The following is a 111906-nucleotide window of genomic DNA, read 5'->3' on the forward strand; positions in this document are numbered from 1 at the left end:
TGGAGAAAGGGAGCCGGCAGGCACACTCTACGACACAGCATCGAGTGCTCAGGTTGGGTAGGTGCTTAACCGGCTCCGGGTAATGAGGTAGCTAATCTCATTACCCAGGAGAGATACAAGGTTGGGTCGAGCACAGCGAAGCCCAACAGGTCTCGCTTAGGTGCTGCTCCTGTTGGGCTTCGCCGATAGGGCCGTCTCAACCCAACCTACGATCATCGCTGCCAAAGTCTCAGGCTTCAACGCCCTCCACCGACCGGTTGGCCTTGGGCGGTGCGGCTTCTTCCTTTTCCTGCTTCGGTCGGTGCTGATCCAGCCAGGCGCGGCCCTGCTGCTGGGCCTCGTCGACTTTCCTGTTCAACTCGTCGAGGGTTCCGCCCAGGGTTTCCCGGGCCTGTTCGCGGGCGGCTTCTTCCACCTTGGTGGCGAAGCTGTCCGCCGCCTTCTCGGCGCTGTCGCAGCCGCCGAGGCCGAGCAGCAGGAGGATGCCGGCGAGTCCGAGGATGGCTTTGGTGCTCATGATCGTCCGCTCCTTCACGTAGGCCGCTTCAGCGAATCGCGCGGCTCATGACCGGCAGCGGGGTGCTTGGCTTCGCCGCGGGTCTTGTACAGCGAGACCAGCACGCCACCGGCCAGCAGGCCCAGGGTCACGCTCAGGGAGATCGCCGGCGGAATCTTGCCGATGATGCCCACCAGGAAGATTTTGCAGCCGATGAACACCAGCACCAGCGCCAGGGCGTACTTGAGGTAGGCGAAGCGATGGATCATCGCCGCCAGGGCGAAGTACAGCGCGCGCAGGCCGAGGATGGCGAAGACGTTGGAGGTGTAGACGATGAAGGGGTCCTGGGTGATGGCGAAGATCGCCGGCACGCTGTCCACCGCGAACACCAGGTCGGCGCACTCGATCACGATCAGCGCCAGGAACATCGGGGTCGCCCAGAGCACCGCCTTGCCACTGGCATCGGGCTGGCGCACGAAGAAATGATCGCCATGCAGCTCATCGGTCACCCGCATTTTCTTGCGCAGGAATTTGATGAAGACGTTGTCGTCGAGGTTGGGCTCTTCATCCACCTTGGCGAACAGCATCTTGACCCCGGTGATCACCAGGAAGGCGCCGAAGATATAGAGGATCCAGTCGAACTGGTGGATGAGGGCCGCGCCCAGGCCGATCATGAGGGCGCGCAGCACGATCACCCCAAGGATGCCCCAGAACAGCACCCGGTGCTGGTACTCGCGGGGGATGGCGAAGAAGCCGAAGATCACCGCCATGAGGAAGACGTTGTCCATGGACAGCGACTTCTCGATGAGGAAACCGGTGACGTAGTCGAGGCTGGCGTCGGCGCCCTTGAGCTGCCAGACGAAGAGGGCGAACAGCAGACCCGCGGTGATGTAGCCGGCGGACAGTAGCAGGCTCTCCTTGACCTCGATGGGCTTGTTCTCCTTGTGGAGGACACCCAGGTCGAAGGCCAGCAGGGCGATGACGACGGCGAAGAAGGTGAGCCACATCCAGGTGGCGGTGCCGAGGAAGTCGGCAAAGAAGAATGCATGCAGGGCGTTCATGAGCCCCTCCTTAGTCAAGTTTCAAGACTATGACTCGACATGGCGGCACACGCCGTCAGAGGGGCCCGGGTCACCAGGACAGGATTTCGAACTCGCGCACATTCGGCAAGGATTGCAGTTTTACAAAATGCAACCGCTCTAGCTCAGGCTTCTCGGGAGGAGTGGTGGCCGGTGATCAGCCAGCGGCCGTCGATCTGCTCGAAGGTGAAGAGGAAGCGTGCGGGCACGCTGATGGCCTGTTCGCCTTCCCGATAGTGGAAGACATAGAGCCCGCCGACCACCACGGTGCTGAGCTGGCTGCTGACCCTCTTCTTGAAGATCTGCACATCGCACACCAGCCCGTCATTGGCGAGGAAGTTGCGAAAGTACTCGCGGCGGCTTTCCTCGTTGTCGCGCACCTCGTTGGACAGCGTGGGCACCAAGATGGCGTCTGCGGCATAGAGCGCCAGGATGGCTTCCACGTCGCGGGTGGCGACGGTCGCGGCCCAGGTATACAGCGCGGCCTTGGCTCCGGCCAGGCAGGCGATTTCTTCGTTGGAACGGGCAGGGGCGGCAACGGACATGACGTTATATCCTCGGGCGGGCAGGCGATTGTTATAATATAACATCTTAACCCAGGCGGGTACGCTGTGGTGGCGCTTTGCTCGAGGGTGACGCCCGCAGGAGGCGTCCGGGTCGGGGCAGGGGAGGTGTCGCCGTCGGCTGCCGGCGACAGGGGCGAGGCGGATCAGCGGTTGTCGATCGTCGAGCGCAGCGGGATCTCTTCGCGCGAATCGGTCTGACTCACCGGCTGGCCGACCATCTCTTCATAGACCGCCGGCTGGGCGATGAACAGGCGCACGTCCTTGACGTCATCGAGGATGCGCCGGGCTTCTTCCACCGAGGCCACGTGCAGGGTGGCGCCCTTGTCATCGGCGACCGGAACCGAGGTGCCTTCCACCAGCGCATGGATGACGTAGGAGCCGCCTTCCATGGACACCAGGTTGACTTCCTTGACCGCGCCGGCCTTGACCTGCTGATTCAGCTCTTTGACATTCATCGACACACCTCGGTTATCACGCTAACGAGCCCTGCGCGGCGGCAGGAGTAGGTAAGGATTCGAGGCGGGAGCGGGGCCGGGAGTTCCGGGACGAGATGCGTCCGGGAGGCGTCTCTTCGCTTTTGTCAGTACCCCGTCATCTCCAGGTAGCCCATCCCCCTGGCGCTGCCCTCCACCCTGACCGGACCTTCCCAGTAGGGCGTGCCCAGGGCCATCCAGGCATCGGGGTTGACCGCTGCGATACGCAGATCGAGTTGCTGCCCCGGCAGGGTGATGGACCAGCGTATCGGCACCTCGCGGCCGGCGACCCTGTGGGTGGACTCCGGCGCCAGGCGGATATCGCCGGGGTGCAGCGGCTGGTTGTGGCCGTCCGCGGCGATCAGGTTGCCGAACAGATAGTGCTGGCCATCGGCCTGGCGCAGGCGATAGAGCATCAGCTGGCGACCGTCGTCCAGGTGCAGGGAGAACCAGTCCCAGCCCAGCTGGTCCGCGGCCAGGTGCTGGCTGCTCCATTCGCGATCCAGCCAGGCGAGGCCCTTGACCGGCACGCGCCGGCCTTCGATCTCCAGTTCGCCCTGGGCCTGGAAGAAGGGCTGGCTGTAGTAATAGGACGCCTGGCCGCTGGCGGACTTGCGGCTGACCCCGCCTTCGCCCTGGAGCACCAGCGGGCCGGTGGCGGCGAGGTCCAGCCGATAGGCGAAGCCCGGACCCTGCGCCTGGACCTGCGCCCGACCGGCCAGGTCACCCGCGAGGCGCCAGTCGTCGATCCAGGCGGCGAAGGGCGCGGCCGTGACCCCGGCCTGGCCGATGCCGCCGCGGCCCTGGGTCTGGGCGGAGAACTGGCGGGTCTCGGTGGTGAGGCCGGCGTGGCCCAGCCAGAGGTTGCCATTGCTCCAGCCGGGCTGGTCGGCGCCAGGCCGCAGGGCATTGCGGAACAGCGTCCACTGCACGCCGTAGTGATGGCCCTCGGCATCCCTGAGGTTGGCGGTGACGTACCACCATTCGATGCGAAAATCCGGATGAGCACCGTGGTCGGCGGGAAAGCTGAAGACCTTACCCGGTAGCACCGGGGCGAAGTGCTCGCTGCCCTGGCCGAGGCCGGCGAAGCCCTCGGACGCCGGTTGCTTGTCGCAACCGGTAAGCAGCAGGAGTGCGACCAGCAGGGCCCTAGCGTTCATTGCCGAGTTCTCGCAGCAGATCCAGCGGTTGACTGCGCTGCAGCCGCAGCAGCGGCCAGGCGGCCGCCAACAGGGTCGCCAGCAGGGCAATGGCGGAAAGCGCCAGCAGCTGACCCGGAAAGACCTGCAGCGGCAGTCGCCAGCCGAAGGCCTGGACGTTCACCACCGCCACCAGGCACCAGGCCAGCAGGATGCCCAACGGCATGGCCAGGGCCAGGGTGAGCAGGGCGAGTCCCAGCAGCTGCCCCAGGCTGAGCAGGATCAGCCGCGGTCGCTCGATACCCAGGGCCCAGAGTGGAGCGAGCTGACCAAGACGCCGTTGCGCCTGGCCGAGCAGGGCGATGAACAGGGCGAGACCGGCCACCGCCAGGGTCAGGGCGTTGAGCGCCGCGGTGGCGCTGAAGGTCCGTTCGAAGACCTGATCGGCGTAGCGCCGCAATTGCCCCTGGTCGATGGAATGACTGGCGTCCAGCCCGAAGCGCTGCTGCAGCTCGCCGCGCAAGGCCTCTACCTGCGCCGGCGCCATGCGGATGACGATGCGCACCAGGGCGGCATCCGGCCACAGCGCCCGCAGGCGCGCCTGGGCCAGCAGCAGGTGGCCACGCGGATTGCCATAGTCGGCATAGGTGGCGAGCACCGGCGCGGACCAGCGCCCCTGACTGCCCTGCAGCTCCACCCGCTGCCCTTTGGCCACCCCCAGGCGGCGCGCCAGTTGTTCGCTGAGCATCACGCCCTCTCCGGCGAAGAAGGGCGTCCAGGCGTCGCCACCGGCATCGAGCAGCGGCCAGTGCTGGCGATAGATATCCGCGTCCAGCACCCCGCTCAGGGTAGTCGGCTGGCCCTGGATCCCGGTTTCCAGTTCGTACACCGGCAGCACCGCGCGCACCTGGGGTTGGCCGGGTAGCCAATCGAGCAAGGTCGCCGCCTGGGCGGCGTCCTGCGGGCGTAGATAGAGTTCGGCGGCCAGGCGCTGGTCGAGCCAGCCATCGAAGGTGCGGCGGAAGCCTTCGGTCATGCTGCCGGCGCCGACATTGGCCGCCAGCGCCAGCAGCAGCGCCATCAGTGCCTGGGACAGCCCGGGCAGCTGCTGGCGGGCGTCGGCCAGGAACCAGCGCGAAAGTGGCCGCCTTGCTTGCTTCAGCAAAAGATCCAGCAGAGCGCTCAGCAGCGGCGGCAATGCCAGGGCGGCGGCCAGCAGCAGGCAACCGAGCAGGGCCAGGCCGCTGGCCAGGCTGTTGCCGCCCAGCCACAGCCCCAGCGCCGCCAGGCCGACCAGCAGGGCGCCCAAGGCCTGGCGCCGGAGCCAGCGGCCATGGGCGGCGCGCCAGGCCTCGCCCTGGGCCAGCGCCAGCAGCGGCAGCCGCGCCGAGCGCCAGAGGCCGTCGGCACCCGCCAGCAGGGCGCCGCCCAGGCTGAGGCCGAGTCCGGCCAGCCACCAGGCCGGGCTCAGGGTCAGGCTGCCGGCGATCTCGGCGCCATAGAGGCCGCGCAGGCTGGCCGCCACGTCGGGCAGCAGCAGCGCCGCCAGCAGATAGCCGCTGGCAACTCCCAGGGCGCCCGCCACCAGGGCGATCAGAGCCAATTCCAGGGTCAGCGCCAGCACCAGGGTCGCGGCCGACAGACCACCGGCGCGCAGGGTGCGCAGCAGGGCGCGGCGCTGCTCCAGCGCCAGGCCCGTCGCGGCATGGACGATGAACAGGCCGACGGCGAAGGCCAGCAGGCCGAGCGCCAGGAGGTTGAGGTGGAAGCTGTCGGTCAGGCGGTCCAGCTCGGCGCCCTGGTCGTTCTCCACCCGTTGCAGGTCGACCCCGTCCAGGGTGGGCAAGGCGCGCTGAAAGGTCTTTGGCAGGATCAGCCGGGAGAGCTGGTCCGGTGCGTCCAGCAGGCGCTGGGCCTGGCCGATGTCCAGCACCAGGGTCCCGGGCGCCAGACCCGGTCGCGGCTGGAGCGGTGGCAGCGCCAGGCCATCGGCGCGGTGCAGTATCTCACCGGCCTGGAGCCGCCATTCACGCAGCGTTTCCGGCGCGATCCAGGTGGTGCCGGTCGGACCGAGAAAGTCGAACAGGGCCTCGGGTGAGGCGCTGGCCGCCACCCCCCGGTCACTGGGCAGGGTGACCGGCTCGATGCCCAGCAGCGGCAGGGCGCCCTCGCGCTCGGCCAGGGTCAGGCGGCCCTGCAGGACGGGCGACACCGGCCAACCCTGGCGGCGCAGTTCGACGAACAGCGCCTGGGGAAAGCGTTTGCCGTCACGGGCTTCCAGACTCGACTGGTCGGCACCGAAGAGCGCGCTGGCCTGGGCATAGCTCTGGCGGGCCTGGGCATTGAGCGCCAGCACCCCGATCAGCAGCGCCGTCGCCAGCCACAGGCCGGCGACCAGGCCGGCCAGTTGCAGCGGATGGCGCCGCCAGTGGCTGGCCAGGCTGTGGAGGCTCCAGTAGAGCAGTCTCATGGCTGGCCCACGGCGGCGCCGCCGAGACGCCCGCGCTCCAGGTGCAGGGTACGATCGAGATGACGGGCGATGCGCGCGCTGTGGGTCACCATCAGCAGACTGCTGCCGGTCTCGGCCACCAGCTCCAGCAGCAGGGCTAGGGCCTGGTCGCCACTGGCTTCGTCGAGATTGCCGGTGGGTTCGTCGGCGAGCAGCAGGGGCGGCCGGGAGGCGAGGGCGCGTCCCAGGGCCACGCGCTGCTGCTGGCCGCCGGAAAGCTGTTCCGGATAGCGCTCCAGCAGAGCGGTCAGCCCCAGACGTTCGGCCAGCTCGGCTTGCCAGCGCGGATCATGGCGGCCGGCCAGGCGCGCCTGGAAGGCGAGATTGTCGGCCACCGTGAGGCTGGCGAGCAGATTGAATTGCTGGAAGATCAGCCCGATGCCCTCGCGGCGCCAGGCGGCCAAAGCTCGTTCGCTGAGACTGTCGAGTGCCTGGCCGACGGCCTGGATGTGGCCCCGGTCAGGCCGGTCGAGACCGGCGACCAGGTGCAGCAGAGTGCTCTTGCCACTGCCGGATTCGCCCATGAGCGCCAGACTCGCGCCCCGCGCCAGGCTGAGGTCCACGCCGCGCAGGACCGGCAGCGGGCCCTGGGGCGTCGGATAACTCTTGTGCAGATCGGTGATGGTCAGCATCGCGCCTCCAGCGCCGGTCGTGGTCTGCAATCGACCGGGCGGGGGCGGCGACGTTCAGCGCGGCTAGCGGCGCCTGGCCTTGCCCTTGCCGGCCTTCTCGTCTTCCTCGCGCTGCAGACGCTCGCACTTGCGCACCATGGTGAGGTAGTACACGGCGCTGCCGGCGAACAGGATGATGGGCAGTGCCAGGGACATCTGCAGCAGGCTGCCGGGGAAGGCGCTGGGCACCCAGTGGTGATAGAGCAGGATGCCGATCGCCAGCAGCACCGAGTACAGCAGGCCGTAGCCACCGGCCTTGCGCGATTCGCGGGCGAGGTCGAGAGGTGGGCGATTCAGATCGTTGGGCTCGAACATGGAGGTCTCTGGCAGGCTCTGAAGAAGGCGCTAGTTTAGCGCCTGGACTCGCGTCGGTCGCCATTGCCCGGGCACCCCGGACAAGACGTCGCAGGGATAGCCCGCCGCTCGTTCACGCGATGTTCAGGCAGACATAAGCTTGAAATCTTATCCTTTGCAGCCATTTAGAGGCCTGGCGATGGCAAGCGAGCAGGTCTCCTTGTAAGCTCGATCAGTTATTTGAACGCGCACAATGCGCACGGATAAGGAATCAACATGAAACAGTATCGGTTGGCAGCAGCGGTGGCCCTGGTGGGTCTGGTTCTGAGCGGCTGCGACTCCAAGCCCAAGGTCGAGCTGGAAAGCCCGGCCCAGAAGGCGTCCTACGGCATCGGCCTGAACATGGGCAAGAGCCTGGCCCAGGAAGGCATCGACGACCTGGATCCCAAGGCCGTCGCCCTGGGTATCGAGGACGCCGTCGGCAAGAAGGACCAGAAGCTGACCGATCAGCAGCTGACCGAAGCCTTCGCCGCCCTGCAGAAGCGCGCCGAAGAGAAGATGACCAAGGTCAGCGAAGACAACGCCAAGGCCGGCAAGAAGTTTCTCGAAGAGAACGGCAAGAAGCCTGGCGTGATCACCACCGCTTCCGGCCTGCAGTATGAAGTGGTCAAGAAGGCCGATGGCCCGCAGCCCAAGCCCACCGACGTGGTCACCGTGCACTACGAGGGCAAGCTGGTCGATGGCACCGTGTTCGACAGCTCCATCAAGCGTGGCACCCCGATCGACCTGCCGGTCAACGGCGTGATTCCGGGTTGGGTCGAGGCGCTGCAACTGATGCACGTCGGCGAGAAGATCAAGCTGTACATCCCCTCCGAGCTGGCCTACGGCGCCCAGAGCCCGAGCCCGGCGATCCCGGCCAACTCGGTGCTGGTGTTCGACCTGGAACTGCTCGGCATCAAGGACGCCGCTGCCGCGGACGCCGAAGACGCTCCGGCCGCTCCGGCTGCCGAGGCACCGGCCGCTGCCGACAAGGCCCCGGCCAAGAAGTAAGCCGCGCGCCTTGCGCCAAACGCCCTGCCTTGCAGGGCGTTTTACATTGGGTCGCGGGAAACCCTGAAGCAGCGGTGCGATCCAAGCAAGGGCGCAAAGACCCGTGGCAAACGGGTCCCTGCCCAACGCTCTCTCCTGCTCGAGGTGTCCATGAAGCCGCCGAAGAATTTTGATCGCTACCTTGGTATCGCCCAGCGACTGCTGATCCGCGGGCGCCTGCCAGCGCTGTTGCTTGGCGTCGCGCGCAAGACCAGCAAGCGCGGACTCAAGCTGGGCGAGGCCCGCGACACCCTGAGTCTGTTCCATCAATTGCTGCTGGCCTGGTGGCGCGGCGAATACCGTGGGGTCAGCCGCAAGACGCTGCTGACCGTCGCCGGTGGCCTGGTCTACTTCCTGTTGCCCATCGATCTGATTCCCGACTGGGTGCCCATGTTCGGTCTGCTCGACGACCTCGCCGTGCTGGCCTGGGTCGGCAAGGCCTGCAGCGACGAGCTGGACGGCTTTCGGGCCTGGCGCGCCAACCGCACCGCGAGTCAGCAGGCGGCGCTGGCGGCCCTGCCCGACAAGCACGAGCGGCCGGCGCCTGGCGTCGCCCTCGATCAGCTGCGGGATTGAGCGATTTGAGTGTACGCATCAGTCGCCAGCACTGGCTGGCCTTGCTGGATGAACTGGAGAGCGCGCGGCGCAGCCGCAGTCTCCTCACCTACCGCTCGGTGATCGAACGGCTGGGGCTGCCCCAGCCGGCGATGGTGACCCTGACCACGGCGCTGGAATACCTGGCCGCCCTCGATCGGCGCGAGGGTCGGCCATTGCGCAGTGCCCTGGTGGTCAGCCAGAGCGGTACGCGTATCCCCCGTGAAGGCTTCTTCGACTGTGCCCTGCGCCTGGGCGCGCTGGAAGGTTCGCCACCCGTCACCGACGCCATCAGCTGGCATGCGGCCGAAGTGACCCGGGTGTTCGATCACCGCTATCCCGACCATCGCCAGGAATAGGCGTCAGGCCCGCATCAGGTGCAGGCTGTAGCCCGGCACTCTCTTGGCATTGCGTTTGGCCTCCGAGGCTAGCGCCGCCACCCCGCTGGCATCCACCCGCTGGCCGGCCTCCCGGTCCAGTTCCACCACCCCCAGGGACAGCGACAGCAGCGGATACTCGCGCCGGCGGCCGTCTCTGTCGTAGGCCAGGAAACAGCCGGCCTCCAGGTGCTCGCTGCGATAGAAATGTCGGCAGCGCTCCTGAAAGGCCGCCATCAGGCCATTGAGACGGCGCCGCCAGTCCGCCGAACCCAGCACCACCAGGAAGTCGTCGCCGCCGATGTGGCCGACGAAGTCCTGCTGCGGATCCAGGCGCTCGGACAGGGTCTGCGCCAGGCAGAGCAAGACCTCATCGCCCTTGGCGTAGCCATAGAGGTCGTTGAAGGGCTTGAAGCCGTCGATGTCGACGTAGCACACCACGGCTTCGCGCTGCTGATCCAGCAGCCGGGTCAGGCACTGCTGGATGGGCACGTTGCCGGGCAGCTGGGTGAGGGGGTTGGCATGCTTGGCCTGCTGGATGCGCTGTTCGGTGATCAGGCGCAGCACGTCCATCACCCGTCCGACGCCGACATAGCGACCGCCTTCGGTAATGATGAAATCCTCCTCGATGCGCTGGCGCGCCCGGGCGGTGAGCAGGCGGCTGACCTGCTGCAGCGACTGGCCGGATTCGGTCGCCAGGAAGTCCTGACTCATCAGCCGGGCGATCGGCTTGCGCGCGAATACCTCATGGGCGAAGGGCTTGAGCAGCGCCGAACTCAGCTCGTGATGGTGGACGATGCCCACTGGGCGATCGTCTTCATCCACCACCGCCAGGGTGTTGAGGCTCGGCTGCAGGCGGAAGCGCTCCAGCACCTCGGGAATGAGCATGTCCTGGCCGACCGCGACCTGCTCGACTCTGAGACTGGCGACGGTGGTCGACTCTTCGGCAAGCTCGGAACTGCGGACCTCCATGATCGGCAGCAGGGTCTGGATCTCGCGCGGTGGGGCGGCGGTCGGTCGACCCAGCAGATAGCCCTGGACCAGATCCACGCCCATGCTCGCCAGGGTCGAGAGCTCTTCGTGGGTCTCGATGCCTTCGGCGATCACCTGGGCGCGGGAGGCTTCGGCCATCTTCAGGATGGAGCCGACGAATTCGCGCTTCACCGCATCGCGGTGGATGGACTCGATGAAGTGGCGATCGATCTTGACGAAGTCCGGGCGCAATTCCGACCAGCGCCGGAGACTGGAATAGCCGGCGCCCAGGTCGTCGAGGGCGATGGAAAAGCCCATGGCGCGGTAGTGGTGCAGGGCGGTGGCCAGCAGCGCGAAGTCATCGATGGGCGCCTGCTCGGTGAGCTCGATCACCACCTGTGCCGGCGAGAGCCCCAGGCGCTGCAGCAGCTTGAGGGTCTGGCCCGACTGGTGCGCCGGCTCCAGCAGGGTCTCCGGACAGACGTTGAGAAACAGCAGGCCCTCCAGGGCCAGTTCGCGAAAGGTCTGACAGGACTGCTGGCGCGCGGCGATTTCCAGTTCGGACAGGCGACCGGCCTGGCGGGCGGTGGCATAGAGGGGCAGGGGGGAGTGCAGCGGGGTGTTGGAGGCGCCGCGAATGAGGGCCTCGTAGCCGAGGATGCGTCGCTCGCTCAAGGACACTATGGGTTGAAAGAGCGAATGCAACTCGCGATTGGCGAGAATGCGATCCAACACTCCAGCCTGGTCGTTAAGCGTCATGGTTAGCCTGCAAGAACCCGGAAACGAAAATGCCCGGGGGTCGCAGATGGCGACCCCCGGGCATTTCACGACAGAGATGTGACGCTTTGATGTCAGCGCTTGGGCGGCGTCTGGCTCAGGTCAAGGTAATCCAGCAGCACATGGCCGGACTCCATGAGATAGGCGTCGTCCTGCGGCTTGGTCTTGTCGTCGTCGATCGCCGGGTTGTCCTCGTCGATCTTCTTCAGCTCCTTGAGGGGGGCCTCGCCCTTGCCCTTGCGACGCTGGTTTTCCATAGCCAGCTGGCGCTCGTCCAGCGCGGTCTGCTCGGCCCGGCGCTTCTTCTCGTCGAGGCTGACGGTGGTGTCCGCCGCCAGTTCCTGGGCCAGCTTCAGGCGCTCGCGGGCAAAGATGAAGTCGGGATCCTTCTGCACCCGCACGTCATGGCGCTTGACCAGTTCCGGCAGGTAGTTGGCGAAGGGATTGCTCAGGCCGGTCACTGCCGGGGCGATGGTGTCCCAGGGCATGGAGTCGGGCAGGGCGCTCTCGCCGATCTGCTTGGTGTCCACCACTGCCGGATAGTCGATGTCCGGCAGCACGCCCTGGTGCTGGGTGCTCTGGCCGGAGACGCGGTAGAACTTGGCGATGGTCAGCTTCAGCTCGCCATGGTTGAGCGGCTGGATGGTCTGGACGGTGCCCTTGCCGAAGGTCTGGCCGCCGACGATCAGTGCCCGGTGATAGTCCTGCATGGCGCCGGCGAAGATCTCCGAGGCCGAAGCGGACAGGCGATTGACCAGCACGGTCAGCGGGCCCTTGTAGAAGGCGCCGCCTTCGTCGTCGGCCAGCACCTCGACCTTGCCGTCGCCATTGCGCACCAGCACGGTGGGACCCTGGTCGATGAACAACCCGGTCAGTTCGGTGGCTTCCTGCAGCGAGCCGCCGCCGTTGTTGCGCAGGTCCAGGACGATGCCGTCGACCTTTTCCTTCTGCAGCTCGCCGATGAGCTTCTTCACGTCACGCGTGGTGCTCTTGTAGTTCGGATCGCCGGCGCGATAGGCCTTGAAGTCCAGGTAGAAGGCCGGCACGTCGATCACGCCGAGCTTGTAGTGCTTGCCCTCGTGGGGCACGTCGATCACGTGCTTTTGCGCCGCCTGCTCTTCGAGCTTGACCGCTTCGCGGGTGATGGTGACGATCTTGGTCTTCTGGTCGTTCGGCGCATTACTTGCCGGGATGACCTCCAGGCGTACCTTGGAGCCCTTGGGTCCGCGGATCAGCTTGACCACCTCGTCCAGCCGCCAGCCGATCACGTCGACCATCTCGCCATCGCCCTGGGCGACGCCGACGATCTTGTCCGCCGGGGCGATCTGCTTGGACTTGTCCGCCGGGCCGGCCGGCACCAGGCGCAGGATCTGCACGTAGTCGTTGTCGTTCTGCAACACCGCGCCGATGCCTTCCAGCGACAGGCTCATGTTGATGTCGAAGTTCTCCGCGCTTTCCGGCGAGAGATACTGGGTGTGCGGGTCATAGGACTCGGCGAAGGCGTTGATGTAGGTCTGGAAGACGTCTTCGCTGCGGGTCTGGTTGAGCCGCGCCAGTTGATTCTTGTATCTCTTGGTCAGCTGCTGCTGGATCTGCTGGTCGGTCTTGCCGGACAGGCGCAGGCGCAGAACCTCGTCCTTGAGCTTGCGGTGCCAGAGATCGTCCAGCGCAGCGGTATCCGCCGGCCAGGCCGCCTTCTCGCGATTGGTGTTGAAGGACTCGTCGACGGTGAAGTCGAGCTTGCCGATGCCGGCGTTGAGCAGGCCCAGGCCGTAGTTCAGCCGCTCGGTCATGCGCTGGGCATAGCGACGGTAGATGGCGAAGCCCGGTTCGAGGTTGCCCTGCTTGAGGTAGTCGTCGAAGCGGGTGCGCGAGGCATCGAATTCGCGGATGTCGGCGGCATTGAAATACAGCCGGCCGGGATCAAGCATCTTCAGATAGCTGTCGTAAATCTTGATCGACTGGGCATCGTTGAGCGGCGGCTTGCTGTAGTGGTGCCGCTTGAGCAACTCGACGATGTTGAGGCTGGCGATGACCTGGTCGCGGTCGGGTTGCAGTTTCTCGGCGCCTACCGGCGCGTTGGGCTTGGCGAAGAGGGGCGTTGCGCTGACGCCAAGCAGGACAACGAGGGCGGTACGGGACAAGAGCTGCTTCATGTGTATTCGACTAATGCACGGAAAGGAATAGGCTATAGGCCCTTCCCGGCCCGGGCGGTTCCGCGGCCAGGGGAAGTATGACGGGCGCTGACGAAAGTCGTCTGACGGCGGTCTGAAGGGTAGCGGCAATCGGAGGGGAAGGCTGTGACAGCCCCGCGTCTTCCGGTCCGCTCGACTCCCGCAGAACCCGCCGGCGCAGGCGCTTTTCGTCAAAGCCTGAGCCACTATGGAGGCACCGTGAACGCATTGCAAGGTATCGAAGGGCAACTGGAATGGCAGTCACTGAGCGCTCGCGCGCTGGCGCCCGGGGAAATTCGCATCAAGGTGGCGGCCGCCGGTCTCAACCGCGCGGACCTGCTGCAACTGGCGGGCAACTATCCACCGCCGCCCGGGGCGCCGGCGACCCTGGGCCTCGAATGCGCCGGGGTGGTCAGCGAGACCACCGCCGATTCGCGCTGGCAGGTCGGTGATCGCGTCTGCGCGCTGCTGGCTGGCGCTGGCATGGCCAGCGAGGTGGTGGTGGACGGGCGTCAGGCGGCTTCCGTGCCGGAAGGCCTGTCGCTGATCGAGGCCGCGGCGCTGCCCGAGGTCTGGGCGACCGCCTGGAGCAATCTGTTCGATCTGGCCGCGCTGCAGCCGGGCGAAAAGGTGCTGCTGCATGCCGGTGCCAGTGGCGTCGGCTCGGCCGCCATCCAGCTGTGCAAGGCCTTTGGCAATCCCTGCTGGGTCAGTGTCGGCTCCCAGGATCGCCTGGCGCACTGCGAGCGCCTCGGCGCCGAGGGCGGGGTGCTGCGCAAGACCGATCTCGAAGGACTGCGCGATTTCGCGCCCTTCCACGTCATCCTCGATCCGGTCGGCGCGAACTATGCGTCGCTCAACCTGGACCTGCTGGGCCAGGACGGGCGCTGGGTGCTGATTGGCCTCATGGGCGGACGTCAGGCCGAGATGGATCTGGGCAAGGTGCTCGGCAAGCGCATCCGCATCATCGGCTCGACCCTGCGTAACCGATCCGTGGAATTCAAGGCCAAGACCATGAGATCCCTGGAGGCCAAGGTCTGGCCGCTGTTCGCCGAAGGCAAGCTGAACGTCAACCTGGAACGCCGCTTCGCCGCCCAGAACGCCGAAGCCGCCTTTGCCGCCCTGGAAAGCAACGAGGTGAACGGCAAGTTGGTGCTGGTGCTGGACGAGGGGCTGGAGTAGCACCCACGGCTAGGGTTATCGCGGCCATGGGCCGCTCCTACGGGGGGTGATGCTTCTGTAAGAGCGGCCCATGGCCGCGATAACGTGAGTAGACGTTTGCTCCTGCACGTCAGGCACCCTGTAGGAGCGATGGCTACGGCGCATCGGTATGGCCGCGATGCGTGTCTGACTGACTGACTCTACCGCCAGCTGAGAATCGGCCAACCGGCCTGTGCCGCGCGCTCACGCAATACCGGATCGGGGTTTACCACGTGCGGCTTGCCTACCGCTTCGAGCAGCGGCAGGTCGTTGCGCGAGTCCGAGTAGAAGCTCGCGCTGTCCAGCAGGCTGCGGTCGCCGCCGAGCAGTTCCAGCAGACGGGTCAGCTTGCCTTCGCGAAAGGTCATGACGCCCTCCACTTGGCCACTGTAGACCCCGTGGCTGACCTGCAGGTCGATGGCCAGTACCTCCTCGACGCCCAACCGTTCGGCGATGGGTTCCACTAGGTGAACCCCGGAAGCCGAGACGATGATCACCCGGTCTCCGGCCGCTCGATGGGCGGCAATGCACTTCATGGCATCGCTGAAGATCAAGGGTTCGATGACGTCCTCGACCCAGGGCCCGACCTCGAAGTCCACTTCCTCGGGCGTGCGGCCCACCAGGGGTTCGAGGTGGAAGGCCATGTAGTCTTCCATGGCCAGTTCGCCCTGGGCGTAGGCCGCCATCAGCTCGCTGTCGCGCCGCACGAAGGACTCGCGGTCGACCCAGCCGAGCACACCCATCTGCTGGCTCCAGAGGCTGGAGCAGTCGCCATCGATAAGGGTTTCGTCGAGATCGAAAATCGCCAGGGTCATGCCACTTCTCTCAGGCTGTCGGAATCGACGGCCAGGGTGACGGCTGTGCCGTTCGGCTGCAAGGCCGTCGGGCCGTGATTGAGAACGTCGACATTGAGTTCGCAGGCTTCGGTGGCGATCCGGTAGCGGATCACGTTGCCCAGCAGGCTGTGGCTGACGATGCGCCCGGCAATGCCGCCCGCGACGCCGAGGCGAATGGCTTCGGGACGAATCGCCACCTGGTGCTGGAAGGTCTGGCCGAACAGGCGGCTGGCCTGGTCGGCGCTGAGCAGGTTGTAGTTGCCGATGAAGCCGGCGGCGAAGGCGTCCACCGGGGCGGTGTAGAGGGTCTCGGCATCGCCGCTCTGGACGATGCGACCCTCGCGCATCAGCACGATGCGATCGGACAGGGTCAGGGCCTCTTCCTGATCGTGGGTGACGAACACCGTGGTCAGCCCCAGCTCCTGCTGGATGGCGCGGATCTGCTCGCGCAGGTGGCGACGGATACGCGCGTCCAGCGCCGAAAGGGGCTCGTCCAGTAGCAGCAGGCGCGGCCGCACGATCAGCGAGCGCGCCAGCGCCACGCGCTGGCACTGGCCACCGGAGAGCTGGTGCGGATAGCGCTCGGCGAAGCCTTCCAGCTCCACCAGCGTCAAGGCCTCGCTCACTCGCTGGCGGACTTCGTCCTGTGCCAGCCGCTGCATGCGCAGGCCGAAGGCGACGTTCTGCGCCACGGTCATATTGGGAAACAGGGCGTAGCTCTGGAACACCATGGCGATGCCGCGGCGCTGGGGCGGCAGTTGGGTGATGTCCTGACCGGCCAGCACGATGCTGCCACGGTCGACCTCGGTGAGGCCGGCCAGGCAGCGCAGCAGGGTGGACTTGCCGCAGCCCGAGGGACCGAGCAGGGTGACCAGCTCGCCTTGTTCGGCATGGAATTCGATGTCGGTGAACAGGGTGTTGGCGCCGTAGCGCTTGTGCAGTCCCTTGACCGCGAGATAGCTCATGTCCGCTCCCGATTCAGGCGATTGGCGATCCAGGTCATCAGCAGGACCGCGAGGAAGTAGGAGATCACCAGGGCGCTGGTCAGGTGGCCGCTGCCGTTGCGCAGGTTGTACAGATAGATCTGCAGCGTCTCGTAGCGCGTCCCCACCAGCAGGTTGGCAAAGACGAACTCGCCGATGAGGAAGGAGAACGACAGGAACAGCGCCACCATCAGCCCGGTACGTAGGTTGGGCAGTACCACCAGTAGGGCGGCGCGCCAGGAGCTAGCGCCGAGCAGGTGGGCGGCGTCCATCAGGTCACGCAGGTTGAGTGCCTGCAGGTTGTTGCTGATGGCGCGGTACATGAAGGGCAGGGCGATGGTGAAGTAGCAGAACACCAGGATCCAGGGCGTGCCGGTAAGCGGCAGCGGCCCACTCGCATAGAGCTGCAACAGGCCCACCGCCGAGACCACCGGCGGCACGGCGAAGGGCAGCAGGATCAGCACGTTCATCAGGGCGTCCAGCCGCGGGAAGTGGTAGGCGATGACGAACATGGTCGGCAGGATCAGTACGCAGGAGAGCACCAGGGCGCCGAAGCAGATCGCCAGGGAGCGGCCGAAGGCGGCGAGGAAGCGGGGATCGCTCCAGAGCTGCAGGTACCACTTGAGGGTGAAGCCTGCTGGCAGCAGAGTCGCCGACCACTGGGTGGCCAGGGAATAGACGAGCGTCGCGGCCAGGGGCGCGACCAGGATCAGGAACAGCAGCCAGACCACCGTCCGATGATAGAGGCGCTCAGTTCTGGACATGACGACTCCGCCGCAGCAGCCATTGATGGACGAGGGTGATCAGGGTCATGAAGGCCACCAGCAGCATGGCCAGCGCCGCGGCCAGGTTGGGCTCCAGGTAGATGTCGCCGGAGACCAGGGCAGCGATGCGCACCGGCACCACGTTGAAGTTGCCGGTGGTGAGGGCATAGACCGTGGCGTAGGCGCCCAGGGCGTTGGCCAGCAGGATGATGAAGGTGCCGACCAGCGCCGGACTGAGCACCGGCAGGCCGATGTGCCGCCAGTACTGCCAGGTGCCGGCGCCGAGCAGGGCGGCAGCGTCGCGCCAGTCCTGCTTCAAGGCCTCGAAGGCGGGAAACAGCAGCAGCACGCCCAGGGGAATCTGGAAATAGGTGTAGATGAGGATCAGGCCGCCCTTGGTGTAGAGATTGAAGCCCTCGATCACGCCGAGTTGCTTGAGGGCCAGGGTCAGGCAGCCGTTGATGCCCAGCAGGATGATGAAGGCGAAGGCCAGGGGCACCCCGGCGAAGTTGCTGGTCATGTTGGTGAAGGCCACCACGAAGCCACGCAGCCGCGAGTCCACCCGGGTCAGCGAGTAGGCGCCGACCAGGGCGATCAGCAGGCCGCAGACGCTGGACCAGAGCGAGATCTCCAGGGAGAAGCGGATGGCCTGCAGGTAGAAGGGCGAGCCGAGAATCTCGGCGTAGTTGCCCAGGCCCCAGCCGCTTTCGCTGGAGTTGAAGCTGTTCAAGGCGATCCAGGCCAGGGGTGCCAGTTGGAAGGCGCCAAACACCATCAGGAAGGGTAGGGTCAGCAGCAGGGCGAGCCAGGGGCGCTTCATGCCAGCAGCTCCTGGCACAGCGGCTTGTCGTGGGCGAGGCCCAGCAGGGTGCAGACGGTACCGCAGATCTCCACCTGAGCCGGGGTGGCGTCGCCCAGGGAGAAGCCGGCACCGAAGACGAATAGCGGGACTTCGCGCTCTTCCGCCAGCGTTCCGCCGTGACTGCGGTCGTCGTTCATGCCGTGGTCGGCGGTCACCAGTACCTGGTAGCCGGCGTCCAGCCAGGTCGGCAGGTAGTGGGAGAGCAGGCCGTCGGTGCGGCGCGCGGCGTTGCGGTATTCCGGGCTGGAGAGGCCGTGCTTGTGACCGGCGTCGTCGATGTTCATCGGATGCACCAGCAGGATGTCCGGGTCATGGGCCAGGCGCAGGTGCTCGGCATCGTCGAACAGATGGGAATCCGGGTAGTGGTCGGCGTAGTAGAAATGACCGTGCTGGATGGGCAGGCCGGTGTCGCTGATGTGTCTATCCCGCGCCCGATCGAAGGGACTGCGGTTATAGAGTTCGCTGACCCAGTGATAGGCTGCCGCTGCCGTGGTGAGGCCGGCGGCCCGGGCCAGGTGGAAGAGGCTGGTCTGGTTGGACAGCCGGTCCACCCCGTTGTGGACGATGCCGCTGCGCACCGGGGGGACCCCGGTGAGCAGGCATTCGTAGAGCGGACGGGAGAGCGAGGGCAACTCGCATTCCAGCCGGTAGAGGCGACCCCGGCCGGCCAGGCAGAGCGCCTGGAGGAAGCCGAGGCCGTGTTCGGCGACCCTCAGGGCGAGTCCGTCCAGTACGACCAGGATGACCTTCATGACGTCACTGCTGCATGTTGATCAGAACGTGTTCCTGCCAGAGTCGCGGCAGGCGCTTGGAGGTCTCTTCCCAGGCCTTGGCGTCGGCGATGGGGCGGGCCTTGGCGTATTGCGCCTGGGGCAGCAGCTTGGCCTGGACATCCGCCGGCAGGGTCAGGTGCTCGGCGCGGATCGGTCGGGCATAGCCCTGGGCCAGGTTGATCTGGCCGGCGTCGGAGAAGATGTACTCGCGGGCCAGCTTGGCGGCGTTGGGGTGCTTGGCGTACTTGTTGATGATGGTGGTGTAGCCGGAGGTCACCGAGCCATCGGAGGGGATCAGCACCTCGAAGCGCGAGCGATCGATCTGGTCGCGGTAGTTGAGGGCATTGAAGTCCCAGACCACGCCGACTTCCACTTCACCCTTCTCGAGGTTGGCCACCACCGGGTTGGTGAAGGCCAGGCGGCCCTGCTTGGCCAGCTTGGCGAAGAAATCCAGCGCCGGCTTGATGTTCTTTTCGTCGCCGCCGTTGGCATAGGCCGCCGCCAGTACGCCGCTCACCGCCTGGGAGGCCGCGCTGACGTCGCCGATGGTGACCTTGTAGTTGCCCTTGAGCAGGTCGGCCCAGGAATGGGGAACGTCCTTGACGGTCTGCTTGTTGACGATGAAGGCGATGGTGCCGGTGTAGGCCAGCGCCCAGTGACCGTCGCTGTCCTTGGCCCAGCTCGGGACCTGGTCCCAGGTGCTGGGTTTGTAGGGCTGGGTAACGCCCTTCTGCACGGCGATGGGGCCGAAGGAAGCACCGACGTCACCGATGTCGGCGGAGGCGTTCTCGCCTTCTGCGGCGAACTTGGCGATCTCCTGGGCGGAGCTCATGTCGGTATCCTGGTGCTTGAGTCCGTACTTCTGCTCAAGGTCCTGCCAGGTGCCTTTCCAGTTCGCCCAGGTATCGGGCATGCCGACGCTGTTCACCTCGCCTTCCTTGCGGGCGGCGGCTTCGAGGGCTTTGAGATCGACGGTATCGGCGAAGGCGGTACCGGCCTGTACCGCAACGGCTGTGGCCAACAGGGAAGCAAGCAGACGGGTCATACGGGCGCTCCAGGGATTAGGGCTTGGTCTAGGTCAGCAAGACACAGGCCAATCTAGGACCGGGGTATGACGATTTGATGGCAATCCGCCCAGGTTCTCTGCTGGCACGGGCGCTGCAGTCGTCACCAAGCGGTCATCTGGCCGTCTTAGTCTCCAACCAAACCCTAGTCGAGGCGTTACGGGTGCACCAATCTGAAACTGGTCTAGTCCAAAGAAGTGCGCCAGGTGCCGGCGCCATCCGCCAGGCCCTGCAGGATCAGATCGCCCACGGTCTGCTGCCGGCCATGGAGCGCCTGCCGTCCGAGCGCCAGCTGAGCGAACTCTTCGCCACCACCCGCATCACCCTGCGCGAAGCCCTGCTGCAGCTGGAGGCCCTGGGGCTGATCTATCGCGAGGAACGCCGCGGCTGGTTCGTCGCCCCGCCGCGCCTGGCCTACAACCCCCTGGCGCGGACCCATTTCCATGCCATGGTGGAAGCCCAGGGTCGCCGACCGGCTACCGAGGTCCTGGCGGCGCGGCAGATGCTGGCCTCGGCGGAGATCTGCCGCCTGCTGGAGTTGCCGGCGCTGTCCAGCGTCTATCAGATCCGCCGGGTCCGCCGCGTGGATGGCCGACTGGTGCTCTATGTCGAGCACTACCTCAATGCCGCCTATTTCCCGGGCCTGCTGGAGCACGACCTGCAGCGCTCTCTCACCGAGCTGTATCGCGACCGCTACGATATCCGCTACGGCGAGGTGCGCTTCGAGATCCTGCCCACGGCGCTGCTGCCGGAAGCGGCCCAGGCGCTGCGGGTAGCGCAGGGCAGTCCGGCGCTGCACATCACCCGCATCAACCACGACCAGCAGGGACGCCTGATCGACTGCGACCTGGAATTCTGGCGGCACGACGCCATCCAGGTCAGGGTCGAGGTGCCGGACTAGACCGGCGTCACAGCGGCAGTTCGCTGCTCGAATAGAAGGCCGTCAGCACCTTGATCAGATGGCCCAGGTCGTGGCTGCCGGCCAATTCGCGGATGGAGTGCATGGCGAAGGTGGGCAGGCCGATGTCCACGGTGCGCACGCCCAGCTGTCCGGCGGTGATGGGCCCGATGGTGGAGCCGCAACCCATGTCGCTGCGCACCACGAAACTCTGCACCGGCACCCCTTCGCGCTGGCAGAGATCGCGGAAGAAGGCCGCGGTCTCGCTGCTGGTGGCATAGCGCTGGTTGGCATTCACCTTGATGACCGGTCCGGCGTTCAGTTTCGGGCCGTGGTTGCCATCGTGCTTGTCGGCATAGTTGGGGTGCACGCCATGGGCGTTGTCAGCCGAGATCAGCAGCGAGCGCTGCAGGGTGCGGGTAAAGGCATCTCCGGCGGGCAGCAGGCGCTGCAGCACCTGTTCGAGGAAGGGGCCGTCGGCGCCGCAGCAGGAGGTGGAGCCCACTTCCTCGTGATCGGTGCAGACCAGTACGGCGTTTTCGTCGCCCTCGTCGGCCAGCAGCGCTTCCAGACCGGCATAGCAGGACAGCAGATTGTCCAGGCGCGCGGCGGCGATGAAATCGTCTTCCAGGCCGACCAGGGCAGCGGGCTGGACGTCATAGAAGCTCAGTTCGAAATCCAGCACCTCGGCGTCGTCGAGGCCGTGCTCCTGTTGCAGGCGGGTGGCCAGCAGGGCGCGGAAGTCGCGCCGCTCGCCGGCCGGCACCTGGGCCAGGATCGGCGGCAATTCGTTCTGGGCGTTGATGGCCCAGCCCTGGTTGGCTTCGCGATTGAGGTGGATGGCCAGGTTGGGAATGATCGCCAGCGGCTTGCGGAAGTCGATCAGTCGACTCTGCACCCGGCCGCTGGCGCGAAAGGTCACCCGGCCCGCCAGGGACAGGTCGCGGTCGAACCAGGGCGCCATCAGCATGCCGCCGTAGACCTCGACGCCCAGTTGCCAGAAGCCCTGCCGTTGCAACTCCGGCTGCGGCTTGACCTTGAGGCAGGGGCTGTCGGTATGGGCGCCGACCAGGCGCAGACCGTGCTCCAGGGGTTGGGCGCCCAGGCGTACGGCGATCAGCGAGGAATCGTTGCGGGTGACGTAGTAGCGGCCACCCGGCTGCACGGACCAGCTCTCGCGCTCGTCCAGGCGCTGGTAGCCGGCGGCTTCGAGACGGCGGGCGAGGGTGGCGGTGGCATGGAAGGGGGTGGGGGAACTGGCGAGGAAATCGATGAGGCCTTGGATCTGATCGGTACGCATGGACGACTCCGGACGACAAGGTGTCCAGTCTAGGTTCTGGACCCGGGGGAGTCGAGCGTAGCGCCGGGTCCGGCGGCACCGCCATGCTCAGCGGCGCTGCAGCACCAGGTGGTGGATGTGCCAGTGCTTGGGCCGCCCGACCGCGGTATGGCCGTCCTCTTCCTCTTCCCGGTGCAGGAGGACGTCCCAGTCCTGGAGAAACCGCCGCAGGGCCGCGGCGTCGACTACCGTCACGCCCTTGCTGGCCCAGCTGTCCCGCTCGCCGAAGAGCTGGCCACAGAACAGACCACCCGGGCGGACCGCCGCCGTGATCCCGTTCCACAGCGCGGGGAAATGGGCCGGTTCACAGAAGGGCAGGGCGAAGCTGGAATTGAGGAGGTCACAGCGGGGGAGGGTGACCGTCTCGAAGCGGGCCTGGCGGGTTTCCAGGCGCCCCTGCAGCAGGGCCGGCGTGCGCTCGCGCAGCGCGCTCAGAGCCTCGGACTCGGCATCCAGGGCCAGCACCTGCCAGCCTTGCTCCAGCAGCACCAGGGTGTCGCGACCGGTGCCACAGCCCAGGTCCAGCGCCAGGCCTGGCGGACTCGACCAGGACGAGAGCGCCTGCAAGAGGGTGTCACGCGGACCGCCCGCGGCGGTCGCGGTGTAGTAGGACGTCCAGTGCGACAAGCGGCGTTCCTCCGGTCGAGTGCCTCAGTAGGCCAGCGAAGGATCAGAAAGGCGCGGGACTGGTAAAGCTCATCCGCTCGCCCGAGACGGGATGGGTCAGCGTCAGCAGGCTGGCGTGGAGGCAGAGGCGGGGCCGGAGCGCCAGCGCCTCGCCCTGGGCATAGAGCTGATCGCCCAGCAGCGGATGACCGATGCTGAGCATATGGACGCGCAACTGGTGGGAACGGCCGGTGATGGGGGTGAGTTCCACCCGGCTGTAATGACCGTGACGCTCCAGCACCTGCCAGAAGGTCAGGGCATGGCGCCCCAGTTCGTGATCTACCACATGGCGCGGCTTGGTCGGCGGGTCGTAGCGCAGCGGCAATTCGATGCGACCGCTGTTGGCCTCCGGCTCGCCCCAGCAGAGGGCGCTATAGGCCTTTTCCGTTTCCCGGTCATGGAATTGCCGGGACAGCTCGCGGTGGCTGTCGGCATCCTGCGCCAGCACGATGACCCCGGAGGTCTCCCAGTCCAGGCGGTGGACGATGCGGGCCTCCGGATAGCCGTTTTCCTGTAGGCGGGTCACCAGGCAGTCACGGTTGTCTTCGGCGCGACCGGGGACCGATAGGAGCAGGGTGGGCTTGTCGACCACCAGCAGGGCGTCGTCCTGGTGAATGATACGGATGTTGGAGAGGGGCATGGGCTTCCTGGGGGCCTGCTTGCGAAGCCGGCCCGCGCCTGACGGGCGCAGCGGATTCGACATGGCTTAAACGCCAACGGCGGCCCTGGGGCCGCCGCTGTCCTGCAAGACGCGCCTTAGCGGTCGGGCAGGGTGATGTTGAGTTCGAGGATCGAGCAGCTGCCCTGGTTTTCCAGTTCGACCTGGATCTGGTCCTGCTCGATGGGCACGTACTTGCGGATCACTTCCAGCAGGTCCTTCTGCAGTTGCGGCAGATAGTCCGGCTGCTCGTGGCGCCCGCGTTCGTGGGCCACGATGATCTGCAGCCGCTCCTTGGCTATCGAAGCGCTGTTCTGCTTCTTCCGATCGCGAAAGAAGTCGAAGATGCTCATTCGCCACCACCCCCGAACAGACGTTGCAGGAAGCCTTTCTTCTTCACGTCGAGGAAGCGATAGGCCACTTCCTTGCCGAGCAGTCGCTCCACGGTATCACTGTAGGCCTGACCGGCGTCGCTCTGTTCGTCGAGAATCACCGGAATACCCTGGTTCGACGCCTTGAGCACCGCCTGGGATTCGGGGATCACGCCCAGCAGGCGAATGGACAGGATCTCTTCCACGTCCTCGACGCCGAGCATTTCGCCCTTGGTCACGCGCTCGGGGTTGTAGCGGGTCAGCAGCAGGTGTTCCTTGATGGCTTCCTCGCCCTTTTCCGCGCGCCGCGACTTGCTGGCCAGCAGGCCGAGCATGCGGTCGGAGTCGCGGACCGAGGAGACTTCGGGGTTGGTCACCACGATGGCCTCGTCGGCGAAGTACATCGCCAGGTGGGCGCCCTTCTCGATGCCGGCGGGGGAATCGCAGACGATGAAATCGAAGGTCTGCTTGAGTTCGTTGATCACACGCTCGACGCCATCCTGGGTCAGGGCGTCCTTGTCACGGGTCTGGCTGGCGGCCAGCACGAACAGGTTCTCGAGACGCTTGTCCTTGATCAGGGCCTGGCTCAGGGTGGCTTCGTTGTTGATCACGTTGACGAAGTCGTACACCACGCGGCGCTCGCAGCCCATGATCAGGTCGAGGTTACGCAGGCCGACGTCGAAGTCGACGATGACGGTCTTGTGGCCGCGCAGGGCGAGACCGGTACCGATGGCGGCGCTGCTGGTGGTCTTGCCGACGCCGCCCTTGCCGGAGGTGACTACGAGTACTTTGGCCAAACTGATTCACCTTGATCGAAAGTAATAACTGAAGCGACTCGGTGCCCTCGGTGACGAGATTGCAGGCAGTGTCGCGCTTCGTGTTGCCGTTGGCGGCTTAGGCGCCAACTGCGAAAAATTCGCGGAAGTATCCGTTAAAGACGGGTGATGTTCAACACATCTCCCACCAGGCTGACCTGTACCGGATTGCCCCATTGTGGATGGCGTCGCAGGTCTTCGGCGACCTTGTACTGGCCGGCGATGGAAAGCAGTTCCGCGGTCAGCTGCTGGCAGAAAATCCGCGCTTTAGTATCACCTTTGACGCCGGCCAGTGCCCGGCCGCGCATGGGGCCGTAGACATGAATGTTGCCGTCGGCGAGCAGTTCGGCGCCCGGGCTGACCGGTGCCAGCACCACCAGATCACCGGCCGGAGCATAGAGCTGCACGCCCCCGCGCACCGGTGCGGTGATGATCTTGGTGGGATTGATCGGCGGGGCGGGCGGTACGACCGGTTTGGGCGGTTCCGCCGGCTTCACCGGTTCGCGATCGCGCGGCTCGACCTGGCGCTCGCGGCCACCGGAGCTGGGCGGCAGGATCGGCAGGTCGTAGTCGTTGGCGGCGGCCAGGTCCCCGCTGCGGCTGGCACGCAGGGCCAGGGTGCGCAGGCCGTGGCGGCGGCAGAGGTCGAGGAGGGCGCCCAGGTCGAGCGGGCCGGCATCCTCGGCGAGCTTGTCCAGGCCCAGCACCAGCGGCGTTTCCTGGAAGAAGTTGGGGGCCTGGGCGACCTTCTGGGCCAGTTGCCGGTCCAGGCGCCCGAGGTCGTTGCGGAGAAGCTCCAGCACGGTCACGGCGAGCATGTTGCCCTTGAGCTGGAAGACGGAGTCGCTTTCGGAAGGATCGGCTGCGGTCATGGTGGGTACTTGTGCTTGGATGGCGGGACTTATAGCGGGATGCCCCGCGTGTCGCAACCCTCACCGGGTGCGGGGGGCCGTGACTGTGAAGGCTACGGGAAATCTGCGCGAGGCCTGTAGAATGGCGCGACTTTTTCATGCAGGAGTTCCGATGGAGCGGCCGTCTTTCCGCCTCGCCTTTCTCAATCCACGTTATTGGCCGCTCTGGCTGGGGCTCGGCCTGCTCTGGCTGCTGGTGCAACTGCCCTACGCCGTGCTGCTGCGTCTGGCCCGGGGACTCGGCTGGATCTTCTATCACGTCGCCGGGCAGCGCCGGGCCATCGCCCGCCGCAATCTGGAACTCTGCTTTCCTCAGCTCGACGAACAGGCGCGTGACCTGTTGCTCAGGCGCAACTTCGCCAGCAGCGCCATGGCCCTGCTGGAGATGGCCATGAGCTGGTGGTGGCCGCGGCAGCGCCTGGCCGGGCTGGCCCATATCGAAGGCCTCGAGCACCTGCAGGCCGCCCAGCGCGACGGGCAGGGCGTGATCCTCATGGCGCTGCATTTCACCACCCTGGAAATCGGTGCGGCGCTGCTCGGTCAGCGGCACACCATCGATGGCATGTACCGCCAGCACAAGAATCCGGTGTTCGACTTCATCCAGCGCCGTGGTCGCGAGCGCCACAACCTGGACGCCACCGCCATCGAGCGCGAGGACGTGCGCGCCATGCTCAAGGTGCTGCGCGCCGGTCGTGCCATCTGGTATGCGCCGGATCAGGACTACGGCGCCAAGCAGAGCCTCTTCGTGCCGCTGTTCGGCATCCAGGCGGCGACGGTGACGGCCACCACCAAGTTCGCCCGTCTGGGGCGGGCCAGGGTGCTGCCCTTCACCCAGGAACGCCTGGCGGATGGTTCGGGCTATCGCCTGGTCGTTCATCCGCCGCTGGCCGACTTTCCCGGCGACAGCGAGGAAGCCGACTGCCTGCGCATCAACCAGTGGGTGGAGCACTGCGTCAGCCAGTTGCCCGAGCAGTACCTCTGGGCCCACCGGCGCTTCAAGACCCGCCCGGCCGGTGAGCCCAAGCTCTATCCGAAGAAGAAACGCTAGATGAGTCTGGGCGGCGAAGGGCGCACGGGGCTGATTCTGGCCGGCGGTGGCGCGCGGGCCGCCTATCAGGTCGGGGTGCTGCAGGTGGTGGCGGACACCCTGGCGGTCCGTTCCGACAATCCCTTTCCGATTCTCGTCGGTACCTCGGCGGGGGCGCTGAATGCCGCCGTGCTGGGCTGTGGCGCCCTGGATTTCGGCCGTGCGGTGGATCGCCTGGCGGCGGTCTGGTCAGGTCTGAACACGGCGATGATCTATCGCAGCGACTGGGCGGGGGCGACCCGCCAGGCCGCGCGCTTCGGGCTGCAGACGCTGTTCGGTGCCTGGCGCCAGGAGCCCCTGGCCCTGCTCGACAACGCCCCGCTGCGAGCCCTGCTCAGCCGCGAGCTGGATTTCTCCGGCATCACCGCCGCCTTGCGCCAGCGCGCCCTGCGCGCCGTGGCAGTCACGGCGTTCGGTTACGCCTCGGGCCAGGCGATGACCTTTTACCAGAGTCATGGCGCCCTGGATCCCTGGTTTCGCCACCGGCGCGTCGGGGTTCCGGCGCGGCTGGCGGTCGACCACCTGCTCGCCAGCACGGCCATTCCGCTGTTCTTTCCGCCGGTGAAGGTGGGGCGTGAATACCTGGGCGATGGCTCGGTGCGGCAGACGGCGCCCATCAGTCCGGCGCTGCATCTGGGGGCGGATCGCATCCTGGTCATAGGGCTCGGCGCGCCCGGGGGGCACGAGCACGGCCTGCAGGGTCGGCCGCCGACGGTGGCGCAGATCGGCGGCCACCTGCTCAACAGCACCTTCGTCGATGCCCTGGACAGCGATACCGAAACCCTGCGCCGTCTCAATCTGCTGAGCAGTGCGCTGCCGGCGGGGGATCCGGTCAGCGGACGCTTCTGCCGTCCCGTGGAGATGCTGGTGATCTCGCCCAGCCAGCCGCTGGCGGACATCGCCACCCATCACCGCAAGCGCCTGCCGCCGGCATTGCGGCAGTTGCTGCGCGGCGTCGGGGTGAATCGGCCTTCGGGCAGTGCCCTGCTCAGCTATCTGCTGTTCGAAGCGGCCTACTGCCAGGAGCTGATGGCGCTGGGAAGGGCCGATGCCCAGGCCCGCCTGCCGGAGCTGCGGGCCTTTCTCGCCGGCGCCTAGGCCTTATTCGGCGATCTGCAGTTCCCGCGCCTTGGTGTAGAAGTAGCGGATCTTCTCGTACTCGAAGGGCGAGTTGAGCTGGCCGTATCTCATGTCGGTCACGTACCTGAGGTTGATGCCGCGCAGCACCATGATCTCCGGATGACGACTGCTCTCGTCGCTGACGTTGAGGAAGTTGATCTGCGCCTCGGCGGCGAAGTCCACCGCCAGGCCACCGGTGTCGCGCAGGTTGGACGGGCCGAGGATCGGCAGCATCAGGAAGGGACCGTCACCCACGCCATAGAAGCCCAGGGTCTGGCCGAAGTCTTCCGGCTGCTTGATCAGCCCGACGCGGGTCGCCGGATCCCACAGGCCGAACACCCCCACGGTGGTGTTGAGCAGCAGCCGGCCGGTGGTGTCCAGGGCGCGGCGGCCCTTGAACTGCAGCAGGCTGTTGAGCAGGTTGTTGACGTCGCCCAGGTTGCTGAAGAAGTTGCTCACGCCCGAGCGGACGAAGCGCGGGGTGATATAGCGATAACCATTGACCACCGGCAGCAGGACCCACTCGTCCAGCCGATAGTTGAAGTGGTAGACGTGGCGGTTCCAGGATTCGAAGGGGTCGTAGACGTCCAGCGCCACCAGTGACGCCCGTTCGAATTCGCGCTGGTCCAGCCCCGGGTTGTACTTGAGGGTCGACAGCGGATTGCTGAAGCCGTCGGCGCCCACAGGCGCGGCCGGCATGGTGTCCGAGCCGATGGTCAGGGTGGAGGAGGGCGGCGGGCTCGATTCGGCAGCGAATACCGAGGCACTGGCCATCAGGAGAAGAGCGAGCAGGGACTTAACCACGGGCGAAGAACTCCAGCATGGCGTTCGCGTTGACGCGGTAGTTGAGATTGCCGCAATGGCCGCCGTGGGGATAGACGGTCAAGCGATCGCCAAAGGTCTTGCGCAGGAAACCGAGGTCGCCCGGGCCGAGGATGATGTCGTCGGCATTGTGCATGACGCCGATCTTCGGGCTGCTCTTCAGATAGTCCTCCAGCGCGGTGAGGCTGGACTTGCGCGCCAGATCGTCGAGGTTCTGCCCCTTGAAGTTCTTTTGCCAGAACGGCATCACCTGCTCGGTCATGTAGCAGTCGAAATCGCACTGCAGCGAACGGGCGAAGAAGCGCGTCAGGCTGGTGCCCTCGCTGATCGGGTAGGTCGGCGGGGTGATCAGGCCGCGGCGGTTGATCAGGTCGGAGGTAAAGGCGATGTCGGCTGCCGAGAAGCGGAAGGACGAGCCGATCAGCATGGCCAGTTCTTCGTTGCTCAGCCGCTCCGGCGAGCGCTGGAAGTCGCGCACCACGGCGTCGTTGAAGTCGACGTAGCCCTTTTCCTGGAAGTAGCGGGTCAGCTTGGACAGGATCAGCTCGTAGAAGGTGCGGTTGTTGGTGACGCCCTTCACCTCGGTCTGCACCAGGCGATCCAGGTTGCGTACCGAGGTCAGCAGATTGACCGGCGGATTGACCATCAGCACCTTCTTGAAATTGAAGCTGCGTTGGCTTTCGTCCAGGTAGGAGACGAAGGCGGCGTCCAGGCCGCCCAGGCTGTAGCCGGTCAGGTAGTAGTCGGTGACGGGCAGCTTGGGATGCTGGGCGCGCACCGCCTGCATGGCCCGATAGAGGTCCTCGGCATCGTGCGGGGTGTAGCCCGGGGTGGCGGTGCGCGACACCGACACCATGAAGTCCCAGCTGGTGGGCGAGGACAGCTGCACCACGTGGTAGCCGGCCGCGTAATACAGCCGCTTGAGGTATTCCTGGGTGCTGGAGGAATAGTTGGCCCCGGTGCCGGCGATCAGGAAGATCAGCGGCGCCGGATGGTCCTGGCGGGCGAGGCGGTAGTGGAATTTCTTCACCGGCCAGAAGTTGCCGGGCAGCTGGTATTCCCGCTCCGGACGCAGGTTGAGACTGTAGTCATCCTGGTCGATGGTGCTTTCGGGCGGCAGCTCGGGGCGGAATTTTTCCGGCGTGGTGACGATGGTGGCTTCGAAAGGATTGACCAGTGGATAGCCATAGGTGGCGGCATCCACTTCGGCGGCCGCGTGCGCGGTACCCCAGAGGCCGGAAAACAGCGCGCCCAGCAGGGCGGCGACGCGCAACGGAAGACGCATGGACAGAGTCCTTTCAGAGGGCTTGAGAGCGTAGGTAAGACAACGACTCGCCGATAGGTTGCATCGGCGAGCGAAGGTTTCTGCGAGGCGTCGATTACAGAGCGGTCGACGGGCTGCGTCAAGCGACATCGGATGTCGCGAAAAGTGCAGCTCTTGTCGCTAACCGGTCGTTATGCGTCGTCCAGGCGGTAGTGGCCATCTTGCATTGCCCGAATGATGGGGGTGGGGCAACCGCCCGACTTCCATAGCGAGAGGACTGCTGCATGAGCATGGTGAAGAAACTGTTGGGAATAGGACTCGGTGTTGCGCTGACCTCGGCCATGAGCCTGGCCCAGGCGGCCAAGCCGGAAATCACTATCGGCTATGTCGATGGCTGGGCCGATAGCGTGGCCACGACCCATACCGCAGCTGAAGTGATCCGCCAGAATCTGGGCTATGAGGTCAAGCTCATGCCGGTCGCCGCCGGCATCATGTGGCAGGGGGTCGCGCGCGGCAAGCTCGACGCCATGCTCTCCGCCTGGTTGCCGGTCACTCACGGCGCCTACTACGAGAAGATGAAGGACCAGGTGGTCGATCTGAACGTCAATACCCCCGATGCCAAGATCGGTCTGATCGTGCCGGAGTACGTCAAGGCCAACAGCATCGCCGATCTGCAGGCGCAGAAGGCCGACTTCGGCGGCCGGATCGTCGGTATCGACGCCGGTGCCGGGGTCATGCTCAAGGCCGACCAGGCGATCAAGGACTACGGCCTGGACTACAAGCTGGTGGCCAGTTCGGGCAGCGGCATGATCGCCGAGCTGACCCGGGCGGAAAAGGACCAGAAGCCGGTCGTGGTGACGGGCTGGGTACCGCACTGGATGTTCGCCAAGTGGAAGCTCAAGTTCCTCGAAGATCCCAAGGGCGTGTTCGGTGGCTCCGAGCATGTGGACACCGTGGCCAACCCGGCCCTCGAAGCCAAGGCCAAGCCGGTCTGGGATTTCCTGAAGAAATTCGCCTGGCAGCCGGGTGAGGTGAACGAGGTGATGCTGGCCGTGGAAGAAGGTAAGAAGCCGGAAGAGGCCGCCAAGGCCTGGATCGCTGCCCATCCGGATCGCGTGAAGTCCTGGCTGCCCTGAGGGTTGGCCGAATGAAGAACGGGCCCCGCGGGGCCCGTTTTGCTAGCTGTGCAGCTGCTCGGCCGCGTACAGCGTGTTCTCCAGCAGGCAGGCCCGCGTCATGGGGCCGACGCCACCCGGGACCGGGGTGATCCAGCTGGCGCGTTCGCAGGCGCTTTCGTATTCGACGTCGCCGACCAGGCGGCCATCGGCCTGACGATTGATGCCGACGTCGATGACGATGGCGCCGGGCTTGATCCATTCACCCTTGACCAGTCCGGGCTTGCCCACGGCGACCACCACCAGGTCGGCCTGGCTGACATGGTGCTCGAGGGAGCGGGTGAACCTGTGGGTCACGGTGGTGGTGCAGCCGGCCAGCAGCAATTCCAGCGCCATGGGGCGGCCGACGATATTGGAGGCGCCGACGACCACCGCATCCAGACCATAGAGGTCGACGCCGGTGCTGTGCAGCAGGGTCATGATGCCCTTGGGCGTGCAGGGGCGCAGCTGGGGATTGCGCTGCGCCAGCCGGCCCAAATTGTAGGGGTGGAAGCCGTCCACGTCCTTGTCGGTGCGGATGCGCTCCAGCAACCCGGTGGCGTCCAGGTGGGCGGGGAGGGGCAGTTGCAGCAGGATGCCGTCGACGCCGGTGTCGTCATTCAGACGATCGATCAGGGCTTCCAGCTCGGCCTGGCTGGTAGTGGCCGGCAGGTCATGGGCATAGGAGTCGAAACCGACCTCTTCGCAGTCCTTGCGCTTGTGCGCCACATAGACGCGCGAGGCGGGATCGTCGCCGACCAGGATGACGGCGAGGCCAGGGGCGCGCAGTCCGGCGCTACGACGTTGAGAGACTCGCTGGGCAATATCCTGGCGCAGGCGGGCGGCAATGGACTTGCCGTCGATCAGTTGGGCGGTCATGGGCGATTTCTGGTGGTGACGGAAAAGGGTCGGCTATTTTCGCATGGACGGGCCCGCTCGCAACAGAGAAGCCTCTGCGGCGGCTAACTCATTCTTCTGCTTAAAAATTTTTAAAAAATTAGTTGACGGACCTGCGCGAGCTTTATAACATTCGCCCCGCTTGCCGAGCACAGCCCAAGTCACTGACAAGGGCCAGGCAAGAGGCTTCTCACCAAGGAAGTCTCTGCTAGGGCAGCTGCCGTAACAGGCGCCCGTAGCTCAGCTGGATAGAGCATCCGCCTTCTAAGCGGATGGTCGCAGGTTCGAGTCCTGCCGGGCGCGCCATTGGCGGTTCGGCGACGGCAAGCAGGTAAGATATGGTGGGCGTAGCTCAGTTGGTAGAGCACAGGATTGTGGCTCCTGGTGTCGTGGGTTCGATTCCCATCGTCCACCCCATATTTAGCGAACGCCAGACCTTGTGTCTGGCGTTCGTGTTTCAAGCGTCTCGCGGACGTGGTGGAATTGGTAGACACACCAGATTTAGGTTCTGGCGCCGCAAGGTGTGAGAGTTCGAGTCTCTCCGTCCGCACCAATCAAGATGCACAGCAAGAGACCGGCCCAGTGCCGGTTTTTTTGTGCCCGCGATTTAGCGGGCGACCAGAGGATCGCTAGCGCCGGCGCCGGACCTCAGTGCAGATGCCGCAGCAGCGGCGCGCAGAGGGCGAAGGCCAACGAAGTGCCGAACAGCAGGGCCCGGGTCCAGCGTTGCGCGGTGCGCCTGTGGCACACGGGCGGCGGCGAGCCTGCCGTGGCGGACTGATCGATGGCGCTGTCGAACAGGGTGATCGAGCGGGTCAATTGGGTTCGCATGATCCGACCTCTTGCCGTATGCACTAATTGTTATTGGCACCTTCAAGATAATGCGCTGGGCGGGTAATGCAAGATGCCTGGAGAGCCCGGACGAGTGGCGGCGCCGCCGCTGGCCACGCGGCCGGTCAAGGACGGCCGCGCCCCGGGGCGGGTCAGGCGGGAGGTGGCGACCAACGGTCAGTTGAGCGTTGTGGTCAGCAGGAAGAAGGCGCCGCCGAGGGCTCCGCCACTGATCAGGACCAGGCTGATCAAGGCGCCGCCCACGAACTGGGCGATGTCATCACTGATTTCGTATTCCGCTTTCATGCTGGGCTCCAGAAGGTAGATGCCGCTACAGATAGCAACCGCGCGTTACAGCGCGACGACACCGGTCGCATCAAGGCTAGCTGTTCGCCCAGTTCAGCCAGAGCGTCTGTTCTTCGCTGAGCTGACCCACTTCGCGCAGCGCCTGTTCCAGGTCTTCGCGAACCCGGCGCTTGAGATCGGCGTTGAGATCGACCTGGGCGCTCTCCGCCAGCCGATCGGCGAGCGAGAGATCCGCACTGAGCTGGCGCAGGCGGGGCCCGATGAAATCCTTCTGCTGCATGAGCCGCTCCTATCTCCTGACGCTTCGGAGTGTGGCATGGGGGAGCTTCGACTGAACACAGGTGGGAAAAATATTGTCTGACTTGATTGGTCAAAAGTCGGACTTTCGGCAGCTCGTGTCGTTTTCAGGTCCGAGATGTCAGCTTTATAGAGGGAAGAACAGATCATGAGCGGGAATTCGACGCGCAAGTTGCTGGTGCTGACCGCAGGTTTCGGCCTGCTGGTGATCGCCGCCGTGGCCACCACCCATCGCAGCGATTCGACCGGCAGCGAGCCGGCCGTGGTGGCCACCACTACGCCGCCGGTAGCGGCCCATGCACCCACCACGGGTACCCATCCCGTCGCCGACGAACACAAGCAGGATCTCGCGAGCTTCCTGGCCCAGGCGGCCCTGACGCCCTGCGGGTCCACCCTGCCAGCGACCATCACCGACCCTGCCTGCCGTGCCGCCATCGAAACCCATGCGCGGCGTGCCGGCTATGGCGACGACGAGGTGGCGGCCTATCTGAATGCCCATCAGAGCCGATGATCCTCAGGGTTAGCGTGTTCGGTTATAAGTAAAGACTCTTTTCATATAGGTCGGTATAACCTGAGTGGTTATCCTGTGCGGCCGCAAGATGAGCCGACAACGGCAATTGGGGCTGTAATGGAAGTAGGGTCGATGGGCTTCGTGGTCGCGGGGCTGGTGGTTGGCTTCATCGTCGGCATGACGGGGGTGGGTGGTGGCTCGCTGATGACGCCCATCCTGCTCTGGTTCGGGATCAATCCGGCCGCAGCGGTGGGGACCGATCTGCTCTATGCCGCCATCACCAAGGCCGGCGGCGTCTTCGTCCACCAGCGCAATCGCAACATCGACTGGAAGGTGACCGGTTGGCTGGCCGCCGGCAGCGTGCCCGCGGCGGCACTGACGCTGCTCGCCCTGGCCCTGCTGCCCGGTGATCAGCAGGCGACCAATGCGCTGATCAAGCATGCCCTGGGCATCGTGTTGCTGCTGACGGCCCTGGCCATCCTGTTCAAGAAGCAGATCTTCGCCTTTGCCAGCCGCCATGCCAGCGACAGATTTCACCTGAGCGCCGGGCGGCTCAATGCCCTGACGGTCCTGACCGGCGCGGTACTGGGCTTCATGGTGACCCTGACCTCCATTGGCGCGGGTGCCCTGGGTACGGTGGCGCTCTTTCTGCTCTATCCGCTGATGGCGACCCGGCGTCTGGTCGGCACCGAGATCGCCCATGCGGTCCCCCTGACACTGGTGGCAGGGCTGGGACATGCCGGCCTGGGCAATCTGGACTGGCACATCCTGGGCTTTCTGCTGCTGGGTTCACTGCCGGGCATCTTCTTGGGTAGTCATCTCTCCGGACGCGTGCCGGACGGCGTCTTGCGCCCCTGTCTGGCAGTCATGCTGCTGGTGATAGGCACCAAACTGGTGGTCTAAACACAACCGCTGGCGGTAAAGAGTCATTCATCGGACGACTACTGGCGATCCGCCAGCTGAAAACATCTCTAGGATAGTTGCTACTCAATTTGTTATCGCAATTGCCGATAACCTGAGCGCCGAGTCCTCTCCTGGAGCTGCCAAATGTTTTCCGCCTCTGCCGAATCCGCCGCTGTCGACGATGCCACTGCCTATCATGCGCTGCGCCAGGCGCTGGATCGCTCCCTGGCAGTGATCGAATTCGATCTGCAGGGCAATGTGCTGCACGCCAACGACAACTTCCTGGAGACCTTCGGCTATCGTCTCGAGGAGATCAGTGGGCGGCATCACCGGCTGTTCTGCCCGCCCGAGGTAGCGGAAAGCGACGACTATCAGGACTTCTGGGCGACGCTGGGACGCGGCGAATTCCATAGCGGTGTCTACCGCCGCAAGCACAAGGACGGCAGCCTGAGATGGATCCGCGCCACCTACAATCCGTTGCTGGATAGCCAGGGGCGCCCGCAGCGCATCATCAAGTTCGCCACCGACATCACCGCGACGCGCCTGGAGGCGGTCGAGTACGAGGGCAAGATCGAGGCCATCCATCGCTCCCAGGCGGCGATCGAATTCGATCTGCAGGGCAACGTGCTCTGGGCCAACGACAATTTCCTCCGCATGACCGGCTATGCGCTGGACGAGCTGCGCGGGCGTCATCACAGCCTGATGTGCCCGGCCGACTACGCGCGTTCGGCGGAGTACGCCCTGCTGTGGAATCGCCTGGGGCAGGGCGTCTTCGATACCGGCGTCTACAAGCGCATCCGCCGCGATGGCCGGCCGATCTGGATCCAGGCCACCTACAACCCCATCCTCGACAGCGATGGTCGGCCCTACAAGGTGGTGAAGTTCGCCGTCGATGTCACAGCTGCGCAACTGCAGGCCGCCGAATTCGAAGGCAAGATGGCCGCCATCGACCGTGCCCAGGCGGTGATCGAATTCGATCTGCAGGGCAACATCCTGACGGCCAACGAGAATTTCCTGTCGGCCCTGGGTTACAGCCTGGACGAGGTGCGCGGCAAGCACCACCGGATCTTCTGCGAACCCGAGCATGCCCGCTCGCCGGGCTATCGGCTGTTCTGGGAAAAGCTCGGTCGCGGCGACTTCGATACCGGGCTGTACAAGAGACGCGCCAGCGACGGCCGCCAGGTGTGGATCCAGGCCACCTACAACCCCATCCTCGAAGCCGAGGGCAAGCCCTACAAGGTGGTGAAGTTTGCCAGCGACGTCACCGAGAGTCAGCTACGCAACAGCGACTACGAAGGCAAGGTGGCGGCCATCGACCGCTCCCAGGCCATCGCCGAGTTCTCCCTCGACGGCACGGTGCTCACCGCCAACCGCAACTTCCTGCTGGCTCTGGGTTACCAGGCCGATGAGGTAGTGGGCAAGCACCACCGCATCTTCTGTCCCGACGACTATGCCCGTTCCGCGGAGTACCGGTTGTTCTGGGATAAATTGGCGCGGGGCGAATTCGACGCCGGGGTGTACAAGAGACGCAACAGCCGGGGCGAGGAGATCTGGATCCAGGCCACCTACAACCCGATCTTCGACGCCGACGGCAAGCCGTGCAAGGTGGTGAAGTTCGCCGTGGACATCACCGAAAGCCAGGTTCGCAACAGCGACTATGCGGGCAAGGTGGCGGCCGTCGACCGTGGCCAGGCAGTGATCGAATTCGACCTGACCGGCAAGATCCTCGATGCCAACCGCAACTTCCTCGCGACCCTGGGTTATCGTCTGGAAGAGATCCGCGGCCAGCATCACCGCATCTTCTGCGAGGCGGAACACGTCGCCTCCGGCGAGTACCGCGAGTTCTGGGCGCGGCTGGCCCAGGGCGAGGTGTTTGGCGGACGCTTCATGCGGCTGAGCAAGTTCGGCCAGCGCATCTGGATCCAGGCCACCTACAACCCGATCTTCGACGCCGATGGCCAGGTGCACAAGGTGGTGAAGTTCGCCACTGATATCACCCACCAGGTGGAGCTGGAGCAGCACCTGCGGCAGAAGATCGAGCAGATGAATCTCTCGCTGCACGCCCTGACCCGCTCCATCAACCAGATCGCCGAGACCACCGACGACGCCAACCGCATGGCTCGACGCACCCTGGAGGAAGCCGAGCGCGGCTCCCTGACTCTGAGCCGCTCGCTGGATGCCATGGAGGCCATAGGCACCACCGCCGGGGGCATCCAGGACATCGTTCAGGTGATCAGCGACATCGCCAACCAGACCAACATGCTGGCCTTCAACGCAGCCATCGAGGCGGCCCGCGCCGGCGAGCACGGACTGGGCTTCTCGGTGGTGGCCGACGAGGTGCGCAAGCTGGCCGAGAAGTCGTCCCAGGCGACCAAGGAGATCAACAAGCTGATCCTGGAGTCGGTCAAAAGCATCGCCCAGGGCAGCGAGATCTCGCGCAGCGTGGGCGAGGCCTTTGGCCTGATCGCCGAAGGGGTGGGCAAGACCCAGCAGTCCATCGAGGCCATCAACGGCTCCACCGCGGCCCAGCTCGAGGATGCGGCGCGGGTCAATCAACTGATCCAAGAGCTGGACGCGGCCACCACGCTCACGCCGGTGACTGGGGGAGCCCGATCGTGACCGCGACCCAGGGCGTCGTGCGGATCGGCGAACTGGAAGTCGCCCTGTCCGCCCAGGCCCTGGAACGCGTGGTGCCCTGGCCGGAGCGCCTGGCCGCCCATCCGAGTCCGGTGCCCTGGCTGCTCGGCCTCTTCGAGCTGGGCGGCCAGCCGCTGCCGCTGGTGGACGGTCATCGCCTGCTGGGGCTGCCGGCGGGCGAGGGCGAGCGGCGGATCGCCGTGATCCGCCAGGGCGGTGGACGCTTCGGCCTGGCCATCGATGGCGTGGTGGATCTCCTCGGGCTGACGGATGACGTCATCGTACGCTTGCAAGGCGCGCCTGGACGCCTGCTGGGGCAGGTGTACCTGCGCCCGGACAGCGGTCGGCTGGTGCATCTGCTGGACCTGGATGCCCTGGCCGCCTTGCCGGGCTTCGAGGTCAGTGCCGACGTGCCGTCGACGCGGCAGCAGGTGGCCAGCGGCAAGGAAGGGGAGCGCCTCTATCTGCTGTTCGAGTGCGATGGGCGCCGCCTGTGCCTGGATGCGGCGGTGGTGCAGGAGCTGGTGGATCGACCGCACCTGACCCCCAGTGAATTCGCCAGCGACAGCTGTCGCCACCAGGTGCAGCTGCGGGGCCAGGTCCTGCCGGTGCTGGAGCTGTCCGAGCTGCTCGGCCTGGCCACGCCGGCGAACGGTCACCATGAGCAGCTGCTGGTGCTGGCGGCGGGCGACCAGGGTCAGTATCGGGTTGCCTTTGGCTTCCAGCGGCTGCTTGGCATGTGGCGCCGGGACCCGGAGCAGTGCGCGCCACTGCTGGGCTTTGGCCTGGAGCAGCCGGGGCTGTTGCGTGGGGTATTCAGCGCCGCCGATGGCGAGGCGGCGATCGTGATCGATCACCTGGCCCTGGGGTGCCAGGAGGCGGCGGTCGCCTATGCGCGGATCTATCGCACCGATCGCGACCTGTTGCGCGAAGAGCGCCGCCAGGTGCGGCGTCAGCCGTGCCTGACCTTTCTCGCCGAATTGCTGTTCGCCGTACCGCTGGAGCAGGTGGCCGAGGTCCTGCCGCTGCCGGCGCATTTCCTGCGCCTCGGTCAGCGGGACCCGCGGCTGCTGGGGTTGATGGAGGTCCGCGGCCAGCAGATCACCCTGGTGTGCCTGCGCACCCTCGCCGGTGCGGTGGCGGTCGAGCCCGGCCCCGGCGATCAGGTGATCGTGGTGGAAGGGCAGCGGCAGCGCCTGGGCTTCGTGGTGCAGCGAGTGGAGGCCATCGAGGCCTTTACCGAATTGCGCGCCGATGCCCTGGCGCGCAGCTGGCAGTTGCCGGGCGAGGGCGGCGCGGTGCCGGCGCAGCGGGCGCAGAGCTGGGTAGGGGTAGGGGCGCCGGGCAACAGTCGCCAGGCGACCCTGATCGACCTCGGCGCCCTGGCGTGGCGCCTGGAAGGCCAGCCACGGCAGACCCTGCCGGAGCCCTTGGCTGCGGCGATGTGACCTACCGCCTGTCACTTCGCTGAGCGGTCGGGTAACGGATCGCCAGCGCTCTGGTCAGGCGTCGTCTGATGTCCTCATCGAAGCGGCAGGGGCAGGCTAGAGCCCGTGAGGTTTTCCCGCCGGTGCCAGGCGGGGTGTGCGATCGGGGCTGTTCCTGGCAGTTCCGGGGGCGGGCGTTCATCAGCGCCCTGTCAAGAAATCCCACGGCGCGTCGAACCAGAGAAAGACACAACTTTCCTGGGTGATCCCATGTTCAACGCCGCACTCAAACGCCGCATCGCCGATCTCGAAGCCGAACTGTCCGAGCACCGCCAGGTCAGCGCCGCCTTCCATCAGGATTCGCTGCATCTGCTGCTGGACGCCCAGGGCCGGATCGAGGATTTCAACGAGAACTTCGCGCGCTGCCTGGGCTACGCCCCAGGTAGTCTGACCGGGCGAAATCTGGACGACATCATTCCGGACTATGTGAAGAAGCTGGTCTGCTACGGTGACCTGAAACGCAGCTTCAGCGAAGGCCGCCAGGCCAGTGGCATCTATCGCCTGCTGCGCGGCACGGGCGGCGTCGCCTGGCTCTATGCCATCTGGACGCCGGTGCGCGACAGCCAGGGTCAGGTCAAGCAGATCCGCTGCTATGCCTATGACCGTACCGAGCAGGTAGAAACCTCCACCGAACACTCGGGCATCATCAATGCGCTGCTGAGATCCACCGCGGTGATCGAGTTCAACCTGTCCGGCGAGGTGCTGACCGCCAACGAGCGCTTCCTGCAGGGCATGGGCTATTCGCTGGCGCAGATCGTCGGCAAGCACCACCGGATGTTCTGCAGCCGTGAAGAGGCCGAGTCGGCCGACTATCGCGCCTTCTGGGAGCGGCTCAACCGCGGCGACTACGTGGCCAGCCGCTTCAAGCGCATCGACAGCCATGGTCATACCGTCTGGCTGGAGGCCTCCTACAACCCGGTGCTCAATACCCGCGGCGAGCTGTACAAGGTCATCAAGTTCGCCACCGTCATCACCGAGCAGGTGGAACAGGAACTGGCGGTGGCCGAGGCCGCGCGGGTCGCCTTCGACATCTCCCAGACCACCGACGAAAGCGCCCGTCAGGGCGCGGCGGTGGTGCAGGACACGGTCGCGGTGATGACCCGCATCGCCGACGAGATCCAGGTCGCCGCCAATGGCATCGAGGACCTCGGCAAACAGTCGCTGGTGATCAGCGCCATCGTCAAGACCATCAGCGGCATCGCCGAGCAGACCAATCTGCTGGCGCTCAACGCCGCCATCGAAGCCGCCCGGGCCGGCGAGCAGGGGCGGGGCTTCGCGGTGGTGGCGGACGAGGTCCGGCAACTGGCCGGGCGCACCAGCAAGGCCACCGAGGAGATCGTCGGTGTGGTGCAGCAGAACCAGCAACTGGCGCAGACGGCGGTCAGCAACATGGCGGCCAGCCGGCAGCAGGCGGAGCAGGGGCTGCACCTGGCCAGCAACGCCGGGGTGCGCATCACCGAGATCCAGGAAGGCGCCCGCCAGGTGGTGGGCGCGGTCAGCCAGTTCGCTCGCCGGCTGAGTTAAGGCTAGGCGTCCCAGCCGGGGGCGCTGTACCACGCATAACCGGCCGCATCCAGTTCCAGCCAGCGGCCCTGGTGGATGACCATCCGCGTCGCCACCTCCGGGCTGGCCAGACCGATGGCCACCAGCAGGCTGCGGATCAGGGCGCCATGGGCCACCAGCAGGGTAGGACCCTGGAGCTCCTCCAGCAGGGGGCGCACCCGTTCGGCGGCGTCGGCATAGCTTTCGCCACCAGGTACCCGAAAGGTATAGGGCTCGGCCATGCGCCGGGCATGCTGCTCGGGATAGCGCTGGGCGATGGTCGGCATGTCCAGGCCTTCCCAGTCGCCAAAGGCCTTTTCCGCCAGGCGCGCATCGCGGCCCAGACTGAGCGGCGCCCCGGGCAGCTGCGCCAGGATCAGATCGAGGGTTTCACTGGCGCGTTGCAGCGGACTGCTCAGGCAGGTGAAGCGAGAGATGTCGAGGCGTTCGCGCAGGGCCAGGCCCACGGCCTCGGCCTGGGCCCGGCCACGGGCGTTGAGCGGTATGTCCTGACGACCCTGCAGGCGGCCGCTGGCATTCCAGTCGGTTTCGCCGTGACGGATCACCAGCAAGGGAGCGGGGAAGGGCAAGGGCATCAGTCCAGGGCCGTGGGCAGGGTGAGAAGGAAACGCAGGCGGCCGTCTTCCAGTCGCGCGATCAGGCTGCCGCCATGGCCGCGGGCGACTTCCTGGGCGAGGTAGAGGCTCAACTCCAGGCGGGCGGGCTGTTCAGCTGTTGCCTGGCTCAGCGCCGGCTGGAACACCTGGCTCAGGCTGCCGGGATCCACCACGGCGGTGCTGCTTTCCACGGCCAGGCTGTAGCAGCGTTCCTGGATCAGGCCGCGCAACAGCAGCTTGCCGCCGGGGGGATTGCGGCAAGCGACCCACTCCAGCAACGCCCCCACGGCCTGCAGCAGGCGCGGCAGATCGAGGCGCAGCACGGCGGGTAGCTCCGGCAGCTCGCTGCCTAGGGTCTGGTCGGGAAAACGGGTCTGCAGCGTGGCGAGCAGGTCGGTCAGACGCTCGTTGACGCCCTCCACCAAGGTCAGTTTCAGCGGCAGGCCGTGGCCGAGACGCACACGGACGAAGTCGACGGCCGCAGCGCTGCGCTCGGCCAGGCGCCGGGCCTCGGCCTGCCAGGGCTCGGCCTCTGCGGCGCGCGTGGGCGGGTCCTGCGCGGCTAGCGCCTGCAGCGGACGCTGCAGGTCTTCTTCCAGCAGCACCAGCAGTTGCTCGCGCAGCGGCGTGAGATCGTGATCGCCGCGCGTGCCGGGGCTCGCCTCGCGGCGCTGTTCTTCCCGGGCGAGCAATTCCCCCAGCAGACGGGCGAAGCCGTCCAGGGTGTCGATCACCGGGCGCTGCTCCAGCCGCGGCGCGGGCTGGGGATCGAAGGCGCACAGCGTGCCGAAGAAGGTGCCATTGGGCCGGAACACCGGCACCGACAGATAGCTCTTCCAGCCGTAGAGGCCCGGCGCCGGATGGTCGCAGTAGGTGGGATTCTGGGCCACGTCGCTGATGATCACGGCGTCGTGGGAGGAGCGCACGTGGTTGCACAGGGTGGATTCGAGATCCAGTTCGGCGCCGGGTTGCAGGCCGAAGGCGATGCGATCCTCCACCGCGCAGGCGATCCAGCGCTGCTCGGTGACCTCGGCCACGGTGGCGACCCCGAGGCCGCTGATGTCGCAGACCACGCGCAGGAGCGCCGCGACGGAATCCAGGGACGCCAGCAGCTCGAGGCTTTCGACGGTGCTGGAGGGTTGGCTGGGCATGGCGCGGTAGTTCTCTGACGGACAGGCCCTGAACGCTAGGCCAAGAGACGGCGGAGAGCAACCGCCAGACCGCCGAGCCAACCGGGTAACCGGCCGATCGGCCGGGCTCGGCTAGCCGATCAGATCGGTGGCGTAGGCCAGCACCGTGAGGCAGAGCAGCAGCAACAGCAGGTTGGCCGGGGTAATGCTTTTCATCGGGGAGATCCTCTCACGCAAGGGCTGTTCCTTGTCCAGGTACGCCTGGGACTGCCGTGCCGGTGCTGGGGATCTCGGGGGGTGGAGCGGGTAGGTTCATCTCTGCGTCTCGATACTGCTGGCAAAGGACAGGAGTCGGAACGCCACTGTCGCCGTTCGTTCAGCCGCCGGCAGAGGAGGTGCGACATCTGGTCGAAGCGGCAGTGCGAGCGGTTCGCAGTTGCCAAGCGGCGGGCGAATGGGTAGCGTGGCGCCCCATGCGAACCTTCCTTTGCCCCATCAGCGCCTATTACTACTACCTGACCAATATCGGGTGGTAGGTACTGCGCTGCATGACCGAACCGCCCAGGGCGGCTCGGTCAAGGCAACTTCTCCCGGTCTCCCAGGCACCGTCCAGCCACAGGAGACCCCATGGACACCACCACGCAAGACCTGCTCGCCACCCTCGAAGCCCGCGGCTTCGTCCACCAGACCACTGACCGTGACGGCCTCGCCCGCGCCTTTGCCAGCGGCCCGGTGACCGGCTATCTCGGCTTCGACGCCACCGCCGACAGCCTCCACGTCGGCCATCTGCAGGGCCTGATGCTGATGCGCTGGCTGCAGCGCGCCGGCCATCCCATCCTGCTGCTGATCGGCGGCGCCACCACCCGCATCGGCGATCCCAGCTTTCGCGACAGCAGCCGCCCGGTGCTCACCGAAGGCCAGATCGCCCTGAACATGGCCGGTATCGCCAAGGCCTTCCACCGCTACCTGGAGGTCGGCGATGGCCACGGTCGCGCCCAGGTGGTGGACAACGCCGAATGGCTCGACGGCCTCGGCTACCTGAATTTCCTCGGCGCCGTGGGTCGACACTTTTCCATCAATCGACTGCTGACCTTCGATGCCATCAGGAATCGCCTTGATCGCGAGCACTCGCTGTCCTTCGAGGAATTCGGCTACACCCTGCTGCAGGCCTACGACTTCGTCGAGTTGTCGCGGCGCTATGGCTGCACCCTGCAACTGGGCGGCGCGGACCAGTGGGCCAACATCATCAATGGCGTGGAGCTGTCACGCCGGCAGGGCGGTCCCCGGCTCCATGGCCTGACCATGCCGTTGCTGGCCACCCGTGACGGCCGCAAGATGGGCAAGTCGGCCCAGGGCGCGGTCTGGCTCAACGAGGAGCGGCTGTCGGCCTTCGACTTCTGGCAATTCTGGCGCAACTGCGACGATGCCGACGTCGAGCGTTTCCTGGCGCTGTTTACCGAGCTGCCGCTGGACGAGGTACGGCGGCTGGCGGCCCTGGGCGGCGCGGAGATCAATCTGGCCAAGACCGTGCTGGCCAACGAGGCGACCCGCCTGGCCCACGGCGAGCAGGCCCAGCGTGCGGCCGAGGCGGCGGCCGCCGAGGTCTTCGCCGACCGGGACGGCGGTGGTCGCTTGCCGACGCTCGCCCTGAGCCGCCAGCAGCTCGAGGCGGGTGTCAGCCTGGTCGAGCTGCTGGTGCAGACCGGTGTGCAGCCGTCGCGCAGTGCGGTCCGCCGGCTGGCGGAAGGCGGGGGTTTGCGCCTGGACGAGCAGCCGGTACCCGATCCCGATGTGCGGCTCACGGCGGGCGACGTCGGTCGACGGGTAAGTCTGGGCAAGAAGCGGCATCTGCGCATCACAGCGGTGGACTGAGGAGAAGGCGATGAAGGTCTGGGTGATAGGCGCCTCGCGGGGCATAGGACTGGGGCTGGTCGAGCGCTACCTGGGTCGTGGCGACCAGGTGCTGGCGCTGGTACGAACACCGAATGCGGCGCTGGACGCCCTGGCGGCGACCGCCGCGGGGCGGCTGCGGGTGGTGACCGGCGATCTCTGCGATCCCGAGCTGGGCACGCGACTGCTGAGCGAAAGCCGCGATGAGTCGCTGGATCGGCTGATCGTCAATGCCGGCATCATGGGGCCGCACGAGGTGGAGGGGCAGCGGGCGACCGCCGCGGAGCTGGGCGAGCTATTCCTGACCAATGCCGTGGCGCCGCTGCGGCTGCTGGAGGCCCTGGCGCCGCGGATGGCTGCGGCGGGAGTGGCGGCCTGCCTGAGTTCGCAGATGGGTAGCGTCAGCCTGGCACGGGCCGCCGACATGCCGCTCTATGGCGCCAGCAAGGCGGCGCTCAACAGCCTGTTGCAGAGCTGGGTCGCCGGGCAGCAACCCGCCTTCGCCGTGCTGGCGCTGCACCCGGGTTGGGTGCGTACCGCCTTGGGCGGGGCCGGCGCGCCGGTCGAGGTGGCCGCTAGCGTTGCCGGTCTGGTAGCGACGATCGAGGCGCGGGCCGGCCAGCGCGGCTGTGCCTTTCTCGACTACCAGGGCCAGGCCCTGCCCTGGTGAGCAGGGGGCCGGATCGCTCAGTGCGGCTGAGCGATCCGGCCCTTGTCCGACCTCTGTCGAGGATCGAAGATGAGTCCATCATCCTGGAGAGCCCGCCCATGCGCATCGACGAGCACACCTTTCTGGTAACCGGCGCCGGATCCGGCCTTGGCGCCGCCACCGCCGCGGCGCTGATCGCGGCAGGCGCCCGGGTGGCGCTGCTGGATCTGCAGGCCGAGGCCGTGCAGGCCCAGGCCGAACGCCTCGGCGACCGGGCCCTGGCGCTCGCCGTGGACGTGACCGATGCCGAGGCCCTGAGCGCTGCCATGGATACCCTCCTGGCCCGCTGGGGCGGTCTGCAGGGGGCAATCAACTGCGCCGGCATCGTTGGCGGCGCACGCATCCTCGGGCGCAACGGCCCCCACGATCTCGCCGCCTTCGCGCGCATCATCAACGTCAACCTGGTGGGCAGCTTCAATGTGCTGCGCCTGGCCGCCGCGGCCATGGCCCAGGGCGAGGCCGATGCCGGCGGCGAACGCGGCGTGATCATCAACACCGCCTCCATCGCCGCCTTCGACGGCCAGATCGGCCAGGCCGCCTATGCCGCCTCCAAGGGGGGCGTCGCCGCGCTCACCCTGCCGGCGGCGCGCGAACTGGCCGGGCAGGGCATCCGGGTCATGACCATAGCGCCGGGTGTATTCGAGACGCCCATGATGGCCGGCATGACCCCCGAGGTGCGCGAGGCCCTGGCCGCCAACGTGCCCTTTCCGCCGCGCCTCGGTCGCGGCGAGGAATTCGCCGCCCTGGTCCGCCACATCATCGAGAATCCCATGCTCAACGGCGAGGTGATCCGTCTCGACGGTGCGCTGCGCATGGCCCCGCGCTAGGAGAGTTGTCATGAACGATCCCATTGTTATCGTCGCCGCCGCTCGCACCCCCATGGGCGCCCTGGGCGGCGAACTGGCGGCGCTGTCGGCGCCACAGCTGGGCAGCGCCGTGATCCGCGCCGTGCTGGAGCGGGGCGGTTGGTCGCCGGAGCGGGTCGACGAGGTGCTCATGGGCTGCGTGCTGCCCGCCGGCCTCGGCCAGGCACCGGCCCGCCAGGCGGCCCTTGGCGCCGGCCTGGACCAGAGCACGCGCTGTACCACCCTGAACAAGATGTGCGGTTCGGGCATGCAGGCGGCCATCCTCGGCCATGACCTGCTGCGCGCCGGCAGTGCCGTGGTGGTGGTGGCGGGCGGCATGGAAAGCATGAGTCGCGCGCCCTATCTGCTGGAAAAGGCCCGCAGCGGCTACCGCCTCGGCCACGGCGCCCTGATCGACAGCATGTTTCTCGACGGCCTGGAAGACGCCTACGAGCCCGGGCGCCTGATGGGCACCTTCGCCGAGGACTGCGCGGCGCGCCTGGGTATCGGCCGCGAGCGCCAGGATGCCTATGCCCAGCAGTCCCTCGCCCGGGCGCGCCAGGCGCAGGCCAGTGGCGCCTTCGTCGACGAGATCGTCGCGGTGGAGGTGGCGGGGCGCAAGGAAACCCTGAGCATCGACACCGATGAACAACCGCGCCGCGCCGATCCGGCACGCATTCCCTCCCTAAAGCCGGCTTTTCGCGAAGGCGGTACCGTCACCGCGGCCAACGCCAGCTCCATCTCGGATGGCGCCGCGGCATTGCTGCTTATGCGCGCCAGCACGGCGGCGCGCGAAGGGCTGACGCCGCTGGCGACGATCCGTGGCCATGCCGCCCATGCCGGCGCGCCGGGCGACTTTCCCACCGCGCCCATCGGCGCCATCCGCACCCTGCTCGCGCGCATCGACTGGCAGCTGAACGACGTCGACCTGTTCGAGATCAACGAAGCCTTCGCCGTGGTGGCCCTGGCCGCCCAGGATGCCCTGGGGCTGGACCCGGAGCGCCTGAACGTGCACGGTGGCGCCTGTGCCCTGGGCCATCCCATCGGCGCCTCCGGCGCGCGGATCCTGGTGACCCTGATCCAGGCGCTGCGCCAGCGCGGTCTGCGCCGGGGCGTGGCCGCCATCTGCATCGGCGGTGGCGAGGCCACGGCCATGGCGCTGGAACTCAACGACTAGACAAGGACAAGACCATGAGCGAACCCTCTGCCGAATCGACCCTGCTGCTGGAGATCGAGGCGCGCGTCGCCCTCATCACCCTCAACCGCCCCAAGGCGCTCAACGCCCTCAATGCCCAGCTGCTGCACGAGCTGGATGCCATGCTGGCACGCCTGGACGCCGATCCCGAGGTCGGTTGCGTGGTGCTCACCGGCTCGGCCAAGGCCTTCGCCGCCGGCGCCGATATCAAGGAAATGGCGGGGCAGGGCTATCCGCAGATCTACCTGGACGACTATTTCCGCGTCGCCGACCGCATCGCCGAGCGGCGCAAGCCGCTGATCGCCGCTGTGGCCGGCTACGCCCTGGGTGGTGGCTGCGAACTGGCGTTGCTGTGCGACTTCATCTATGCCGCCGACACCGCGCGCTTCGGCCTGCCGGAGATCACCCTGGGCGTCATTCCCGGCATCGGCGGTACCCAGCGTCTGACCCGCGCCCTGGGCAAGGCCAAGGCCATGGAACTGTGCCTGACCGGACGCCAGCTGCCCGCCGCCGAAGCCGAGCGCGCCGGCTTGGTCGCCCAGGTGTTTCCCGCCGACGAATTGCTGGAGCGCACCCTGGAAGCCGCCCGCGGCATCGCCAGTCGCTCGCTGCCGGCGACCCTGCTGCTCAAGGAGAGCGTCAATCGCGCCTTCGAGACCAGCCTGGCCGAGGGTATCCGCTTCGAGCGCCGGGTCTTCCATTCGCTGTTCGCCAGCGCCGACCAGAAGGAAGGCATGGCCGCCTTCGTCGAGAAGCGCCCGGCGAAGTTCGAGCATCGCTAGCCCGCGGCTCCGTGCGATCAACGTCCAACCCCTGGGAGCACCCGACTTTGTCAGTCGAAAATCTAAGCAAGCACTACCAGGCCTACCTCGACTGCCTCAATCGCCAGGCCTGGACGGAGCTTGGGCTTTATGTCGACGAAGCCGTCGAGCACAACGGCCGGCCCCTGGGATTGGCGGGCTACCAGGCCATGCTCGAAGGCGATCATGCCGCCATTCCCGATCTGCACTTCGCCGCGCGCTTGCTGGTGGTGGACGCGCCCTGGCTGGCCGCGCAACTGGACTTCGACTGCACGCCACGGGGCGAGCTGTTCGGGCTGGCGGTGAACGGACGGCGGGTGCGTTTCAGCGAGCACGTCTTCTATCGCTTCGAGAACGGGCGAATCCGTGAGGTGCGCTCGGTGATCGACACCGCCGCCATCGCTGCCCAGCTGGCCGAGGGCTAACCCGCTCGGGTCTGGCGCTGGCGATAGCCCAGGGGGCTCAAGCCCGTCCACTTGCGAAAGGCGCGCTGGAAGGAGCGGGGATCGGCGAAACCCAGACACAGGGCCAGCTCCTCCAGGGGCAGAGCGCCCTGATCCAGCTGGCGGCAGGCCAGGCGGCAGCGACGTTCGTCCTTGAGGCGCTGGTAGGTCTGGCCGCTCGCCGCCAGCTGGCGTCTCAGGGTCGCAGCCGAAAGACCCAGGGTCGCGGCCAGGCTGACGGCGTCCGGCCAGTCTTCCGGGGCACGACTGCGCAGCAGGGCGCGGATGCGGACGATCAGACTGGCGTCGTCGCGATAGTGCACCAGCAGATTGCCCGGTGCGGCGGCGATGAAGCGACGCGCATCCGCGGCACTGCGGCGGATCGGCAGGCCCAATACGGCGGCGTCCAGCCGCAGCCAGTCTTCGCCGTGGGCGAAGCTGAGGTGGGTGCCGAAGCGCTGGCGATAGTCGGCCAGCAGTTCCGCCGGCGGCTCCTGGGCGGTCAGGCGAATCTCCGCCAGTGGCAAGCGGCGGCCTACCAGCCAGCAGGCCAGGCCATGCAGGATCAGCCAGAGGGTAAAGACGGCAAAGCTACCCGGCAGGCTGCCGGGGGCCAGCCGCAGGGTCGCCTGCTCGCCATTGCGCTGCAGGCGCAGGTCGACGCCCAAGGTCAGGCGCAGGAAGTCGGCGCTCTGCCGCAGGGCGTCGCCCAGGGTCGGTTGCAGGCGGGTGCTCTGGCAGAGAAAGGCAAAGCTGCCGGCCGGGAGCGGGCGTGGGCCAAGGGCGAAGAACTCGTCATCGAAACGCCACGCCAGGCGATACCACAGCTGGCCGAACAGCGGCGCCGAGAGGCGCTCGCGGTCAAGCAGCAGCTCGGCTGGCTGGACGCCTTCGGCAGCGAGCAGGGCCTCCGGCGCCTGACCACTGCGCCGGCACAGCCCGGCCAGAGCTTCGTCGAGGATGCCCGGCGCCAGGCTGTCGCGCGGCAGGCCGGTCACAGATGCAGGGCCCGGCCCAGCGCCCGCAGCGCCGCTTCCTGCACCGCTTCGCCCAGGGTGGGGTGGGGGTGCAGGGTGGCGGCGACGTCTTCCAGTTGCATGCCCATTTCCAGGCTGTGGGAAAAGGCCGTGGCCAGTTCCGCCACCTGCTGCCCGGTGGCCTGCCAGCCAAGGATGCGATGGTCGTCCGCACGAGCCACCACCCGCACGAAGCCTTCCGGTGCCTCCAGGGTGAGGGCACGGCCATTGGCGGCGAAGGGGAAGCTGGCGACCTTGGTCTCCACCCCCTGGGCCTTGGCCTGCTCCGGGGTCAGGCCGACCACCACGATCTCCGGATCGGTGTAGCAGACCGCCGGGATGGCGACCGGCGCGAACCGCCGCCGCTTGCCGGCGATCAGCTCGGCCACCACCTCGCCCTGGGCCATGGCGCGATGGGCCAGCAGGGGCTCGCCGGTGAGATCACCGATGGCCCAGACGTCGGTCATGCTGGTACGGCAGCCGTCGTCGACGCGGATATAGCGGCCGTCGTAGTCCAGCGGCAGGCGCTCCAGGCCTTCGGTGCGGGGACGGCGACCGGCCGCCACCAGGATGCGCTGGGCCGGCAGGATCTGCTCCTCGCCGTCACCGCGGGTCATTCGCAGGCCAGCGCCGTCCGCGGCCAGACCGGCGACGGTGCAGCCCAGGTGGAACTCGATGCCCAGGCGTTCCAGCCGCTGGCGCAGCGGCGCCGTGAGCTCGGCATCGTAGCCGGGCAGCAGGCGCGATTGAGCCTCCACCACCGCGACCCGGGCGCCCAGCTTGCGATAGGCGATGCCCAGCTCCAGGCCGATATAGCCGGCGCCCACCACCACCAGATCCTCGGGAATCTCTGTAGGCGACAAGGCCTCGGTGGCCGAGATCACCGGGCCGCCGAAGGGCAGGCTGGGCAATTCCACCGAGGTGGAGCCCATGGCCAGCACCAGGTGTTCGGTACGGATGCGCAGCCGTTCGCCACCGGCGCGCTGCACCTCCACGGTCTTGCCATCGAGGATCTCGGCCCAGCCCTCGACCACCGTCACCCCCTGCTTCTTGAGCAGGGCGGCGACGCCGGTGGTGAGGCGATCGACGATGCCGTTCTTCCAGGCCACGGCCTGGCCAAGGTCCAGTTCCGGGCGGCCATGGCGGATACCAAGGGCGCCCTGGTCGGCGCGACCGCAGGCGCGATGGAATTCCTCGGCGACATGGATCATCGCCTTGGAGGGGATGCAGCCGACGTTGAGGCAGGTACCGCCAAGGGCGGCGCCCTCCACCAGGGTGGTGGCGATGCCCAGCTGAGCGGCGCGCAGGGCGGCGACATAACCGCCGGGGCCGCCGCCGATGATGAGGAGTCGGGTGTCCATGGCTACTCCAGGAAGAGGGTGGCGGGTTGTTCGAGCAGCTGGCGCACGGCCTGGATGAAGCTGGCGGCGTCCTGGCCATCGATCAGCCGGTGGTCGAAGGAAGCGGAGAGATTCATCAGCTTGCGCGGTACCACCAGCCCATGGCGGAAGGCCGGGCGCTCGACGATGCGATTGACGCCGATGATGGCCACTTCGGGATGGTTGATGATGGGCGTGGAGGCGATGCCCCCCAGCGGACCCAGGCTGCTGATGGTCAAGGTCGAGCCGGAGAGTTCGTCGCGACCGGCCTTGCCGCCGCGCACCGCGGTGGCCAGCCGGGCCACCTCCTGGGCGCAGCCCCAGAGATCCAGCGCCTCGGCATGGCGGACCACCGGCACCGCGAGCCCCTGTTCGCCCTGGGTGGCGATGCCCAGGTGCACCGCGCCATAGCGCGTCACGGTGCTGCTCTCTTCGTCGAAGCGCGCATTCATCTGCGGAAAGTCCCGCACCGCCACCACCAGGGCTCGCGCCAGGAAGGGCAGCAGGGTGAGGTGGGCACGACGACCCTGCCAGCGCTGATTGAGGGTGGCGCGCAGGGCTTCCAGCTCGGTGACATCCACCTCTTCCACATAGGTGAAGTGGGGGATATGCCGTTTGGCGGCCTGCATCTTCTCGGCGATCTTGCGTCTCAGGCCGATCAGCGGGATGCGCTCCTCGCCACTGCGTTTCGCCAGGCTACCGCCGCCGGTGGCGGGCGGCAAGCCGGCGCCGCGTTGCTGCACATAGGCCTCCAGATCGCCATGCAGGATGCGCCCGCCGTGACCGCTGCCGGTGACGAAGCGGAGTTCGATGCCCAGGTCCCAGGCGTGCTGGCGCACCGCGGGAGACGCCAGCGGCGGACTGCCGGGGGCCGGGCGGGAAGCTGGTCGGTCGTCCTCGCGCGGGACCTCCGCTTCCGGGCGTCGCGGGGCCGGGGCCGTCTCGGGCGTGGGCGCTTCCGCCTTCGGTGCTGGCGCCGGCGCGGCTGCCACCGGCGCGGGGCGACTGGTCTCGCGCAGATTGCCGTCGCCGGCCACCTCCAGGCGGATCAGCTCGGCGCCCACCGCCAGCACCTGACCGGGCTCGCCGCCCAGGGCGACCACCCGGCCCACCACCGGCGAGGGAATCTCCACCATGGCCTTGTCGGTCATGACGTCGGCCAGGGTCTGGTCTTCGCTGACCTCGTCGCCCACTGCCACGTACCACTTGACCAGTTCCACCTCGGCGATGCCTTCGCCGATGTCGGGCATCTTGATGACATGGGTACCCATCTCAGACCTCCATCACGCGCTTGAGCGCGGCGCCGACCCGGGACGGACCCGGGAAGTAGTCCCATTCCTGGGCGTGGGGATAGGGGGTATCCCAGCCGGTCACCCGCTCGATGGGCGCCTCCAGGCGATGGAAGCAGTGCTCCTGCATCAGGGACACCAGCTCGGCGCCATAGCCGCAGGTGCGGGTGGCTTCGTGGACCACCACGCAGCGACCGGTCTTGTTCACCGAATCGGTGAGGGTCTGCAGGTCCAGCGGCCAGAGGCTGCGAATGTCGATCACCTCGGCGTCGATGCCGGTCTCGGCGGCCGCCGCCAGGGCGACCCAGACGGTGGTGCCATAGGTCAGCACCGTGACCTGCTTGCCGGGACGGACCACCGCGGCGCGTTCCAGCTCGACCCGGTAGTAGCCGTCCGGCACGGCGCTGGCCGGATGGCCGGACCAGGGCGTCACCGGGCGGTCGTGATGGCCGTCAAAGGGGCCGTTGTAGAGGCGCTTGGGTTCGAGAAAGATCACCGGATCGTCGCTCTCGATGGAAGCGATCAGCAGGCCCTTGGCGTCATAGGGGTTGGAGGGCATCACGGTACGCAGGCCGCAAACCTGGGTGAACATGGCCTCGGGACTCTGGCTGTGGGTCTGGCCGCCATAGATGCCGCCGCCGCAGGGCATGCGGAACACCAGCGGCGAGGTGAACTGGCCCACCGAGCGATAGCGCAGGCGCGCCGCCTCGGAGACGATCTGGTCGATGGCCGGGTACACGTAGTCGGCGAACTGGATCTCCGCCACCGGTCGCAGGCCGTAGGCGCCCATGCCCACCGCGGCGCCGGCGATACCGTTCTCCGAGATGGGCGCGTCGAATACCCGCGAGGCGCCATACTTGGCCTGCAGGCCCTCGGTGCAGCGAAAGACGCCGCCGAAATAGCCGACGTCCTCGCCGAACACCACCACGTTGCTGTCGCGTTCGAGCATCACGTCCATGGCCGAGCGGATGGCCTGGATCATGGTCAGGGTGCTGCGGCTGCCGGCCTGGGTCGGCAGGTCGGTTTCCTGTTGTACGGTCATGGCGTCACTTCCCGAGCTGTTGGCGTTGGCGGCGCAGGTGCGGCGGCAGGTCCTGATAGACCTCCTCGAACATGTCGGCGGCGCTGGGGGCGAGATCGCTGGCGAAGGTGCCGTGGGCTTCGGCGGCCTTCTGGGCAGCGGCCACCTCGGCTTCCAGCTCGGCGCTCAGCGCCTGGTGCTGTTCGTCCGACCAGAGGCCACGACCGATCAGGTGTGCTTTAAGCCGGTCGATGGGATCGCCCAGGGGGAAGTGCGTCCAGTCGTCGGCGGGACGGTATTTGGACGGGTCGTCCGAGGTGGAGTGGGGGCCGGCGCGATAGGTCACCCACTCGATCAGGGTCGGCCCCAGGTTGCGCCGGGCGCGTTCGGCGGCCCAGCGCGAGGCGGCCAGTACGGCGAGGAAGTCATTGCCATCCACCCGCAGGGCGGCGATGCCATAGCCGAGGCCGCGGGTGGCCAGGGTGATGCCCTCGCCGCCGGCGATGGCCTGGAAGGTGGAAATGGCCCACTGGTTATTGACGATGTTGAGGATCACCGGCGCCCGGTAGACGTGGGCGAAGGTGAGGGCGGCGTGGAAATCGCCTTCGGCGGTGGCGCCGTCGCCGATCCAGCCCGCGGCGATGCGGGTGTCGCCCTTGATCGCCGACGCCATGGCCCAGCCCACCGCCTGGATGTACTGGGTGCCCAGGTTGCCGGAGATGGAAAAGAAGCCGAGGTCGCGGTAGGAGTACATCACCGGCAGCTGGCGACCCTTGAGCGGATCCCGGGCGTTGGACAGCAGCTGGCAGATCATCTCGTCCAGCGGCGCCTCGCGGGCGATGAGGATGCCCTGCTGGCGATAGGTGGGGAAATGCATGTCGTCCGGGCGCAAGGCCAGGGTCTGGCCGACGGCGATGGCTTCCTCGCCCAGGCACTGCATATAGAAGGACAGCTTCTTCTGCCGCTGGGCCTTGAGCATCCGCGCATCGAACAGCCGGGTCTTGAGCATGGCCCTGAGGCCCTGCAGCAGCAATTCGGGCGCTTCTTCGGTGGCCCAGGGGCCGACGGCGCGACCCTCTTCGTCAAGGATGCGGATCAGCTGGGTCGCCAGCTCGCGGGTATCCACCGGTGCCACGTCGATGGGCGGCTTTTCCGCACTGCCGGCGGGGCAGAGTTGCAGGTAGCTGAAGTCGGTGGGACGTCCCGGTCGGCCGCTGGGTTCGGGAACGTGCAGGCGCAGGGGTGGATGGTCGCTCATGGCCGCCCCTCCTGGTGGAAGAGGGTGCGGGCGGGTCGCAGGACGGGTTGGCCGTCCGGATGCGATGCAGGGTGCCACATGGTGGAGGCCTCGGCATTCTTGTTATTGGTCGCCTGAGTATAGGCCGGCATGGCTAGCCGTTTTGCCGCAATTTCGGGGTGGGCAGTCTGGCCTTTTGGTGCTATTGAACTTCGTACAAGAACAACAGTGGAGGTTTTGCACCATGGCTGGTCTGGACCGTATCGACCTGCGCATCCTCAACGCCCTGTCCGCCGACGGCCGCCTGAGCTGGCGCGATCTGGCGCAGAAGATCGGGCTGTCGCTGACCCCGACGCTACGGCGGGTCAAGCGGCTGGAGGAGGAGCGTTACATCCAGGGCTATCACGCCCAGCTCGATGAGACTCGGCTGGCCGGCAGTGTCAGCGTCTTCGTGTCGGTGCGCCTGGAAAAGCAGTCCACCGACTACCTGCGCGCCTTCGAACGGGAGATCGTCAAAGCGCCCCAGGTGATGAGCTGTTTCCAGATGACCGGAGATGCCGACTATGTGCTGCGGGTGGTGGTGCAGGATCTCGCGGCCTACCAGCACTTTCTCGCCGAGACCCTGACCTGCATTCCCGGGGTGGCCAGCGTGACCTCGGCCTTTTCGCTCAAGGCCGTGCTGTTGCGCCCGGCGCCGCCGCTCTGAGGCGCGCGTGACGACTAACGGATACCGAGGGAAGTGCGGACCTGCTGTGCCTGGGCAGCGCAATAGGCGCGGTCGCGCAGGCGGGCGGTATCCAGCATCAGGGTCAGGCGACGTTCGCTGGCGGGACGACAGACTCGCACCGGCAGACCGCCATCCGGAGCCAGGGGACCGAACAGGCAGTCTATGTTGGGCAGTTGCGCAGCGAAGGTGTAGGTGAGGGCGAGCATGAAGAGCGTCCGGAGGGTCGAGGTGGCGATGTGACACTATTCACATCGCCGAGGTTCCTCAACCTCTAGGCGCTGGGCGTAACCGAATAGGCGACGCCATTCACGGCATCGATCAATTGACCGATCGACCAGGGCTTGGGCAGGAAGCGCACCTGGCACTTGATGCTTGCAGTGGAGGGGGTTTCGTAGCCGGACATGACAATAATCGGCATGTCTGGCCAGCGCTTGCAGACCATATTTGCCAGCTGCGCCCCGTCCATCGAACCCGGCATACGGATATCCGTCAGCAGCAGGTCGATGTTGGCGTCTTCCTTTTCCAACAGCGTCAACGCGGTGTCGGCGGAGTCAGCGGCGATGATGTTGAAGCCTTCGGGCTCGAGGATCTCGCGGACGAAATCCGCGACCAGTGGCTCGTCGTCCACCACCAGGAGAGTGGGTCGGAAGACAGGGGTTCCCGGCTGTTCTGCGCGCATGACTGGACCTTATATACAAGACGTTGCTGAGCCTTGGATAGCCACGACCCGGGAAAATTCCCCAGGCCATGTGCCACTAAATCTGGCGTCAGATTTCTGTCTTCTCGCCGTGATTATTTTGTCGCGTGCAGCTTTCCGGGGGTGTGACCCTATGTCACGCACATTTGGTTACGTTTCCCGCAAAGGCTCTACAACGGTGATTTGCGATAAACCGTAGGCGCCTCGGACCGTCGTTACAGCGAAAGGTTTCAGCTACCTGGCATATGACTTGTATCGGGTAAGGCAACTGCAGGACGCAGGGTACTTTTTTGTCACGTCCCAGTGGCCTTACCTAAACCCAGGCTTTGCTCGTACACAAAGGACATCGACGCCACGCCTCCCAAAGCAGTATCTGTCCATGACGCCTATCCGCTCCCTCGCTACCGCCCTTCGTCGTCCGCTCGCCGCGGCCGCCACCGTTCTCGCGCTGTCCGCTGGCGTTGCCCAGGCCGAGCCTGTCAGCCTGGTCGGTCTGAATTTGTCGGGTGCGGGCTTCGCGCCCCAGGTGCTGCCCGGCATCAATGGCACCAACTACATCTTCCCGGTGGAGGCCTACTTCCAGCAGTGGAGCGCGCGGGGCGTCAAACTGATCCGTTTCCCCATCATCTGGGAGCGCCTGCAACCCAAGCTGGGCGGCCCGCTGGACAGTGCCTACGTCGCCCTGGTGAACCAGACCTTCGGCTATGCGCAAAAGCACGGCATCAAGATCATCCTCGACCTGCACAACTATGCCCGCTATCGCGGTCAGGTGATCGGCACCAGCGGCGTCCCCTATGCCCGCTATCAGGAGATCATGACGCACATCGCGCGGCAGTGGAGCGGCCAGTCCTCGCTGTACGCCTACGACATCATGAACGAGCCCCACGATGCCATGGCCTACTGGCCGACCGCGGCCCAGTACGGCATCAATGGCGTACGCGCGGTGGACAGCACCCGTCCGGTCATCGTCGAAGGCAACGGCTGGTCGAGCGCCACCCGCTGGGCCGAGTTCAACGATGCCCTGCTGGGGCTGAAGGATCCGGCCAACAACATCATCTTCTCGGCGCATTCCTACTTCGACGAGAACGCCGGCGGCAGCTACGACAAGACCGACGTCAACAAGCTCGACGCCAACTATGGCGTGACCCGGGTGAAGCCCTTCGTCGACTGGCTGAAGAAGAACGGCAAGCGCGGCTATATCGGTGAATTCGGCGTACCGGACAACAATCCGCGCTGGAACCTGCTGATGGACAACATGCTGGCCTACCTCAAGCAGAACTGCATCCCGGCCTCCTACTGGGCCGCAGGTCCGGGCTGGGGCAGCTACTTCATGTCGGTGGAGCCGATCAATGGCCAGGAGCGGCCGCAGTGGCCGACCCTGCGCAAGTACCTGGACGACAGCAGCTGCACCGCCATCGGCCCGATCGCCAGCGGCAGCACCACCCCGGCTAACGGTGGTGGCACGGCCGGCAACAGCGGTTCGGCTGGCGGTAGTGCCGGCGCCGTGGGCAATTCCGGCAGCGGCAGCAGCGCCGGCAACACCGGAAACGCAGGCAGTAATGCAGGCGTTCAGGTGCCGCCGAGCAATGGCGCGACCGCAGGCACGGTTACCTCGGTGATCAACGACTTCACCAACTCGGACTGGCACAAGGGGGTGTTTCTCAAGAAGGCCGCCGTCTCGGTACCCGGGACCGCGGTGAATCGCGCCGCCTTCAAGGCCGGTGCCTACCTGACCACCGCGGATGGCCAGGTGCGGCGGATCTCCTCGGTGCAGGCCGGCAACAGCCTGGGGGTCTTCACCGAGGGCACGCCCTTCAACGGCAACGCCGTGGGCTATCCCAAGACCGTGACCGTGTCGCCCACCGGCGTGACCAGCGCCGCCAGCGTCAGCAGCGCCATCAACGACTTCACCAATGCCGACTGGAATCGCGGTGTCTACCGTCGCGCCGCGGCCATCTCCATCCCGGCCACCGCGGCCAATCGCTCGGCCTTCAAGCTGGGTGGCTCGGTACGCCTGGTCAATGGCCAGATCCTCAAGATCAGCTATGTGCAGGATGGCGCCAACAACCTGGGGGTGTTCTTCGACGCCAGCCGCCTCGATGCCAGCGTCGGCTACCCCAACACCCTGGTGTCCTTCAGCCGCTGATCCCCGGATCGGGCAAGGAAAAACCCGGTGGCCAAAGGTCACCGGGTTTTTTTATTGCCTGCTCAAAGGTGGATGAAGGTGGTGACCTCACCCGGCTGCACGCGGCATTCATCCACGGCATGGATTACCCCGGTGGTCAGGGCCGCTTCCGGACTCAGCAGCCGGGCGTTGGCCTTGAGGCAGCTGTGGATGTCCAGGGCTTCGGCGGCACCGGCGGTGCGCTCGGCGACGATGCGCGCATAGAGATCCAGGTCGTAGTCCAGGCACATGGCGTATTCGGCCATGCGTGCATGGTCCACCGAGTTGTTCAGATTCCAGTAGAAGGAGTGGTAGAGGAATTTGCTGTGACGACTGGCGGTGCGGTGCTCGCCGGCCAGGAAGAGGATGTTGCCCATGGACTCGACGGTACCCAGGTTGTGGGTATGCACCGGCAGCGGCAGGGACAGCAGGAAGTTGTACATCGTGAAGCCGTAGCTGCAATCGCCGCCCATGGTGGCGATCTTCAGCAGGATGCGCGAGGCGTCCTGCTGCACGGCCTGGGAGCACTGGGCGATCAGCTGGCCGCAGCTGGTGGAGTTGATGGGACCGGTGAAATGGATGACATGGGTGCTCATGGGGCCTACCGACGCGCCGGGGAGCCCGGCGGAGGGCGGGGCTCTATGAGAGTTGCTTCGGCGGCTTTCGGGCGGGCTTGAGCGCTGGCGTCGGCTGGCCGACGAAGCGCGTCCCGGGCGGATGGGCTGCGCCCGGGTAGAGGCGCGGTCTCAGCGCAGCAGCAACATCGGCACTTCGGTCTTGTGCAGCAGCTGGGTGGTGCGACTGCCGCGTAGGAAGCGCCAGACCGAGGAGTGGCTGTAGGCGCCCATGATCAGCAGGTCGGCCCGGCGTTCGTCGAGGTGGCGGGGGACGATGCGTTCCACGTCGCCATGGGCGACGGTGGTGTCGACCCGGCAACCGGCGCTGCGCAGCAGCAGGGCCAGGTCATCCAGGCGCTTGCGCAGGATCGGATCATCTTCGCCGACCCGCAGCAGGGTGCCGCTCATACCGGCCAGCAGCGGACTGCGCGCCAGCGCCAGGATGCCCTGGTGGGTGGCTTCCCGGCCGTCGTAGGCGATGGTGAACTGGCGCGGCGGCTTGAACGGCCCCGAGCAGATCAGGATCGGCCGGTGCACGGCGCGGACCACGGCTTCCAGCTGGCTGCCGATGCCGCTGTCCCCGGAGCGCTCGCCGCGCTTGCCGATCACGAGCAGGCGGGTGTCGGCTTCCAGGGTCTTGAGGGTATCCACCAGCCCCTCGGGGCGGCGCAGGATCTGCGGCGCCGAGGTCAGGCCCTGGTGCAGCAGGCGCTGGCGGGCGTTGAGCAGCAGCGCCTTGGCCATGCCGGCGCCGACGTCATCGTCCAGATAGACCGGGACGCCGTTGGCGACCTTCTTGCCGCTGCTGGCCGACTCCTGCACATGCAGCAGGGTGACGGGCGCATCCAGCCGTCGCGACAACCAGGCGGTGTGGTCGCAGACGCTTTCGGCGTGGGGAGATCCATCGATGCAGGCGAGCAGGGAGGCCATAACGGTATTCCTTGGCAAGACCGGGACCAGACACGATCCCTGTCAGGAGCGTAGCACCCGCCCAGCGCTGTCCAGATGACGCCTGGGTGTCATCTTCGGCTTTTGCTGGACAGGTCACGGCCGTCATCCCGGACGCCCTCACATTTCGTAGCGATCGAGTTCCCGGGTGATCAGCAGCCGCTGGATTTCACTGGAGCCTTCGTAGATCTGGGTGATGCGGATGTCGCGGTAGTACTGCTCCACCGGATAGTCCTCCAGGTAGCCATAGCCACCATGGATCTGGATGGCCTTGGAGCACACCCATTCGCCCGTCTCCGTGGCGAACAGCTTGGCCTGGGAGGCTTCGCTCAGACAGGGCTGGCCCGCCGTGCGCAGCCGCGCCGCGTGCAGGATCAGCAGCCGCGCGGCGTTAAGCCGGGTGTGCATGTCGGCCAGCATGTTGGCGATGCTCTGGTGCTGGATGATCGCCTTGTCGAACTGGATGCGTTCGCGGGCATAGCCCAGCGCCGCCTCGAAGGCCGCGCGGGCGATCCCCAGCGCCTGGGCGGCGATGCCGATACGACCGCCTTCCAAGTTGGACAGGGCGATGGCCAGGCCTTTGCCGCGCTCGCCCAGCAGGTTGGCCGCCGGGATGCGGCAGTTGTCCAGGGTGACCGCGCAGGTGTCGGAGGCGCGCAGGCCCATCTTGTGCTCGGTACGCTCGACGCGAAAGCCGGGGGTGTCGGTGGGCACCAGAAAGGCCGACAGGCCCTTCTTGCCCAGCTCCGGATCGGTCACCGCGAAGACGATGGCCAGGCCCGCGCGGCGACCGTTGCTGACGAATTGCTTGCTGCCGTTGAGCACCCAGCTGTCGCCGTCGAGTACCGCCCGCGTGCGCAGGTTGTGCGCCTCCGAGCCGGCCTGGGGTTCGGTCAGGCAGAAGCAGCCGATGACCTTGCCGGCGGCCAGGTCGGGTAGCCAGCGATCCTGCTGTGCGGCGCTGCCGTAGCGCAGCAGCGGGCCACAGCCCACCGAGCTGTGAATGCTCATCAGGGCGCCGAGGCTGCCGTCGCCGGCGGAGATCTCTTCCACCGCCAGGGCATAGGCGACGTAATCCAGGTAGGTGCCGCCCCATTGCTCGGGTACCACCATGCCCAGCAGGCCCAGTTCACCCAGCTGGGCGACCACGGCGTCGTCGATCCACTCGGCCTTTTCCCAGGCGCGGGCGTGGGGCGCGACCTCGCGGCGGGCGAAGTCACGCGCCAGGTCGCGGATCATGCGTTGTTCTTCGGTGAGTTCGATGTCGTGCATGGGAGCCTCCCTCAGGAATGGCGAAAATCGGCGAAAAAGGCGGCGACGCGGCGGGGATCCAGGTCCTGCCAGCGGGCCGGATTCCAGTGCGGCGTGCGGTCCTTGTCCACCAGCATGGCGCGCACCCCCTCGACGATCTCGCCCTTTTCGAACCAGCGGCGATCCAGGTGCAGCTCCAGGGCGAAGCACTGTTCCAGCGAAAGCCCGCTGCCCTGGCGCAGCAACTCCAGGGCGGTGGCGACCGCCAGCGGCGAACGGGCGTCCAGGGTGGCGAGGGTCTCCTGCGCCCAGTCGCGATAGGCGGGGCGCTGCTCCGCCGCTAGGCTGGCGCGCAGCTCCTCGACGGTGGCCGCCGCGAAGTGCTCGGCGATGGCCGGGCGCAGATCGGTCAGGCGCGCGGCTTCGGCCGGCGCCGCGGCGAATTCCTGCAGCAGCGCGGCCAGGTCGGTAGGGCCCTGGGCGGTGGCCGCCTCCAGGCGCTGCAGCAGATCGTCATTGGCCGCTTCGGCAATGAAGACATCGGCCAGGCCCGCGGCCAGGGCATCGGCCGGGCCGATCTGCACGCCGGTCAGGCCCAGATAGAGGCCCAGGTGGTCGGGCAGGCGGGGCAGGAAGTGGCTGGCGCCGACATCGGGGAAATAGCCGATGGCGGTTTCCGGCATGGCCATGCGGGTGCGCTCGCTGACGATCCGCAGCCGCGCCGCCTGCACCAGGCCCATGCCGCCGCCCAGCACCAGCCCCTGGGCCAGGGCCAGCACCGGCTTGGGATAGCGGTGCAGCGCCAGGTCGAGGGCGTATTCCTCGGTGAAGAAGGTCAGGTGCAGGTCGTCGCCGCGCTGGTAGCTGTCGTACAGCGCTCGCACATCGCCGCCGGCGCAGAAGGCCTTCGGCCCGTTGCCGCGGAGCACGATCACCCGCACGCCGGGGTCCTGCTCCCAGTCGCGCAGCGCCCCGTGCAGGGCGCGCACCATGTCCAGATCCAGGGCATTGAGCCCGGCCGGGCGATCGAGGGTCAGGTAGCCGACCCCGCCACGTCTTTCCAGCAGTACCTTGGCCTCGCTCATGCACCGTCCTCGTCCAGGTAGTCCTGGATGATGGCCGAGAAATCCAGGCCGCCGCCACCCGCGCGGCTGAATCTCTGGTAGAGCTGCTGCGCCACCGCGCCGAGGATCACCGGCTGGCGCACGGCGCGCGCCGCCTCGGTGGCCAGGCCCAGGTCCTTGAGCATGAGCTCGGCGGCGAAGCCGCCCTGGTAGCCGCGTGAGGCGGGCGCCTGGGGCAGCACGTCCGGATAGGGGTTGTTGACCTCCGAACTCCAGCAGCGCCCGCTGCTGGTATTGATCACCCCGGCCAGGGTCTTGGCGTCCATGCCCAGGCGGGTGCCCAGGGCCATGGCCTCGGCCACTCCGATCATGGAGATGCCCAGCAGCAGGTTGTTGGCCACCTTGGCCACCTGGCCGTTGCCGCTGGCGCCGCAGTGCACCAGGTTGCGGCCCATGGCGGCCAGCAGCGGCTGGGCGTGCTGGAAGCCGGCTTCGCTGCCGCCGACCATGAAGGTGAGGGTGCCGGCCGCCGCGCCGCCGGTGCCGCCTGAGACCGGGGCGTCCAGCAATTCCAGACCGCGTTCGGCGGCGGCGCTGGCCACCGCCCGGGCGCTGAGCGGATCTATGGTGGAGGAATCGATCAGCAGGGTGCCCGGCCGGGCCCGAGCGATCAGTCCATCTTCGCCCAGATAGACCGTCTTCACATGGGCGGCCGCGGGCAGCATGGTGATGATCACTTCCGCGCCACTCTCCGCCACGGCGGTGGGCGAGGCGGCGACCTCGGCCCCTTCGGCGCGCAGCGCGTCCAGGGCGGCGGTGGAGAGGTCATAGACGGTCAGCTGATGGCCGGCCTTGAGCAGGTTGCGGGCCATGGGCGCGCCCATGTTGCCCAGTCCCAGAAATCCCAGATGCATGCTGGCGTCTCCCTTACTTGAGGGTGATGGTGGTGTTGACGACTCCGGCGCTGCCGACGTCCTGCTCGTCGGGCCAGCGCGTGGTGATGGTCTTGGTCTGGGTATAGAAGAGCACCGCCTGCTTGCCATAGGGCCCCAGGTCGCCCAGCTTGGAGGCGCGCGAACCGCTGAAGGAGAACAGCGGCACCGGCACCGGGATGGGCACGTTGATGCCGACCTGGCCGACGTCGATGTCTTCCTGGAAGCGCCGCGCCGCGGCGCCGGAGCGGGTGAAGAGGGCGACGCCGTTGCCATTGGGGTTGGCGTTGATCAGGGCAATGGCCTCGTCGAGGGTGGCCGCGTGCATCACGCAGAGCACCGGCCCGAACAGTTCTTCGCGGTACAGGGTCATGTCGGTGGTCACCCCGGAGAACAGCGTCGGGCCGACGAAGTTGCCCTTCTCGTAGCGCTCGACCTGGATGTTGCGGCCATCCAGATCCAGGGTCGCGCCTTCGCTCACGCCGCACTCGATCAGGCCGCTGACCCGATCCAGCGCCTGGCAGGAGATCAGCGGACCGACGTCGGTGCCATGCTCGTGACCCGCCCCTACCTTGAGGCTGCGCGCCTTGGCCACCAGGTCCGGCACCCAGCTGTTGGCTTCGCCCACCAGCACCACCACCGAGACCGCCATGCAGCGCTGACCGGCCGCGCCGAAGGCGGCGCCCACCAGGTTGGCCAGGGTCTGCTCGCGGGGCGCGTCGGGCATCACTACCGCGTGATTCTTGGCGCCCATCATGCACTGGACCCGCTTGCCGGCTTCGCTGGCGCGGCGATAGACGTGGGTGCCGACACGGGTGGAGCCGACAAAGGACAGCGCCTTGATGTCCGGGTGATCGCAGAGGGCGTCCACCACCGCCGGTCCGCCATGGACCACGTTGAGCACCCCGGGCGGCACCCCTGCTTCCAGCGCCAATTCGGCCAGGCGCATGGTCACCAGCGGATCCTGCTCCGACGGCTTGAGGACAAAGGTGTTGCCGCAGGCGATGGCCATGGGAAACATCCACAGCGGAATCATCGCCGGGAAGTTGAAGGGGGTGATGCCGGCGCAGACGCCCAGGGGTTGCAGCAGGGTGTAGGTGTCCACCCCGCTGGCGACATTATTGGCCAGTTCGCCCAGTTGCAGGTTGCCGATGGCCGCGGCGTGCTCCACCACCTCCAGGCCGCGGAAGACATCGCCCTCGGCGTCGGCCAGGGTCTTGCCCTGTTCGGCGGTGAGCAGCGCGGCCAGTTCGCTCATGTGCTCGCGGATCAGCTGCTGATAGCGCAGGAAGATGCGCGCCCGGGCACCGATGGGCGTCTTGCGCCAGGTGGCGAAAGCCGCCTTGGCATTGGCCACGGCGCGCTGCACCTCCTCGGCGGTGGCGAAGGGCACCCGCGCCAGCACCTCCTGGGTCGCCGGGTTGATCACCTCGCGGCTTTCGCGGCTGGTGGAGGTGACGAACTGGCCGTCGATCAGCAGCGGCACGTCTTTGATGGCGGTCTGGGTCATGACAGGGATTCCTGAGCGGTGGCCGGGGTGGCCGAGGCAGGGTGGGCGGCGAAGTCTTCTTCGGCGTAGTCGTGAAGGTCGGGGCTGCCGCTGGCGCGGCGCTGGGCCTCGCCAAGGCGCAATTCGATGCGGCGGATCTTGCCGGACAGCGTCTTGGGCAATTCGCTGACGAATTGCAGGCGGCGCACCCGCTTGTAGGGCGACAGGCAGCCGCGGGCGAAGCCGAGCAGCTCTTGCGCGAGCATGGGCGAGGGCACGTGGCCGGCGGCCAGGATGACGAAGGCCTTGGGCACATTGAGGCGCAGGGGGTCGGGGCTGGGCACCACCGCCACCTCCATCACCGCCGGGTGCTCGATCAAGGCGCTCTCCAGTTCGAAGGGGCTGATGCGGTAGTCCGCCGACTTGAAGACGTCATCGGCGCGGCCGACGAAGGTGATGTAGCCCTCGGCGTCGCGCACCGCGGTATCGCCGGTGCGGTAATGGCCGTCGCGCATCACCTCGGCGGTCTTTTCCGGGCTGTCTTCGTAGCCCAGCATCAGCCCGGCCGGCCGTGGTTGGAGGGACAGGGCCACCTCGCCGTCGTCGCCCGGCCGGCCATCGGCATCCAGCAGCGCGATGTGACACCCGGGCAGCGGGCGCCCCATGGAGCCCGGCTTGAGCGGCTGTCCGGGGGTATTGCCCACCAGGGCGGTGGTTTCCGACTGGCCGAAGCCGTCTCTCAGGGTCAGTCCCCAGGCCACCTGCAGGCTGTCGATGATCTCGGGATTGAGCGGTTCGCCCGCGCCGACCAGTTCGCGCAGATCGAGTCGATCACGATAGGCGGCGAGATCCTCCTGGATCAGCATCCGCCACACCGTGGGCGGCGCGCAGAGGCTGGTGACCGGATAGCGCGCCAGCACCTCCAGCAGCGCCTGGGGCTTGAAGCGCGGCACGTCATGGATGAACACGCAGGCGCCGGCGTTCCAGGGCGCGAAGACGCAACTCCAGGCATGCTTGGCCCAGCCGGGGGAAGAGATGTTGAGGTGCACATCGCCGGGTTGCAGACCGATCCAGTAGAGTGTCGACAGGTGTCCGACCGGATAGCTGCTGTGGCTGTGCAGGACCAGCTTGGGTCGCGAGGTGGTCCCCGAGGTGAAATACAGCAGTAGCGGATCCGTGGCGAGGGTCGGGCCGTCCGGCAGGAAGTCGCTGGCACAGGCGGCCGGCGCATAGGGTTGCCAGCCGGGCACTGGCGTTCCGACGCAGATGCGGGTGAGGCCGGCATCCAGACTGGCGCAGCGTTCCGTGTGGGCGCTGCCCACCACCAGGTGGGCGATCCGCCCGCGCTGCACCCGATCCTGCAGATCGGCATCGCTGAGCAGGGTGGTGGCGGGCACCACCACGGCGCCCAGCTTGAAGGCGCCGAGCAGCGTCTCCCACAGCGCCACCTCGTTGCCCAGCATCACCAGGATGCGTTCGCCGCGGCGGACGCCCTGGGCGCGCAGGAAGTTGGCGGTGCGATTCGACGCCTGGCGCAACTCGGCGAAGCTGTAGCGCTCCTCCCGGCCTTCGGCGTCGAGGCGCCACAGCGCCGGACCGGCCTGTTCCTCGGCCAGGCGATCGAAATGGTCCAGCGCCCAGTTGAAGTGTTCCAGTTGCGGCCAGCGGAAATCGCGGACAGCGGTGGCGTAGTCGGTGCGATGGCGCAGCAGGAAGTTCCGCGCTTCGCGAAAGGCGTCGCCGGCCGTCATGGGCGACACCCCGCGGCCTGCAGGGGCGGGAGGGAAGGGCAGCGTCCGGCCTGGCGCCGGGATGGGGCGTGCGGGTGGGTCATGGTGGCCTGCTCTTTATTGTTGTTGGCTAGCAGAGGTTCGCGCCGTCACCGCTCGTGACGCGACCTGGTAAGCAGTATAGTTCCGGCAAAAGTCTCCTGGCTTCCGACAAAAACGCCCGACCGATATGCAAAAATCCAATAACCCGGCTGCGCGTCTCGACTGGGACGATCTCAGATTCTTCCTCGAAGTGGCGCGCACCCAGAAGGCCAGCGCGGCCGCCCGGCGGCTGGGGGTCGACTACACCACCGTGTCGCGACGCATCGCCGCCCTGGAAAAGGCGCTGGGCGCGCTGCTGTTCGAGAAGTCGCGCAGCACCGGCTTCAGCCTCACCATGGAAGGCCAGCGCCTGCTGGTGCACGCGGAAACCCTGGAAAGCACCCTGCAGACCGCCTGCGAGCAGATCTCCGATACCCGGCTGGCGCCTTCCGGCCAGGTGCGCATCGGCGCCACCGAAGGCTTCGGCAGCTACTTCGTCGCGCCCCAGCTGAGTTTCTTCCAGGATCGCTATCCGGGCATCACCCTGGAGGTGCTGCCGGTGCCGCACTTCGTCAATCTCTCGCGCCGCGAAGCCGACATCGCCATCACCCTGGAGCGGCCCGAGCGCGGGCCCTATGTCTGTCGCAAGCTATGCGACTACCGCCTGCGGCTCTATGCCACCGCCGACTACCTGGCCAGCCATCCGCCCATCGCGCAGCTGGCCGATCTGCAGCGCCACAGATTCATTACCTATGTCGACGATCTCGCCTTCAGCCCCGAGCTGCTCTATCTGGAGCGGATCCTGCCCGAGGCCAGCAGCGGCCTGCGCAGCACCAGCGTGATCGCCCAGTACCAGGCGGCCCTGTGCGGGCACGCCCTGGCCATCCTGCCGTGCTTTGTCGCCGAGCCCGATCCGCGGCTGGTGGCGCTGCTGCCGGAGCAGATCCAGATCACCCGGCAATTCTGGCTCTATTACCGCGAAGACCTGCGCCGCCTGCGGCGCATCACCCTGGTGACCGACTACCTGCGCGCCTGCACCGACGCCAATCGCGACTTCCTGCTGGGTGAAACCCGCATGCCAGTGCTGGGCTGGCCGACGCCCTGAAGCCCGTTGCCGATCGGTGCGGCACCCCGGGACCCGGCTGGGGTCTCAGAGCTGTCGGTCGTCCGTCGACGGCCTCCAGTGAACAGATGGGAACGGCAATGGAACGATATCAGGCATTGAGTCAGGCGCTGAGCAAGGCGGCCGAGCGGGAAGAAGCCTATTGGCAGGGACTGGAGCGCCGCCTGCATGAATTGCCGGACTGCTTCACCCGCTACCTGGGCCTCACCCCGGCCGATCAGGTGGATGCCGGGCTGGGCCTGGAAAAGCGCGTGGATGGCAATATCGTGCGCGAACTGGAGGTCTATGCCCGCTATGACCTCACGGTGATCGTCGATGACCTCGCCGGCACGCCCCAGACCTTCGCCATCGGCCTGTCCTTCTTCTATACCAACGACCACTTCGTGCTGAAGGAGCGCGAGGGCGAATTCTCCGTCGCCCTTGAACCCCAGGACGATCCCGACCGCTTCTGGGCCGAAGGCTGCCGCGAGATCTACGACTCCCTGGCGCGCCGCATCCGCGGCAAGACCTTGCCGGTCATCGAGTAGCCTGCGGTCCGCATCCGTCAGACCGGCGTGACCAGACGGCCCTCGGCGAAATAGCGCGCCACGTTGGCCAGCACCAGGTCGGCCATGGCCTGGCGGGTCTCGTGGGTGCCGCTGCCGAGGTGCGGGGTGAGCACCACGTTGTCCAGCGCCAGCAGTGCCGCGGGCACCTCGGGCTCCTCGGCGAAGACATCCAGGCCGGCGCCACCCAGGCTGCCGGCCTGCAAGGCGGCCACCAGGGCGAGCTCGTCGACCACGCTGCCGCGGGCGATATTGATGAGATAGCCGTGCGGTCCCAGGGCGGCGAGGATCCGGGCGTCGACCAGCTTGTCGGTGGCCGGTCCGCCGGGCAGCGACAGGACGAGGAAATCCGCCGCCTCCGCCAAGTCTTCCAGCTCGGCGTGATAACGATAGGGGACGTCCGGCTGCGGTTGGCGTCCGTGATAGGCCACCTCCATGCCGAAAGCTTCTGCCCGCCGGGCGATGCTCTTGCCGATGTTGCCCAGGCCGACGATGCCGCAGGTCTTGCCGGCCAGGCGCGAGGTCAACGGAAACTTGCCCTGTCGCCAATCGCCGCGGCGCACGAAACGATCCGCGGCGCTGATGCCCCGTGCCACGTCGATCAGCAGGGCGAAGGCGGTGTCGGCGACGCAGTCGTCCAGCACGCCAGGCGTGTTGCTCACCACCACGCCCAGATCCCGTGCCGCGGCGATGTCGATGCTGTCGTAGCCCACCCCGAAGCTGAACACCGCCTGCAGGCCGGGCAGGGCGCTCATCAACTCGCGTGTCGCACCGTGCACGCCGGAGGTGACCAGGGCCACCACGTCCCGGCCACGCGCGGCGAGCAGGGCGGCCTGATCGGGTGCTTCCCAGAGCCGCAGCACCTCATGGCGTGCATTCAGGGCGTCCTGCAGGGCAGGCAACAGCGGACCTACCTGCAGCAGCAGCGGACGTTCGTTCTGTTCAGGCATCTCTAGACTCCTTGAAGAGGCAGGGGCGGCGAATCCGCCCCTGGAGGGGAAGACCTAGCCCAGCAGCTGCAGGCCGAGCTGGATCGCGACCCAGATCGCCAGCAGGGTGGCAAAGCCCAGCGCCAGGTTTTCGAACCAGTTGTTGCGGTACTTGTCGCCCAGCAGCGACTTCTGGTTGGACATGATCAGCAGACCCAGGGAGATCACCGGCAGGCCGACGATGTTGAGGGCATTCACGCCGATGGTCAGGGTCACGAAGTCGGGCATGCCCGGCAGCGACCACACCAGCGGCGTCACCAGGATGAAGAGCAGGAACCACTTGTGCGCCGGGTCCTTGTGAAAGGTCTTGCCATAGCGTTCGCGGCGCTCCGGACGGATGTGTTGCAGGGCGTCGGTGATCAGCATGGGAAAGGCGGTGGTCTTGCCCACCACGCTGGCGAACAGGGTGGCGAAGACCCCGGTGAAGAAGATCACCCAGCCGCCGGCGCCAAAGAACAGCTCCAGGGCCGCGCCCAGGTCGCTCAGGGTGTTCACCTGCAACCCATTGGGTCTGAGGATCTCCACCCCGACCACCCAGATCGCCAGGTTGATGACGATGCCGACCACCACCGCGAAGAGCAGGTCGTTGCGCTGGATGCGCTTGTGTTCCGGGCCGGTCCAGCCCTTTTCCTTCATCACATAGGGATGCACGAAGTTGGCGATGGAGCCGGCCACGGCGCCGATCACCGACACGGCGACCAGCAGGGCACCGTGCACGCCTTCGTCTGGCGGGATGCTGAAGCCGATGGTGCCGCGCAGGATGCCGCCCAGGTCCGGACCCGACATCACCGCCAGGGTGATGAAGGCCAGCGTCATGACGGCCAGCAGCACTTTCATCACGCCCTCGATCAGCGCATAGAAATTGCGGCCCACCAGCAGCCAGACCGCGATCACCACCGCCGCCGAGCAGAGCAGCGGCTGATCGAGGTGGAGCAGGGTGGCCAGGGCCTCGCCCGCGCCCTTGAGCATATAGGCATTGGTCAAATGCCCCATGATCAGCGCATAGCCGAGCATGAACCAGGCGAACACCGGGTGCAGCTGGGCATAGCCTTCGAGGATCGACATGCCACGGTTATTGCACAGCTGGAAACGGGCGATGATGTTGACGATGAGAAAGCGCAGCAGCAGGGACACCGCCAGCACCCACATCATGGCGTAGCCGTAGTTGGCGCCCGCCACCGAGGAGGTGATGAGGTCCCCGGCGCCCAGCCAGGACAGCACCGCGATGATGCCGGGGCCCAGCAGCTTCGCCAGGCGGCGCAGGCCGGAGTCTTGCGCCTTGCTCAGGGGTGCGGATTTTTCGACGGAACCGGATCGCTCCATGGGGGCGGTTCTCCTAACGATTGTTGTTGTTGTGAATAGGGCCGGAAGCGGCCTTTTCGTTAGCTTGCCCTCTAGGGTTTAGCACTACATACGACGTCGTACAACTTTAGGCGGACGACAAAATGTTGCCTTCGTAACGCCGCGGCCGGTCCCGCTTCGGTGGCACCCGTACGCACCGCTGGATCAAGCCAGGTGACTTCGCCTGAGACTGTCTCTAGAATGGTCGCCCTTGATTCTGGGGGGTCGGAGTGCCGGCCTGTTCTTGTGCCACGAGGAATATCCATGCAAGTTTCCGTTGAAAACACCTCTGCTCTCGAGCGTCGCATGACCATTGGCGTGCCGGCCGAGCGTATTGAAACCGAAGTGAACAAGCGTCTGCAGCAGACTGCACGGCGTGCCAAGGTTCCCGGTTTCCGCCCGGGCAAGGTACCCATGAGCGTCATCCGCCAGCGCTACGAAGCCTCGGCTCGTCAGGAAGCCTTGGGTGATCTCATTCAGGAAACCTTCTACGAAGCCGTTGTCGAGCAGAAGCTCAACCCGGCCGGTGCACCCGCCGTCGAACCCAAGGTGTTTGAAAAGGGCAAGGACCTGGAATACGTCGCCACATTCGAAGTCTTCCCCGAGTTCGAAGTGAAGGGCCTGGACGGCATCGAGATCGAGCGTCAGGACTCCAGTGTCGAAGACGCCGACATCGACAAGATGCTCGACGTGCTGCGCAAGCAGGGCACCCGTTATGAAGCCGTTGACCGCGCTGCCGCCAACGACGACCAGGTCACCATCGACTTCGTCGGCACCCAGGACGGCGAAGCCTTCGCCGGCGGTTCCGCCGAAGGCACCAAGCTGGTGCTGGGTTCGGGCCGCATGATCCCCGGTTTCGAAGACGGTCTGGTCGGCGCCAAGGCCGGTGACGAGCGCGTGCTCGACCTGACCTTCCCCGAGGACTATCAGAACCTGGATCTGGCCGGCAAGGCCGCCCAGTTCAAGGTCACCGTCAAGGAAGTGGCCGCGCCCGAGCTGCCCGAGCTGAACGAAGCCTTCTTCAAGCAGTTCGGCGTGGAAGAGACCACCGTCGAAGGTTTCCGCGCCGAAGTGCGCAAGAACATGGAGCGCGAGCTGCGCCAGGCCCTCAAGACCAAGGTCAAGAACCAGGTCATGGACGGTCTGCTGGCTGCCAACCAGATCGACGTCCCGGCTGCCCTGATCAGCAACGAAGTGGATCGTCTGCGCGTCCAGGCCGTCCAGCAGTTCGGCGGCAACATCCAGCCCGAGCAACTGCCGGCCGAGCTGTTCAGCGAACAGGCCAAGCGCCGCGTGCTGCTGGGTCTGATCATCGCCGAGATGGTCAAGCAGTTCGAGCTCAAGCCCGATGACGCCCGCGTTCGCGAGCTGATCGAAGAGATGGCAGCGGCCTACCAGGAGCCCGAGCAGGTAGTGAAGTGGTACTACCAGAACGAGCAGCAGCTGAACGAAGTGCGTTCGGTTGTACTGGAAGAACAAGTCGTGGATACTGTCCTCAAGCAGGCAAAAGTCACCGACAAGCAGGTCTCCTACGAGGACGCGGTCAAACCGGCCGAGGCTCCGCAAGCAGCCTGATCTGCCTCCAGTTGCTAGTTCACATAAGCCAGCCTCGTGCTGGCTTATGTGTTTTTGACAGGTCATCCAGATAGGGAGCTAGTGCAGGACATGTCCCGCAATTCATACATGCAATCCATGCCCGATATTCAAGCCGCTGGCGGTCTGGTACCCATGGTGGTGGAGCAATCCGCCCGGGGCGAGCGCGCTTACGACATCTACTCCCGGCTGCTCAAGGAGCGGGTCATCTTCCTGGTTGGCCAGGTCGAGGACTACATGGCCAACCTGGTCGTCGCCCAGCTGCTGTTCCTGGAAGCGGAGAATCCTGACAAGGACATCCACCTCTATATCAACAGCCCGGGTGGTTCGGTGACCGCCGGCATGTCGATCTACGACACCATGCAGTTCATCAAGCCCGACGTTTCCACTATCTGCATCGGCCAGGCCTGCAGCATGGGTGCCCTGCTGCTGGCAGGCGGCGCCGCCGAGAAGCGTTTCTGCCTGCCGCACTCGCGGATGATGATTCACCAGCCACTGGGCGGTTTCCAGGGTCAGGCCTCGGACATCGAAATTCACGCCCGTGAAATTCTGACCATCCGCGAGCGTCTGAATAAGGTGCTGGCGCATCACACCGGTCAGCCGATGGACGTGATCGCCCGCGATACCGACCGTGACAACTTCATGAGTGGCCCCGAAGCCGTCGCCTACGGCCTGATCGACAAGGTCCTCGAGAAGCGCAACATCCCCGCCTGACCCCGCCTCGACCGCCTGCCCAGGCGCTGGTCGTTTGGGCAGGTAGGCTTGAAAAACCGTGCAATAGGCTCCATCTTGTTGATGTAAGCACATTCCATTGGATCGATCGAATGACAGATACGCGCAATAGCGACGATAACGGCAAGCTGCTTTACTGCTCCTTCTGCGGCAAGAGTCAGCACGAAGTACGTAAATTGATCGCTGGACCCTCCGTCTTCATCTGCGACGAATGCGTCGACCTGTGCAATGACATCATCCGCGAGGAAGTCCAGGAAGCTCAGGCCGAAAGCAATGCGCACAAGCTGCCAGCGCCGAAGGAAATCAGCGCCATCCTCGACCAGTATGTCATTGGTCAGCAGCGTGCCAAGCGGGTCCTCGCCGTTGCCGTCTACAACCATTACAAACGTCTGAATCAGCGCGAGAAGAAAGACGACGTCGAACTGGGCAAGAGCAACATCCTGCTCATCGGTCCGACCGGTTCGGGCAAGACCCTGCTGGCGGAAACGCTGGCGCGCCTGCTCAACGTACCTTTCACCATCGCCGATGCCACCACTCTGACCGAAGCCGGTTACGTGGGTGAAGACGTCGAGAACATCATTCAGAAGCTCCTGCAGAAGTGCGACTACGATGTGGAAAAGGCCCAGATGGGCATCGTCTACATCGACGAGATCGACAAGATCTCGCGCAAGTCCGACAACCCCTCTATTACCCGTGACGTCTCGGGCGAGGGCGTGCAGCAGGCGCTGCTGAAGCTGATCGAAGGTACCGTGGCGTCGGTTCCGCCCCAGGGTGGCCGCAAGCATCCCCAGCAGGAATTCCTGCAGGTCGATACCCGCAACATCCTGTTCATCTGCGGCGGCGCCTTCGCCGGCCTGGAAAAGGTCATTCAGAACCGTTCCACCAAGGGTGGCGGCATCGGCTTCAATGCCGAGGTGCGCAGCCAGGAACTGGGCAAGAAGATCGGCGAATCCCTGCGTGACGCCGAGCCCGAGGATCTGGTCAAGTTCGGTCTGATTCCCGAATTCGTCGGTCGTCTGCCGGTCATCGCGACCCTGGACGAGCTGGACGAGCCGGCACTCATGCAGATCCTGACCGAGCCGAAGAACGCCCTGACCAAGCAGTACGCCAAGCTGTTCGAGATGGAAGACGTGGATCTGGAATTCCGTCCCGACGCGCTCAAGGCGGTTGCCCGCAAGGCGCTGGAGCGCAAGACCGGTGCCCGGGGTCTGAGATCCATCCTCGAAGGCATCCTGCTCGAGACCATGTACGAGATTCCTTCGCAGAAGGAAGTCAGCAAGGTGGTCATCGACGAGAGCGTGATCGACGGGAGTTCCCAGCCGCTGCTCATCTACGAGAACAGCGAGCCCGCCAAGGCGGCGCCGGACGCGTGACAAAAGGGGCTTCGGCCCCTTTTTCATTTCAGCGACGGTTGTATTTTGCGGCGCTCAACCTCATGTTAGAGAAAACCGAGGCCTTAACCGCATCTGCGGCCGATTATTTGCCGAGACCCGTATCCCATGACTACGACGATAGAACTTCCCCTGCTGCCCCTACGTGACGTAGTGGTCTATCCCCACATGGTCATCCCATTGTTCGTCGGAAGGGAAAAGTCCGTCGAGGCCCTCGAGGCCGCCATGGCTGGCGACAAGCAGATCCTGCTGGTCGCGCAGAAGAATCCCGGCGATGACGATCCTGCCGCGGATGACATGTATCACATGGGTACGGTCGCCACCGTTCTCCAGCTGCTCAAATTGCCCGACGGTACCGTCAAGGTCCTGGTCGAGGGCGAGCAGCGTGGCCGTATCGAGTCCTTCGTCGAGAACCAGGCCTATGCCCGTGCCCTGGTCACCCTGATCGAGGACAGCGAAGCCCCGGATCGCGAATCCGAAGTGTTCTCGCGCAGCCTGATGAGCCAGTTCGAGCAATACGTGCAACTCGGCAAGAAGGTCCCCGCCGAGGTGCTGTCCTCGCTCAACAGCATCGAAGACCCCAGCCGCCTGGTCGATACCATGGCCGCGCACATGGCGCTGAAGATCGAGCAGAAGCAGGAGATCCTCGAGATCACCGAGCTGGGCGCCCGCGTCGAGCACGTGCTGGCCCTGCTGGATGCGGAAATCGACCTGCTGCAGGTGGAAAAGCGCATCCGCGGCCGCGTCAAGAAGCAGATGGAGCGCAGCCAGCGCGAGTACTACCTCAACGAACAGATGAAGGCCATCCAGAAGGAGCTGGGCGACATCGATGAAGGACACAATGAGGTCGATGACCTCAAGCGTCGCATCGAGGCCGCCGGTCTGCCCAAGGATGCCCTCGCCAAGGCCAATGCCGAGCTGAACAAGCTCAAGCAGATGTCGCCCATGTCGGCCGAAGCCACCGTGGTGCGCTCCTACATCGACTGGCTGGTGAACGTGCCATGGCAGGCCGAGAGCAAGGTCCGTCTGGACCTGGGTCGCGCCGAGGAAGTCCTCGACAAGGACCACTACGGTCTCGAGGAAGTGAAAGAGCGCATCCTCGAATACCTCGCCGTGCAGAAGCGCGTGAAGAAGGTGCGGGGCCCGGTGCTGTGCCTGGTCGGTCCGCCCGGCGTGGGCAAGACCTCGCTGGCCGAGTCCATCGCCCGTTCCACCGGTCGCAAGTTCGTGCGCATGGCCCTGGGTGGCGTGCGTGACGAAGCCGAGATCCGCGGTCATCGCCGCACCTACATCGGCTCCATGCCGGGTCGTCTGATCCAGAAGATGACCAAGGTCGGGGTGCGCAACCCGCTGTTCCTGCTGGATGAAATCGACAAGATGGGCAACGACATGCGTGGCGATCCCGCCTCCGCACTGCTCGAGGTCCTGGATCCGGAACAGAACCACACCTTCAACGACCATTACCTCGAGGTGGATTACGACCTCTCCGACGTGATGTTCGTCTGCACCGCCAACTCCATGAATATTCCGGCGCCGCTGCTGGACCGCATGGAAGTCATTCGGCTGCCCGGCTACACCGAGGACGAGAAGGTCAACATCGCCACCCGCTACCTGATTCCCAAGCAGGTCAAGGCCAACGGCCTGAAGAAGGGCGAGGTGGAATTCGATGAAGCGGCCCTGCGCGACATCATCCGCTATTACACCCGCGAAGCGGGCGTGCGGAGTCTGGAGCGTCAGGTGGCCAAGGTCTGCCGCAAGGTGGTCAAGCAGCACGCCCTGAGCAAGGAGCGTACCGCCAGCGTCACGGTGGACACCCTGGAGCACTGGCTGGGCGTCCGCAAGTTCCGCTACGGTCTGGCCGAGCAGCAGGATCAGATCGGTCAGGTCACCGGCCTGGCCTGGACCCAGGTAGGTGGCGAATTGCTGACCATCGAGTCCGCCGTGGTCCCCGGCAAGGGTCAGATGATCAAGACCGGTTCGCTGGGCGATGTCATGGCCGAGTCCATCACCGCGGCCCTGACCGTGGTCCGCAGCCGTGGTCGCAGCCTGGGTATCCCCAGGGACTTCCACGAGCAGCACGACATCCATATCCACGTCCCCGAAGGCGCCACGCCCAAGGACGGTCCGAGTGCCGGTATCGGCATGTGCACGGCGCTGGTGTCGGCGGCCACCCGCATTCCGGTACGCGCCGACGTGGCCATGACCGGCGAGATCACCCTGCGTGGTCAGGTGCTGGCCATCGGCGGCCTCAAGGAAAAGCTGCTCGCAGCCCACCGCGGCGGCATCCGTACCGTGATCATTCCGGAAGAAAACGTCCGGGATCTGCGGGACATTCCGGACAACATCAAGGCCGACTTGCAGATCAAGCCGGTCAAATGGATTGACGAGGTCTTGGAGGTTGCGCTGCAATACACGCCGGAGCCGCTTCCGGACGATGGTCCGGAGCTCGTCAGCAAAGACGAGAAGCGGGATCAGGAAGGCAAGGAGCGCGTCAGTACCCACTGACGGCGCCCCTGGGCTTGATGGGCGGGCCGCCAGCCGAGGTGGTTGGTGTTCCGCCGTCCTGCTGGATGCAAGGTCCTTGATCGACGAAAAGGCGCATCTCGAGATGCGCCTTTTCGCTATTTGCTATTCGACGATTTCGCCATGGCCGGTCCGGCCACAGCTCGTGGGGGGAACATGCTACAAAACATCAGGGACCGTTCGCAGGGATGGATTGCCAAAGTCATCATCGGATTCATCATCCTGCTGATGGCATTGACCGGCTTCGAAGCGATCATCCGCGCCACGGGTCACCAGGGCGCCGTCGCGCTGGTCAACGGCGACGAGATCAAGCAGACGGAGCTGGCCCAGGCCGTGGAAATGCAGCGTCGCCAGCTGCAGCAGCAACTGGGGCAGGGGTTCGATCCGTCCACCCTGGATGACCGTCTGCTGCGCGAATCCGCGCTCAAGGCACTGATCGACAAGCAACTGCTGCTGCAGAGCGCCAAGGCCGATCGCTTCGCCTTCTCCGAGCAGGCACTGGATCAGCTGATCCTCAATACCCCCGAATTCCAGACCGACGGGCGTTTCGATCCGCAGCGCTTCGATCAGGCCGTTCGCCAGATGAACTACAACCGCCTGCAATTCCGCGATCTCCTACGCGACGAGATGCTGATCGGTCAGCTGCGCGCCGGTATCGTCGGCAGCAACTTCGTCACCGATGCCGATATCGAGGCCTTCGCGGCCCTCGAGCGGCAGACCCGTGATTTCGCCCTGCGCACCGTCAAGGCCTCGCCGGCCGGCATCACGCCGACCCAGGACGAGATCCAAGCCTACTATGACAGCCACAAGAACGCCTTCATGACCCCCGAGCAGGTGGTCATCGAGTACGTCGAGCTGAAGAAGGATGCCTTCCTGGCCAAGGCCAAGGTCGACGAAAGCCGCCTGCAGGCCGCCTACAAATCCGAGATCGCCAACCTGTCGGAGCAGCGTGACGCCGCCCATATCCTCATCGAGGTCAACGACAAGCAGAACGACGAGCAGGCCAAGGCCAAGATCCAGCAGATCCAGGAACGCCTGAAAAAGGGCGAGGACTTCGCCAAGCTGGCCAAGGAGTTCTCCCAGGATCCGGGTTCGGCGGCGAATGGCGGTGACCTCGGCTTCGCCGGTCGCGGCGTCTATGATCCGGCCTTCGAAGAGGCGCTCTATGCGCTGGCACCGCAGCAGGTGTCGGCTCCGGTACGCACCAGCTTTGGCTGGCACCTGATCAAGCTGCAGGGCGTACAGGCACCGGAAGTGCCCACCCTGGCCAGCGTCCGGCCGCGTCTGGAGCAGCAGCTCAAGGCGGAAGACGCCGACCGCCTGTTCGTGGAAGCGGGCCGCAAGCTGGAAAGCTCCGCCTATGAGTCCTCCGACCTGGGCCAGCCGGCCCAGGAGCTGGGTCTGCAGGTCAAGACCAGCGCGCCCTTCGGTCGTGAAGGCGGCGAGGGGTTGACCGCCAACCGCCAGGTGATCGAGGCGGCCTTCAGCGAAGATGTCCTGCGCAACGGTGCCAACAGCACCGCGCTGCAACTGGATCCGGAGACCCTGGTGGTGATCCGTGACAAGGAGCACCGCACGCCGCAGCTGCAACCCCTGGATGCGGTCAGGAAGGAAATCGTGACCCGCCTGACCCAGGAAAAGGCCGCAGCCGTGGCCAAGCAGACGGGTGAGCAGCAGCTCAAGACCCTGCGCGACGGTGGCAAGGCCGTGGCGGGCGACTGGCGTACCGTCGAAGCCGCCACCCGCAACCAGGAGGGGATCGATCCCCAGGTGTTGCAGGCGGCCTTCCGCATGGCCAAGCCGGAAGGCGACAAGCCGTCCTATGCCGGCGTCAGCCTGCAGAACGGCGACTTCGTCCTGATCCGGCTGCAGGGCGTCGGGGTGCCCAAGGAAGCCCTGAGCGCCGAGGACAAGGCGTTGTATCGTCGCTACCTCGCCTCGCGCGCCGGCCAGGTCGATTTCGCGGCCTACCGTCGGGCCCTGGATGCCAAAGCCGAGATCAAGCATCTCTGATACGAAAAAAGCCCGGGAAACCGGGCTTTTTCTTGGGCGGTGGTAACGCGGTCCAGGCCTCTCCGGTGGCGCCCTCAGGGGAGAGCGGGGCTGCGGGCGTTACTGAACCAGTTCCTGCTCGTCGAACAGGCCATCGAAGAGCATTGTCGACAGATAGCGCTCACCGGAATCCGGCAGGATGACCACGATGGTCTTGCCCTGCATCTCCGGCGTCTCGGCCAGCCGGACCGCGGCCGCCATGGCGGCGCCGCAGGAGATGCCACAGAGAATGCCTTCCTCGCGCATCAGGCGCTGGGCCATCAACTTGGCCTGCTCATCGCTCACCTGCTCGACGCGATCGACCATGGCGAGGTCCAGGTTGCCGGGTACGAAACCGGCGCCGATGCCCTGGATCTTGTGCGGGTTGGGCTTCACCTCGGCACCGGCCAGGGTCTGGCTGATGACCGGCGAGGTTTCCGGCTCCACGGCGACCGAGAGGATCGGCTTGCCCTTGGTATTCTTGATGAAGCGCGAGATGCCGGTCAGGGTACCGCCGGTACCGACGCCGGCCACCAGCACATCGATGGCGCCATCGGTGTCGCTCCAGATCTCGGGGCCGGTGGTTTTTTCATGGATGGCCGGGTTGGCCGGGTTGTCGAATTGCTGCGGCATGAAATAGCGATCGGGCTCGCTCTCGGCGATCTCCCGCGCCTTCTCGATGGCGCCCTTCATGCCCTTGGCCGGCTCGGTCAGCACCAACTCCGCGCCCAGCGCCTTGAGCACCTTGCGCCGCTCCAAGCTCATGGAGGCCGGCATGGTCAGCACCAGGCGGTAGCCACGGGCGGCGGCGACATAGGCCAGGCCGATGCCGGTATTACCCGAGGTGGGCTCCACCAGGCTCATGCCGGGCTTGAGCAGCCCCTTGGCTTCGGCGTCCCAGATCAGGTTGGCACCGATACGGCATTTGACCGAATAGCCCGGATTGCGTCCCTCGATCTTGGCGAGCAGGGTGACGCCCTTGGGGCCGAGGCGATTGATGTAGACCAGCGGCGTGTTGCCGATGGACTGGGCGTTGTCAGCGAAGATGCGGCTCATGGCGGATCCTGTCCGGCGCGGAAAACTCGCAGCCTAGGCCTTGCGTCCGATGGCGTCCAGCCCAGGTGCGGCGTGCTATCGTCAGGCGAAACAGCTGCCGAGGATCAGTGATGGCCTTTCAGGGTACCGAGCGTTATGTGGCCACGGCCGAACTCAGTCTGGCGGTCAATGCCGCCATCCAGCTGGGGCGTCCGCTGCTGGTGAAGGGCGAGCCGGGCACCGGCAAGACGCTGCTGGCCGAGCAGGTGGCCGAGAGCCAGGGGGCGCGGCTGATCACCTGGCACGTCAAGTCCACCACCAAGGCGCAGCAAGGGCTCTATGAGTACGACGCTGTGAGTCGCCTGCGCGATTCCCAGCTGGGGGATCCCCGGGTGCAGGAGGTGGCGAACTACATCAAGCCGGGCAAGCTGTGGGACGCCTTCACCGCCGAGGATCCGGTGGTGCTGCTGATCGACGAGATCGACAAGGCCGACATCGAGTTTCCCAACGACCTGCTGCTGGAACTCGATCGCATGGAGTTCCATGTCTACGAGACCGGCGAGACCATTCGTGCCCAGCGGCGACCCGTCATCATCATCACCTCCAACAACGAAAAGGAACTGCCGGACGCCTTTCTGCGCCGCTGCTTCTTTCACTTCATCCGCTTTCCCGAGCGCGACACCCTCGAACGTATCGTTCAGGTGCACTATCCCGATCTCCAGGGGCGTCTGGTCAAGGAGGCGCTGGACCTCTTCCTCGACCTGCGCAGCGTGCCGGGGCTGAAGAAGAAGCCGTCCACCTCGGAGCTGGTGGACTGGCTGGCGCTGTTGCTGGGCGATGAAGCGGCGCAGCGGGCGCTGCACGGCGAGGGCGGTCTGCCGCCCCTGGCAGGTGCCCTGGTAAAGAACGAACAGGATCTGCAGTTGCTCGAGCGCCAGGCCTTCATGCGCCGGCGGCGGAGCTGAGCGCGGCATGTTCCTCAATTTCTTCACCCGACTCAGGGCCGCGGGCATCCCGGTGTCCCTGGGCGAACTGCTGGATCTGCACGCGGCCCTGGATGCCGGCCTGGCGGTGGCCGATCCCGAGGCCTTCTATCTGCTGGCGCGCGCCGTGCTGGTCAAGGACGAGCGTTTCTTCGACCGTTTCGACCAGGTCTATGCCGGCGAGCTGGCCAAGTCGGAGCGTACGCCGGATGCGCAGGCGATTCCCGCGGACTGGCTGCGGCTGGAGCTGCAGCGGCGGCTGTCGGAGGAGGATCGCCAGCGGCTGCAGGCACTGGGTGGCCTCGATGAGCTGCTCGAGACCCTGCGGCAGCGTCTCGCCGAACAGCGCGAGCGGCACGCCGGCGGCAACAAATGGGTCGGCACGGGCGGTACCAGTCCCTTCGGCAGCGGTGGCTACAACCCCTTCGGTGTGCGCGTGGGCGAGGCCGGTACCCGCCAGGGGCGGGCGGCCAAGGTCTGGGAGCAGCGCGACTACCGCAATCTGGATGACCGCGCGCCCCTGGACCGCCGCAACCTGCAACTGGCCCTGCGCCGGCTCAGGCGCTTCGCTCGGCAGGGCGCGGCGGCGGAATTCGATCTGGAGGGGACCGTCGCGGCCACGGCGCGCGAGGGCGGGCTGCTGGACGTGCGCTATCGCCCGGAGCGGCACAACGCGACCAAGGTCCTGTTGCTGTTCGACGTGGGCGGCTCCATGGATCTGCATGTACGCCTCTGCAGCGAGCTCTTCAGTGCCTGCCGTCTCGAGTTTCGTCACCTGGAGTACTACTACTTCCACAACTGCGTCTACGAGCGGGTCTGGCGGGACAATGCCCGACGTCACGAAGAGGGCCTGCCGACCGCTGAGTTGCTACGTCGTTACAGGGCCGACTATCGCCTGGTGATCGTTGGCGATGCCAGCATGGGACCCTACGAGATCACCCATCCAGGCGGTAGCGTCGAGCACTGGAACGAAGAGCCCGGCGCGCTCTGGATTCAGCGGCTGTGCCAGCACTTTCCCCGGGCTGCCTGGCTCAATCCCTATCCACGCGACGGCTGGGACTTCAGCACCTCCATCGGCCTGCTGCGCGAGCTGATGGGGCAGCGCATGTTCCCCCTGACCGGAGAAGGGCTGGGCGAAGCTATCCGCAGCTTGACCCGCCCATGAAAAAGCCCGGCCTTGGCCGGGTTTTTTCTATCGCTCGAACTCAGCGCTGGCCGTAACGGCGCAGGGCTTCGATGCGGTCTTCCAGCGGCGGGTGGCTCATCAGCAGACCGGCCAGGCCGTTCTTCAGCGAGCCATTGATGCCGAAGGCGTTCAGGGTGTCGGGCATCTGCACCGGGATACCCTGTTCGGCACGCAGGCGCTGCAGGGCGCCGATCATGGCATTGGGGCCGGCCAGGCGCGCACCGGCTTCATCGGCGCGGAATTCGCGTTTGCGCGAGAACCACATGACGATGATGCTGGCCAGGATGCCCAGGACCAGTTCGGCGACGATGGTGGTCACGAAGTAGGCGATACCGTGGCCTTCCTCGTTCTTGAAGATGGCCTTGTCGACGAAGTTGCCGAAGATCCGCGCGAAGAACATCACGAAGGTGTTCACCACGCCCTGGATCAGCGCCAGAGTCACCATGTCGCCGTTGGCGACGTGGCCGATCTCGTGGGCCAGCACCGCACGCACCTCTTCGGGCGAGAAACGCTCGAGCAGGCCCTGGCTGACCGCGACGAGGGCGTCGTTGCGATTCCAGCCGGTGGCGAAGGCGTTGGCCTCGTAGGCCGGGAAGATGCCGACCTCGGGGGTCTTGATGCCGGCTTCGCGAGCCAGCTCCTCGACGGTCTGCAGCAGCCACTGCTCATGGCGGGTACGCGGCTGGCTGATGACCTCGGTACGGGTGCTCATCTTCGCCATCCACTTGGAGATGAACAGCGAGACCAGCGAGCCGGCGAAACCGAACACGGCACAGAACACCAGCAGACTGCCATAGTTCTGACCGGTGTAGCGATCCACGCCAAGCACCTTCAAGGTGATGCTGGCAACGATCAGCACCGCCAGGTTGGTAGCCAGAAACAACAGAATGCGCATCATGGTGGGGTACAGCTCCTCACAGGTTTATCTGCCGGCTATATAAGGTTCCGTCCCGGTCCGTTCAACGTTTCCACTATTGCAAACTGTGTCGTCTGCCGGCCGGCAGGCCTGGCGGTGGCCAGCGCGCGAGTGCCAGCGCCGGTTGACGCCGCTGGGTGCGCCAACCGGTGAAAGACCCGGAAATGCTTTGCCGCTACTGGGCGTAGCCGCCGAGGAAGTTGCCGATGCGGCCGATCGCCTGCTCCAGGTCATCGACGCGGGGCAGGGTGACGACGCGGAAGTGATCGGGCCAGGGCCAGTTGAAGGCGGTGCCCTGGACCACCAGCAGCTTTTCCGACAGAAGCAGGTCGAGGACGAATTTCTCGTCGTTGTGGATGGGGCAGACCTTGGGATCGATCCGCGGGAAGGCGTAGAGCGCGCCCATCGGCTTCACGCAGCTGACCCCTGGGATGTCGTTGAGCAGCTCCCAGGTGCGATTGCGCTGTTCCAGCAGACGCCCGGGCGGCAGGACCAGGTCGTTGATGCTCTGGTAGCCGCCCAGCGCGGTCTGGATCGCATGCTGCGCCGGCACGTTGGCGCACAGGCGCATGTTGGCGAGGATGTCGAGGCCTTCGATATAGCTGTGGGCGCGGTGCTTGGGGCCCGAGACGATCAGCCAGCCCGACCGGAAGCCGGCGACGCGATAGGACTTGGACAGGCCGTTGAAGGTCAGGCACAGCACGTCCGGCGCCAGGGAGGCGGTGGAGATGTGCTGGGCTTCGTCGTAGAGGATCTTGTCGTAGATCTCGTCGGAGAACAGCACCAGGTTGTGCCGCCGCGCCAGCTCGACGATGCCTTCCAGTACCTCCTTGGAGTAGACCGCACCGGTGGGGTTGTTCGGATTGATCAGCACCAGCGCCTTGGTGTTGCTGGTGATCTTGGCTTCCATGTCGGCCAGGTCGGGGAACCAGCCGGCCTGTTCGTCGCACAGGTAGTGCACCGGCTTGCCGCCGGCCAGGCTGACCGCGGCGGTCCACAGCGGGTAGTCCGGGGCCGGGATCAGCACCTCGTCGTTATTGTTGAGCAGCGCCTGCATGGCCATGACGATCAGCTCGGAGACGCCATTGCCCAGGTAGATGTCTTCGATGCCGACACCCTCGATGCGCTTCTGCTGGCAGTACTGCATCACCGCCTTGCGCGCGCTGAACAGGCCCTTGGAGTCGCTGTAGCCCTGGGCGGTCGGCAGATTGCGGATGACGTCCTGCAGGATCTCCTCGGGCGCCTCGAAGCCGAAGGGCGCCGGATTGCCGATGTTGAGCTTCAGGATGCGGTGGCCTTCCTCTTCGAGGCGCTTGGCATGCTTGAGGACCGGGCCGCGGATGTCGTAGCAGACATTGGCGAGCTTGTTCGACTTGGAGACCTGCATGGGGAAATGAATCCTGGAAAAGGGCGAGAAAGACTCGGCGGGGACGGACGCCGACCGGCGCTTGGCAGCATCCGGGGGCGGATGCCAGACTGAGCGGGAATCATACGGCCGCATCGCCTGTTACAAAAGATGCGCCGGCATCCAGAGAGGTCATCATGGAAAAAGTACAGCGTAGCCCGGAAGACTGGCGTGAGCGCCTGACCGACGATCAGTTTCGCGTCTGTCGCCTGGCCGCCACCGAAAGACCCTATACCGGTGCCTACTGCAACACCAAGACGCCCGGCGTCTATCACTGCGCCTGCTGCGAGTTGGCGCTGTTCGACTCCAGCACCAAGTTCGACTCCGGCTGCGGCTGGCCCAGCTATTACGCACCCATCGATGGCGAGGCGGTGCGGGAAAAGGAAGACTTCAGCCACGGCATGCACCGCGTCGAGGTGCTCTGCGCCCGCTGCGATGCCCATCTGGGCCACGTCTTCCCCGACGGTCCGCCGCCGACCGGCCTGCGCTACTGCATCAACTCGGTGGCGCTGCAGCTGCAACCCAGGGCCTCCGCGTGATCAAGGACCTCCTCAGCCTGCCGTTCGAGACCGCCGATGGCCAGCGGGCCTGCCTGGCCGATTGGCCGGCGCGGGCCTATCTGGTGGTCAACACCGCCAGCCGGTGCGGCTTCACCCGCCAGTACGACGGCCTCGAGGCGCTGCAGCAGCGCTATCTGGCCGAAGGACTGCGGGTGATCGTCTTTCCCTGCAATCAGTTCGGCGGCCAGGAGCCGGGCAGCAATGCCGAGATTCAGAGCTTCTGCCTGACCCGTTTCAACGTCAGCTTTCCGGTGATGGCCAAGCTCGACGTCAATGGTGAAGGCGCCCATCCGCTGTTTGTCGCGCTGAAAAAGGCGGCGCCAGGGTTATTGGGCGGCGCGATCCGCTGGAACTTCACCAAGTTTCTCGTCACGCCGGCGCAGGGGCATGTGCAGCGTTTCGCGCCCATCACCCGTCCGTCCCAGCTGGAAAAGCATGTCCGGCAGGCGCTGGCCTCCTAGCGGGCCCTGCAGCCGGGCTTTGTCTGGATAGTAAAAGTCATACGATAATGCCCGGCCTGAAGGGCGGCTGACCTGCTTTCTCTTTTCGTCGTCAAGGATCATCCCCGTGAATGCCTCCCTAGAAGACTTTCTGCTCCACGCCCGGCAGGTGCTGGAGCGCCTCGAACCCCTGTTGCCCCATCGTCGCGAACCGCTGGACTGGCAGCACTGCTATGCGGCGCGCTGGCGTCGGGAAGGCCATGGCGGCTATCTGCAGCCGCTCGAGGTCAATCTGGAACTGCGTCTGGCCGATCTGCTGGGTATCGATCGCCAGCGCGACCAGCTCGCCCGCAATACCCGCCAGTTCGTCGCCGGACTGCCGGCCAACCACACGCTGCTGTGGGGCGCGCGGGGCACCGGCAAGTCGTCGCTGATCCGAGCGCTGCTGGCGGAATATGCCGGCGAGGGTCTGCGGTTGATCGAAATCGAACGCGACGATCTCGCTGATCTGCCTCGCGCCGTGGAGGAGCTCGCCGGTCAGCCACAGCGCTTCGTGGTGTTCTGCGATGACCTGTCCTTCGATTCCGGCAGCGACGACTACCGGGTGCTCAAGAGCGTGCTGGACGGTTCCCTGGAGCAGGCGCCGGACAACGTGGTGCTCTATGCCACCTCCAACCGCCGCCACCTGGTGGCCGAGCGGCAGAGCGACAATGCCAACTGGGAGCACGTCGACGGCGAGTTGCACCCCAGCGAAGCGGCCGAAGACAAGATCGCCCTGTCGGATCGTTTCGGCCTTTGGCTGTCCTTCTATCCCTTTACCCAGGATCACTACCTGGCCGTGGTGCGCCACTGGTGCGCGGCCCTGGCCGGCAAGTCCGGCCTGCAGCTGGAGTGGTCGGAAGAAGCGGATCGCGAGGCCATCCGCTGGGCGTCCGGTCGCGGCAACCGCAACGGCCGCTGCGCCTATCAATTCGCCCGGCAGTGGGTCGGGCTCAAACTCTTGGAGCAAGCATGACCGTAGAACTGACGGGCGTAGGGGCCGGACTCGAGGGCTATGCCATGCTGGCCGCCCAGGTCGAAGCCCTGCTGGCCGGCGAGCGCAATCTGGTGGCGAATGCCGCCCAGCTGTCGGCCTTCATCTATCAGGAAGTACCGGACCTGAACTGGGCCGGTTTCTATTTCGTCGAGGGTGACGACCAGCTGCTGCTCGGCCCCTTCCAGGGCAAGGTGGCCTGCATGCGCATTCCCTTCAGCAAGGGCGTGTGCGGCGCAGCGGCCCGCGAGCGGCGTACCCAGCGCGTCGAGGACGTCCATGCCTTTCCCGGGCATATCGCCTGTGACGCTGCGTCGCGCAGCGAACTGGTGGTGCCGCTGGTCCAGGGCGGTCGCCTGATCGGCGTGCTGGATCTGGACAGTCCGGATCCGGCGCGCTTCAGCGCTGCGGATCAGGCCGGTATCGAAGCCCTGGTAAAGGCCTTTCTGGCCGCGACCGATTGCTGATCGGCGGGGCGGGCAGGGAGGCCCTCACTCGTAGTCGTTCTTCTTGCGCCAGCTGTCATCCTTGAGCGTATCCACGCTGTCCGACAGCTCGTTGGCGCTGCTGCTGGCCTGTTCGGCCAGCTCGCTCTGCTGGCGTTTCACCTGGGCGATCTGCTCTTCCAGATGGGCCAGCAATTCGGTATAGCGCTCGGGTTGCTGCTGCTTGCGAATCTGCATGATCGCCCGCTCGTAGGACTGACGCGCCTGGATGTAGTGCTCGCTCTTGATCTGCTGTTCGGCCTGGTAGCGAAAGAACTCCACATAGGTCGCCGTGAGCAGATAGCGCATCTCGCCGACCCAGCGCTGCGCCTCCTGGCCGTCGAGAATGCCGATCTGGTTGGCATGGGCGACGAGTGCATGGAGCATCTCCATGTAGCCGCGGACTTCCTTGACCCGCGCCTCGGTATGCACCGGCCGGGCCGCGTTGGCGACTTCGATGTCATCGCCTTTGGCCAGGGCTTCTTCCAGTTCGGTCTTGCGCGCGGTGAGGCTGGCGGAAGGCGTCTGCAGGGCGGCGAGGCGGGCGATCAGGCCCAGTTCGATGCGATGGAACAGCTGCTTCAGCGCCGGGCTCATCAGCTGACCGGGCAGGCTGCTGCCCAGCTGGGCGCAGCGCTTGATGCGATCGGTGAGATCGGCGACCACGCGCTGCTTTTCCAGGCGACCGGCTTCGAGCTTCTGGTTGACGAAGGCGATCATGATCAACAAGAGGATGCCAAGCCCCACTACCGCTGCAATCATCGTTGAGGACATGACCTTCTCCATGGTGCTTGCCCGCCGTTTATCGTGCGAGCGAAGTCGTTGATTTGAAAAGTATTTAATCAGCTATTGACGCCCAGGGTAAGGCTCCCTAGAATGCGCGCACTCCCAACGGCGGCAAGCGTCAGCCGAGTGGTAGGCCGGAGTCCTCAGGGATTCTACCTGGTCCCCTTCGTCTAGTGGCCTAGGACACCGCCCTTTCACGGCGGTAACAGGGGTTCGAGTCCCCTAGGGGACGCCAAAAATTGCGGGAATAGCTCAGTTGGTAGAGCACGACCTTGCCAAGGTCGGGGTCGCGAGTTCGAGTCTCGTTTCCCGCTCCAAACACAATCTCACGGTTTCATGACAGTGGGATGCAAGGTGAAAGGCCTTGCGGAAAGAGGTTTCGTCCCCTTCGTCTAGTGGCCTAGGACACCGCCCTTTCACGGCGGTAACAGGGGTTCGAGTCCCCTAGGGGACGCCACATTGCGGGAATAGCTCAGTTGGTAGAGCACGACCTTGCCAAGGTCGGGGTCGCGAGTTCGAGTCTCGTTTCCCGCTCCAAATAAACAAAGACACCGCCCTAGGGCGGTGTCTTTGTGTGCGCGGCCTTTACGCCCGCCGGACGCCCGGCACCTGGCCGGGCGCGAGCCTGTCACTGGGGCGTATAGATCTGGTCGAAGACCCCGCCATCGGCGAAGTGGGTCTTCTGGATGCCGCTCCAGGGGCCGAATTCTTTCTGCGCATCGATCAGTTCCAGCTTGGGAAAGCGATCGGCGTACTGCGCCAGGATCTGGGCGTTGCGCGGGCGCAGGAAGTTGTCCGCGGCGATCTTCTGGCCCTGGTCGGACCAGAGATGCTTGAGGTATTCCTCGGCCTCGGCGCGGGTCCCCTTCTTGTCGACGACGCTGTCGACCACGCTCACCGGCGGCTCGGCTTGCACCGAGATGCTCGGATAGACCACCTCGAAGCCGCCGCGACCGAATTCCCGGGCGATCATCTCGGCTTCGTTCTCGAAGGTCACCAGGACATCGCCCTGCTGGTTCTTCATGAAGGTGGTGGTGGCGGCGCGACCGCCGGTGTCCAGGATGGGCACGTGCTTGAACAGGTCGGCGACGAAGGTGCGGGCCTTCTGCTCGTCTCCGCCCGGTTGGCGCAGCGTATAGGTCCAGGCGGAGAGGTAGGTGTAGCGGCCGTTCCCGGAGGTCTTGGGATTGGGCACGATCACCTGGACGCCGTCCTTGAGCAGATCGGACCAGTCATGGATGCCCTTGGGGTTGCCCTGGCGGACGATGAGCACCGTGGCCGAGGTGAAGGGCGCGCTGCGATCGGGCAGGCGGGTTTCCCAGTCCTTGGGCACCAGGCCGCGATCGGCCAGGGCCTGGATGTCGGTGGCCTGGTTCATGGTGATGACGTCGGCCTGCAGGCCATCGATGACCGCGCGCGCCTGCTTGCTGGAGCCGCCATGGGACATCTGGATCACCGGGGTGTCGCCGTGCTCGGCTTTCCAGTGCGCCTGGAAGGCCGGGTTGTAGTCCTTGTAGAAGTCGCGCATGACGTCATAGGAGACGTTGAGCAGCGGCGGCGCGGCCAGGACCTGGGCGCTGGCCGCCAGGGCGGCGGCGAGTAGGGTGAAGCGAAGGATCTTCATGGGGGCATCCTGCGAGTGGGGGTGCAGGACTATAGCCTGTCGTCCCGACGCCGTGCAGAACGCCTGGAAATAAGCTCATGCGCGGCAACGGCAGGCGGGCGGCCAATGGTAGACTTTTGCCCTTTCGCCTGCGGTTGGGCACGGCGCGGTGAACAAGGGCTCCTGATATGCGGTTGAGGTCGATCAAGCTGGCGGGATTCAAATCCTTCGTCGATCCGACGACAGTGAATTTCCCGAGCAACATGGCAGCGGTGGTCGGCCCCAACGGTTGTGGAAAGTCGAACATCATCGACGCCGTGCGCTGGGTGATGGGCGAGAGCTCGGCCAAGAATCTGCGCGGCGAGTCGATGACCGACGTCATCTTCAACGGCTCCAACAGCCGCAAGCCGGTGTCCCAGGCCTCCATCGAACTGATCTTCGACAACTCCGACCACACCCTGGTGGGCGAATACGCCAGCTACGCGGAAATCTCCATCCGCCGGCGGGTGACCCGCGAAGGCCAGAACACCTATTTCCTCAACGGCACCAAGTGCCGCCGGCGCGACATCACCGACATCTTCCTCGGCACCGGCCTGGGGCCGCGCAGCTATTCGATCATCGAGCAAGGAATGATCTCCAAGCTGATCGAGGCGCGGCCCGAGGACCTGCGGCACTACATCGAGGAAGCCGCCGGCATCTCCAAGTACAAGGAGCGGCGGCGCGAGACCGAGAATCGCATTCGCCGCACCCAGGAGAATCTCGCCCGCCTGACCGACCTGCGCGAAGAGCTGGAGCGCCAGCTGGAACGGCTGCACCGCCAGGCGCAGTCGGCCGAACGCTTCCAGGCGTTCAAGCAGGAGGAGCGGCAACTCAAGGCGCAATTGCAGGCGGTGCGCTGGCGCGAGCTGGATGGCCGCGTCGAGCAGCGCGAAAAGGTGATCCGCGACCAGGAGACCGCCCTCGAAGCCCTGACCGCCGAGCAGCGCCAGGCGGACGCCGGCATCGAGCGGCTGCGCGACGGTCATCATGAGTTGAGCGAAGCCTTCAATCGGGTGCAGGGGCGCTTCTACTCCCTGGGGGGTGACATCGCCCGCCTGGAGCAGACCATCCAGCATGGCCAGCAGCGCCAGCGCCAGTTGCAGGACGATCTGCGCGAAGCCGAACAAGCCCGCAGCGAAGCCGAGTCCCACCTGGAGCACGACCGGGTGCTGCTCGCCACCTTCGAAGAAGAGCTGGCGATGCTCGAACCCGAGGAAGAGGCGGCCCGGGAGCTGGGCGAGGAGGGCGGCGCCGCGCTGGAAGAGGCGGAGCTGGCGCTGGTGGATTGGCAGCAACGCTGGGAGGCGCTCAGCGCCGCGAGCGTCGAGCCGCAGCGGGAGGCCGATGTGCAGCAGGCGCGCATCCGCTCCCTAGAACAGAGTCTGGAGCGGGGTATGGATCGTCAGCGCCGGCTGCGCGACGAGCGCACCCTGCTGGGCGAGGACGGTCCTTCCGAGCGGCTGGTCATGCTGGAAGAGCAGATCGCCGAAGACGAATTGCTGCTGGAAGGCCTGGCCGAGCAGGAATTGCAGGTCGCCGAGGGCTTGCAGCGACTGCGGGAAGAGTTGCTGGGACTGGCCAATGAGCAGAGTCAGCGTCAGGGCGAATTGCAGCGGCTGGAAGGCCGCATCGCCTCGCTGGAGGCCCTGCAGCAGGCGGCGCTGGCCCCCGATACCGGCGCGGCGCAATGGCTCGAAGCCGAGGGGCTCACCGCGGCGCCGCAACTGGCGGACGAGGTCCAGGTCACTCCCGGCTGGGAGCTGGCGGTGGAAACCGTCCTCGGCAGCGACCTGCAGGCGGTCTGCCTGGATGATCTGGAAGCCCTGCGTCTCGACAGCTTCGCCAGTGGCGCCCTGAATCTGGCACTGCCCGGCGCGGTGCCGGTCGCCGCGGGCAGCCTGCTCGATCAGGTGCAGGCCCCGCGTGACCTGTCACCCTGGCTGGGTCAGGTGCTGATCGCCCACAGCTACGACGAAGCCCTGGCACGCCGGGCGGCCCTCGCACCGGGCCAGAGTCTCATCACCCCGGAAGGCTACTGGCTCTCCCGGCACTTCCTGCGTGTGCGCCGCGCTCAGGCGGCCGAGGGCAGTGTGCTGGCGCGTGGTCGTGAACTGGAGGAATTGCAGGCACGCCGCCTGGAACTCGGCGAGGCGCTCGCCCTGCAGGAAGAGCGGCTGGAGGACCGTCGCGCGGCCCAGCAGCGGCTGGAAACCGAACGCGAAGAGGCGCGGCGGCGCCAGCAGCAGGAGCAGCTGCGCCTGGCCGAATCCCGCGCCCAGCTGTCCGCGCAGCAGGCGCGGGCCGAGCAGCTGAGCATTCGTCGCCGGCAGCTGGAGGCCGAGCTCAAGGATGTCGAGCAGCAGGTGGCGCGTGAGCAGGAAGAGTTGGGCGAATGCCGATTGCGCCTGCAGGACGCCCTCGATGCCATGGCGGTGGATACCGAGCAGCGCGCGCAACTGCAGGAACAGCGCGACCGGCACCGCCAGGCGGTGGATTCGGCGCGGCAGCGTCAGCGCCAGGCCCAGGAACAACTCCATCAGCTGACGGTGCGGTTGACTACCCTGAGAGCCCAGCGCCAGTCGACCCTCCAGGCCCTGGAACGCCTGGAATTGCAGACCGCGCGCCTCGGCGAGCGCTGCGAGCAGCTCTCGCTCAACCTGGAAGAGGGCGGCGAGCCCCTCGACGAGGTGCGGCTGCGTCTGGAGGAGTTGCTGGAGCGACGCCTGCAGGTAGACGAGGAGATGCGCAAGGCACGCCTGGCGCTGGAAGACGCCGATCGGGAGTTGCGCGATTTCGAGCGGCGGCGCCTGCAGGCGGAGCAGCAGGGGACCCTGCTGCGCGGCCAGTTGGAGCAGCATCGCCTGGAATGGCAGGGGCTGGCGACGCGGCGCAGTGGCTTCGCCGAGCAGCTGGCGGCCGATGGCTATGACCTGCCGACGGTGATCGCGACCCTGCCCGCCGAGGCCAGCGAGGCCGCCTGGGAAGAACAGCTGGAAGCGGTCGCGGCGCGGATCGCGCGTCTCGGACCGATCAACCTGGCGGCCATCGACGAATATCAGCAGCAGGCCGAGCGCAAGACCTATCTGGATGCCCAGAACGCCGATCTGGTGGAGGCGCTGGAGACGCTGGAAAGTGTCATCCGCAAGATCGATCGGGAAACCCGCAATCGCTTCAAGGACACCTTCGACCAGATCAATCACGGCCTGCAGGCGCTGTTCCCAAAAGTTTTCGGTGGCGGCAGTGCCTACCTGGAACTTACTGGGGAAGATTTACTCGATACCGGGGTTGCGATCATGGCGCGCCCGCCGGGCAAGAAGAACAGCACCATCCATTTGCTGTCGGGCGGCGAAAAGGCCCTGACGGCGCTGGCGCTGGTGTTTGCCATCTTCCAGTTGAATCCGGCGCCGTTCTGCATGCTCGATGAAGTGGATGCCCCTCTCGATGACGCCAACGTCGGCCGCTATGCCCGCCTGGTCAAGAGCATGTCGGAGAAGGTGCAATTCATTTACATCACGCACAACAAGATCGCCATGGAGATGGCCGATCAGTTGCTGGGTGTGACCATGCACGAACCGGGCTGTTCGCGGCTGGTGGCGGTGGATGTGGAAGCGGCCGTGGCCATGGTCGATGCCTAGTACCCCACAGCCTCGTGGCTTGGCGGTGTAAAGTTGGCAGCAGTCGTGCTAGCTTATGGCCGCGCTAGCGGTAAGTGGAAAAAGCTAAGAAGAACACTGACTTGGCGTAGGTTTCGGAGGTTTTGGAAAGACCTCGCAAGCGTCGACTTTCCAAAGTTTCCCGACGGCTGTCGGTCCATTATTTTCACAGGGGTATGTCTTTTTCATGGATATGGGTCTGCGCGAGTGGCTGATCATCATCGGCGTCATCGTCATCGCCGGTATTCTGTTCGATGGTTGGCGTCGCATGAGCGGCAAGGGCAAGCTCAAGTTCAAGCTTGACCAGTCGCTGAGCAATCATCCGGAACACGAGGACGAAGATCCGGAAATCGTCGGTCCGACGCGGGTGGTAGAGCCCAAGGAGCCGTCGCTGGACGATCCGGGCGAGCCGACACCGCCACGCTCCACCCAGCGCAAGCGTCGCGAAGAACGGCGTGAAGAACCCAGTGCCGACAGCTTCGATCTGTCCGCGGGCGACGAAAGCCTGGCGGGCCTGGCCGTCGATTCCGACGAGGTGGTGACCCGGGGTCGCGACAAGCCGCGCAAGGAAAAGCCGCTGAGCAGCAAGGCGCCCGAGCGCGAGCCGGTTAGCGAGCCGGTCGGCAGCGGCAGCAGTCAGGCCGCCATGGCGCCGGTGGACGAGGTGCTGGTGATCAATGTCATCTCCCGTGACGAAAAGGGCTTCTCCGGTCCGGCGCTGCTGCAGAACATCCTCGAAAGCGGACTGAGATTCGGCGACATGGACATCTTCCATCGACACGAGAGCATGTCGGGCAATGGCGAGGTGCTGTTCTCCATGGCCAACGCCGTGCGTCCGGGCACCTTCGACCTGGATGCCATCGACGACTTCCACACCCCGGCGGTGAGCTTCTTCCTGGGTCTGCCCGGTCCGCGTCATCCCAAGCAGGCCTTCGACCTGATGGTCGCCGCGGCGCGCAAGCTGTCCTCGGAGCTCAATGGCGAGCTGAAGGACGAGCAGCGCAGCGTGATGACCGCCCAGACCATCGAACACTACCGCCAGCGCATCGTCGACTTCGAACGCAAGAGCCTGATGCTCAAGCGCTGATCGCGCCGGAGCGAACCAAGAGCAGCCTCGGCTGCTCTTTTTGTTTGTACGTTTTGCCGCGGCGCCGCTGGTGCCGTCAGGGCCACCCCTGGGGTGGCGACAGTGAGAGACCGCCATGACCGATGCCCAAGATGCTGTCACCCGCATCGCCGCCCTGCGCAGCGAGATCGACGCCCACAACTACCGCTATTATGTGCTGGATGAGCCGAGTGTGCCCGATGCCGAGTACGACCGGCTGTTCGGCGAGCTCAAGACGCTGGAGGCCGAGCATCCCGAGCTGGTGACGCCCGACTCGCCCACCCAGAGGGTCAGCGGCTCGGCCCTGGCCGCCTTTGGCACCATCCGCCACGAGGTGCCCATGCTCAGCCTGGGCAACGCCTTCGCCGACGAGAATCTGCAGGACTTCGACCGCAGCGTAGGCAAGCGCCTGCGCGAGGAGTTCGGCGAGACCGACTTCGCCGGGCCGGACTCCGGCGTCGAGTACACCTGCGAACCCAAGCTCGATGGGCTGGCGGTCAGCCTGCTGTACGAGAACGGCCTGTTGACCCGTGGCGCCACCCGCGGCGACGGCACCACCGGCGAAGACATCACCACCAATGTGCGCACCATCCGCAACGTGCCGCTGCGCCTGCAGGGCGAGGGCTGGCCGAGGGTACTGGAAGTGCGCGGCGAGGTGTTCATGTCCCGCGCCGGTTTCGAGGCGCTCAATGCCCGGGCCATGGAAAGCGGCGGCAAGACCTTCGCCAATCCGCGCAATGCCGCGGCCGGCAGCCTGCGCCAGCTGGATTCGCGGATCACCGCTCAGCGGCCGCTGGAATTCTGCTGCTACGGTTTCGGGCGGGTCGAGGGTGGGGCTCTGCCGGACACCCAGTACGACATTCTCCAGCAGCTCCGGGAGTGGGGCATTCCCATCAGTCGCGAGTTGCGCAAGATGCAGGGCGCGGAAGGCTGCCGCGCCTACTACCAGGACATTGGCCAGCGCCGCGATGCCCTGGCCTACGAGATCGACGGCGTGGTCTACAAGGTCAACCGCCTGGACTGGCAGGGCGAGCTGGGTTTCCGCGCCCGCGAGCCGCGCTGGGCCCTGGCGCACAAGTTTCCGGCGCGCGAAGAGCTGACCGAATTGCTCAACGTCGAATTCCAGGTGGGGCGCACCGGTGCCATCACCCCGGTAGCCCGCCTCAAGCCGGTACAGGTGGCCGGCGTCACCGTGACCAATGCCACCCTGCACAACATGGACGAGATCGCCCGACTGGGCGTGATGATCGGCGACAGCGTGATCGTGCGTCGCGCCGGGGACGTCATTCCGCAGATCATGCAGGTGGTGCCGGAGCGGCGGCCGGCGGATGCCCGCCGGGTGGATATCCCCACCCATTGCCCGGTATGCGGGTCGGCCGTGGAGCGTACCCAGCTGATCAAGCGCGGCAAGGGCAAGGAGTCGGTGAGCGAGGGCGCGGTCTATCGCTGCGTTGGCCGGCTGGCCTGCCAGGCGCAACTCAAGCAGGCGATCATCCATTTCGCCTCGCGGCGGGCCATGGACATCGACGGCCTGGGCGATCGCATCGTCGAGCAACTGGTGGATCGCGCGCTGGTGAAGTCGCCGGCGGATCTCTACACCCTGACCTACGAGCAGGTGGTTGAACTGGAAGGCTTCGCCGAGGTGTCCAGTCGCAACCTGCTGGCCGCCATCGAGGCCAGCCGTCGGCCAGCGCTGGCGCGCTTCATCTTCGCCCTAGGCATCCCCGAGGTGGGGGAGGAGACCGCCAAGCGCCTGGCACGCGCCCTGGGCAGTCTGCAGCGCATCCGCGAGGCCCTGCCGGAGGTGCTGGTCTATCTGCCGGACATCGGGCCCGAGGTGGCCTTCGAGATCCACAACTTCTTCCAGTCCGCGCACAACCGCGACGTGCTGGAGGCACTGCTGGCCGACGGCATCGAGCTGGCCGACGAGGGGGAGGTGCATGCCGAATTTTCCGGCTACGCCGCCTTCGCCGACTTCCTCGACCAGTTGCACATTCCCTACCTGGGCAAGACCGGCGCCAAGACCCTGGCCGCGGCCTTTCCCAGCCTGGCGGCGCTGATCGAAGGCTCGCAGGACTGGCTGACCTTCAAGACCCTGTCCGGCCTCAACGAGAGAGCCAAGCAGGGGCTGCGCGAGTACTTCGCCGAGGCGGACCACGTCGCCCAGGCGCTGGCCATCGAGGCGCAGCTCAAGGCCTTCGGCATGCATTGGGAAAGCACCCGGCAGGCGGTGCAGGGGTTGCCGTTCGCCGGCCAGACCTGGGTGCTCACCGGAACCCTGGAGGCCATGAGTCGCGACGAGGCCAAGGAGCGCCTGGAAGCCCTGGGCGCCAAGGTGTCGGGGTCGGTGTCGGCCAAGACCGCCGTGGTGGTCGCGGGGCCAGGGGCGGGGTCCAAGCTGACCAAGGCGAACGAGCTGGGGGTCAAGGTGCTGGACGAGGATGCCTTCCTGCAGATTCTCGAGCGTCAGGCCCGGTAGGGCGGGCGGTCGGTGATCTTGGAGCAGGGCAGACACCTCGGCGTCCAGCGTCTCCGCCAAGATCTTCTGTCGCAGCTAAGTCCTTGTATGGCTTGCAACTTCGCCCCAACCGCGTAGAATGACCCCCCTCACCTCAGGGTGAGGCGTTATGGTGGCTCTGTCGGTCCCCCCGCAACGATCAACCGTGAACCCGGTCAGGCCCGGAAGGGAGCAGCCGCAGCGGTGATGTCGTGTGCCGGGGTGTGGCTGGCGGGGCCACCTCCATTTCTGCCCCGCGCTTTTCCTCTTCCGCGTTTCCCTCCTCTTTTTCCGCCTCGTCTCCCAGCGCTCCGCGAACCACGCCACAGGGCTTTCGTGACGAAATGCACTGTTTTGGTTCATAGCTCTGTGCCATCATGCGCGCCGTACCCTCACCACTGGACAGATGTCCAAGGATCTCTTGTGAAGAACGGACTCGAATGCGCAGGACGCGCCCTGAGCAATGGCCTCCATCCTTATCGTGTCGACTGCCGACGCGACACCGAGACGACGCTGGTCGCGCAGATCTACCACCCCAGCGAGCCCCTGCTGCTGATCAGGATCGACCTGACCAACGAAGAGGCGATCAATCCCTTCAAGATGAACGCCACCGTGACCCGCCTGCGCAGCCAGCTGGATGCCCTGGCAGCCTATGTCGCAAGCGTGGTCCTGGCCGACGGTGAGGACCACTGCCGGCGTGCCTGAAGCGGCTTTTTACCCGCCGTTTTCCCTCCTGATCGCTTGAAAATCCGCCAGGCCGCCTCCATCTAGGGAGGTAGCCACAGCCCGCCCGGCGTCGCCCCGATGCCACGCCGCGGGATGCATTCGCGGCCCCTCTTCGTTAGCATGGGCGCCCCCCACGTCTTCTCCTGATCAGGTCTCGATGAGTTACCAGGTTCTTGCGCGCAAATGGCGCCCGCGGTCATTCCGCGAAATGGTCGGCCAGACCCATGTGCTCAAGGCGCTGATCAATGCGCTGGACAACGAGCGGCTGCACCACGCCTATCTGTTCACCGGTACCCGCGGGGTGGGCAAGACCACCATCGCGCGGATCCTGGCCAAGTGCCTGAATTGCGAGACCGGCATCAGCTCGACGCCCTGTGGCAGCTGCTCGGTGTGCCGCGAGATCGATGAAGGCCGCTTTGTCGACCTCATCGAAGTGGACGCCGCCAGCCGCACCAAGGTGGAAGACACCCGCGAGCTGCTGGAGAACGTGCAGTACGCGCCGTCCCGCGGTCGCTACAAGGTGTACCTCATCGACGAGGTGCACATGCTTTCCACCCACAGCTTCAATGCCCTGCTCAAGACGCTGGAAGAGCCGCCGCCCCACGTCAAGTTCCTGCTCGCCACCACCGATCCGCAGAAGCTGCCGGTCACCATCCTCTCGCGCTGCCTGCAGTTCTCGCTGAAGAACATGCCGCCGGAGCGGGTCGTCTCCCACCTGCAGCAGGTACTCGCCGCGGAAAGCATTCCCTTCGAGGACGATGCCCTCTGGCTGCTGGGTCGCGCGGCGGATGGCTCCATGCGCGATGCCATGAGCCTGACCGACCAGGCGATCGCCTTTGGCGAGGGCAAGGTGCTGGCCGCCGACGTGCGCGCCATGCTCGGGACCCTCGATCATGGCCAGGTCTACGATGTACTCCAGGCCTTGCTGGACGGTGACGGTCGCGCGGTGCTGGACGCGGTTCGCCATCTGGCCGAGCAGGGCCCCGACTGGGGCGGCGTGCTGGCCGAGCTGCTCAATGTGCTGCACCGCGTGGCCATCGCCCAGGTGCTGCCCGATGCGGTGGACAATGGCCAGGGTGATCGCGAGCGGGTGCTGAGCCTGGCGCAGACGCTGCCGGCGGAAGATGTCCAGTACTACTATCAGCTGGGTCTGGTCGGGCGGCGCGATCTGCCGCTGGCACCGGATCCGCGCCACGGCTTCGAGATGGTCCTGCTGCGCATGCTGGCCTTCCGGCCCGCCGGTGCGGTGGTTGCCGAGCGACCGGCACTAAAGACGACGGGAGCCAGCCCGGCCACGGCTGACTCCAACCCCCGTCCGGTGGCCGCGGCGGTTCCGGCAGCGGCTGCGCGCCCGTCGCCACCCGAGGCAGCACCTGCGCCGGTGCCGGCAACGCCTGTCTCCAGTAATACCACCCCTATAGAAGAGCCGGTGGATCTCCCCTGGGAGGATCCTGCACCCGTGGCGGTCAAGGCGGCTCCGGCTGCAGCTCCGACTCCGGCTCAGACTCCGGTCGAAGCGGCTGATGCGCCGGTTGGCCCCAGGGCGCTACCGACTCCCCAGGTCGAGGCGACCCCTGAGGCCACGGTGATCGCCGAATTGCCCGCGGACACCTCCGGTGACGAACTGGACGGTGACGAAGAGCCGCCGCCGGCCGAGGATTATTACGAGGTCGGGCTGGACGACTATCTCGACAGCCTGGGTGAGCCGGCTGCCGAAGCGGTGGTCGCGGCGCCGGCGCCGGCGGTGCAACCGGCGACCGGTCTGGCAGCCGATTGGCAGACCCTGTTCCCCGACCTCAAGCTGGGCGGGTTGACCGCCAGCATCGCGGCCAACTGCACCCTGGTGGCGGTGGACGGCGATCGCTGGCACCTGCACCTGGATCCGGCGCAGAGCGCCCTGTTCAACGCCAACCAGCAGCGCCGGCTCAACGATGCGCTGAACCAGCAGCAGGGACGTCCCATCACGCTCGAGGTCACCATCCAGACCCCCGAGCAGGAGACGCCCGCCCAGGCCGCCGCCCGGCGCCGGGCGGAGCGTCAGCGACAGGCGGAGCAGTCCATCCAGGACGATCCATTGATCCGCCAGATGATGCAACAGTTCGCCGCCACGGTGCGCGCGGGTACCATCGAGCCGGTCGACACCCAAGCCTGACCGGTTTTCCATTCATAGTTCGAGGTAGCAGACATGATGAAAGGTGGCATGGCCGGCCTGATGAAGCAGGCCCAGCAGATGCAGGAAAAGATGCAGAAGATGCAGGAAGAGCTGGCGAACGCCGAAGTGACCGGGCAATCCGGCGCCGGCCTGGTCAGCGTCGTCATGACCGGCCGACACGACGTCAAGCGCGTCAGCCTGGACGACAGCCTGATGCAGGAAGACAAGGAAATCCTCGAAGACCTGATCGCCGCCGCGGTGAACGACGCCGTGCGCAAGATCGAGCAGAACAGCCAGGACAAGATGTCCGGCATGACCTCCGGGATGCAGCTGCCGCCCGGCTTCAAGATGCCCTTCTAAGACGCTCCAGCTGCGGGTGTCCAGCGGGCACCCGTCTCTCCCGCCTTCCAGTACGGTAGTCCATGAGCTTCAGTCCCCTGATTCGCCAATTGATCGATGCGCTCCGGGTCCTGCCCGGTGTCGGCCAGAAGTCCGCCCAGCGCATGGCCCTGCAACTGCTCGAGCGCGAACGCCAGGGTGGCCAGCGCCTGGCCTCTGCCCTCAGCGCCGCCATGGAAGGGGTCGGTTACTGCCAGCGCTGTCGCACCCTCAGCGAAGACCAGATCTGCGGCTTCTGCGCCGACACCCGGCGTGACGACAGCCTGCTCTGCGTGGTAGAGGGTCCCATGGACGTCTTCGCCGTGGAGCAGACCGGCTATCGCGGGCGTTACTTCGTGCTCAAGGGGCATCTGTCGCCCATCGACGGCCTGGGTCCGGACGCCATCGGCGTGCCCGAACTCGAGCGGCGCGTCGCCGAGGGCGGCTTCACCGAAATGATCATCGCCACCAATCCCACGGTGGAAGGTGAGGCGACCGCCTACTACATTGCCCAGCTGCTGGCGCCCAAGGGCCTGACCATCTCCCGTATCGCCCATGGTGTGCCCCTGGGTGGCGAACTGGATCTGGTCGACGGCGGCACCCTGACCCACGCCTTCGCCGGGCGCAAGCCGATCAGTCTCTAGCGCTCTACCTTGGCCGTCTGCGCACCTTGGGCGCACGACACGGCTGTATCTTGTGATCGAGAAGCATTATCATTATCGGAAATCAGCGGCTTCCGAGGATGGTGATGCAGACGCTCGAGTCCGACCAGTATGGACACATCCGGACCCTCTACCAGGATCATCACGGCTGGCTGCGCGAGCGGCTGCAGCGGCGATTGGGTTGCCTGGGGCAGGCGGCCGATCTGGCCCAGGACACCTTCGTGCGGCTGCTGGCCCGGGAAGGGGAGCTGGAACGCCTGCGTGAACCCCGCGCCTTTCTCGCCACCGTCGCCCAGGGATTGCTGGCCAACCACTGGCGGCGCCAGGCACTGGAGCGCGCCTATCTCGACGCGCTCGCGGCCCGACCGCAGGCCGTGCAGCCCTCTCCGGAAGCCCAGGCGCTGATCCTGGAAACCCTGACCGAACTCGACGCGCTGCTCGACCGCCTGCCTACTCGGGTGCGCCAGGCCTTTCTGCTGGCGCAACTGGAAGGCCTCACCTATGCCGTCATCGCCGAGCGCCTGGGCGTGTCGGAGCGGATGGTCAAGAAGTACATGGCCCAGGCCATGCTGCACTGCCTGGAACTGGTGTCTTGAGTGCGCTGACGCCTGGCGGTGGCGGACCTCTGGCGGAAGCGGCGGACTGGTTCGCCGAACTGGCCGCCGACGAGGTGGATCCGGCCACCGAGCGGGCCTGGGAGCGCTGGCTACAGGCGGATAGCCGCCACGCGGTGGCCTGGGCGCGGGTGGAGGAAATCAGTGGGCGCTTCAGCGGTCTGCCGCCGTCCGGTCGCCTGGCCCTGGCGCGGCGCGAGTCCCTGGGCCGGCGGCGGGCGCTCAAGGTGCTGGGGCTGGCGGTGGGCGGACTGGCCCTGGGCTGGGCGCGGCCGGACGACTGGCGGCTGGGGCAGGGCGCCACCCTGAGCACGGCGGTCGGCGAGATCCGTGCCTTCGACCTGGCCGCCGGGGTGCGCGTCTGGCTCAACACCGACAGCCAGTTGGCGCAGGAGGCCGCAGACCGCTGGCGGCTGCTGCGCGGCGAGGTGCTGCTGGAAGGCCGGAAGGGGGCGGCGCCGCTGCGACTGGACACGGCGTTCGGTCAGGTCAGACCCGGTCCGGGCTGCTGCGCAGTGCGGTTGCGTGACGACGGGCTGGAGGTCGCGGCCTATGACGGCGCCCTGCAGCTGGCGCCACTCCAGGCCCGTGCTCAGCTCCTGACCCAGGGCCACCGGGCCCTCATGACCGCGACCGCGGTGCGGCCATTGGGGCCGGTCGATCCGGGGCGGCAACTCTGGCGCCAGGGGCGGTTGGTGGTGGACGACTGGTCGCTGGCGGCGCTGGTGGCGGAACTGGGACGCTATCGCCCGGGCCTGCTGACCTGCACCGCCACGGTCGCGCACCTGCGGGTGGTGGGTAGCTATCCCCTGGCTGACACCGATCGCGCCCTGGCCGCACTGGCTGACAGCCTGCCGGTGCGGGTGGAGCGGCGCCTGCCCTGGTGGGTGCAGATCGTGCCCGCCTGAAAAAAATTTGCGGTGGGCGGTTCCCCTTTGGCGCGCTCGCGGGGCTTGGGGGAAACGATCTCCGCTTCGAGGCCCCTCATGCATCGCCAAACCCGTTTCACCCTGCATCCGTTGCGCCGCGCCCTGCGCGTCTTCGCCTTGGCCATGCCACTGGGCATCACCGGCCTGGCCACGTCCCAGGGCCTGGCCCAGGCGGTGCCCCTGGCGCAGGAATACCGCATCGAGGCGGGCAGTCTGGCCACGGTGGTGAGCACCTTCGCCGCCCAGAGTGGTGTACTGCTGTCGGCCCCTGCCCAGGGGCTGGAAGGTCGGCGCAGTCCGGGCCTGCAGGGTCGCTACACGCCGGCCGAGGGCTTCCAGCAGATCCTCCAGGGCAGTGGCCTGCAGGCGGTGCGACAGGCGGATGACAGCTATCGCCTAGAGGCCATGCCCGCGAGCGGCGTGACTTCCCTCAGTGACACCACGGTGACCGGCTTCGCCCTGGGCAATGCCCTAGGCGAGACCGATGGCTACCTGGCGACCCACAGCGACGTGGCCACCAAGACCAGCAAGGGACTGCTGGAAACCTCACAGTCGGTCTCGGTGGTGACCCGCGAGCAGATCGATGACCAGGGTGCCAAGACCGTGCAGCAGGCCATGAGGTACACCCCGGGGATCTTTACCGGCCAGATCGGCGCCTCCAATCGCTACGACTATGTGGTGATGCGCGGCTTCGCCGACAACAGCGTCGACAATGTCTTTCTCGACGGTCTCAAGACCATGGGCGACAGCGGTACCTTCAGCTCGCTGCAGGTCGATCCCTACTTTCTCGAACGCATCGACGTGGTGAAGGGGCCGGCCTCGGTGCTCTATGGCCGCAGCCTGCCGGGCGGCCTGGTGGCCCTGACCAGCAAGAAGCCGCTGTACCAGCCCTACCACCAGATCCAGGCCACCCTGGGCAATCTCGGCCAGCGCGGCGCCGGTTTCGATTTCGGCGGACCGCTGGACGAGGAGGGGCATATCGCCTATCGCCTGGTGGGGCTGGCCCAGCACAGTGACACCCAGTTCGATCACGTGGAGGAAGAGCGCTATGCGCTGGCGCCCAGTCTGGCCATCGACCTGAGCGACGACACCACCCTGACCCTGCAGGCCTATCTGCAAAAGGATCCGGATGGTGGCTACCACAGTGGCGTCCCGGCCGAAGGCAGCCTCTATCGCCGCAATGGCCGCTACATCAGCAACCACTTCTTCGACGGCGAGCCCGACCACGACAAATTCGAGCGAACCCAGCAGATGGTCGGCTATCAGTTCGAGCACAGATTCAACGACGTCTGGAGCGCGCGGCAGAATTTCCGCTATGCCAAGTCGCGGGTCGAGCTGGAGCAGGTCTATGGCTACGGCTATGTCGGCAGCAGCGACCTGCTCAATCGCTACTATTCCGGCGGCCGCGAGAATCTGCACGCCTATACCCTGGACAACCTGGTGCAGGCGGACTTCGACTGGGCGGGCAGCCGCCATACCCTATTGGCCGGCCTGGACTACCAGCGTCGCTGGACCCACGTCGACTGGCCCAGTGGCACGGCGGATCCACTGGACGCCTTCGAACCGAGCTACGGTGGCCAGGTGACCGTCTACCCGGGCAGCGAATACCGCCGTGAGCTGGAGCAGACCGGTGTCTACCTGCAGGATCTGATCGAACTGGATCGCTGGCGCTTTTCGCTCGGCCTGCGCCAGGACTGGGTGGAGATCGGCATCGAGGATCGCCAGGCCGGTACCCGCAGCAGCGCGCGCCGCGGCCAGGCCAGCGGGCGCGCCGGGGCGCTCTATCTGTTCGACAACGGCCTGGCGCCCTATCTGAGCTATTCCACCTCCTTCAATCCCAATGCCTACAACGATGCGGCGGGCAATCCGCTGGAGCCCACCGAGGGCAAGCAGTGGGAGCTGGGCCTGAAATACCAGCCGCCGGGCAGCGCCAGCTTCTACACCGCCTCGCTGTTCCACATCACCCAGGAAAACGTGGCGACCAAGCTGCCCCAGGAAGACTTCTATTCCTCGGTCGGCGAGATCCGCTCCCGGGGCCTGGAGCTGGAGGGCCATCTGCAACTGGCCGAGCGGCTCAAGCTGCTGGGCAGCTACACCTTCACCGACATCGAGTACACCCAGGCGCTGGACGGCACCCAGGGCAATACGCCGAATCAGGCGCCGCGGCACCAGGCGTCGCTGTGGGGGCAATACGAGCTGGCGGGGCCCCTGGCGGGCTTCAGCGTCGGCGCCGGGGCCCGCTACGTGGGCACCAGCTGGGCGGACAAGGCCAATACGCGCAAGGTACCGGCCTACACCCTGGTGGACGCCATGCTCGCCTATGACTTCACGCGCCTGGGACTGCCGGGGCTCACCGCGCGGGTCAATGCCAACAACGTGCTGGGCAAGGACTATGTGGCGTCCTGCTACAGCCTGGACTTCTGCTACTTCGGCGAGGAGCGCAACGTGACTGCCACGGTCAGCTACAGCTTCTAGGGGCTCGGGGTCCTGCCGCTCAGGCAGGACCCCGGGTCTCAACCCTCCAACTGACCGCCGGCCAGGGCGCAGAGGCGGGCGGAATCGAGGATGCGCACCTCCTTGCCTTCGGCCGCCAGCACCCCGCTCTGCTGGAAGCGGGTGAAGACGCGCGACACGGTTTCCACCGCCAGGCCGAGGAAGTTGCCGATCTCGTTGCGCGACATGCTCAGGCGGAATTGCTGGGCGGAGAAGCCGCGGGCATGGAAACGCGCGGAGAGATTGACCAGGAAGGTGGCGATGCGCTCGTCGGCGCTCTTCTTCGACAGGAGCACCATCATCTGCTGGTCATCGCGGATCTCCCGGCTCATCACCCGCAAGAGCTGGCGGCGCAGTTGCGGCAGCTGCTCGGAGAGTTCGTCCAGGCGCTCGAAGGGGATCTCGCAGACGGTGGTGGTCTCCAGCGCCCGGGCCGAGACCGGATAGCGCTCGGTGTCCATGCCCGACAGGCCGACCAGTTCGCTGGGCAGGTGGAAGCCGGTGATCTGCTCCTCGCCGGCATCGCTCAGGCTGCTGGTGCGCAGGGCGCCGGAGCGCACCGCATAGACCGAGCCGAAGGTATCGCCCTGGCGGAACAGGTGGTCACCCTTGGCCAGCGGCCGGCCGCGCTTGACGATCTGGTCGAGGGCGTCCAGGTCTTTCAGATCGAGCGACAGCGGCAGGCACAGCGAGGCGAGGCTGCAATCCTTGCAATGGGCCTGGGCGTTGCGCAGCTTGAGGGGCTCGGTCATGGGGGAGGGTCGCTTCTCGTCTGGTTCCAAAAGTCTAACTTTAGCAGTCGTGGCAGGCATGGGTCATATCACCCGGGAAAAGCGCTGATTGTCGTGGCCTGGCAGATAGCGGTCGAACAGCATGCACAGGGCGCGGATCAGCAGGCGGCCCGGCGCCAGCACCTGCAGGCCGCGCGCATCGAGGCGGATCAGGCCGTCGGCGGCCATGGCCTCGAGGTGCGGCCAGGCGTCGGCGAAGTACTGGCGGAAATCCAGCTCGCAGCTGCGCTCGATGGCGGCGAAATCCAGCTGGAAGTGGCAGATCAGCTGGGCGATCACCGCGCCGCGGATGCGGTCGTCCCGCGAACGGCGCAGGCCGCGGGCCACCGCCAGTTCGCCCTGACCCAGGCGGTCCTGGTAGCGGGCGAGATCGGGGGTGTTCTGGCAGAGCACCTCGCCCACCTGGCTGATGGCGGAGACGCCCAGGCCCAGCAGGTCGCAGTGACCGTGGGTGGTGTAGCCCTGGAAATTGCGCTGCAGGGTGCCGTCTTCCTGGGCGATGGCCAGGTCGTCGTCGGGCAGGGCGAAATGGTCCATGCCGATGTAGCGATAACCCGCGGCCAGCAACTGTTCCACGGTGCGCTGCAGCATCTCCAGCTTGGCCGCGGGGTCCGGCAGTTCGCTGGCTTCGATGCGCCGCTGCGGCGCGAAGCGCTGCGGCAGATGGGCGTAGTTGAACACCGAGAGGCGATGGGGCTGCAATTCCAGCACCCGCTCCACGGTGTGGGCGAAGCTGGCCGGGGTCTGCCGCGGCAGGCCGTAGATGAGGTCCAGGTTGATGGAGCGATAGTCGAGGGCGCGAGCGGCCTCCACCAGGGTGCGGGTGTCGTCGAAGGGCTGCAGGCGATTGATCGCCAGCTGCACCTGCAGGTCGAGGTCCTGGACGCCGAAGCTGACGCGGTTGAAACCCAGCTCGCGGAGCAGCCCCATGGTGCTCCAGTCGGCTTCGCGCGGATCGATCTCGATGGAGTAGTCGCCCCGGTCGCCGTCGGCCAGGGTGAAGTGCCGGCGCAGGTCGGCCATCAGCTCGCGCAGCTGCATGGGATTGAGAAAGGTCGGGGTGCCGCCGCCGAGGTGCAGCTGTTCCACCCGCTGCCCGCCGTCCAGGTGCCGGCTGGTGAGGATCATCTCTTGGCGCAGGGCCTGGAGGTAGGCGGCGCTGCGGCTGCGGTCCTTGGTGATGACCTTGTTGCAGGCGCAGTAGTAGCAGATGTTGGCGCAGAAGGGCACGTGCAGGTAGAGCGACAGCGGGCGTCCGGCCTGGCGACTCAGGCGCAGGGCGCCGAGCAGGTCGAAGGGACCGATGCCATCGTGGAATTGCACGGCGGTGGGGTAGGAGGTGTAGCGGGGGCCGGCGCGATCGTAGCGGGCGATGAGGTCGGCGTCCCAGACGAGAGCGGCTGTCATGCCGGGCTCCAATGGTTTCGAGGTGCCCAGTGTGAGGGGCGCGGCCTGCGCTTTATTGATCCAGATCAATGGATAGCCGGTTAAGCTTTGGCGTTTGGACGAGGAGTGGCCCATGGCAGACGAGTTGTACCTCGGCAGCTTTCGCGAATGCCGACCCGCGGGTCCGCCGCTGGCGACCCTGTTGCTGGCCCATGGGGCGGGGGCGGGGATGGACAGTCCCTTCATGGAGCAGCTGGCCGAGGCACTGGCGCGGCGCGACCTCCGCACCCTGAGATTCGACTTTCCCTACATGGCGCGGGCCCGCGCCGAAGGCCGGCGCCGCCCGCCGAATCCGGCGCCGGTCCTGCTGGAGCACTGGCGGGCCATGGTCGCCACCTGGCGCGCGGCGGAAAGCGGGCCGCTGTGGCTGGCGGGCAAGTCCATGGGCGGGCGGATGGCCAGTCTGCTGGCCGACGAACTGGGCGCGGCGGGGCTCGTCTGCCTGGGCTATCCCTTCCATCCGGCCGGCAAGCCGGAGCGGCTGCGCACCGAGCACCTGGCGACCCTGGCCACGCCGACGCTGATCGTCCAGGGCGAGCGGGATGCCCTGGGCACCCGCGCGGAGGTGGCCGGTTATGCCCTGGCGCCCACCATAGAGGTGCAGTGGATCGCCACCGCCGACCATGATCTCAAGCCGCTCAAGAGCAGCGGCCTGAGCCAGACCCAGGCGCTGGTGGAAACGGCGGCCTGGGTGGCGGCCTTCGTGCGGAGCAGCGGCTAGATCACCCGGAAGCCACTGGTGCCATCGCGCCGCAACTGCTCGACCAGGCCGAATTCCCAGTCCAGGTAGGCCTGCATGGCCGCGCGCGGGGCATCGGTGCCTTCATAGGGGCGCCGGTAGCGATCGCGCCGGGTCGACAGCAGCCGTGTTTCGCCGCCTTCCACCGGCAGACCGGCAGCCAACCAGGCCGCGGTACCGCCCTCCAGCAGCAGGACCGGCCGGTTTGTAACGGCCTGGACATCGACGGCGGCGAAGGCGGCCAGTTGGCCACTGCCGCAGGTGAAGACATAGCGCTCGGCCGGTGGCAGCGCTGCCGGCAGATCGGCGCGCAGCACCCAGGCGGCGCCCGGGATGTGTCTCTGGACATAGTTGGCGCTGGCGGTGACATCCACCACCAGGGTGCCGGGCTCCGCCAGCAATTCCTGCAGGCGCGTCACCGAGATGCGCTCCACCGGCCCGGGGACGGGGGCGGGCGGCTGCCAGGGACCGGTGGCGCTCAGGGCGTTGGCTGGGATGGCGTCGACCACCACCACCTCCCAGCCCATCTGCGCCAGCCAGGAGGCGCTCATGTTGGCGCGCACGCCGTCGTCGTCCACCAGGGCCAGGCGGGCACCGCGTACCGGGGCGCTGTGATCGGTCTCCTGGACCAACTGGCCACCCGGCGTCGAGCGGGCGCCGGGCAGGTGGCCGGTGGCGAATTCCTCGGGGGTGCGCACATCGATCAGGTAGTTCGTCCGCCTCGCCTCGGTGCGCCAGGCCGCCAGTTCGCCGAAGGCCAGCCGGGCGACACCGGCGCGATCGGCGACCTGACGCGCGCGGGTCGCGGCGATCGCCCGGGTCGCCGGACTCACCGCACCGAAGCGGCGTTGCTGGCCGTGCTCCAGGGTCTGGCCGGCCAGGGTCCAGCCGATGGTGCCGTTGCGCAGGGCGGCCACCGGATTGGGAATGCCGGCGTTGATCAGCGACTGGGCGCCGATCAGGCTGCGGGTCCGGCCGGCGCAGTTGACGATGACCCGGGTCCGCGGATCGGGTGCCAGCTCGGCGACCCGCAGCACCAGTTCGGCGCCCGGCACGCTGACGCCACCGGGAATGCTCATGGTCTGGTATTCCTCGAAGCGGCGTGCATCGAGGATCACCAGGTCGGCGTCCTGATCCAGCAGCGCCTTGACCTCCTCGGCGGGCAGCGAGGGGGTATGGCGGCGCGCTTCCACCAGTTCGCCAAAGGCCTTGCTCGGCACGTTGACGTCGATGAAGAGTTCGCCGCCGCTGGCGCGCCAGCCCGCCAGGCCGCCCTCGAGCAGGGCCACGTCGGTGTAGCCCAGGGCGTGCAGGCGTTCGGCCGCGCGTTCCGCCAGGCCTTCGCCATTGTCATAGAGGGTGATGGCCACATCGCGCCGCGGCAGCCGCGACCAGGCCTCCAGTTCCAGGCGCGATAGCGGCAGATTGGCGGCCCACAGCGGGTGGCCGGCAGCGAAGGGGTCTTCTTCGCGGACGTCGAGCAGGGCGACTTCGGTGCCGGCGAGGAGGGCCTGGCGGATGTCCTCGGCGGTGCGGATGGCGGTCATGGTGTGGCGGTCTCCTGGGACAGGTCCCACAGGTTGGGCAGCTGGCGATTGGTGTAGCCGGAGATGAAGGGCTTTTCCTGGCCATCGGCGGCAAAGACGGCGCGGCGCACGGCGCCGATGTTGCCGCCATAGACGTGGATGCTGATGGAGGTGCGGTCGGCATAGGCGTTGCTGACCTGGTGGATGTCGCCCACCTGCGGCGAGACCGCCTCCACCTGGCCCGGCTCCAGGCGCACGGGAGCGCCTTCCGGCAGCAGGCGGCCGGCGGGGTCGCGGGCGAACCCCTGGGCGGTCTCGGCGCCGCGCAGCATGCCGATCAGGCCCCAGGTGCGGTGGTCATGCACCGGCGTGGCCTGGCCCGGCCCCCAGACGAAACTCACCACCGAGAAGCGCTGGCGGGCATCGGCATAGAGCAGGTACTGGCTGTAGCGCTCGGGGCGGGGCAGGGCGCAGTCCTCGGGCAGCCAGTCGTCATGGCGGACCAGTTCGCCGAGCAGGGCGGCGCCGCGCTGCAGCAGCTGCGGCTCGGCAGGGTGTTCGTCGACCAGGGTGGCGAGGTCATGCAGGAACAGGCGCAGGCGGTCGAGCCTAGGGGTCATGGAGGGCTCCACGGATGAGACGGGTGGGCGATGACGGCCATTAAAGCAAGGCTGGCGCCCAGCACCTTAGATCGATTGGTTCTGTGCTGAAAACCATAATTCGCATATTTTTTCGCTTAGTTTATCCATTCTGTGCATATTAGGTTATGCGCAATCGATATTTCCGTCTCGGCGACTCCCAACGTTAGGTTCTAAGCAGACCAGGGCAACGCCCGTCGCCCTGGCGCCTCTTCTGCTTCTGGAGCCGCCGCATGACCGCCTTCCACAATGCCCTCGCCAGCGTCCGCGCCCAGGTGTCCGCCGCCGAATGGGAGGCGCGGGTCAAACTCGCCGCCGCCTATCGCCTGGCCGCCCGCGAACGCTGGACCGACCATATCTACACCCACTTCTCGCTGCGGGTGCCGGGCCCGGAGGCGCACTTCCTGATCAATCCCTTCGGCCAGACCTTCGACGAGATCACCGCTTCTTCGCTGGTGAAGGTGGACCTCGACGGCGAGATCGTCCTCGACCCCACCGGACTGGGCATCAACCCGGCTGGCTACGTGATCCACAGCGCCATCCACCGTGCCCAGCCGGAACTCCATGCGGTGCTGCACACCCACACGGTCGCGGGCATCGGCGTCTCCGCCCAGCGCGGCGGCCTGCTGATGCTTTCCCAGCACGCCATGAGGTTCTTCGGCCGCCTGGCCTATCACGGCTACGAGGGCGTGGCCCTGGATCTGGACGAGCAGAGCCGGCTGGTGGCCGACCTCGGGGCGCACCCGGCGATGATCCTCTGCAATCACGGCCTGCTCACCGTGGGCGCGAGTCTGGAAGAAGCCTTCTGGCACCTCTATTACCTGGAGCGCTCCTGCGCCGCGCAACTGGCGGCGCAGAGCGGTGGCGCCGAGCTGGTGATCGCCGCGGACGCCGTCGCGCAGAAGGTCAGCGACCTCATCCCCGGCAATCTGGCGCGCGGTGCCCATGTCCGTCACTGGGAGGCGGCGGTGCGCCAACTGGAGCGCCACGAGGGCCGGGAGTACGCGCAATGAAGCGATTGCTCGCCACGCTGGGCCTGGCGCTGCTGCTGGGGCAGGCCCAGGCGGCGCCGGATCTCTCCGGCGTGACCTTGGTGCTGGGCGACCAGGCTCGCGGTCTGCGCGCCATGATGGAAGCCGCCGGCACCCTCGAAGGCGCGCCCTACAACTATCGCTGGGCCAACTTCCAGGGCGCCGCGCCGCTGTTCGAGGCCCAGCGCGTCGGTGCGGTGGATACCTCCTATGCCGGTGACCTGCCGGTGCTGATGGCCGCGTCCGGCGGCGTACCGCTCAAGCTCATCGCCACCAATGTCGGCTACCCCCAGGCCAACGGCCTGCTGGTGCAGAAGGATTCACCGATCCGTTCGGTGAGGGATCTCAAGGGGCGCACCGTGGTGGTGTCCTCGGCCAAGGGCAGCATCTCCCAGCACCTGCTCTATGCCGCCTTGGAAGAGGCCGGGCTCAAGCGTGAGGACGTCACAGTCAAGTTCGTGCTGCCCACCGACGCCAGTGCCGCCTTCAATGCCGGGCAGATCGACGCCTGGGCGACCTTCGATCCCTATCTCGGCATCGCCGAGCAACACGGCGCCCGGCTGCTGCGCGATGGCCAGGGGCTGACCACCGCCCTGGGCTTTCTCACCGCCACCCCGGCGTCGCTGGAGGACCCGGCCAAGCGCGCCGCCATCGCCGATTTCGCCGGGCGCCTGGCCCAGGCACGGGCCTGGGCGGTCGCCCATCCGCAGGACTATGCGCGGGTCTATGCCGAGCTGACGCGCCTGCCGGAAGGCGCTGCGGTGGCCATTTCCACCCGCACCTCCCGTGGCCTGCGCCCGGTGCAGCCGGCGGACGTCGCCGCGGTGCAGCAGGTGGCCGATCTGTTCAGCGAACTCCAGGTGCTGCCCAAACCGGTCGACGTCGCCGCCCTGGCCGATGCCTCCGTCTTTACCCAGGAAGCCAAACCATGACCCTCATCCGCCGTACCCTGCTGGCGCTACCGCTGCTGCTCGCCGCCACCGCGGCCCTGGCCGCCGAGCCCCTGACCCTGCGCATCGCCGACCAGAAGGGCAACATGCGCGCCCAGCTGGAGGCCGCCGATGGCCTGCGCGACCTGCCGGGTTATCGCATCCAGTGGGCGGAATTTCCTGCCGCCGCGCCCCTGGCCGAGGCGCTCAATGCCGGCGCGGTGGACGCCGGCATCATCGGTGATGGGCCGCTGCTGTTCGCCCTGGCCGCTGGCGCGCCGGTTAAGGCCATCGCCGTGGACAAGTCCGATCCCTATGGCACGGCGGTGATCGTGCCGCGCGACTCGCCGCTGCGTAGCGCGGCCGATCTCAAGGGCAAGCGCATCGCCACCGGGCGTGGCTCCATCGGCCACTACATCGCCCTCAAGGCGCTGGACTCGGTGGGCCTGACCGCTCAGGACGTGAGCTTTCGCTTCCTCGGCCCGGTGGACGCCAAGATGGCCCTGGCTAATGGCTCGGTGGACGCCTGGGCGAGCTGGGAGCCCTACACCGCCCAGGCCGAGCAGGTCGATGGCGCCCGGGTGCTGGTCAGTGGTCGCGGGCTCTGGGCGGGCAACAGCTTCCTGGCGGCCACCGACACGGCCCTGGCCGATCCGGCCCGGCGCGCGGCGCTGCAGGACTACCTCGAGCGCCTGGCCGCCGCCCAGCGCTGGGGCTACGCCCACCTCGATGGCTATGCCAGGACCCTGGCGCAGATCATCGGCTTTCCCGAGGCGGTGGCGCGGCTGCAATTCGAGCGCCGCCAGCTGCACTGGGAGCCCATCGACCCGCAGGTGGTGGCCGACCAGCAGGCGGCGGCGGACTTCTACCACCGCAGCGGCCTGATTCCGCAGCGCCTGGAGGCCCGGGCAACCTTCGCCGAGGGATTCCGGGTAAGCAAGCCGGACGCGCCGCGGCAGGCCGCGCGGGAGTAGGGCGGGATGCAGGATGGTGTTGGGCTTCGCTGCGCTCAGCGCCAACCTACGGGCCGGGTGCCAGGTAGTGGGAGCAGGCTTCCATGGGGGCCTAGCGCCCACCTGCGCACCTTGGGCGCCCCCCTCCCTTTGGGAGAGGGTCGGGGTGAGGGAAAAACCACACCGCCACTCGACCTATCCATATAACCCATCCTTATTTCAAAAACGCTGAACAGCTTGAGTAGGCTATAAGCCACTTCCAAGGATGAGCGCACCCCGATGCCCCCACGTCTTCCCGTCACCCGTCGTCCCCTGGCCCTGGGGCTCGCCGCCAGCCTGCTCACCGGACTGGTCGCCGCACCCCAGGCAGCCCAGGCCGAGGGCATCCTGCGCATCTCTGAACAATTCGGCGTGTCCTATGTGATCC

Annotated in this window: 103 protein-coding genes, 7 tRNA genes, 1 other RNA gene and 2 pseudogenes (1 of these 113 only partly in view); 58 read left to right on the plus strand and 55 right to left on the minus strand. The window is 66.4% G+C overall.

Annotated features, from left to right (window positions below; all coding sequences use genetic code 11):
- Window positions 1-229: 229 nt before the first annotated feature.
- The 8 genes from CFE50_RS16160 to CFE50_RS16195 form a co-directional block, all read right to left on the minus strand.
- On the minus strand, window positions 230-517 hold the full coding sequence (locus tag CFE50_RS16160) for a hypothetical protein (protein WP_241809655.1): 288 nt from the start codon (window positions 515-517) through the stop codon (window positions 230-232).
- Window positions 518-531: 14 nt separating this feature from the next.
- A complete protein-coding gene (locus CFE50_RS16165) occupies window positions 532-1557 on the minus strand; it encodes a TerC family protein (RefSeq protein WP_286734935.1) in 1026 nt (341 codons plus the stop codon).
- A 143-nt stretch (window positions 1558-1700) separates the two neighbouring features.
- Window positions 1701-2120 carry a DUF4440 domain-containing protein gene (locus CFE50_RS16170; RefSeq protein ID WP_286734937.1) on the minus strand — a complete coding sequence of 140 codons (420 nt, stop codon included), beginning with the start codon at window positions 2118-2120 and terminating at the stop codon, window positions 1701-1703.
- 164 nt (window positions 2121-2284) lie between these two features.
- The gene (locus CFE50_RS16175) at window positions 2285-2596 is read right to left on the minus strand and encodes a DUF6482 family protein (protein ID WP_007162147.1); all 312 of its coding nucleotides are present in this window, start codon (window positions 2594-2596) and stop codon (window positions 2285-2287) included.
- A 125-nt stretch (window positions 2597-2721) separates the two neighbouring features.
- The gene (locus CFE50_RS16180) at window positions 2722-3774 is read right to left on the minus strand and encodes a lipocalin-like domain-containing protein (RefSeq protein WP_286734941.1); all 1053 of its coding nucleotides are present in this window, start codon (window positions 3772-3774) and stop codon (window positions 2722-2724) included.
- Window positions 3764-6223 carry an FtsX-like permease family protein gene (locus CFE50_RS16185; RefSeq protein WP_286734944.1) on the minus strand — a complete coding sequence of 820 codons (2460 nt, stop codon included), beginning with the start codon at window positions 6221-6223 and terminating at the stop codon, window positions 3764-3766. The genes CFE50_RS16180 and CFE50_RS16185 overlap by 11 nt, the downstream gene beginning before the upstream one ends.
- Window positions 6220-6894 (minus strand): ABC transporter ATP-binding protein, encoded by a 675-nt coding sequence (locus CFE50_RS16190; RefSeq protein WP_286734947.1) that lies wholly within the window; start codon window positions 6892-6894, stop codon window positions 6220-6222. Before CFE50_RS16190 ends, CFE50_RS16185 begins: the two co-directional genes overlap by 4 nt.
- A 63-nt stretch (window positions 6895-6957) precedes the next feature.
- Window positions 6958-7248 carry a hypothetical protein gene (locus CFE50_RS16195; RefSeq protein ID WP_027597660.1) on the minus strand — a complete coding sequence of 97 codons (291 nt, stop codon included), beginning with the start codon at window positions 7246-7248 and terminating at the stop codon, window positions 6958-6960.
- A gap of 255 nt (window positions 7249-7503) precedes the next feature.
- Here CFE50_RS16195 and bamJ point away from each other — a divergent pair, with 255 nt between their 5' ends.
- The 3 genes from bamJ (at window position 7504) to CFE50_RS16210 (ending at window position 9269) form a co-directional block, all read left to right on the plus strand.
- Window positions 7504-8277: a BamJ family beta-barrel-assembly machinery protein gene (gene bamJ / locus CFE50_RS16200; protein WP_145154873.1), complete on the plus strand. Its 774-nt coding sequence runs from the start codon at window positions 7504-7506 to the stop codon at window positions 8275-8277.
- A gap of 150 nt (window positions 8278-8427) precedes the next feature.
- Window positions 8428-8892, plus strand: a complete 465-nt coding sequence (locus CFE50_RS16205) for a YkvA family protein (RefSeq protein WP_241810306.1) — start codon at window positions 8428-8430, stop codon at window positions 8890-8892.
- Window positions 8893-8897: 5 nt separating this feature from the next.
- A complete protein-coding gene (locus tag CFE50_RS16210; RefSeq protein ID WP_007162161.1) occupies window positions 8898-9269 on the plus strand; it encodes a hypothetical protein in 372 nt (123 codons plus the stop codon).
- A gap of 3 nt (window positions 9270-9272) precedes the next feature.
- On the opposite strand, the gene CFE50_RS16215 is transcribed toward CFE50_RS16210, so the two are convergent.
- Together CFE50_RS16215 and CFE50_RS16220 are read right to left on the minus strand one after the other, a co-directional pair.
- The gene (locus CFE50_RS16215; RefSeq protein ID WP_286734956.1) at window positions 9273-11018 is read right to left on the minus strand and encodes a bifunctional diguanylate cyclase/phosphodiesterase; all 1746 of its coding nucleotides are present in this window, start codon (window positions 11016-11018) and stop codon (window positions 9273-9275) included.
- A 92-nt stretch (window positions 11019-11110) separates the two neighbouring features.
- On the minus strand, window positions 11111-13192 hold the full coding sequence (locus CFE50_RS16220; RefSeq protein WP_007162163.1) for a carboxy terminal-processing peptidase: 2082 nt from the start codon (window positions 13190-13192) through the stop codon (window positions 11111-11113).
- Window positions 13193-13429: 237 nt separating this feature from the next.
- On the opposite strand from CFE50_RS16220, the gene CFE50_RS16225 reads away from it, so the two are divergent.
- Window positions 13430-14392 (plus strand): NAD(P)H-quinone oxidoreductase, encoded by a 963-nt coding sequence (locus CFE50_RS16225; protein WP_286734960.1) that lies wholly within the window; start codon window positions 13430-13432, stop codon window positions 14390-14392.
- A 179-nt stretch (window positions 14393-14571) separates the two neighbouring features.
- Here CFE50_RS16225 and CFE50_RS16230 read toward each other — a convergent pair whose 3' ends face one another.
- Genes CFE50_RS16230 through CFE50_RS16255 form a run of 6 tightly spaced genes read right to left on the minus strand, consistent with a single transcriptional unit; the run spans window position 14572 to window position 19673 of the window.
- On the minus strand, window positions 14572-15225 hold the full coding sequence (locus tag CFE50_RS16230; RefSeq protein WP_286734963.1) for an HAD family hydrolase: 654 nt from the start codon (window positions 15223-15225) through the stop codon (window positions 14572-14574).
- Entirely contained in the window at window positions 15222-16211 is a 990-nt protein-coding gene (locus CFE50_RS16235) for an ABC transporter ATP-binding protein (protein WP_286734965.1), read from the minus strand. Before CFE50_RS16235 ends, CFE50_RS16230 begins: the two co-directional genes overlap by 4 nt.
- Entirely contained in the window at window positions 16208-16993 is a 786-nt protein-coding gene (locus CFE50_RS16240) for an ABC transporter permease (protein WP_286734967.1), read from the minus strand. Before CFE50_RS16240 ends, CFE50_RS16235 begins: the two co-directional genes overlap by 4 nt.
- Window positions 16980-17813 (minus strand): ABC transporter permease, encoded by an 834-nt coding sequence (locus tag CFE50_RS16245; protein ID WP_286734969.1) that lies wholly within the window; start codon window positions 17811-17813, stop codon window positions 16980-16982. The genes CFE50_RS16240 and CFE50_RS16245 overlap by 14 nt, the downstream gene beginning before the upstream one ends.
- Window positions 17810-18607 carry an alkaline phosphatase family protein gene (locus CFE50_RS16250; RefSeq protein WP_286734970.1) on the minus strand — a complete coding sequence of 266 codons (798 nt, stop codon included), beginning with the start codon at window positions 18605-18607 and terminating at the stop codon, window positions 17810-17812. Before CFE50_RS16250 ends, CFE50_RS16245 begins: the two co-directional genes overlap by 4 nt.
- A gap of 4 nt (window positions 18608-18611) precedes the next feature.
- A complete protein-coding gene (locus CFE50_RS16255; RefSeq protein WP_027601259.1) occupies window positions 18612-19673 on the minus strand; it encodes an ABC transporter substrate-binding protein in 1062 nt (353 codons plus the stop codon).
- Window positions 19674-19855: 182 nt separating this feature from the next.
- On the opposite strand from CFE50_RS16255, the gene CFE50_RS16260 reads away from it, so the two are divergent.
- Entirely contained in the window at window positions 19856-20593 is a 738-nt protein-coding gene (locus CFE50_RS16260) for a UTRA domain-containing protein (RefSeq protein ID WP_077173269.1), read from the plus strand.
- Window positions 20594-20600: 7 nt separating this feature from the next.
- On the opposite strand, the gene CFE50_RS16265 is transcribed toward CFE50_RS16260, so the two are convergent.
- The 6 genes from CFE50_RS16265 to minC all read right to left on the minus strand — a co-directional run bounded on the left by CFE50_RS16265 (window position 20601) and on the right by minC (window position 25311).
- A complete protein-coding gene (locus CFE50_RS16265) occupies window positions 20601-21890 on the minus strand; it encodes a M18 family aminopeptidase (RefSeq protein ID WP_286734974.1) in 1290 nt (429 codons plus the stop codon).
- A gap of 87 nt (window positions 21891-21977) precedes the next feature.
- Window positions 21978-22556 (minus strand): class I SAM-dependent methyltransferase, encoded by a 579-nt coding sequence (locus CFE50_RS16270; RefSeq protein ID WP_286734975.1) that lies wholly within the window; start codon window positions 22554-22556, stop codon window positions 21978-21980.
- Between the two features lie 43 nt (window positions 22557-22599).
- The gene (locus tag CFE50_RS16275; protein WP_286734977.1) at window positions 22600-23235 is read right to left on the minus strand and encodes an RluA family pseudouridine synthase; all 636 of its coding nucleotides are present in this window, start codon (window positions 23233-23235) and stop codon (window positions 22600-22602) included.
- Window positions 23236-23351: 116 nt separating this feature from the next.
- Window positions 23352-23606, minus strand: coding sequence for a cell division topological specificity factor MinE (minE, locus tag CFE50_RS16280; RefSeq protein WP_007162175.1), 255 nt, complete (start codon window positions 23604-23606; stop codon window positions 23352-23354).
- A complete protein-coding gene (gene minD, locus CFE50_RS16285) occupies window positions 23603-24421 on the minus strand; it encodes a septum site-determining protein MinD (RefSeq protein ID WP_007162176.1) in 819 nt (272 codons plus the stop codon). The genes minE and minD overlap by 4 nt, the downstream gene beginning before the upstream one ends.
- Before the next feature lie 134 nt (window positions 24422-24555).
- Window positions 24556-25311, minus strand: a complete 756-nt coding sequence (gene minC / locus CFE50_RS16290; protein ID WP_027597674.1) for a septum site-determining protein MinC — start codon at window positions 25309-25311, stop codon at window positions 24556-24558.
- 151 nt (window positions 25312-25462) lie between these two features.
- Between minC and CFE50_RS16295 the strand changes: the two genes are divergently transcribed.
- Window positions 25463-26398 carry a lipid A biosynthesis lauroyl acyltransferase gene (locus CFE50_RS16295; protein WP_144946384.1) on the plus strand — a complete coding sequence of 312 codons (936 nt, stop codon included), beginning with the start codon at window positions 25463-25465 and terminating at the stop codon, window positions 26396-26398.
- Window positions 26399-27535: a patatin-like phospholipase family protein gene (locus CFE50_RS16300; RefSeq protein ID WP_286734983.1), complete on the plus strand. Its 1137-nt coding sequence runs from the start codon at window positions 26399-26401 to the stop codon at window positions 27533-27535. It abuts the gene before it with no gap.
- A 3-nt stretch (window positions 27536-27538) separates the two neighbouring features.
- Here the strand turns inward: CFE50_RS16300 and CFE50_RS16305 are convergent, their stop codons facing one another.
- Both CFE50_RS16305 and mlaY read right to left on the minus strand, forming a co-directional pair.
- Entirely contained in the window at window positions 27539-28255 is a 717-nt protein-coding gene (locus tag CFE50_RS16305; protein WP_223855461.1) for an MlaA family lipoprotein, read from the minus strand.
- A 97-nt stretch (window positions 28256-28352) separates the two neighbouring features.
- The gene (gene mlaY / locus CFE50_RS16310; RefSeq protein ID WP_027597678.1) at window positions 28353-29663 is read right to left on the minus strand and encodes a lipid asymmetry maintenance lipase MlaY; all 1311 of its coding nucleotides are present in this window, start codon (window positions 29661-29663) and stop codon (window positions 28353-28355) included.
- Window positions 29664-29932: 269 nt separating this feature from the next.
- On the opposite strand from mlaY, the gene CFE50_RS16315 reads away from it, so the two are divergent.
- Window positions 29933-30778, plus strand: a complete 846-nt coding sequence (locus tag CFE50_RS16315; protein WP_371099721.1) for a glycine betaine ABC transporter substrate-binding protein — start codon at window positions 29933-29935, stop codon at window positions 30776-30778.
- A 42-nt stretch (window positions 30779-30820) separates the two neighbouring features.
- Here the strand turns inward: CFE50_RS16315 and folD are convergent, their stop codons facing one another.
- The gene (gene folD, locus CFE50_RS16320; protein WP_007162183.1) at window positions 30821-31675 is read right to left on the minus strand and encodes a bifunctional methylenetetrahydrofolate dehydrogenase/methenyltetrahydrofolate cyclohydrolase FolD; all 855 of its coding nucleotides are present in this window, start codon (window positions 31673-31675) and stop codon (window positions 30821-30823) included.
- 247 nt (window positions 31676-31922) lie between these two features.
- Between folD and CFE50_RS16325 the strand changes: the two genes are divergently transcribed.
- The 3 genes from CFE50_RS16325 to CFE50_RS16335 all read left to right on the plus strand — a co-directional run bounded on the left by CFE50_RS16325 (window position 31923) and on the right by CFE50_RS16335 (window position 32246).
- Window positions 31923-31999, plus strand: a tRNA-Arg gene (locus CFE50_RS16325).
- Window positions 32000-32034: 35 nt separating this feature from the next.
- Window positions 32035-32110: transfer RNA gene (locus CFE50_RS16330), tRNA-His, on the plus strand.
- Between the two features lie 51 nt (window positions 32111-32161).
- Window positions 32162-32246: transfer RNA gene (locus CFE50_RS16335), tRNA-Leu, on the plus strand.
- A gap of 95 nt (window positions 32247-32341) precedes the next feature.
- Here CFE50_RS16335 and CFE50_RS16340 read toward each other — a convergent pair.
- The 3 genes from CFE50_RS16340 to CFE50_RS16350 form a co-directional block, all read right to left on the minus strand.
- Window positions 32342-32524 carry a hypothetical protein gene (locus tag CFE50_RS16340; RefSeq protein WP_007162184.1) on the minus strand — a complete coding sequence of 61 codons (183 nt, stop codon included), beginning with the start codon at window positions 32522-32524 and terminating at the stop codon, window positions 32342-32344.
- Between the two features lie 177 nt (window positions 32525-32701).
- Window positions 32702-32830, minus strand: coding sequence for a hypothetical protein (locus CFE50_RS16345; protein ID WP_260983952.1), 129 nt, complete (start codon window positions 32828-32830; stop codon window positions 32702-32704).
- Window positions 32831-32906: 76 nt separating this feature from the next.
- Window positions 32907-33110 (minus strand): hypothetical protein, encoded by a 204-nt coding sequence (locus CFE50_RS16350; protein WP_007162186.1) that lies wholly within the window; start codon window positions 33108-33110, stop codon window positions 32907-32909.
- Between the two features lie 165 nt (window positions 33111-33275).
- Here CFE50_RS16350 and CFE50_RS16355 point away from each other — a divergent pair, with 165 nt between their 5' ends.
- From CFE50_RS16355 to CFE50_RS22880, 6 genes and pseudogenes are all read left to right on the plus strand, one after another.
- Window positions 33276-33638 (plus strand): hypothetical protein, encoded by a 363-nt coding sequence (locus CFE50_RS16355; protein WP_058790830.1) that lies wholly within the window; start codon window positions 33276-33278, stop codon window positions 33636-33638.
- Window positions 33639-33755: 117 nt separating this feature from the next.
- Window positions 33756-34541: a sulfite exporter TauE/SafE family protein gene (locus CFE50_RS16360; protein ID WP_286734991.1), complete on the plus strand. Its 786-nt coding sequence runs from the start codon at window positions 33756-33758 to the stop codon at window positions 34539-34541.
- 144 nt (window positions 34542-34685) lie between these two features.
- Window positions 34686-37160, plus strand: a complete 2475-nt coding sequence (locus CFE50_RS16365; RefSeq protein WP_286734993.1) for a methyl-accepting chemotaxis protein — start codon at window positions 34686-34688, stop codon at window positions 37158-37160.
- Window positions 37157-38626, plus strand: coding sequence for a chemotaxis protein CheW (locus CFE50_RS16370; protein WP_286734995.1), 1470 nt, complete (start codon window positions 37157-37159; stop codon window positions 38624-38626). The genes CFE50_RS16365 and CFE50_RS16370 overlap by 4 nt, the downstream gene beginning before the upstream one ends.
- A gap of 249 nt (window positions 38627-38875) precedes the next feature.
- Window positions 38876-39646 (plus strand): annotated as a pseudogene (locus CFE50_RS22875) (PAS domain-containing protein); the annotation flags it as partial.
- A 105-nt stretch (window positions 39647-39751) separates the two neighbouring features.
- Window positions 39752-40189: pseudogene (locus CFE50_RS22880) on the plus strand (methyl-accepting chemotaxis protein); the annotation flags it as partial.
- Window positions 40190-40191: 2 nt separating this feature from the next.
- On the opposite strand, the gene CFE50_RS16380 reads toward CFE50_RS22880, so the two are convergent.
- Both CFE50_RS16380 and CFE50_RS16385 read right to left on the minus strand, forming a co-directional pair.
- Window positions 40192-40803, minus strand: a complete 612-nt coding sequence (locus CFE50_RS16380) for a histidine phosphatase family protein (protein ID WP_286735001.1) — start codon at window positions 40801-40803, stop codon at window positions 40192-40194.
- A complete protein-coding gene (locus tag CFE50_RS16385; RefSeq protein WP_286735003.1) occupies window positions 40803-41975 on the minus strand; it encodes a sensor histidine kinase in 1173 nt (390 codons plus the stop codon). The genes CFE50_RS16380 and CFE50_RS16385 overlap by 1 nt, the downstream gene beginning before the upstream one ends.
- 606 nt (window positions 41976-42581) lie before the next feature.
- Between CFE50_RS16385 and tyrS the strand changes: the two genes are divergently transcribed.
- The 6 genes from tyrS (at window position 42582) to CFE50_RS16415 (ending at window position 47818) form a co-directional block, all read left to right on the plus strand.
- Window positions 42582-43826: a tyrosine--tRNA ligase gene (gene tyrS / locus CFE50_RS16390; protein WP_286735006.1), complete on the plus strand. Its 1245-nt coding sequence runs from the start codon at window positions 42582-42584 to the stop codon at window positions 43824-43826.
- A gap of 10 nt (window positions 43827-43836) precedes the next feature.
- Window positions 43837-44514, plus strand: a complete 678-nt coding sequence (locus CFE50_RS16395; RefSeq protein WP_169854257.1) for an SDR family NAD(P)-dependent oxidoreductase — start codon at window positions 43837-43839, stop codon at window positions 44512-44514.
- A 98-nt stretch (window positions 44515-44612) separates the two neighbouring features.
- Window positions 44613-45380, plus strand: a complete 768-nt coding sequence (locus CFE50_RS16400; protein WP_027597687.1) for an SDR family NAD(P)-dependent oxidoreductase — start codon at window positions 44613-44615, stop codon at window positions 45378-45380.
- A 10-nt stretch (window positions 45381-45390) separates the two neighbouring features.
- Window positions 45391-46575: an acetyl-CoA C-acyltransferase gene (locus CFE50_RS16405; RefSeq protein WP_286735012.1), complete on the plus strand. Its 1185-nt coding sequence runs from the start codon at window positions 45391-45393 to the stop codon at window positions 46573-46575.
- A 14-nt stretch (window positions 46576-46589) separates the two neighbouring features.
- A complete protein-coding gene (locus tag CFE50_RS16410; RefSeq protein WP_007162199.1) occupies window positions 46590-47375 on the plus strand; it encodes an enoyl-CoA hydratase in 786 nt (261 codons plus the stop codon).
- A gap of 47 nt (window positions 47376-47422) precedes the next feature.
- Window positions 47423-47818 (plus strand): ester cyclase, encoded by a 396-nt coding sequence (locus CFE50_RS16415; RefSeq protein ID WP_286735015.1) that lies wholly within the window; start codon window positions 47423-47425, stop codon window positions 47816-47818.
- Here CFE50_RS16415 and CFE50_RS16420 read toward each other — a convergent pair.
- From CFE50_RS16420 to CFE50_RS16440, 5 genes are read right to left on the minus strand one after another with little or no spacing between them, the layout of a single operon-like run.
- Complete coding sequence (locus CFE50_RS16420; RefSeq protein ID WP_286735017.1) at window positions 47815-48834, minus strand: AraC family transcriptional regulator; 1020 nt, start codon at window positions 48832-48834, stop codon at window positions 47815-47817. The genes CFE50_RS16415 and CFE50_RS16420 overlap by 4 nt on opposite strands.
- Entirely contained in the window at window positions 48831-50213 is a 1383-nt protein-coding gene (gene lpdA / locus CFE50_RS16425) for a dihydrolipoyl dehydrogenase (RefSeq protein WP_286735018.1), read from the minus strand. Before lpdA ends, CFE50_RS16420 begins: the two co-directional genes overlap by 4 nt.
- A gap of 2 nt (window positions 50214-50215) precedes the next feature.
- On the minus strand, window positions 50216-51502 hold the full coding sequence (locus CFE50_RS16430) for a dihydrolipoamide acetyltransferase family protein (RefSeq protein WP_286735019.1): 1287 nt from the start codon (window positions 51500-51502) through the stop codon (window positions 50216-50218).
- 1 nt (window position 51503) lies between these two features.
- Complete coding sequence (locus tag CFE50_RS16435) at window positions 51504-52562, minus strand: alpha-ketoacid dehydrogenase subunit beta (protein ID WP_007162204.1); 1059 nt, start codon at window positions 52560-52562, stop codon at window positions 51504-51506.
- A 4-nt stretch (window positions 52563-52566) separates the two neighbouring features.
- Window positions 52567-53799 (minus strand): thiamine pyrophosphate-dependent enzyme, encoded by a 1233-nt coding sequence (locus CFE50_RS16440; RefSeq protein ID WP_286735022.1) that lies wholly within the window; start codon window positions 53797-53799, stop codon window positions 52567-52569.
- Between the two features lie 223 nt (window positions 53800-54022).
- Here CFE50_RS16440 and CFE50_RS16445 point away from each other — a divergent pair, with 223 nt between their 5' ends.
- Window positions 54023-54484: an Lrp/AsnC family transcriptional regulator gene (locus CFE50_RS16445; protein WP_027597697.1), complete on the plus strand. Its 462-nt coding sequence runs from the start codon at window positions 54023-54025 to the stop codon at window positions 54482-54484.
- Window positions 54485-54498: 14 nt separating this feature from the next.
- Here the strand turns inward: CFE50_RS16445 and CFE50_RS16450 are convergent, their stop codons facing one another.
- Together CFE50_RS16450 and CFE50_RS16455 are read right to left on the minus strand one after the other, a co-directional pair.
- Window positions 54499-54711, minus strand: a complete 213-nt coding sequence (locus CFE50_RS16450; protein WP_241809052.1) for a hypothetical protein — start codon at window positions 54709-54711, stop codon at window positions 54499-54501.
- Window positions 54712-54776: 65 nt separating this feature from the next.
- Window positions 54777-55184: a response regulator gene (locus tag CFE50_RS16455; protein WP_133859315.1), complete on the minus strand. Its 408-nt coding sequence runs from the start codon at window positions 55182-55184 to the stop codon at window positions 54777-54779.
- Window positions 55185-55581: 397 nt separating this feature from the next.
- On the opposite strand from CFE50_RS16455, the gene CFE50_RS16460 reads away from it, so the two are divergent.
- The gene (locus CFE50_RS16460) at window positions 55582-57348 is read left to right on the plus strand and encodes a glycoside hydrolase family 5 protein (RefSeq protein WP_241809054.1); all 1767 of its coding nucleotides are present in this window, start codon (window positions 55582-55584) and stop codon (window positions 57346-57348) included.
- Window positions 57349-57410: 62 nt separating this feature from the next.
- On the opposite strand, the gene CFE50_RS16465 is transcribed toward CFE50_RS16460, so the two are convergent.
- The 7 genes from CFE50_RS16465 to CFE50_RS16495 all read right to left on the minus strand — a co-directional run bounded on the left by CFE50_RS16465 (window position 57411) and on the right by CFE50_RS16495 (window position 65418).
- Complete coding sequence (locus tag CFE50_RS16465) at window positions 57411-57962, minus strand: ATP-dependent Clp protease proteolytic subunit (protein WP_007162210.1); 552 nt, start codon at window positions 57960-57962, stop codon at window positions 57411-57413.
- A 150-nt stretch (window positions 57963-58112) separates the two neighbouring features.
- Complete coding sequence (locus CFE50_RS16470) at window positions 58113-58913, minus strand: universal stress protein (RefSeq protein WP_286735027.1); 801 nt, start codon at window positions 58911-58913, stop codon at window positions 58113-58115.
- Between the two features lie 138 nt (window positions 58914-59051).
- Window positions 59052-60203 (minus strand): acyl-CoA dehydrogenase family protein, encoded by a 1152-nt coding sequence (locus CFE50_RS16475; protein ID WP_007162212.1) that lies wholly within the window; start codon window positions 60201-60203, stop codon window positions 59052-59054.
- Window positions 60204-60214: 11 nt separating this feature from the next.
- The gene (locus CFE50_RS16480; RefSeq protein ID WP_241809058.1) at window positions 60215-61267 is read right to left on the minus strand and encodes an enoyl-CoA hydratase/isomerase family protein; all 1053 of its coding nucleotides are present in this window, start codon (window positions 61265-61267) and stop codon (window positions 60215-60217) included.
- A complete protein-coding gene (gene mmsB / locus CFE50_RS16485; protein WP_286735033.1) occupies window positions 61264-62160 on the minus strand; it encodes a 3-hydroxyisobutyrate dehydrogenase in 897 nt (298 codons plus the stop codon). The genes CFE50_RS16480 and mmsB overlap by 4 nt, the downstream gene beginning before the upstream one ends.
- 13 nt (window positions 62161-62173) lie before the next feature.
- Window positions 62174-63688, minus strand: a complete 1515-nt coding sequence (locus CFE50_RS16490; RefSeq protein WP_286735035.1) for a CoA-acylating methylmalonate-semialdehyde dehydrogenase — start codon at window positions 63686-63688, stop codon at window positions 62174-62176.
- Window positions 63685-65418: an AMP-binding protein gene (locus CFE50_RS16495; protein ID WP_286735038.1), complete on the minus strand. Its 1734-nt coding sequence runs from the start codon at window positions 65416-65418 to the stop codon at window positions 63685-63687. Before CFE50_RS16495 ends, CFE50_RS16490 begins: the two co-directional genes overlap by 4 nt.
- A gap of 208 nt (window positions 65419-65626) precedes the next feature.
- Here CFE50_RS16495 and CFE50_RS16500 point away from each other — a divergent pair, with 208 nt between their 5' ends.
- Window positions 65627-66583, plus strand: coding sequence for a LysR family transcriptional regulator (locus CFE50_RS16500; RefSeq protein WP_042137740.1), 957 nt, complete (start codon window positions 65627-65629; stop codon window positions 66581-66583).
- Between the two features lie 98 nt (window positions 66584-66681).
- Entirely contained in the window at window positions 66682-67128 is a 447-nt protein-coding gene (locus CFE50_RS16505; protein WP_286735045.1) for a hypothetical protein, read from the plus strand.
- Between the two features lie 17 nt (window positions 67129-67145).
- Here CFE50_RS16505 and CFE50_RS16510 read toward each other — a convergent pair whose 3' ends face one another.
- Both CFE50_RS16510 and CFE50_RS16515 read right to left on the minus strand, forming a co-directional pair.
- Entirely contained in the window at window positions 67146-68096 is a 951-nt protein-coding gene (locus CFE50_RS16510) for a 2-hydroxyacid dehydrogenase (RefSeq protein ID WP_286735047.1), read from the minus strand.
- Between the two features lie 54 nt (window positions 68097-68150).
- Entirely contained in the window at window positions 68151-69458 is a 1308-nt protein-coding gene (locus CFE50_RS16515) for an Nramp family divalent metal transporter (protein ID WP_286735048.1), read from the minus strand.
- Window positions 69459-69740: 282 nt separating this feature from the next.
- On the opposite strand from CFE50_RS16515, the gene tig reads away from it, so the two are divergent.
- From tig to CFE50_RS16540, 5 genes are all read left to right on the plus strand, one after another.
- Window positions 69741-71051, plus strand: coding sequence for a trigger factor (tig, locus tag CFE50_RS16520; RefSeq protein ID WP_241809066.1), 1311 nt, complete (start codon window positions 69741-69743; stop codon window positions 71049-71051).
- Between the two features lie 90 nt (window positions 71052-71141).
- On the plus strand, window positions 71142-71783 hold the full coding sequence (gene clpP / locus CFE50_RS16525) for an ATP-dependent Clp endopeptidase proteolytic subunit ClpP (protein ID WP_007162222.1): 642 nt from the start codon (window positions 71142-71144) through the stop codon (window positions 71781-71783).
- 110 nt (window positions 71784-71893) lie between these two features.
- Window positions 71894-73174 (plus strand): ATP-dependent Clp protease ATP-binding subunit ClpX, encoded by a 1281-nt coding sequence (gene clpX / locus CFE50_RS16530; protein WP_007162223.1) that lies wholly within the window; start codon window positions 71894-71896, stop codon window positions 73172-73174.
- Window positions 73175-73300: 126 nt separating this feature from the next.
- On the plus strand, window positions 73301-75697 hold the full coding sequence (gene lon / locus CFE50_RS16535) for an endopeptidase La (protein WP_286735056.1): 2397 nt from the start codon (window positions 73301-73303) through the stop codon (window positions 75695-75697).
- A 174-nt stretch (window positions 75698-75871) separates the two neighbouring features.
- A complete protein-coding gene (locus CFE50_RS16540) occupies window positions 75872-77728 on the plus strand; it encodes a SurA N-terminal domain-containing protein (RefSeq protein ID WP_241809069.1) in 1857 nt (618 codons plus the stop codon).
- 99 nt (window positions 77729-77827) lie between these two features.
- Here CFE50_RS16540 and cysK read toward each other — a convergent pair whose 3' ends face one another.
- Window positions 77828-78802, minus strand: a complete 975-nt coding sequence (cysK, locus tag CFE50_RS16545) for a cysteine synthase A (protein ID WP_286735057.1) — start codon at window positions 78800-78802, stop codon at window positions 77828-77830.
- Between the two features lie 110 nt (window positions 78803-78912).
- Between cysK and CFE50_RS16550 the strand changes: the two genes are divergently transcribed.
- Together CFE50_RS16550 and CFE50_RS16555 are read left to right on the plus strand one after the other, a co-directional pair.
- Window positions 78913-79746 (plus strand): AAA family ATPase, encoded by an 834-nt coding sequence (locus CFE50_RS16550; protein WP_027597705.1) that lies wholly within the window; start codon window positions 78913-78915, stop codon window positions 79744-79746.
- A 7-nt stretch (window positions 79747-79753) separates the two neighbouring features.
- Window positions 79754-80929 carry a vWA domain-containing protein gene (locus CFE50_RS16555; RefSeq protein WP_286735060.1) on the plus strand — a complete coding sequence of 392 codons (1176 nt, stop codon included), beginning with the start codon at window positions 79754-79756 and terminating at the stop codon, window positions 80927-80929.
- 40 nt (window positions 80930-80969) lie between these two features.
- On the opposite strand, the gene htpX is transcribed toward CFE50_RS16555, so the two are convergent.
- Together htpX and CFE50_RS16565 are read right to left on the minus strand one after the other, a co-directional pair.
- On the minus strand, window positions 80970-81848 hold the full coding sequence (gene htpX, locus CFE50_RS16560; protein WP_007162229.1) for a protease HtpX: 879 nt from the start codon (window positions 81846-81848) through the stop codon (window positions 80970-80972).
- Between the two features lie 193 nt (window positions 81849-82041).
- The gene (locus CFE50_RS16565; protein WP_007162230.1) at window positions 82042-83253 is read right to left on the minus strand and encodes a pyridoxal phosphate-dependent aminotransferase; all 1212 of its coding nucleotides are present in this window, start codon (window positions 83251-83253) and stop codon (window positions 82042-82044) included.
- Window positions 83254-83408: 155 nt separating this feature from the next.
- Here CFE50_RS16565 and msrB point away from each other — a divergent pair, with 155 nt between their 5' ends.
- The 4 genes from msrB to msrC all read left to right on the plus strand — a co-directional run bounded on the left by msrB (window position 83409) and on the right by msrC (window position 85771).
- The gene (msrB, locus tag CFE50_RS16570; protein ID WP_007162231.1) at window positions 83409-83810 is read left to right on the plus strand and encodes a peptide-methionine (R)-S-oxide reductase MsrB; all 402 of its coding nucleotides are present in this window, start codon (window positions 83409-83411) and stop codon (window positions 83808-83810) included.
- On the plus strand, window positions 83807-84292 hold the full coding sequence (locus CFE50_RS16575; protein WP_286735063.1) for a glutathione peroxidase: 486 nt from the start codon (window positions 83807-83809) through the stop codon (window positions 84290-84292). The genes msrB and CFE50_RS16575 overlap by 4 nt, the downstream gene beginning before the upstream one ends.
- 106 nt (window positions 84293-84398) lie before the next feature.
- Complete coding sequence (locus CFE50_RS16580) at window positions 84399-85286, plus strand: ATP-binding protein (protein WP_286735066.1); 888 nt, start codon at window positions 84399-84401, stop codon at window positions 85284-85286.
- Window positions 85283-85771 (plus strand): free L-methionine (R)-S-oxide reductase MsrC, encoded by a 489-nt coding sequence (gene msrC / locus CFE50_RS16585; protein WP_286735068.1) that lies wholly within the window; start codon window positions 85283-85285, stop codon window positions 85769-85771. Before CFE50_RS16580 ends, msrC begins: the two co-directional genes overlap by 4 nt.
- A 24-nt stretch (window positions 85772-85795) precedes the next feature.
- On the opposite strand, the gene CFE50_RS16590 is transcribed toward msrC, so the two are convergent.
- A complete protein-coding gene (locus CFE50_RS16590) occupies window positions 85796-86563 on the minus strand; it encodes a hypothetical protein (RefSeq protein ID WP_241809078.1) in 768 nt (255 codons plus the stop codon).
- Window positions 86564-86734: 171 nt separating this feature from the next.
- On the opposite strand from CFE50_RS16590, the gene CFE50_RS16595 reads away from it, so the two are divergent.
- From CFE50_RS16595 to CFE50_RS16610, 4 genes are all read left to right on the plus strand, one after another.
- Window positions 86735-86810 (plus strand) — tRNA-Glu (locus CFE50_RS16595).
- A 6-nt stretch (window positions 86811-86816) separates the two neighbouring features.
- A tRNA-Gly gene (locus CFE50_RS16600) sits at window positions 86817-86892 on the plus strand.
- Window positions 86893-86956: 64 nt separating this feature from the next.
- A tRNA-Glu gene (locus tag CFE50_RS16605) sits at window positions 86957-87032 on the plus strand.
- 4 nt (window positions 87033-87036) lie between these two features.
- Window positions 87037-87112, plus strand: a tRNA-Gly gene (locus CFE50_RS16610).
- 91 nt (window positions 87113-87203) lie between these two features.
- Here CFE50_RS16610 and CFE50_RS16615 read toward each other — a convergent pair.
- On the minus strand, window positions 87204-88199 hold the full coding sequence (locus tag CFE50_RS16615) for a sulfate ABC transporter substrate-binding protein (protein ID WP_286735070.1): 996 nt from the start codon (window positions 88197-88199) through the stop codon (window positions 87204-87206).
- 167 nt (window positions 88200-88366) lie between these two features.
- Here CFE50_RS16615 and smc point away from each other — a divergent pair, with 167 nt between their 5' ends.
- The 11 genes from smc (at window position 88367) to CFE50_RS16670 (ending at window position 103408) form a co-directional block, all read left to right on the plus strand.
- A complete protein-coding gene (gene smc, locus CFE50_RS16620; RefSeq protein WP_286735072.1) occupies window positions 88367-91852 on the plus strand; it encodes a chromosome segregation protein SMC in 3486 nt (1161 codons plus the stop codon).
- A gap of 205 nt (window positions 91853-92057) precedes the next feature.
- Complete coding sequence (gene zipA / locus CFE50_RS16625) at window positions 92058-92957, plus strand: cell division protein ZipA (RefSeq protein WP_278388055.1); 900 nt, start codon at window positions 92058-92060, stop codon at window positions 92955-92957.
- Window positions 92958-93072: 115 nt separating this feature from the next.
- A complete protein-coding gene (ligA, locus tag CFE50_RS16630) occupies window positions 93073-95454 on the plus strand; it encodes an NAD-dependent DNA ligase LigA (RefSeq protein WP_286735073.1) in 2382 nt (793 codons plus the stop codon).
- 158 nt (window positions 95455-95612) lie between these two features.
- Window positions 95613-95709: signal recognition particle sRNA small type (gene ffs, locus CFE50_RS16635), an RNA gene on the plus strand.
- Window positions 95710-95895: 186 nt separating this feature from the next.
- Window positions 95896-96177, plus strand: a complete 282-nt coding sequence (locus CFE50_RS16640) for a hypothetical protein (protein ID WP_027597719.1) — start codon at window positions 95896-95898, stop codon at window positions 96175-96177.
- 178 nt (window positions 96178-96355) lie between these two features.
- Window positions 96356-98350 (plus strand): DNA polymerase III subunit gamma/tau, encoded by a 1995-nt coding sequence (dnaX, locus tag CFE50_RS16645; RefSeq protein WP_286735075.1) that lies wholly within the window; start codon window positions 96356-96358, stop codon window positions 98348-98350.
- Window positions 98351-98383: 33 nt separating this feature from the next.
- Window positions 98384-98710: a YbaB/EbfC family nucleoid-associated protein gene (locus tag CFE50_RS16650; protein ID WP_007162246.1), complete on the plus strand. Its 327-nt coding sequence runs from the start codon at window positions 98384-98386 to the stop codon at window positions 98708-98710.
- Between the two features lie 62 nt (window positions 98711-98772).
- Window positions 98773-99372, plus strand: a complete 600-nt coding sequence (recR, locus tag CFE50_RS16655) for a recombination mediator RecR (RefSeq protein ID WP_115946845.1) — start codon at window positions 98773-98775, stop codon at window positions 99370-99372.
- Between the two features lie 104 nt (window positions 99373-99476).
- Window positions 99477-99986 (plus strand): sigma-70 family RNA polymerase sigma factor, encoded by a 510-nt coding sequence (locus CFE50_RS16660; protein ID WP_502694707.1) that lies wholly within the window; start codon window positions 99477-99479, stop codon window positions 99984-99986.
- Complete coding sequence (locus CFE50_RS16665) at window positions 99983-100912, plus strand: DUF4880 domain-containing protein (protein ID WP_286735082.1); 930 nt, start codon at window positions 99983-99985, stop codon at window positions 100910-100912. The genes CFE50_RS16660 and CFE50_RS16665 overlap by 4 nt, the downstream gene beginning before the upstream one ends.
- A gap of 78 nt (window positions 100913-100990) precedes the next feature.
- A complete protein-coding gene (locus tag CFE50_RS16670) occupies window positions 100991-103408 on the plus strand; it encodes a TonB-dependent siderophore receptor (protein ID WP_286735083.1) in 2418 nt (805 codons plus the stop codon).
- Between the two features lie 38 nt (window positions 103409-103446).
- Here the strand turns inward: CFE50_RS16670 and fnr are convergent, their stop codons facing one another.
- Both fnr and hemN read right to left on the minus strand, forming a co-directional pair.
- Window positions 103447-104178 (minus strand): fumarate/nitrate reduction transcriptional regulator Fnr, encoded by a 732-nt coding sequence (gene fnr, locus CFE50_RS16675; RefSeq protein WP_007162251.1) that lies wholly within the window; start codon window positions 104176-104178, stop codon window positions 103447-103449.
- 63 nt (window positions 104179-104241) lie between these two features.
- Window positions 104242-105624 carry an oxygen-independent coproporphyrinogen III oxidase gene (gene hemN, locus CFE50_RS16680; protein ID WP_286735085.1) on the minus strand — a complete coding sequence of 461 codons (1383 nt, stop codon included), beginning with the start codon at window positions 105622-105624 and terminating at the stop codon, window positions 104242-104244.
- 112 nt (window positions 105625-105736) lie between these two features.
- On the opposite strand from hemN, the gene CFE50_RS16685 reads away from it, so the two are divergent.
- Window positions 105737-106384 carry an alpha/beta family hydrolase gene (locus CFE50_RS16685; RefSeq protein WP_286735086.1) on the plus strand — a complete coding sequence of 216 codons (648 nt, stop codon included), beginning with the start codon at window positions 105737-105739 and terminating at the stop codon, window positions 106382-106384.
- Here the strand turns inward: CFE50_RS16685 and CFE50_RS16690 are convergent.
- Both CFE50_RS16690 and CFE50_RS16695 read right to left on the minus strand, forming a co-directional pair.
- Window positions 106381-107949: a rhodanese-related sulfurtransferase gene (locus CFE50_RS16690; protein ID WP_286735087.1), complete on the minus strand. Its 1569-nt coding sequence runs from the start codon at window positions 107947-107949 to the stop codon at window positions 106381-106383. The genes CFE50_RS16685 and CFE50_RS16690 overlap by 4 nt on opposite strands.
- A complete protein-coding gene (locus CFE50_RS16695; protein WP_286735089.1) occupies window positions 107946-108548 on the minus strand; it encodes a cysteine dioxygenase family protein in 603 nt (200 codons plus the stop codon). Before CFE50_RS16695 ends, CFE50_RS16690 begins: the two co-directional genes overlap by 4 nt.
- Before the next feature lie 251 nt (window positions 108549-108799).
- Between CFE50_RS16695 and CFE50_RS16700 the strand changes: the two genes are divergently transcribed.
- From CFE50_RS16700 to CFE50_RS16715, 4 genes are all read left to right on the plus strand, one after another.
- Window positions 108800-109579, plus strand: a complete 780-nt coding sequence (locus CFE50_RS16700) for a class II aldolase/adducin family protein (RefSeq protein ID WP_286735091.1) — start codon at window positions 108800-108802, stop codon at window positions 109577-109579.
- A complete protein-coding gene (locus CFE50_RS16705) occupies window positions 109576-110529 on the plus strand; it encodes an ABC transporter substrate-binding protein (protein ID WP_286735092.1) in 954 nt (317 codons plus the stop codon). Before CFE50_RS16700 ends, CFE50_RS16705 begins: the two co-directional genes overlap by 4 nt.
- Before the next feature lie 5 nt (window positions 110530-110534).
- Window positions 110535-111500: an ABC transporter substrate-binding protein gene (locus CFE50_RS16710; protein WP_286736295.1), complete on the plus strand. Its 966-nt coding sequence runs from the start codon at window positions 110535-110537 to the stop codon at window positions 111498-111500.
- A 258-nt stretch (window positions 111501-111758) separates the two neighbouring features.
- Window positions 111759-111906, plus strand: the 5' end (the start) of a protein-coding gene (locus tag CFE50_RS16715; RefSeq protein WP_286735094.1) for an ABC transporter substrate-binding protein. 881 nt of this gene lie beyond the right edge of the window; 148 of the gene's 1029 nt are visible here — the first part of the coding sequence; the start codon lies at window positions 111759-111761; the stop codon falls past the right edge of the window.

The organism is Pseudomonas sp. PGPPP4 (assembly GCF_002256045.1).
GTDB classification, from domain to species: domain Bacteria; phylum Pseudomonadota; class Gammaproteobacteria; order Pseudomonadales; family Pseudomonadaceae; genus Chryseomonas; species Chryseomonas oryzihabitans.

Bases quoted from the DNA above. Each gene is read 5' to 3' on its own strand.
- CFE50_RS16160 (WP_241809655.1), bottom strand. From the start codon at position 517: ATGAGCACCAAAGCCATCCTCGGACTCGCCGGCATCCTCCTGCTGCTC.
- CFE50_RS16165 (WP_286734935.1), bottom strand. From the start codon at position 1,557: ATGAACGCCCTGCATGCATTCTTCTTTGCCGACTTCCTCGGCACCGCC.
- CFE50_RS16170 (WP_286734937.1), bottom strand. From the start codon at position 2,120: ATGTCCGTTGCCGCCCCTGCCCGTTCCAACGAAGAAATCGCCTGCCTG.
- CFE50_RS16175 (WP_007162147.1), bottom strand. From the start codon at position 2,596: ATGAATGTCAAAGAGCTGAATCAGCAGGTCAAGGCCGGCGCGGTCAAG.
- CFE50_RS16180 (WP_286734941.1), bottom strand. From the start codon at position 3,774: ATGAACGCTAGGGCCCTGCTGGTCGCACTCCTGCTGCTTACCGGTTGC.
- CFE50_RS16185 (WP_286734944.1), bottom strand. From the start codon at position 6,223: ATGAGACTGCTCTACTGGAGCCTCCACAGCCTGGCCAGCCACTGGCGG.
- CFE50_RS16190 (WP_286734947.1), bottom strand. From the start codon at position 6,894: ATGCTGACCATCACCGATCTGCACAAGAGTTATCCGACGCCCCAGGGC.
- CFE50_RS16195 (WP_027597660.1), bottom strand. From the start codon at position 7,248: ATGTTCGAGCCCAACGATCTGAATCGCCCACCTCTCGACCTCGCCCGC.
- bamJ (WP_145154873.1), top strand. From the start codon at position 7,504: ATGAAACAGTATCGGTTGGCAGCAGCGGTGGCCCTGGTGGGTCTGGTT.
- CFE50_RS16205 (WP_241810306.1), top strand. From the start codon at position 8,428: ATGAAGCCGCCGAAGAATTTTGATCGCTACCTTGGTATCGCCCAGCGA.
- CFE50_RS16215 (WP_286734956.1), bottom strand. From the start codon at position 11,018: ATGACGCTTAACGACCAGGCTGGAGTGTTGGATCGCATTCTCGCCAAT.
- CFE50_RS16220 (WP_007162163.1), bottom strand. From the start codon at position 13,192: ATGAAGCAGCTCTTGTCCCGTACCGCCCTCGTTGTCCTGCTTGGCGTC.
- CFE50_RS16230 (WP_286734963.1), bottom strand. From the start codon at position 15,225: ATGACCCTGGCGATTTTCGATCTCGACGAAACCCTTATCGATGGCGAC.
- CFE50_RS16235 (WP_286734965.1), bottom strand. From the start codon at position 16,211: ATGAGCTATCTCGCGGTCAAGGGACTGCACAAGCGCTACGGCGCCAAC.
- CFE50_RS16240 (WP_286734967.1), bottom strand. From the start codon at position 16,993: ATGTCCAGAACTGAGCGCCTCTATCATCGGACGGTGGTCTGGCTGCTG.
- CFE50_RS16245 (WP_286734969.1), bottom strand. From the start codon at position 17,813: ATGAAGCGCCCCTGGCTCGCCCTGCTGCTGACCCTACCCTTCCTGATG.
- CFE50_RS16250 (WP_286734970.1), bottom strand. From the start codon at position 18,607: ATGAAGGTCATCCTGGTCGTACTGGACGGACTCGCCCTGAGGGTCGCC.
- CFE50_RS16255 (WP_027601259.1), bottom strand. From the start codon at position 19,673: ATGACCCGTCTGCTTGCTTCCCTGTTGGCCACAGCCGTTGCGGTACAG.
- CFE50_RS16265 (WP_286734974.1), bottom strand. From the start codon at position 21,890: ATGCGTACCGATCAGATCCAAGGCCTCATCGATTTCCTCGCCAGTTCC.
- CFE50_RS16275 (WP_286734977.1), bottom strand. From the start codon at position 23,235: ATGCCCCTCTCCAACATCCGTATCATTCACCAGGACGACGCCCTGCTG.
- minE (WP_007162175.1), bottom strand. From the start codon at position 23,606: ATGAGCATCTTCGACTTCTTTCGCGATCGGAAGAAGCAGAACAGCGCT.
- minC (WP_027597674.1), bottom strand. From the start codon at position 25,311: ATGACCGCAGCCGATCCTTCCGAAAGCGACTCCGTCTTCCAGCTCAAG.
- CFE50_RS16295 (WP_144946384.1), top strand. From the start codon at position 25,463: ATGGAGCGGCCGTCTTTCCGCCTCGCCTTTCTCAATCCACGTTATTGG.
- CFE50_RS16300 (WP_286734983.1), top strand. From the start codon at position 26,399: ATGAGTCTGGGCGGCGAAGGGCGCACGGGGCTGATTCTGGCCGGCGGT.
- CFE50_RS16305 (WP_223855461.1), bottom strand. From the start codon at position 28,255: ATGCCGGCCGCGCCTGTGGGCGCCGACGGCTTCAGCAATCCGCTGTCG.
- mlaY (WP_027597678.1), bottom strand. From the start codon at position 29,663: ATGCGTCTTCCGTTGCGCGTCGCCGCCCTGCTGGGCGCGCTGTTTTCC.
- CFE50_RS16315 (WP_371099721.1), top strand. From the start codon at position 29,933: ATGGTGAAGAAACTGTTGGGAATAGGACTCGGTGTTGCGCTGACCTCG.
- folD (WP_007162183.1), bottom strand. From the start codon at position 31,675: ATGACCGCCCAACTGATCGACGGCAAGTCCATTGCCGCCCGCCTGCGC.
- CFE50_RS16340 (WP_007162184.1), bottom strand. From the start codon at position 32,524: ATGCGAACCCAATTGACCCGCTCGATCACCCTGTTCGACAGCGCCATC.
- CFE50_RS16345 (WP_260983952.1), bottom strand. From the start codon at position 32,830: ATGAAAGCGGAATACGAAATCAGTGATGACATCGCCCAGTTCGTGGGC.
- CFE50_RS16350 (WP_007162186.1), bottom strand. From the start codon at position 33,110: ATGCAGCAGAAGGATTTCATCGGGCCCCGCCTGCGCCAGCTCAGTGCG.
- CFE50_RS16355 (WP_058790830.1), top strand. From the start codon at position 33,276: ATGAGCGGGAATTCGACGCGCAAGTTGCTGGTGCTGACCGCAGGTTTC.
- CFE50_RS16360 (WP_286734991.1), top strand. From the start codon at position 33,756: ATGGAAGTAGGGTCGATGGGCTTCGTGGTCGCGGGGCTGGTGGTTGGC.
- CFE50_RS16365 (WP_286734993.1), top strand. From the start codon at position 34,686: ATGTTTTCCGCCTCTGCCGAATCCGCCGCTGTCGACGATGCCACTGCC.
- CFE50_RS16380 (WP_286735001.1), bottom strand. From the start codon at position 40,803: ATGCCCTTGCCCTTCCCCGCTCCCTTGCTGGTGATCCGTCACGGCGAA.
- CFE50_RS16385 (WP_286735003.1), bottom strand. From the start codon at position 41,975: ATGCCCAGCCAACCCTCCAGCACCGTCGAAAGCCTCGAGCTGCTGGCG.
- tyrS (WP_286735006.1), top strand. From the start codon at position 42,582: ATGGACACCACCACGCAAGACCTGCTCGCCACCCTCGAAGCCCGCGGC.
- CFE50_RS16395 (WP_169854257.1), top strand. From the start codon at position 43,837: ATGAAGGTCTGGGTGATAGGCGCCTCGCGGGGCATAGGACTGGGGCTG.
- CFE50_RS16400 (WP_027597687.1), top strand. From the start codon at position 44,613: ATGCGCATCGACGAGCACACCTTTCTGGTAACCGGCGCCGGATCCGGC.
- CFE50_RS16405 (WP_286735012.1), top strand. From the start codon at position 45,391: ATGAACGATCCCATTGTTATCGTCGCCGCCGCTCGCACCCCCATGGGC.
- CFE50_RS16410 (WP_007162199.1), top strand. From the start codon at position 46,590: ATGAGCGAACCCTCTGCCGAATCGACCCTGCTGCTGGAGATCGAGGCG.
- lpdA (WP_286735018.1), bottom strand. From the start codon at position 50,213: ATGGACACCCGACTCCTCATCATCGGCGGCGGCCCCGGCGGTTATGTC.
- CFE50_RS16430 (WP_286735019.1), bottom strand. From the start codon at position 51,502: ATGGGTACCCATGTCATCAAGATGCCCGACATCGGCGAAGGCATCGCC.
- CFE50_RS16435 (WP_007162204.1), bottom strand. From the start codon at position 52,562: ATGACCGTACAACAGGAAACCGACCTGCCGACCCAGGCCGGCAGCCGC.
- CFE50_RS16440 (WP_286735022.1), bottom strand. From the start codon at position 53,799: ATGAGCGACCATCCACCCCTGCGCCTGCACGTTCCCGAACCCAGCGGC.
- CFE50_RS16445 (WP_027597697.1), top strand. From the start codon at position 54,023: ATGGCTGGTCTGGACCGTATCGACCTGCGCATCCTCAACGCCCTGTCC.
- CFE50_RS16450 (WP_241809052.1), bottom strand. From the start codon at position 54,711: ATGCTCGCCCTCACCTACACCTTCGCTGCGCAACTGCCCAACATAGAC.
- CFE50_RS16455 (WP_133859315.1), bottom strand. From the start codon at position 55,184: ATGCGCGCAGAACAGCCGGGAACCCCTGTCTTCCGACCCACTCTCCTG.
- CFE50_RS16460 (WP_241809054.1), top strand. From the start codon at position 55,582: ATGACGCCTATCCGCTCCCTCGCTACCGCCCTTCGTCGTCCGCTCGCC.
- CFE50_RS16465 (WP_007162210.1), bottom strand. From the start codon at position 57,962: ATGAGCACCCATGTCATCCATTTCACCGGTCCCATCAACTCCACCAGC.
- CFE50_RS16470 (WP_286735027.1), bottom strand. From the start codon at position 58,913: ATGGCCTCCCTGCTCGCCTGCATCGATGGATCTCCCCACGCCGAAAGC.
- CFE50_RS16475 (WP_007162212.1), bottom strand. From the start codon at position 60,203: ATGCACGACATCGAACTCACCGAAGAACAACGCATGATCCGCGACCTG.
- CFE50_RS16480 (WP_241809058.1), bottom strand. From the start codon at position 61,267: ATGAGCGAGGCCAAGGTACTGCTGGAAAGACGTGGCGGGGTCGGCTAC.
- mmsB (WP_286735033.1), bottom strand. From the start codon at position 62,160: ATGCATCTGGGATTTCTGGGACTGGGCAACATGGGCGCGCCCATGGCC.
- CFE50_RS16490 (WP_286735035.1), bottom strand. From the start codon at position 63,688: ATGACCCAGACCGCCATCAAAGACGTGCCGCTGCTGATCGACGGCCAG.
- CFE50_RS16495 (WP_286735038.1), bottom strand. From the start codon at position 65,418: ATGACGGCCGGCGACGCCTTTCGCGAAGCGCGGAACTTCCTGCTGCGC.
- CFE50_RS16500 (WP_042137740.1), top strand. From the start codon at position 65,627: ATGCAAAAATCCAATAACCCGGCTGCGCGTCTCGACTGGGACGATCTC.
- CFE50_RS16505 (WP_286735045.1), top strand. From the start codon at position 66,682: ATGGAACGATATCAGGCATTGAGTCAGGCGCTGAGCAAGGCGGCCGAG.
- CFE50_RS16510 (WP_286735047.1), bottom strand. From the start codon at position 68,096: ATGCCTGAACAGAACGAACGTCCGCTGCTGCTGCAGGTAGGTCCGCTG.
- CFE50_RS16515 (WP_286735048.1), bottom strand. From the start codon at position 69,458: ATGGAGCGATCCGGTTCCGTCGAAAAATCCGCACCCCTGAGCAAGGCG.
- tig (WP_241809066.1), top strand. From the start codon at position 69,741: ATGCAAGTTTCCGTTGAAAACACCTCTGCTCTCGAGCGTCGCATGACC.
- clpP (WP_007162222.1), top strand. From the start codon at position 71,142: ATGTCCCGCAATTCATACATGCAATCCATGCCCGATATTCAAGCCGCT.
- clpX (WP_007162223.1), top strand. From the start codon at position 71,894: ATGACAGATACGCGCAATAGCGACGATAACGGCAAGCTGCTTTACTGC.
- lon (WP_286735056.1), top strand. From the start codon at position 73,301: ATGACTACGACGATAGAACTTCCCCTGCTGCCCCTACGTGACGTAGTG.
- CFE50_RS16540 (WP_241809069.1), top strand. From the start codon at position 75,872: ATGCTACAAAACATCAGGGACCGTTCGCAGGGATGGATTGCCAAAGTC.
- cysK (WP_286735057.1), bottom strand. From the start codon at position 78,802: ATGAGCCGCATCTTCGCTGACAACGCCCAGTCCATCGGCAACACGCCG.
- CFE50_RS16550 (WP_027597705.1), top strand. From the start codon at position 78,913: ATGGCCTTTCAGGGTACCGAGCGTTATGTGGCCACGGCCGAACTCAGT.
- CFE50_RS16555 (WP_286735060.1), top strand. From the start codon at position 79,754: ATGTTCCTCAATTTCTTCACCCGACTCAGGGCCGCGGGCATCCCGGTG.
- htpX (WP_007162229.1), bottom strand. From the start codon at position 81,848: ATGATGCGCATTCTGTTGTTTCTGGCTACCAACCTGGCGGTGCTGATC.
- CFE50_RS16565 (WP_007162230.1), bottom strand. From the start codon at position 83,253: ATGCAGGTCTCCAAGTCGAACAAGCTCGCCAATGTCTGCTACGACATC.
- msrB (WP_007162231.1), top strand. From the start codon at position 83,409: ATGGAAAAAGTACAGCGTAGCCCGGAAGACTGGCGTGAGCGCCTGACC.
- msrC (WP_286735068.1), top strand. From the start codon at position 85,283: ATGACCGTAGAACTGACGGGCGTAGGGGCCGGACTCGAGGGCTATGCC.
- CFE50_RS16590 (WP_241809078.1), bottom strand. From the start codon at position 86,563: ATGTCCTCAACGATGATTGCAGCGGTAGTGGGGCTTGGCATCCTCTTG.
- CFE50_RS16615 (WP_286735070.1), bottom strand. From the start codon at position 88,199: ATGAAGATCCTTCGCTTCACCCTACTCGCCGCCGCCCTGGCGGCCAGC.
- smc (WP_286735072.1), top strand. From the start codon at position 88,367: ATGCGGTTGAGGTCGATCAAGCTGGCGGGATTCAAATCCTTCGTCGAT.
- zipA (WP_278388055.1), top strand. From the start codon at position 92,058: ATGGATATGGGTCTGCGCGAGTGGCTGATCATCATCGGCGTCATCGTC.
- ligA (WP_286735073.1), top strand. From the start codon at position 93,073: ATGACCGATGCCCAAGATGCTGTCACCCGCATCGCCGCCCTGCGCAGC.
- dnaX (WP_286735075.1), top strand. From the start codon at position 96,356: ATGAGTTACCAGGTTCTTGCGCGCAAATGGCGCCCGCGGTCATTCCGC.
- CFE50_RS16650 (WP_007162246.1), top strand. From the start codon at position 98,384: ATGATGAAAGGTGGCATGGCCGGCCTGATGAAGCAGGCCCAGCAGATG.
- recR (WP_115946845.1), top strand. From the start codon at position 98,773: ATGAGCTTCAGTCCCCTGATTCGCCAATTGATCGATGCGCTCCGGGTC.
- CFE50_RS16660 (WP_502694707.1), top strand. From the start codon at position 99,477: ATGCAGACGCTCGAGTCCGACCAGTATGGACACATCCGGACCCTCTAC.
- CFE50_RS16670 (WP_286735083.1), top strand. From the start codon at position 100,991: ATGCATCGCCAAACCCGTTTCACCCTGCATCCGTTGCGCCGCGCCCTG.
- fnr (WP_007162251.1), bottom strand. From the start codon at position 104,178: ATGACCGAGCCCCTCAAGCTGCGCAACGCCCAGGCCCATTGCAAGGAT.
- hemN (WP_286735085.1), bottom strand. From the start codon at position 105,624: ATGACAGCCGCTCTCGTCTGGGACGCCGACCTCATCGCCCGCTACGAT.
- CFE50_RS16685 (WP_286735086.1), top strand. From the start codon at position 105,737: ATGGCAGACGAGTTGTACCTCGGCAGCTTTCGCGAATGCCGACCCGCG.
- CFE50_RS16690 (WP_286735087.1), bottom strand. From the start codon at position 107,949: ATGACCGCCATCCGCACCGCCGAGGACATCCGCCAGGCCCTCCTCGCC.
- CFE50_RS16695 (WP_286735089.1), bottom strand. From the start codon at position 108,548: ATGACCCCTAGGCTCGACCGCCTGCGCCTGTTCCTGCATGACCTCGCC.
- CFE50_RS16700 (WP_286735091.1), top strand. From the start codon at position 108,800: ATGACCGCCTTCCACAATGCCCTCGCCAGCGTCCGCGCCCAGGTGTCC.
- CFE50_RS16705 (WP_286735092.1), top strand. From the start codon at position 109,576: ATGAAGCGATTGCTCGCCACGCTGGGCCTGGCGCTGCTGCTGGGGCAG.